Source organism: Rhodococcus sp. WY5 (assembly GCF_018588185.1).
GTDB classification, from domain to species: Bacteria; Actinomycetota; Actinomycetes; order Mycobacteriales; family Mycobacteriaceae; genus Rhodococcus_F; species Rhodococcus_F qingshengii.
This window is the reverse complement of sequence record NZ_JAAMPR010000002.1, coordinates 1-115,343: the sequence shown is the minus strand read 5'-3', so window position 1 is coordinate 115,343 and position 115,343 is coordinate 1. Positions and strand designations below refer to the sequence as shown.

At 61.5% G+C, this 115,343-nt stretch carries 101 protein-coding genes and 7 pseudogenes (1 of these 108 running past the window's edge); 49 read left to right on the top strand and 59 right to left on the bottom strand.

The window, feature by feature from the left end; genetic code table 11:
* A protein-coding gene (locus G4D79_RS29555; protein ID WP_214514712.1) for an FAD-dependent monooxygenase crosses the window boundary here: on the bottom strand, positions 1–1,286 show its 5' portion. 373 nt of this gene lie to the left of the window's left edge; 1,286 of the gene's 1,659 nt are visible here — the first part of the coding sequence; it begins with the start codon at positions 1,284–1,286; its stop codon lies off the left edge, out of view.
* A gap of 181 nt (positions 1,287–1,467) precedes the next feature.
* On the opposite strand from G4D79_RS29555, the gene G4D79_RS29550 reads away from it, so the two are divergent.
* The 3 genes from G4D79_RS29550 (at position 1,468) to G4D79_RS29540 (ending at position 4,608) form a co-directional block, all read left to right on the top strand.
* Positions 1,468–2,667, top strand: coding sequence for an FAD-dependent oxidoreductase (locus G4D79_RS29550; protein ID WP_214514711.1), 1,200 nt, complete (start codon positions 1,468–1,470; stop codon positions 2,665–2,667).
* Between the two features lie 65 nt (positions 2,668–2,732).
* Positions 2,733–3,704, top strand: coding sequence for an alpha/beta fold hydrolase (locus G4D79_RS29545; protein ID WP_054780849.1), 972 nt, complete (start codon positions 2,733–2,735; stop codon positions 3,702–3,704).
* The gene (locus G4D79_RS29540) at positions 3,688–4,608 is read left to right on the top strand and encodes an alpha/beta fold hydrolase (RefSeq protein WP_243580661.1); all 921 of its coding nucleotides are present in this window, start codon (positions 3,688–3,690) and stop codon (positions 4,606–4,608) included. Before G4D79_RS29545 ends, G4D79_RS29540 begins: the two co-directional genes overlap by 17 nt.
* Positions 4,609–5,036: 428 nt before the next feature.
* On the opposite strand, the pseudogene G4D79_RS29535 reads toward G4D79_RS29540, so the two are convergent.
* Positions 5,037–5,893: pseudogene (locus G4D79_RS29535) on the bottom strand (2-keto-4-pentenoate hydratase).
* Positions 5,894–6,064: 171 nt separating this feature from the next.
* Between G4D79_RS29535 and G4D79_RS29530 the strand changes: the two are divergent.
* Positions 6,065–7,129: an extradiol ring-cleavage dioxygenase gene (locus G4D79_RS29530; protein WP_054780809.1), complete on the top strand. Its 1,065-nt coding sequence runs from the start codon at positions 6,065–6,067 to the stop codon at positions 7,127–7,129.
* A 54-nt stretch (positions 7,130–7,183) separates the two neighbouring features.
* On the opposite strand, the gene G4D79_RS29525 is transcribed toward G4D79_RS29530, so the two are convergent.
* Entirely contained in the window at positions 7,184–7,987 is an 804-nt protein-coding gene (locus G4D79_RS29525; protein ID WP_308252619.1) for an IclR family transcriptional regulator, read from the bottom strand.
* 216 nt (positions 7,988–8,203) lie between these two features.
* Here G4D79_RS29525 and G4D79_RS29520 point away from each other — a divergent pair, with 216 nt between their 5' ends.
* Both G4D79_RS29520 and G4D79_RS29515 read left to right on the top strand, forming a co-directional pair.
* Positions 8,204–9,256 carry an amidohydrolase family protein gene (locus G4D79_RS29520; protein ID WP_214514710.1) on the top strand — a complete coding sequence of 351 codons (1,053 nt, stop codon included), beginning with the start codon at positions 8,204–8,206 and terminating at the stop codon, positions 9,254–9,256.
* A 4-nt stretch (positions 9,257–9,260) separates the two neighbouring features.
* Complete coding sequence (locus tag G4D79_RS29515; RefSeq protein ID WP_214514709.1) at positions 9,261–10,463, top strand: NAD(P)/FAD-dependent oxidoreductase; 1,203 nt, start codon at positions 9,261–9,263, stop codon at positions 10,461–10,463.
* A 687-nt stretch (positions 10,464–11,150) separates the two neighbouring features.
* On the opposite strand, the gene G4D79_RS29510 is transcribed toward G4D79_RS29515, so the two are convergent.
* On the bottom strand, positions 11,151–11,951 hold the full coding sequence (locus G4D79_RS29510; protein WP_054780813.1) for an enoyl-CoA hydratase/isomerase family protein: 801 nt from the start codon (positions 11,949–11,951) through the stop codon (positions 11,151–11,153).
* 191 nt (positions 11,952–12,142) lie between these two features.
* Between G4D79_RS29510 and G4D79_RS29505 the strand changes: the two genes are divergently transcribed.
* The 3 genes from G4D79_RS29505 to G4D79_RS29495 are packed head-to-tail and all read left to right on the top strand — an operon-like array spanning position 12,143 to position 15,581.
* Complete coding sequence (locus tag G4D79_RS29505; protein WP_214514708.1) at positions 12,143–13,813, top strand: acyl-CoA synthetase; 1,671 nt, start codon at positions 12,143–12,145, stop codon at positions 13,811–13,813.
* Complete coding sequence (locus G4D79_RS29500; protein ID WP_151097208.1) at positions 13,810–14,565, top strand: SDR family NAD(P)-dependent oxidoreductase; 756 nt, start codon at positions 13,810–13,812, stop codon at positions 14,563–14,565. The genes G4D79_RS29505 and G4D79_RS29500 overlap by 4 nt, the downstream gene beginning before the upstream one ends.
* A complete protein-coding gene (locus G4D79_RS29495) occupies positions 14,559–15,581 on the top strand; it encodes an NADP-dependent oxidoreductase (protein ID WP_054780817.1) in 1,023 nt (340 codons plus the stop codon). The genes G4D79_RS29500 and G4D79_RS29495 overlap by 7 nt, the downstream gene beginning before the upstream one ends.
* 465 nt (positions 15,582–16,046) lie before the next feature.
* Here G4D79_RS29495 and G4D79_RS35460 read toward each other — a convergent pair whose 3' ends face one another.
* Together G4D79_RS35460 and G4D79_RS29485 are read right to left on the bottom strand one after the other, a co-directional pair.
* Positions 16,047–16,235, bottom strand: a complete 189-nt coding sequence (locus G4D79_RS35460; RefSeq protein ID WP_214514707.1) for an alcohol dehydrogenase catalytic domain-containing protein — start codon at positions 16,233–16,235, stop codon at positions 16,047–16,049.
* 40 nt (positions 16,236–16,275) lie between these two features.
* Entirely contained in the window at positions 16,276–17,451 is a 1,176-nt protein-coding gene (locus G4D79_RS29485) for a CaiB/BaiF CoA-transferase family protein (RefSeq protein WP_214514706.1), read from the bottom strand.
* 144 nt (positions 17,452–17,595) lie between these two features.
* Here G4D79_RS29485 and G4D79_RS29480 point away from each other — a divergent pair, with 144 nt between their 5' ends.
* From G4D79_RS29480 to G4D79_RS29445, 8 genes are all read left to right on the top strand, one after another.
* Positions 17,596–18,084, top strand: a complete 489-nt coding sequence (locus G4D79_RS29480) for a MaoC family dehydratase N-terminal domain-containing protein (protein WP_054780818.1) — start codon at positions 17,596–17,598, stop codon at positions 18,082–18,084.
* Positions 18,085–18,086: 2 nt separating this feature from the next.
* Entirely contained in the window at positions 18,087–18,527 is a 441-nt protein-coding gene (locus tag G4D79_RS29475; protein WP_243580663.1) for a MaoC/PaaZ C-terminal domain-containing protein, read from the top strand.
* Between the two features lie 192 nt (positions 18,528–18,719).
* A complete protein-coding gene (locus G4D79_RS29470) occupies positions 18,720–19,634 on the top strand; it encodes a LuxR C-terminal-related transcriptional regulator (RefSeq protein WP_054780819.1) in 915 nt (304 codons plus the stop codon).
* 156 nt (positions 19,635–19,790) lie between these two features.
* The gene (locus tag G4D79_RS29465) at positions 19,791–21,116 is read left to right on the top strand and encodes a cytochrome P450 (protein WP_214514705.1); all 1,326 of its coding nucleotides are present in this window, start codon (positions 19,791–19,793) and stop codon (positions 21,114–21,116) included.
* Positions 21,113–22,348, top strand: a complete 1,236-nt coding sequence (locus G4D79_RS29460; RefSeq protein WP_214514704.1) for an NAD(P)/FAD-dependent oxidoreductase — start codon at positions 21,113–21,115, stop codon at positions 22,346–22,348. Before G4D79_RS29465 ends, G4D79_RS29460 begins: the two co-directional genes overlap by 4 nt.
* Positions 22,345–22,665, top strand: coding sequence for a 2Fe-2S iron-sulfur cluster-binding protein (locus tag G4D79_RS29455; RefSeq protein ID WP_054780820.1), 321 nt, complete (start codon positions 22,345–22,347; stop codon positions 22,663–22,665). The genes G4D79_RS29460 and G4D79_RS29455 overlap by 4 nt, the downstream gene beginning before the upstream one ends.
* A gap of 40 nt (positions 22,666–22,705) precedes the next feature.
* The gene (locus G4D79_RS29450) at positions 22,706–23,806 is read left to right on the top strand and encodes an NAD(P)-dependent alcohol dehydrogenase (RefSeq protein WP_214514703.1); all 1,101 of its coding nucleotides are present in this window, start codon (positions 22,706–22,708) and stop codon (positions 23,804–23,806) included.
* Positions 23,807–23,828: 22 nt separating this feature from the next.
* Positions 23,829–25,283, top strand: a complete 1,455-nt coding sequence (locus G4D79_RS29445) for an aldehyde dehydrogenase (RefSeq protein WP_214514702.1) — start codon at positions 23,829–23,831, stop codon at positions 25,281–25,283.
* Positions 25,284–25,470: 187 nt separating this feature from the next.
* On the opposite strand, the gene G4D79_RS29440 is transcribed toward G4D79_RS29445, so the two are convergent.
* From G4D79_RS29440 to G4D79_RS29425, 4 genes are read right to left on the bottom strand one after another with little or no spacing between them, the layout of a single operon-like run.
* The gene (locus tag G4D79_RS29440) at positions 25,471–26,589 is read right to left on the bottom strand and encodes an MFS transporter (protein WP_214514701.1); all 1,119 of its coding nucleotides are present in this window, start codon (positions 26,587–26,589) and stop codon (positions 25,471–25,473) included.
* 53 nt (positions 26,590–26,642) lie between these two features.
* On the bottom strand, positions 26,643–28,982 hold the full coding sequence (locus G4D79_RS29435) for a CoA transferase (RefSeq protein WP_054780825.1): 2,340 nt from the start codon (positions 28,980–28,982) through the stop codon (positions 26,643–26,645).
* A gap of 20 nt (positions 28,983–29,002) precedes the next feature.
* The gene (locus tag G4D79_RS29430; protein WP_054780826.1) at positions 29,003–29,782 is read right to left on the bottom strand and encodes an SDR family oxidoreductase; all 780 of its coding nucleotides are present in this window, start codon (positions 29,780–29,782) and stop codon (positions 29,003–29,005) included.
* 9 nt (positions 29,783–29,791) lie between these two features.
* Positions 29,792–30,574: an enoyl-CoA hydratase-related protein gene (locus G4D79_RS29425; RefSeq protein ID WP_214514700.1), complete on the bottom strand. Its 783-nt coding sequence runs from the start codon at positions 30,572–30,574 to the stop codon at positions 29,792–29,794.
* 231 nt (positions 30,575–30,805) lie between these two features.
* On the opposite strand from G4D79_RS29425, the gene G4D79_RS29420 reads away from it, so the two are divergent.
* Positions 30,806–31,918, top strand: a complete 1,113-nt coding sequence (locus G4D79_RS29420) for an acyl-CoA dehydrogenase family protein (RefSeq protein WP_214514699.1) — start codon at positions 30,806–30,808, stop codon at positions 31,916–31,918.
* Between the two features lie 14 nt (positions 31,919–31,932).
* Positions 31,933–33,123 carry an acyl-CoA dehydrogenase family protein gene (locus G4D79_RS29415; RefSeq protein WP_151097185.1) on the top strand — a complete coding sequence of 397 codons (1,191 nt, stop codon included), beginning with the start codon at positions 31,933–31,935 and terminating at the stop codon, positions 33,121–33,123.
* Between the two features lie 101 nt (positions 33,124–33,224).
* On the opposite strand, the gene G4D79_RS29410 is transcribed toward G4D79_RS29415, so the two are convergent.
* The 6 genes from G4D79_RS29410 to G4D79_RS29385 all read right to left on the bottom strand — a co-directional run bounded on the left by G4D79_RS29410 (position 33,225) and on the right by G4D79_RS29385 (position 39,278).
* The gene (locus G4D79_RS29410) at positions 33,225–34,007 is read right to left on the bottom strand and encodes an alpha/beta fold hydrolase (RefSeq protein ID WP_054780831.1); all 783 of its coding nucleotides are present in this window, start codon (positions 34,005–34,007) and stop codon (positions 33,225–33,227) included.
* Positions 34,008–34,285: 278 nt separating this feature from the next.
* Complete coding sequence (locus tag G4D79_RS29405) at positions 34,286–35,092, bottom strand: SDR family NAD(P)-dependent oxidoreductase (RefSeq protein ID WP_054780832.1); 807 nt, start codon at positions 35,090–35,092, stop codon at positions 34,286–34,288.
* Positions 35,093–35,236: 144 nt separating this feature from the next.
* Complete coding sequence (locus G4D79_RS29400) at positions 35,237–36,259, bottom strand: NADPH:quinone oxidoreductase family protein (protein ID WP_214514698.1); 1,023 nt, start codon at positions 36,257–36,259, stop codon at positions 35,237–35,239.
* Positions 36,237–36,980: an SDR family NAD(P)-dependent oxidoreductase gene (locus G4D79_RS29395; RefSeq protein WP_054780835.1), complete on the bottom strand. Its 744-nt coding sequence runs from the start codon at positions 36,978–36,980 to the stop codon at positions 36,237–36,239. Before G4D79_RS29395 ends, G4D79_RS29400 begins: the two co-directional genes overlap by 23 nt.
* Before the next feature lie 285 nt (positions 36,981–37,265).
* A complete protein-coding gene (locus tag G4D79_RS29390) occupies positions 37,266–38,276 on the bottom strand; it encodes an NADPH:quinone oxidoreductase family protein (RefSeq protein ID WP_214514697.1) in 1,011 nt (336 codons plus the stop codon).
* A gap of 309 nt (positions 38,277–38,585) precedes the next feature.
* On the bottom strand, positions 38,586–39,278 hold the full coding sequence (locus G4D79_RS29385) for a TetR/AcrR family transcriptional regulator (RefSeq protein ID WP_151097173.1): 693 nt from the start codon (positions 39,276–39,278) through the stop codon (positions 38,586–38,588).
* A gap of 118 nt (positions 39,279–39,396) precedes the next feature.
* Between G4D79_RS29385 and G4D79_RS29380 the strand changes: the two genes are divergently transcribed.
* The 12 genes from G4D79_RS29380 (at position 39,397) to G4D79_RS29330 (ending at position 51,472) form a co-directional block, all read left to right on the top strand.
* Positions 39,397–40,443, top strand: a complete 1,047-nt coding sequence (locus tag G4D79_RS29380; protein ID WP_250888048.1) for a phosphotransferase family protein — start codon at positions 39,397–39,399, stop codon at positions 40,441–40,443.
* Between the two features lie 554 nt (positions 40,444–40,997).
* Positions 40,998–42,260, top strand: a complete 1,263-nt coding sequence (locus G4D79_RS29375; protein ID WP_214514696.1) for an acyl-CoA dehydrogenase family protein — start codon at positions 40,998–41,000, stop codon at positions 42,258–42,260.
* The gene (locus tag G4D79_RS29370) at positions 42,257–43,339 is read left to right on the top strand and encodes a phosphotransferase family protein (protein ID WP_054780838.1); all 1,083 of its coding nucleotides are present in this window, start codon (positions 42,257–42,259) and stop codon (positions 43,337–43,339) included. The genes G4D79_RS29375 and G4D79_RS29370 overlap by 4 nt, the downstream gene beginning before the upstream one ends.
* 96 nt (positions 43,340–43,435) lie before the next feature.
* Entirely contained in the window at positions 43,436–44,524 is a 1,089-nt protein-coding gene (locus G4D79_RS29365; protein WP_214514695.1) for a CaiB/BaiF CoA-transferase family protein, read from the top strand.
* Positions 44,525–44,752: 228 nt separating this feature from the next.
* On the top strand, positions 44,753–45,031 hold the full coding sequence (locus tag G4D79_RS29360; RefSeq protein WP_214514694.1) for a hypothetical protein: 279 nt from the start codon (positions 44,753–44,755) through the stop codon (positions 45,029–45,031).
* Positions 45,018–45,293, top strand: a complete 276-nt coding sequence (locus G4D79_RS29355; protein WP_214514693.1) for a hypothetical protein — start codon at positions 45,018–45,020, stop codon at positions 45,291–45,293. Before G4D79_RS29360 ends, G4D79_RS29355 begins: the two co-directional genes overlap by 14 nt.
* Positions 45,294–45,340: 47 nt before the next feature.
* On the top strand, positions 45,341–46,906 hold the full coding sequence (locus G4D79_RS29350) for a class I adenylate-forming enzyme family protein (RefSeq protein ID WP_214514692.1): 1,566 nt from the start codon (positions 45,341–45,343) through the stop codon (positions 46,904–46,906).
* A 70-nt stretch (positions 46,907–46,976) separates the two neighbouring features.
* Positions 46,977–48,179 (top strand): NAD(P)/FAD-dependent oxidoreductase, encoded by a 1,203-nt coding sequence (locus G4D79_RS29345; RefSeq protein ID WP_214514691.1) that lies wholly within the window; start codon positions 46,977–46,979, stop codon positions 48,177–48,179.
* Positions 48,180–48,240: 61 nt separating this feature from the next.
* A complete protein-coding gene (locus tag G4D79_RS34735; RefSeq protein WP_250888047.1) occupies positions 48,241–48,852 on the top strand; it encodes an alcohol dehydrogenase catalytic domain-containing protein in 612 nt (203 codons plus the stop codon).
* On the top strand, positions 48,800–49,279 hold the full coding sequence (locus G4D79_RS34730) for a zinc-binding dehydrogenase (RefSeq protein ID WP_308252618.1): 480 nt from the start codon (positions 48,800–48,802) through the stop codon (positions 49,277–49,279). The genes G4D79_RS34735 and G4D79_RS34730 overlap by 53 nt, the downstream gene beginning before the upstream one ends.
* 220 nt (positions 49,280–49,499) lie before the next feature.
* Positions 49,500–50,648, top strand: a complete 1,149-nt coding sequence (locus G4D79_RS29335) for an acyl-CoA dehydrogenase family protein (RefSeq protein ID WP_214514806.1) — start codon at positions 49,500–49,502, stop codon at positions 50,646–50,648.
* Complete coding sequence (locus G4D79_RS29330) at positions 50,645–51,472, top strand: NUDIX hydrolase (RefSeq protein ID WP_214514690.1); 828 nt, start codon at positions 50,645–50,647, stop codon at positions 51,470–51,472. The genes G4D79_RS29335 and G4D79_RS29330 overlap by 4 nt, the downstream gene beginning before the upstream one ends.
* 364 nt (positions 51,473–51,836) lie before the next feature.
* On the opposite strand, the gene G4D79_RS29325 is transcribed toward G4D79_RS29330, so the two are convergent.
* Positions 51,837–52,085 carry a hypothetical protein gene (locus tag G4D79_RS29325; RefSeq protein WP_214514689.1) on the bottom strand — a complete coding sequence of 83 codons (249 nt, stop codon included), beginning with the start codon at positions 52,083–52,085 and terminating at the stop codon, positions 51,837–51,839.
* A gap of 842 nt (positions 52,086–52,927) precedes the next feature.
* On the opposite strand from G4D79_RS29325, the gene G4D79_RS35305 reads away from it, so the two are divergent.
* Positions 52,928–53,200, top strand: a complete 273-nt coding sequence (locus G4D79_RS35305; RefSeq protein WP_151097154.1) for a cyclic-phosphate processing receiver domain-containing protein — start codon at positions 52,928–52,930, stop codon at positions 53,198–53,200.
* A 2,228-nt stretch (positions 53,201–55,428) separates the two neighbouring features.
* On the opposite strand, the gene G4D79_RS29320 is transcribed toward G4D79_RS35305, so the two are convergent.
* Positions 55,429–55,758: a hypothetical protein gene (locus G4D79_RS29320; protein ID WP_250888045.1), complete on the bottom strand. Its 330-nt coding sequence runs from the start codon at positions 55,756–55,758 to the stop codon at positions 55,429–55,431.
* A gap of 1,012 nt (positions 55,759–56,770) precedes the next feature.
* Between G4D79_RS29320 and G4D79_RS29315 the strand changes: the two genes are divergently transcribed.
* The 4 genes and pseudogenes from G4D79_RS29315 (at position 56,771) to G4D79_RS35450 (ending at position 58,621) form a co-directional block, all read left to right on the top strand.
* Positions 56,771–57,328 carry an aldehyde dehydrogenase family protein gene (locus G4D79_RS29315; protein WP_308252617.1) on the top strand — a complete coding sequence of 186 codons (558 nt, stop codon included), beginning with the start codon at positions 56,771–56,773 and terminating at the stop codon, positions 57,326–57,328.
* Positions 57,325–57,624, top strand: coding sequence for a putative quinol monooxygenase (locus G4D79_RS29310; protein ID WP_214514688.1), 300 nt, complete (start codon positions 57,325–57,327; stop codon positions 57,622–57,624). The genes G4D79_RS29315 and G4D79_RS29310 overlap by 4 nt, the downstream gene beginning before the upstream one ends.
* 20 nt (positions 57,625–57,644) lie before the next feature.
* Positions 57,645–57,902 (top strand): annotated as a pseudogene (locus tag G4D79_RS35455) (alcohol dehydrogenase catalytic domain-containing protein); the annotation flags it as partial.
* 197 nt (positions 57,903–58,099) lie between these two features.
* Positions 58,100–58,621, top strand: a complete 522-nt coding sequence (locus tag G4D79_RS35450) for a zinc-binding dehydrogenase (RefSeq protein ID WP_374223447.1) — start codon at positions 58,100–58,102, stop codon at positions 58,619–58,621.
* Between the two features lie 299 nt (positions 58,622–58,920).
* On the opposite strand, the gene G4D79_RS29295 is transcribed toward G4D79_RS35450, so the two are convergent.
* The 4 genes from G4D79_RS29295 to G4D79_RS29280 all read right to left on the bottom strand — a co-directional run bounded on the left by G4D79_RS29295 (position 58,921) and on the right by G4D79_RS29280 (position 63,753).
* Entirely contained in the window at positions 58,921–59,757 is an 837-nt protein-coding gene (locus G4D79_RS29295) for a zinc-binding dehydrogenase (RefSeq protein ID WP_214514685.1), read from the bottom strand.
* A 153-nt stretch (positions 59,758–59,910) separates the two neighbouring features.
* Entirely contained in the window at positions 59,911–60,933 is a 1,023-nt protein-coding gene (locus G4D79_RS29290; RefSeq protein ID WP_214514684.1) for a zinc-binding dehydrogenase, read from the bottom strand.
* Positions 60,930–61,910: an alpha/beta hydrolase gene (locus G4D79_RS29285; RefSeq protein ID WP_214514683.1), complete on the bottom strand. Its 981-nt coding sequence runs from the start codon at positions 61,908–61,910 to the stop codon at positions 60,930–60,932. The genes G4D79_RS29290 and G4D79_RS29285 overlap by 4 nt, the downstream gene beginning before the upstream one ends.
* Positions 61,911–61,920: 10 nt before the next feature.
* Positions 61,921–63,753, bottom strand: a complete 1,833-nt coding sequence (locus G4D79_RS29280; protein WP_214514682.1) for an NAD(P)/FAD-dependent oxidoreductase — start codon at positions 63,751–63,753, stop codon at positions 61,921–61,923.
* Positions 63,754–64,311: 558 nt separating this feature from the next.
* Between G4D79_RS29280 and G4D79_RS29275 the strand changes: the two genes are divergently transcribed.
* Both G4D79_RS29275 and G4D79_RS29270 read left to right on the top strand, forming a co-directional pair.
* Positions 64,312–65,946, top strand: coding sequence for an AMP-binding protein (locus G4D79_RS29275; protein ID WP_206492449.1), 1,635 nt, complete (start codon positions 64,312–64,314; stop codon positions 65,944–65,946).
* Positions 65,947–66,052: 106 nt separating this feature from the next.
* Positions 66,053–66,706 carry a TetR/AcrR family transcriptional regulator gene (locus G4D79_RS29270; RefSeq protein WP_214514681.1) on the top strand — a complete coding sequence of 218 codons (654 nt, stop codon included), beginning with the start codon at positions 66,053–66,055 and terminating at the stop codon, positions 66,704–66,706.
* 237 nt (positions 66,707–66,943) lie between these two features.
* On the opposite strand, the gene G4D79_RS29265 is transcribed toward G4D79_RS29270, so the two are convergent.
* From G4D79_RS29265 to G4D79_RS29245, 5 genes are read right to left on the bottom strand one after another with little or no spacing between them, the layout of a single operon-like run.
* Positions 66,944–67,402, bottom strand: coding sequence for a MaoC family dehydratase (locus tag G4D79_RS29265; protein WP_206492447.1), 459 nt, complete (start codon positions 67,400–67,402; stop codon positions 66,944–66,946).
* A 57-nt stretch (positions 67,403–67,459) separates the two neighbouring features.
* Positions 67,460–68,221: an SDR family NAD(P)-dependent oxidoreductase gene (locus tag G4D79_RS29260; RefSeq protein ID WP_206492446.1), complete on the bottom strand. Its 762-nt coding sequence runs from the start codon at positions 68,219–68,221 to the stop codon at positions 67,460–67,462.
* A 19-nt stretch (positions 68,222–68,240) separates the two neighbouring features.
* Positions 68,241–70,037 (bottom strand): acyl-CoA dehydrogenase, encoded by a 1,797-nt coding sequence (locus G4D79_RS29255; RefSeq protein WP_206492445.1) that lies wholly within the window; start codon positions 70,035–70,037, stop codon positions 68,241–68,243.
* 25 nt (positions 70,038–70,062) lie between these two features.
* Positions 70,063–70,794, bottom strand: a complete 732-nt coding sequence (locus tag G4D79_RS29250) for an SDR family NAD(P)-dependent oxidoreductase (protein WP_165639967.1) — start codon at positions 70,792–70,794, stop codon at positions 70,063–70,065.
* A 17-nt stretch (positions 70,795–70,811) separates the two neighbouring features.
* On the bottom strand, positions 70,812–72,029 hold the full coding sequence (locus G4D79_RS29245) for an acetyl-CoA C-acetyltransferase (protein ID WP_165639968.1): 1,218 nt from the start codon (positions 72,027–72,029) through the stop codon (positions 70,812–70,814).
* Between the two features lie 169 nt (positions 72,030–72,198).
* Between G4D79_RS29245 and G4D79_RS29240 the strand changes: the two genes are divergently transcribed.
* Positions 72,199–72,810 carry a TetR/AcrR family transcriptional regulator gene (locus G4D79_RS29240; protein WP_016895511.1) on the top strand — a complete coding sequence of 204 codons (612 nt, stop codon included), beginning with the start codon at positions 72,199–72,201 and terminating at the stop codon, positions 72,808–72,810.
* A 456-nt stretch (positions 72,811–73,266) separates the two neighbouring features.
* On the opposite strand, the gene G4D79_RS29235 is transcribed toward G4D79_RS29240, so the two are convergent.
* The 9 genes and pseudogenes from G4D79_RS29235 to G4D79_RS29195 form a co-directional block, all read right to left on the bottom strand.
* Positions 73,267–74,664: an aldehyde dehydrogenase family protein gene (locus G4D79_RS29235; protein WP_016895512.1), complete on the bottom strand. Its 1,398-nt coding sequence runs from the start codon at positions 74,662–74,664 to the stop codon at positions 73,267–73,269.
* 65 nt (positions 74,665–74,729) lie between these two features.
* Entirely contained in the window at positions 74,730–75,848 is a 1,119-nt protein-coding gene (locus G4D79_RS29230; protein WP_165639969.1) for an NDMA-dependent alcohol dehydrogenase, read from the bottom strand.
* Positions 75,849–76,162: 314 nt separating this feature from the next.
* Positions 76,163–77,355, bottom strand: a pseudogene (locus tag G4D79_RS29225) (IS110 family transposase).
* Between the two features lie 256 nt (positions 77,356–77,611).
* The gene (locus tag G4D79_RS29220; RefSeq protein WP_214514680.1) at positions 77,612–78,217 is read right to left on the bottom strand and encodes a TetR/AcrR family transcriptional regulator; all 606 of its coding nucleotides are present in this window, start codon (positions 78,215–78,217) and stop codon (positions 77,612–77,614) included.
* 148 nt (positions 78,218–78,365) lie between these two features.
* Positions 78,366–79,127 carry an SDR family NAD(P)-dependent oxidoreductase gene (locus G4D79_RS29215; RefSeq protein WP_284731209.1) on the bottom strand — a complete coding sequence of 254 codons (762 nt, stop codon included), beginning with the start codon at positions 79,125–79,127 and terminating at the stop codon, positions 78,366–78,368.
* The gene (locus tag G4D79_RS29210; RefSeq protein WP_308252615.1) at positions 79,117–79,932 is read right to left on the bottom strand and encodes a glucose 1-dehydrogenase; all 816 of its coding nucleotides are present in this window, start codon (positions 79,930–79,932) and stop codon (positions 79,117–79,119) included. Before G4D79_RS29210 ends, G4D79_RS29215 begins: the two co-directional genes overlap by 11 nt.
* A 1-nt stretch (position 79,933) precedes the next feature.
* Positions 79,934–80,719, bottom strand: coding sequence for an aspartate/glutamate racemase family protein (locus G4D79_RS29205; protein WP_214514678.1), 786 nt, complete (start codon positions 80,717–80,719; stop codon positions 79,934–79,936).
* 43 nt (positions 80,720–80,762) lie between these two features.
* The gene (locus G4D79_RS29200) at positions 80,763–81,539 is read right to left on the bottom strand and encodes an enoyl-CoA hydratase/isomerase family protein (protein ID WP_214514677.1); all 777 of its coding nucleotides are present in this window, start codon (positions 81,537–81,539) and stop codon (positions 80,763–80,765) included.
* A gap of 9 nt (positions 81,540–81,548) precedes the next feature.
* Positions 81,549–83,081 carry a class I adenylate-forming enzyme family protein gene (locus tag G4D79_RS29195; protein ID WP_214514676.1) on the bottom strand — a complete coding sequence of 511 codons (1,533 nt, stop codon included), beginning with the start codon at positions 83,079–83,081 and terminating at the stop codon, positions 81,549–81,551.
* 318 nt (positions 83,082–83,399) lie between these two features.
* Between G4D79_RS29195 and G4D79_RS29190 the strand changes: the two genes are divergently transcribed.
* On the top strand, positions 83,400–84,548 hold the full coding sequence (locus G4D79_RS29190; protein ID WP_214514675.1) for a thiolase family protein: 1,149 nt from the start codon (positions 83,400–83,402) through the stop codon (positions 84,546–84,548).
* A gap of 112 nt (positions 84,549–84,660) precedes the next feature.
* On the opposite strand, the gene G4D79_RS29185 is transcribed toward G4D79_RS29190, so the two are convergent.
* The 9 genes from G4D79_RS29185 to G4D79_RS29145 all read right to left on the bottom strand — a co-directional run bounded on the left by G4D79_RS29185 (position 84,661) and on the right by G4D79_RS29145 (position 92,570).
* Entirely contained in the window at positions 84,661–85,833 is a 1,173-nt protein-coding gene (locus G4D79_RS29185) for an acyl-CoA dehydrogenase family protein (protein ID WP_214514674.1), read from the bottom strand.
* A 113-nt stretch (positions 85,834–85,946) separates the two neighbouring features.
* A complete protein-coding gene (locus G4D79_RS29180) occupies positions 85,947–86,705 on the bottom strand; it encodes an SDR family NAD(P)-dependent oxidoreductase (RefSeq protein ID WP_214514673.1) in 759 nt (252 codons plus the stop codon).
* A 52-nt stretch (positions 86,706–86,757) separates the two neighbouring features.
* Positions 86,758–87,516 (bottom strand): SDR family NAD(P)-dependent oxidoreductase, encoded by a 759-nt coding sequence (locus G4D79_RS29175; RefSeq protein ID WP_214514672.1) that lies wholly within the window; start codon positions 87,514–87,516, stop codon positions 86,758–86,760.
* A 28-nt stretch (positions 87,517–87,544) separates the two neighbouring features.
* Positions 87,545–88,249, bottom strand: a complete 705-nt coding sequence (locus G4D79_RS29170; protein WP_214514671.1) for an ABC transporter ATP-binding protein — start codon at positions 88,247–88,249, stop codon at positions 87,545–87,547.
* Positions 88,246–88,986: an ABC transporter ATP-binding protein gene (locus G4D79_RS29165; protein ID WP_214514670.1), complete on the bottom strand. Its 741-nt coding sequence runs from the start codon at positions 88,984–88,986 to the stop codon at positions 88,246–88,248. Before G4D79_RS29165 ends, G4D79_RS29170 begins: the two co-directional genes overlap by 4 nt.
* Positions 88,983–90,041 carry a branched-chain amino acid ABC transporter permease gene (locus G4D79_RS29160; RefSeq protein ID WP_214514669.1) on the bottom strand — a complete coding sequence of 353 codons (1,059 nt, stop codon included), beginning with the start codon at positions 90,039–90,041 and terminating at the stop codon, positions 88,983–88,985. Before G4D79_RS29160 ends, G4D79_RS29165 begins: the two co-directional genes overlap by 4 nt.
* Before the next feature lies 1 nt (position 90,042).
* On the bottom strand, positions 90,043–90,915 hold the full coding sequence (locus G4D79_RS29155) for a branched-chain amino acid ABC transporter permease (protein WP_214514668.1): 873 nt from the start codon (positions 90,913–90,915) through the stop codon (positions 90,043–90,045).
* Between the two features lie 86 nt (positions 90,916–91,001).
* Positions 91,002–92,174 (bottom strand): ABC transporter substrate-binding protein, encoded by a 1,173-nt coding sequence (locus tag G4D79_RS29150; RefSeq protein ID WP_214514667.1) that lies wholly within the window; start codon positions 92,172–92,174, stop codon positions 91,002–91,004.
* A gap of 51 nt (positions 92,175–92,225) precedes the next feature.
* Positions 92,226–92,570, bottom strand: a complete 345-nt coding sequence (locus G4D79_RS29145; RefSeq protein WP_250888065.1) for a DUF3263 domain-containing protein — start codon at positions 92,568–92,570, stop codon at positions 92,226–92,228.
* A gap of 267 nt (positions 92,571–92,837) precedes the next feature.
* On the opposite strand from G4D79_RS29145, the gene G4D79_RS29140 reads away from it, so the two are divergent.
* From G4D79_RS29140 to G4D79_RS34710, 3 genes and pseudogenes are all read left to right on the top strand, one after another.
* Positions 92,838–93,938 (top strand): CaiB/BaiF CoA-transferase family protein, encoded by a 1,101-nt coding sequence (locus tag G4D79_RS29140; RefSeq protein ID WP_214514665.1) that lies wholly within the window; start codon positions 92,838–92,840, stop codon positions 93,936–93,938.
* Positions 93,939–94,139: 201 nt separating this feature from the next.
* Positions 94,140–94,976 (top strand): SDR family NAD(P)-dependent oxidoreductase, encoded by an 837-nt coding sequence (locus G4D79_RS29135; RefSeq protein ID WP_214514664.1) that lies wholly within the window; start codon positions 94,140–94,142, stop codon positions 94,974–94,976.
* Positions 94,977–95,139: 163 nt separating this feature from the next.
* Positions 95,140–95,982, top strand: a pseudogene (locus G4D79_RS34710) (NB-ARC domain-containing protein); the annotation flags it as partial.
* Here the strand turns inward: G4D79_RS34710 and G4D79_RS34705 are convergent.
* From G4D79_RS34705 to G4D79_RS29100, 6 genes and pseudogenes are all read right to left on the bottom strand, one after another.
* Positions 95,979–96,909, bottom strand: a pseudogene (locus G4D79_RS34705) (IS3 family transposase); the annotation flags it as partial. The pseudogenes G4D79_RS34710 and G4D79_RS34705 sit on opposite strands and share 4 nt — an antisense overlap.
* Positions 96,910–96,974: 65 nt before the next feature.
* Positions 96,975–97,271 (bottom strand): annotated as a pseudogene (locus G4D79_RS29120) (transposase); the annotation flags it as partial.
* A 16-nt stretch (positions 97,272–97,287) separates the two neighbouring features.
* Positions 97,288–98,394 (bottom strand): IS110 family transposase, encoded by a 1,107-nt coding sequence (locus G4D79_RS29115; protein ID WP_082920510.1) that lies wholly within the window; start codon positions 98,392–98,394, stop codon positions 97,288–97,290.
* 245 nt (positions 98,395–98,639) lie between these two features.
* A complete protein-coding gene (locus G4D79_RS35445; protein WP_374223452.1) occupies positions 98,640–98,996 on the bottom strand; it encodes a DDE-type integrase/transposase/recombinase in 357 nt (118 codons plus the stop codon).
* Positions 98,970–99,071, bottom strand: a pseudogene (locus G4D79_RS35440) (IS3 family transposase); the annotation flags it as partial. The gene G4D79_RS35445 and the pseudogene G4D79_RS35440, both read right to left, overlap by 27 nt.
* 165 nt (positions 99,072–99,236) lie before the next feature.
* On the bottom strand, positions 99,237–99,539 hold the full coding sequence (locus G4D79_RS29100; protein WP_042922031.1) for a transposase: 303 nt from the start codon (positions 99,537–99,539) through the stop codon (positions 99,237–99,239).
* An 89-nt stretch (positions 99,540–99,628) separates the two neighbouring features.
* Between G4D79_RS29100 and G4D79_RS29095 the strand changes: the two genes are divergently transcribed.
* The gene (locus tag G4D79_RS29095) at positions 99,629–99,844 is read left to right on the top strand and encodes a hypothetical protein (RefSeq protein WP_214514659.1); all 216 of its coding nucleotides are present in this window, start codon (positions 99,629–99,631) and stop codon (positions 99,842–99,844) included.
* A 382-nt stretch (positions 99,845–100,226) separates the two neighbouring features.
* On the opposite strand, the gene G4D79_RS29090 is transcribed toward G4D79_RS29095, so the two are convergent.
* The 7 genes from G4D79_RS29090 to G4D79_RS29060 all read right to left on the bottom strand — a co-directional run bounded on the left by G4D79_RS29090 (position 100,227) and on the right by G4D79_RS29060 (position 106,824).
* Positions 100,227–101,015, bottom strand: coding sequence for a hypothetical protein (locus tag G4D79_RS29090; RefSeq protein ID WP_214514658.1), 789 nt, complete (start codon positions 101,013–101,015; stop codon positions 100,227–100,229).
* Positions 101,016–101,106: 91 nt separating this feature from the next.
* Positions 101,107–102,084 carry a DDE-type integrase/transposase/recombinase gene (locus tag G4D79_RS29085; RefSeq protein ID WP_021344381.1) on the bottom strand — a complete coding sequence of 326 codons (978 nt, stop codon included), beginning with the start codon at positions 102,082–102,084 and terminating at the stop codon, positions 101,107–101,109.
* A gap of 20 nt (positions 102,085–102,104) precedes the next feature.
* Positions 102,105–102,527, bottom strand: a complete 423-nt coding sequence (locus G4D79_RS29080; RefSeq protein ID WP_214514657.1) for a hypothetical protein — start codon at positions 102,525–102,527, stop codon at positions 102,105–102,107.
* Positions 102,528–102,919: 392 nt separating this feature from the next.
* Complete coding sequence (locus G4D79_RS29075; protein WP_214514656.1) at positions 102,920–104,047, bottom strand: hypothetical protein; 1,128 nt, start codon at positions 104,045–104,047, stop codon at positions 102,920–102,922.
* 169 nt (positions 104,048–104,216) lie between these two features.
* Positions 104,217–104,831, bottom strand: coding sequence for a 3'-5' exonuclease (locus G4D79_RS29070; protein ID WP_214514655.1), 615 nt, complete (start codon positions 104,829–104,831; stop codon positions 104,217–104,219).
* Positions 104,832–104,966: 135 nt separating this feature from the next.
* Positions 104,967–106,103 (bottom strand): TerD family protein, encoded by a 1,137-nt coding sequence (locus G4D79_RS29065; protein ID WP_214514654.1) that lies wholly within the window; start codon positions 106,101–106,103, stop codon positions 104,967–104,969.
* A gap of 61 nt (positions 106,104–106,164) precedes the next feature.
* Positions 106,165–106,824, bottom strand: a complete 660-nt coding sequence (locus G4D79_RS29060; protein WP_308252613.1) for a DUF3761 domain-containing protein — start codon at positions 106,822–106,824, stop codon at positions 106,165–106,167.
* Between the two features lie 641 nt (positions 106,825–107,465).
* Here G4D79_RS29060 and G4D79_RS29055 point away from each other — a divergent pair.
* The 5 genes from G4D79_RS29055 to G4D79_RS29035 all read left to right on the top strand — a co-directional run bounded on the left by G4D79_RS29055 (position 107,466) and on the right by G4D79_RS29035 (position 112,382).
* Entirely contained in the window at positions 107,466–107,678 is a 213-nt protein-coding gene (locus tag G4D79_RS29055; protein ID WP_214514653.1) for a hypothetical protein, read from the top strand.
* 792 nt (positions 107,679–108,470) lie between these two features.
* Positions 108,471–108,980 (top strand): TIR domain-containing protein, encoded by a 510-nt coding sequence (locus G4D79_RS29050; RefSeq protein WP_214514652.1) that lies wholly within the window; start codon positions 108,471–108,473, stop codon positions 108,978–108,980.
* A complete protein-coding gene (locus G4D79_RS29045; protein WP_214514651.1) occupies positions 108,977–109,834 on the top strand; it encodes a macro domain-containing protein in 858 nt (285 codons plus the stop codon). The genes G4D79_RS29050 and G4D79_RS29045 overlap by 4 nt, the downstream gene beginning before the upstream one ends.
* A complete protein-coding gene (locus tag G4D79_RS29040) occupies positions 109,831–110,280 on the top strand; it encodes an HIT family protein (protein WP_214514650.1) in 450 nt (149 codons plus the stop codon). The genes G4D79_RS29045 and G4D79_RS29040 overlap by 4 nt, the downstream gene beginning before the upstream one ends.
* A gap of 662 nt (positions 110,281–110,942) precedes the next feature.
* On the top strand, positions 110,943–112,382 hold the full coding sequence (locus G4D79_RS29035) for an ATP-dependent endonuclease (protein ID WP_214514649.1): 1,440 nt from the start codon (positions 110,943–110,945) through the stop codon (positions 112,380–112,382).
* 163 nt (positions 112,383–112,545) lie between these two features.
* Here G4D79_RS29035 and G4D79_RS29030 read toward each other — a convergent pair.
* A partial coding sequence (locus G4D79_RS29030) for a hypothetical protein (RefSeq protein WP_214514648.1) occupies positions 112,546–115,343 on the bottom strand: 2,798 nt, incomplete at its 5' end.

Here is a 115,343-nt window from a genome sequence, read left to right as displayed (position 1 = left end):
GTGGTGTCCCAGTCGGTGATGTTGCCGTCCTCGTGGGCGATCAAATCCGAGCCGGCATAGCTGTAGCCCCATTCGACGCCGATCATCTCGTGGACGCGACGGTGGTGGACGTTCGCCGCGGCACCGACCTCGGCCCGCAGTGCCGCGCCGGCGGGCGTGTCCTCGGTGATCTCAGGCGTCACGAGCTCACGCCACAGGCCCATGCCCTGGGCGGCCCATCCTGAGGCCTTGACGTTGCGGGCGCCGACCTTGCGTCGTTCGGTCTCGTAGCTGTCGAGCAGACCCGGTCCGCCCCAACCCTGGACCGTCCCGGCCAACTTCCAGGCCAGGTCGATCGCGTCACCGACGCCGGTGTTCATGCCGAGGCCGCCGGTGGGGATCACCAGATGGACCGCATCGCCAGCAAGTAGCACGCGTCCGTCGCGGTATCGCTCGGCCAGCAGGAGGTGCAGCTTCCAGCTCGTCGAGTTACGAACCGTGAAGTCGAAGTCGAAGCCCACACGGTCGCGCACGGCCTGCGTGAGGTCTGCGTCCTCGTCGATCCCGATGTTGAGGGTGAAGTCCTTGCGGCTGCCCTGTACGACGAAGGCGCTGCCCTCGGCGTCGGCGACGTAGTAGTGGCGTCCCTTGCCGATCGGGATCTTGTCGTAGAGCTCGTCGGAGTGGAACGTAACCTGACGCAGCTGGCGGATGCTTCCCTGCCCCTCAAGTTTGATTCCGAGCTTCTTGCGGACTGTGCTGGTGCCGCCGTCGCAGCCGGCGAGATACCCCGCACGAACCGTCTTTCTTGTCCCCGCGGGGTCTTCGAGGGTCACGGTCACACCGTCGTTGTCCTGTGCGAAGTCCACGAGGTTGCAGCCGAAGCGCACCGTGACGTTCGGGGTGGACTCGGCGACCTGCTTGAGCACAGGTTCGAGGTCGTTTTGGGCGACGAGTTGGTACGGCTCGAGCGGTTCGGAGGCGTCGGTCGTCGCCGCGATCGTCGCGCGGTGCTCGGCGACGCTCGGGTACTTGAGCTTGACCAGGGGCGGGTCCGACAACCGAGTCACGATGAAGACATCCATCGAGCCGTCGGCAGGGTAGCCTGCCGCGCGGACCTTGTCGGCGATACCGAGACGTCGGTAGAACTCCATCGTGCGCGCGTTGGAGCGGTCCATCTTGGGCCACTCCTTGGTTGTCGGATCCTTCTCGACCAGCAGCGTTCGGACACCGCGCCTGCCCAGGTCGATGGCCAAGGTGAACCCGACTGGTCCTGCTCCGACGACGACGACATCGAACTCGTTCACGATGGTGTGCTCCATGGTTGGCGGTGACTTCGATCGCGCACCGATGATGCGCCCGCACAGTTTGGGGTGGCGTGCGCTCAGAGACCCAGACGATGTTCCAACGGGCGAAACGTGCCCGCCCCGGTTCCAGCCAGCGGTATGCCTCATTGCCCGACCCCATGACCCCGATGACACTGGCGCCGTGTCCATCTTGATAATCGGCGCGTCCGTGGCGGGAATCCGCACGGCGCAGGCCCTCCGCATGCAGGGTTACAAAGACGCCATCACAGTCGTGGGCGAAGAGGTTCACCAGCCCTACGACAAACCTCCGCTGTCTAAGGAGATGCTGCTCCCCGACGGCACCGACCAGCCCGTTCCGCTGTTGTCGGAGGCCGAGTTGGAGGCACTCGACATCCAGATGCATCTCGGAACTCGCGCTGTCGCGCTCGACGCCGATGCACGCGTCGTCACTACTGATAACGGCACGACATTCCCCTTCGATGACCTGGTGATCGCAACCGGCGTCACCCCGCGAACACTGCCAGGAGCGGATGCACTCACCGGGATCCACACGTTGCGTAACGCTGAGGACGCCGTCGCACTGCGGGCAGGCCTAACGAGCGCACAGGACGTCGTCGTCATCGGTGCGGGATTCATCGGTGCCGAGTTCGCTTCGGCCGCAAGGGCATACAGCACTCGCGTGACGATTATTGAGACTCAGCAGGTCCCACTAACCCATGTCCTCGGAGCTGAAGTAGGTGCCGAGCTCGCACGCTTGCACGAGGTCAACGGTGTCACCGTCCATACGGGTGCGCAGTTCTCCCACTTCGTCGGCGAGGGTCATGTCTCGGGTGTGGCTCTCGAGGACGGTCGGGTTCTGCCCGCCGATCTGGTGGTCGTGGGTATCGGGGCGACTCCTGCCACCGAGTGGTTGGTGTCGTCCGGCCTGCCGATCACCAACGGCCTGGAGTGCGACGCGTCGTTGCACGTCCTTGGTGCCGATCGGATCTTCGCGGCCGGTGACGTCGCCCGCTGGACGCACGGCTTCTACGGCTCGGATCTGCGGATTGAACACTGGACCAATGCCAATGAGCATGCCGGGATCATCGCAGCCGACGTGATGGGTACGTCTGTCCCGCAAGCGCAGGTGCCGTACGTCTGGTCCGACCAGTACGGCCACCGGATCCAGATCGTCGGCCGCCCGGGTGACGGGACCGTGGCCATCTCACACGGCACGGTCGAGTCCGGGCTCGTCGCAGTATATGCGGACGAGGCCGGTGTCGTGACCGGAGCTTTGGTCGTGGACGACCCGCGGATGCTCATGAAGTGCCGCAAGGCAGTGACCAAACGCGTCGCGGTAGCCGACCTCGATCTGGGCCTGGCGAATATTCCACCGGTCTGACCCGACCAGACATACGACTGATCCGGACGCGTCCGCGTGCGGTACACATCGATCAAGGAGTGAACATGGCGTTGACTGAAGAGGGACTCATCGAAGTTCCGGGAATGATGAGTCGCTGGATTCGACTCGCCAGTGGTGCGAAGGCCCACTACATGACGTCCGGCACCACGGGCCCTGCCGTTGTCCTGCTGCATGGTGGCCTACCGGGTTCGTCGGGTACCGCAGGGTGGCGCTTCATGGCACCATTCCTGGGTGCTAACGGTTTTCGGGTCTACTGCCCGGACATGCCCGCATTCGGGCTGTCGGACGACCGCGAGGAGTTCTGGCCCGAAGGCGTCCACAGCTATGTCGATTTCATTCACGAGTTCACGACAGCTCTGTGCCTCGATGAGTTCCACCTTGCGGGCAACTCGATGGGGTGCATGAACACGGCCAATTACGTTGTGGCTCATCCAGAGAGGGTGCTGAGCTTCGCATTGATCGCCGGCGACATCGGCGACGTGGTGCCGGCCGGACTCAAGCCACCGGCCAAGATCGAACTGACGCAGTACGACGGCACCCGTGAGGGTATGCGCTCGATGATGAGTGCCATCATCTACCGCGGCGAGGCGATCAACGACGACCTTATCGAGATGCGCTACGCAGCCGCCGAGCGAGGCAAGAAGGCGCACGCGCAGTTCTGGCCCGGCCTCCTCCAGTATGGTCGTATAATCCCGTGGGAAAACCCCAACATCGAGGCGCGCCTGTCGACCAAGGGCCGACTCGACAAGCTCACGATTCCAGGGATCTACCTCTACGGCACCGAGGACGTGCTGACGCCGGTCGAGTGGGGTTACGAGCAGGAGAAGGTGCTGCCGAACGTTCAGTTCTTCTATCCCGAGGAGACAGGTCACCAAGGGCAGACCGACTCGCCGGAAATCTTCAACAACGTGTTCCTCGACTTCTTCCGGGATGGCCAGGTCTCCCGGCAGAGCGCGGACGCGGCAGGGGTATCCAAACTACGCCCTGAGCTTCCGGCGCTTGTTGCTCAAGTCTGACAACCAGTTCCAGTCTTCGACCAAAGGGAACGGCATTATGAGTATTGCCACAGAGAAGGTCTCAGTCACCGCAGAGAGCGCAAGCCGAACTATCCAGACCAGTCGCTACAAGATCCACTATTACGAGGCCGGTGCCGGTCATCCCGTGATCTTGCTGCACGGCAGCGGGCCAGGCGCGACCGGATGGAGTAACTTTCGCCCTAACATCGAGCCGCTCTCGCGGCGGTTTCACGTCCACGCGGTCGACATGCCGGGGTGGGGCGAGAGCGAGACCCAGAACGACACGATCGGCCGCGACCACCCCGCTGATGTGATCGCGTTAATGGACGAGCTCGGGATCGAGCAGGCTGCACTAGTCGGCAACTCGATGGGCGGAATGACGTCCGTCGCTACTGCGGTGCGCTTCCCCGAGCGGGTCAGTCACCTGGTATCGATGGGCGCGCCCGCCCCTGGCCTCGACCTCTTCAGTCCCGGCGGCGGCTTTTCCGAGGGCTTGAAGGTTCTATTCCATGCATACCGCGAGCCCACCCCGGAGAATATGAAAAGGCTCGTACAGATCATGTGCTTTGACCAGTCCATGGCCACCGACGAACTCGCGGGTCTGCGCTCGGCTGCGGCTCTGGCTCACACCGAGCACCTCGACAGCTGGAACACGCTATGGGACAGCCCACAGCCACCTAATCCGTACTTCGGACTGCTGCCGGAATTGGAAAAACTGACGGTGCCGACGCTCGCTCTACACGGCCGTGACGACCGGGTCGTGAGCTTCGAACACTCCCTGCGCTTTTTGGCGGCGGTTCCGACCTCGCGCGCGCACATCATCAACCGTTGCGGCCACTGGTTGCAGATTGAGCATGCCGACGAATTCAACCGCATCATCACGGATTTCGTCACCAACAACTGACGTCCTATACGACGAACGGGGGCGATCTGAACTGATCCCCGGAAGTTGGACTGCCCAAGTAGACGCCTAATCTTCAAGGACCTGGGTCCGGTATTGCACCGGACCCAGGCCTTCGTTGCGGGCGTTAGGACGACCACTCGCGCACTGATAAGTCGTGAGTCGTGCGTCATTCTTGATGTGGGCCCCGTCGAGGTGGCATCAAACACGACGGCGATGTCCTCGAAGCCATCCATCGCGAGCAAGCCCTCGATGCCGTCCGAGGTGATCGGCACCCCGAGCCAGCAGCGCGCGCGACGCCGTCGCGCTGGGTTGATACCGACCATGGCACCAACCTCGAAGGGTCGACAGAGACATTGGAGACATTGGACCTTGATCAACAGTGTAGGTGCCCATATTTCCCGATTCGATGACGGCCACCTTCGAAGAACTCATGTTGATGCTCCTGATGTGCTGGCGGGGCCGAAGAATGCGCGGACTTCACCGAGGCCGGTGAGTGTCGCGTGATAGGTCGAGCCGACCCGTGCAGGGACCATCGGGCCGAGGGCGCCGCTGAGGATGATCTCGCCTGCACGCAGCGGGTCGCCGACGCTCGCCGCCATTCGTGTGCGAGCCACTGCAGGGCGATGAGAGGATTACCGAGGCAGTCTGTACCGTTGCCGGACGACACAGTCTCGCCGTCCTGGGTCATTGTCATCTCGACCGCGACAGGGTCGAAGTCGGACAGAGATACCTCGGCATTGCCGAGTACGAAAAGCCCGCTGGAAGCGTTGTCGGCGACGGTGTCGGCAATCGTGATGTCCCACCCTGCGATGCGGCTGTCGACGATCTCGAACGCCGGACGAGCGAATTGGATCGAAGCGGCGATGGTCCCGAGGGAGGGGGCGAGGTCGTCGATGTCGGCCCCGAGCACGAAGGCGATTTCGGCCTCGATCCGGGGCTGGAGCAGTCGATCGTGTGCAACGGGCTCGGCCTGTGTGACCAGCATGTCGTGCAGCAACGTACCGAAGTCGGGCTGGTCGACCTTGAGCTGTGCTTGCACGGCCGGTGACGTCAGCCCGATCTTGCGCTCTACCCGCTCGTTGTTGTCGGTGACGCGGGCGCTCACGATCTGTTCCTGCACTAGGTAGGCCAGGGGGATGTCTTCGGACCCGATGAGGTCGCGGAGCGACGCACAGGGGATGCCGGTCGCTTCTACTTGCTGGAGTCGTGCAACGGCGGCGTTCTTTGCATCGTCACGACGCTGATCGTCACCGGCTTCATTAGATGCCGAACGGGAGAATGCCATGCAGATCATCCTTCGATCGCTGGATCCCGTTGCCAACGCAGGGTTCCGAGCACCAGAACTCCTCGTGGCGCGATGCGTGCCACAGGTCTCTAATACGAGTGCGCCCGGATCATCGGCGCTCATCGACGAATCTCGACCGCGCCGGTGTCAGCGATTAGAAGGAGCACACACATGGCAGAAGTGATAGGTCTCGGTATGACCCACTATCCGATGCTGGCCGGTGCGGACACGCACATGGCAAACCTGATGAAGAGCGTTCTGAAGGATCCAGATATCCCAGAGGACCGCAAGGACCCAGCCAACTGGTCGGCATTGGCGCAGAAGGAATGGGGCGACGACCAGGGGACCACTGCCGCGGCCAGTCACCGGGCGCAGCTGCGTGAGGGACTCGACACGGTCCGCGCCGCGCTCGACGACTTCGAACCCGACGTCGTACTGGTGTGGGGCGACGACCAGTACGAGAACTTTCGGGAGGAAGTCATCCCGTCTTTCTGCGTCCTGGCGTATGAGGACACCTCGGTCGAGCCCTTTGCAGTGTTGAAGATGCTTAACGTCCCCAACGTCTGGGGTCTGCCGGACGAGGAACGGTTCACGATGAAGGGCGACCCCAAGTTTGCCAAGCAGATCGCGGCTTCCGTGCTCAACGACGGCATCGATATCGCGTACTCGTACGAGCAGCGCGAGGGGATACACTTTCCGCACGCGTTCGGCAACACTCAGATCTTTCTCGATTACGACAACGTCGGTAAAGAGTTCCCGTATCCGGTGATTCCCTTGGCGGTCAACTGCTACGGCGAGCACGTCATAGCGCGCAAGGGTGGCATTGCCCGCTTCGCTGACATCCAGGCCGGGGAGAACCTAGATCCACCGGGACCGTCACCGTTGCGCTGTTTCCAGTTCGGTCAGGCGATCGGCCGCACCGCGCGCGCCAGCGATAAGCGTGTTGCTTTGATCGCTTCGGCGAGCTGGTCACACGCTTTCCTGAACGACAAGGACTGGCACCTGCGTCCGGACACCGTGGCCGACCGCGCATTGTACGACGCGATGGTCGCCTGCGACTACGAGGCATGGAAGAGTGTCACGACGCGTGAGGTCGTCGAGGCCGGCCAGCATGAGATGCTCAACTGGTTTTGTCTATTGGGTGCGATGTCGGAGCTCGATATGAAGCTTGAGTGGAGCGAGTTCGTTGAGACCGAGGTCTTCAACTCCAACAAGGCCTTCGCGATCTATCGCTGAGGCGGAACGTCCGTCGGCGCCGTCATCCTGTCCGGGGTCCGGCGCCGCCGTGCGTCAGAGCTCGCGTGGGAACCAGTGCGCCCGCCCTTGGGCCAGGCCCTCGCGGGCCTCCTTGGAGATCTGCGCCGCGGTGTCGCGCAAGGCGTTCACGATCTTCTGACCGGCATCGGTGTCAACCTGGTGGGAGATAGATATCGCGCCGACTGCGAAGCCGTGGACCACGATCGGGGCTGCGACGCAAGCCTGGCCGAGCTGCGCCTCGTTGTGCTCGTAAGCGATGCCGCTGTTGCGGACCTTGCGCAGCTCGATCATGAATTCCTCGACGTTCGTGATCGAGTGCGGTGTTAGCCCCGGCATGGGCGAGGGGAGGAACGCTTCAAGGTCCTCAAGGTTCTCACAGGACAGCAATGCTTTACCGATGGCTGTGCAGTTGGCCGGGAGGCGTACGCCTACACCGGACAGACCGGGTGGGGCGGCGGGATTAGCGAGCTTTTCCAGGTAGACGACGTCGTACCGTCGCAGCACCGCGAGGTGGACAGTCTGGCCCGACCACCGGTGAAGCGCGGCGATGTAGGGCATCGCCACGTCACGCATGCTGCCAGCCGGTGTGTTGACCGCAAGTTCCATTAGGCCCAGCCCCAGCTTATAGCCGGAGCGGTGCTGCTCGATGGCGTCGAGGTCGATCAGCCGGGCGATCAGCCGATGCACCGTGGACTTGGGCAGGCCCGACGCGCGAGACAGCTCGCTGAGGGTCATGACACGCTCGTTACTGTTGAAGGCCCGGAGGAGGTCGAACGCCTTGGACAGAATCGATGGCGGCTCGGGGGTCCGAGACCCATGGGCGAGAGGGTCATTCACAGTGTGCAACTCCGAGGGGTTGTACGGCACTCGCAACGTGACGTGGTTCACCCCAGCTTACCCACGTAGACTCTGTGCACTTTACGCGGCTTCGCGCGACCACGGAGATATTCCGCCGGGTGGAACAGAGACTGTTTTTCAGTGTAGGTCCGTGTTTAACATGCGGTGCGACGACTCTCTGGTTGTCTTTTACGTCCTCTCTTAGGAGTCATTCGGATGTGCACCGCTGCCTCAGGTACCCACCGCGGAACGACGGTTGACGTCCACGCACATCACTTCCCACGGGGGCTCGACGATCTCGCGGCGCGTACGGGCGACAAACGGTGGCCCCGCCTTGTCCACGACGACGACCGCTCGGGCCGAATCATGCTCGGTGACCGCGAGTTCCGGAGGGTTCGCTCTGCCCTCTGGGACGTAACCCACCGGGTCGTTGAGCTCGACGCAGCAGGTATCGATGTGCAGCTTGTGTCGCCAGTCCCGATCACGCTGACCGATTGGGCGCCTCCGCAAGAGGCCATTGAGTTCGCCCGTGCCATGAACGACGGCATCGCAGAGGACGTAGCCGCCGCTGACGGTCGATTGTTGGGTCTCGGCACGCTGCCGGTCCAGGACATTGACGCTGCCGTCGTCGAGCTCGAGCGCGCCGTGAGGTCGCTCGGGTTACGGGGTGTCGAGATAGGCTGCCGACTGGCAGGCCGCGAGCTCGACGACCGGGCTGTACGCCCGCTCTTCGAGGCGGCTGCCGCGCTGGGGGCTGTCGTCTACGTGCACCCATTGGGAGGCGGCGATGGAGCGCTGCGTCGTACTGGTCAGCCGTACGACTTCGGTCTCGGTATGTTGACCGACACGGCGCTCGCCGCGGGAGCCTTGGTGTTCGGGGGAGTCCTACGCGACCTGCCCGAACTGCGGGTCGTGATGTCGCACGGCTGCGGAACCTTTCCCTGGTCGTTGCCGCGCTTGCGCCTCGGTGCCGTCGTCGGCGGCGACACCGAGACCGACCATGACGACCTTGCCCGCAGACTGTGGGTTGACACCCTCGTTTTCGATGCCGAGCACCTGCGGCTGTTAGTCCGGCGTTTCGGCGCCGAGCACGTCATGATCGGCACTGATCACCCGTTCATCGCCGGCCAACTAGAAGGTCAGCAGGCGCAGGTCCGCGATGCGGTCGACGTCGGAATCCTGACGGCGGAGCAAGCCCTCGGGGTGTTGGGGACCAATGCTCTAGATCTTGTCCGAGGCAGCAGTCTTACCTCGGGCGCGGAGACATAGCACCATGACGACGCACGACGTCACTGTCGTCGGTGGGGGACCCGTTGGACTCCTCACGGCACTGGGCCTCGCGCAGGCTGGCGTCGGTGTCACGGTACTCGAGGCCGCGACCACCGTCGTCCGCGCGCCGCGGACAATGTTGTTCCACTGGTCGATCATGGCGGAACTCGAGAGGCTCGGTCTGTTAGCCGCCGCGACGTCAGCTGGGCTGGTTCAACGGAGCTGGACGCTGGCGGTCCCACGGACCGGCGAGGAACTCGTGTTTGATCTGAGCGTGCTGGACGACTCCGTTGAGCACCCCTTCACGCTTCACCTCGGGCAGGACGCGCTCAGCGAGATCGCGCTGGCCCGGCTCAGTGCGATGTCCAACGTCCGGATCGAGTGGGATACGTCGGCCCGCTCGTTCGAGCAGGATGGGCACGGCTGCACCGTGTCGGCAGTTGGTCCGGCGGGTGAGCGTGACTACCGCTCTGCATGGGTTGTGGCGGCCGACGGCGCCCACAGCATCATCCGGCGTCAGCTCGGGCTGGCCTTCCCCGGTATGACGTGGCCCGAGCGCTTCGTCGCCACGGACCTGGACCTCGACCTGGCGACGCTTGGCTATGGGCCCTCCGTCGCCCGGGCGGACCCAATGCTCGGGGCGCTGGTTGCGCAGTTCGGCGAGCCCGTGCCGTGGCGCTACACGTACGCCGAGAGCCTGACACTGCCGGATCACTCGATCGTAGATCGAATGCCCGCCGTCCTCCGTGCCTCGCTGCCCGACGACGTCGACCCACAGGTCACGGCATGGGCGGCTTTTCGGATGCACGAGCGTGTCGCCGACAGGTTCCGCGTCGGCCGCGCGCTACTGGTCGGCGACTCTGCCCACGTCACCAACCCGTCGAGCGGCTATGGCGTCGTCGGAGGATTCTTCGACTCCGCCCTACTCGTGGAGACGCTGGCCGCAGTGATCCACGGAGACGTCCCAGAGGACATGCTTGATCACTACTCGGATGTCCGACGGCGGGTCTTCACCGAGATATCGTCGCCAGTCTCCTCGGAGCGCAAACAGTTGATTTTCGACAGCCATGACCCGGTTGGGCTCGAGGCCGACCTGGAGCATTACCGCCGAATCACCGGAGACCGTGACTTGATGCGGCGAGCCATGCTGGCCGAGCGCGAGTTGCAGAGCGAGCCGTTGTTGTCGAAGCGGAACATGCGGGTCTAATGGGGCATTCCGTGGAACCGGAATACCCGGGCAACAGTCACCGGGCCGTGCCTATCATCGGGCGGGACCAACCTCCATGATGTATTGCTCCTACTCTGACGATCTGACACCGCGTGGGTTAAGTCGGTGCTCGCCGAGTTTTTCCCGGAATCGATGCCGTAGAGGTGGCAGGGATCATGATTCTTCGACGCCGCATCCTCGGCCCGACTGGGCTGGCGCTGGCAGCGAACTTGGTCCGGGCAGTGTCCATGTCAATGCCGGGATCGGCGAGGCGTGGTGAGCACGTGTGGATGGCGCTGCGAAAGGAGGTCCGTTTCTATGCCGACATAGTCCCCGATATTGACCTCAATCCCGATTGGCCTACTACGTCGAGATCCGTGCCGAGCAGCAAGGGGTTTCCTCGTGCTTGAGGCCATAGTCGTCCGGTGCGTCGTTCGGTCAGAACCTCGCGGCGACCTCGCCCGATCCGGTCGCTGCCGTGCTCAAGCAGCACGCGTCATCGTGGCAAAGCCCGCGGCTGGAGACGTTGGCGGGCTGGCGGCAGCCGCCCACCTTTCTGCGCTATCTCTTTCGGCAGTCCCACTGGGACGAGGTGATGGACTATGAAAACGGTGACCTCGAGCTCACGCAGCAGATCGGGACCGATGTTGCCAATTGCCCCAAGGAGATACGACAAAACACGCGGTATCAGCTGTTGGTATATACCGGAGCGCGACGGTGCACTTGAGCCTTGATCGCCTCGACAAAATCCTCGGTCGCGGCTCCTGCGGCGGCGTGTTCGCGCTCGATCAGGAGTTGCTCCTCGAACGAGGCGTCAACCGAGTTGCGCAGCAAAGCCTTGGTGCGCCATAGCGAGTTCGGGGCGACGGAGAGGAGACCGTCGACGACCTCCCTGGTCCGGTTCTCTAGGTCGGCATCATCGGTGAGCCAGTTAAACATTCCGAACCGCTCAAGATCCTCGGCCCCGACGACGTCGCCGAGCAGACAGATCTGCAGCGCGCGTGACGGTCCGATGCGGCGAGGGAGGAGCCAGCTCTCACCGTGGTCGAGCGAGTGCCCAAGGCGGGGCTGTGGGAGGGAGATTGTCGTCGTATCGGACGCGATCACGAGGTCTGCGGCAAGCATGAACATGACGCCAATGCCGATCGCATGGCCGCGCGTGCTGGCAACGATGGGCTGCGGCAGCGCGAGCAGGTCACGCAGCAGCGGCTGGATCGTCCCGGAGATGCTCGCGTCGAAAGCAGACCGGCGTTCTTCGGCAGTCGCCCCGAGGATACTTGTGATGTCGCCCATGTCCGATCCGGCGCAGAAGTCGGTACCCTCGCCGCGGATCACCACGACCTCGACCTCCGCCCGGATGCGTAGGTCGGCGACGATGCCATGCAACGCGGAGACCATGTCGAAAGTCAGCGCGCCCTTGGCTTCGGGCCGGCTGATCGTGATCCACGCGACGCGTCCTGTGTGTTCGAACCTTATCTGTCCGGACATCTCACCGTCTCCTCTCCCTACTGCACACTGCTGGGTGCGTCAACCGCGATGCTGGTCAGGGCGTCATCAGTCTAAGCCGGGGATTGCGTGCCCAGCCGCTTACGGTTCCGAGGCGTGGAACACGGTGGTGCGCGGCGTGATGTGGGGTGGTTCGGTGAGCTTCCTGCCGTTCGACCTTGAGGTGAAAATCTATGTCTGCAGTGCGCGACGACCTGCACGCCGAACTCCACGCCGAGCGTGGATTCTCAAGCTCCGAGATTTGGAGAGCCGCCGAGGCGCGACTCGACTGGCCCATCGAGCGCGGACTCAATACGGCGCACGAGTGTGCGGACCGATGGGCCCGCGACCGAGCTCGCCTCGCAATGATCGTCCGACACCCCGACGGCAGCAGTGACCGCTGGACCTACGCCGAGCTGGCCCGGACGTCGAGCCGACTGGCCTCGGCATGGAAGGCCGCGGGACTCGTGCGCGGTGACCGGGTCGCATCCCTGGTCAACCAGCAAGTAGAGGCTTTCATTGGGGCTCTCGCTGCCTGGCGTTCGGGCATGGTCTACGTGCCACTGTTCGTCGGGTTCGGCACCGATGCCCTCGTCCAGCGGCTCAATGGTGCCCAGCCGGCAGCAGTCGTGGTCGATTACCGCTACCGGCATCAGCTCGCGGACGCGCTGCCTCTGCTGACGGTCGACCCCCAGATCTATACCGTGGCCGGCCAAGCAGGCCGGGGCCTGGTCAAGGGCGACCGGAGCTTGTGGGCGGAGATCGACGGCCACGCTCCTGATTTCGGCATGGTCGAGACGGCGCCCTCCGACCCGGCAACCCTGATCTATACGAGCGGCACGACCGGCGCGGCAAAGGGCTGCATCCAGCCGCACTCGATGATCCTCACTATCCAGCCATTTATCCGGCACACATGGGCTTTCACACCCGACGACATGTTCTTCACCGGGGCGGCACCCGGATGGTCCTACGGCCTCTACACGACCGGTGCCGGACCGATGTCGCTCGGCATCCCACGCGTGGTCTACAGCGGCGACTTCGACCCGGCCGCCTGGCTGCGCATCTTCGACGAGGAGCAGGTCACCTATATCGCGGCCGCGCCAAGCGCGCTGCGTCGCCTCGTCCCGCTCGCCCAACGCCGGGGTATTTCAAGCAGCATTCGCGGCGCGACCAGTGCGGGTGAGCCGCTCGACGCGCCGCTCGCCCAGGCCTGGATGGAGCTGACCGGCAGCATGATCCAGGACGGCTACGGCCAGAGTGAGTCCGCCATGGTGCTGGCCAACCTCGCCGATCCGAAGAAGCCGGACATGCCAGGCGCGTTGACCGTCGTCCCCGGCTTCGACATCGCACTCGTGGATAGCGAGGGCGTTGAACAGGAGAGTCAGGGCGTCCTGGCGCTGCGTAACCCCGAGTACCAGGGCGCGACCGGCTACTTGAACCGCGACGACCTCTGGAAGGCGCGTTGGCGCGGCGACCTCTTCCTGACCGGCGATGTCGTGCGCCGAGATGACGACGGTCGCTACTGTTTCGTCGGACGAGATGACGACCTCATAGTGACCTCCGGCTACAACGTTGGCCCCAGTGAGGTCGAGAGTCTTATCCTGGCGCACCCCGGGGTTGCAGAGGTCGCCGTTGTGGCGGCACCCGATCCGGCGCGTGGCTCGGTCGTGCGAGCGGTCATCGTGCTCAACGGGACTGTCGACCGGCAGCAGGTCGCCAACGAGGTCACCGTGAACGTGCGCGACAACCTCGGACGCCACGCGTACCCCAAGATCATCGACTACGTCGAAGAGCTGCCGCGCACGGATTCGGGCAAGATCAAACGCAACGAGCTACGCCAGCAGACTGCGGGTGTGCGGCAGTGACGGACCGGATGTTTCGACTCGACGGCAAGGTGGCCGTGGTGACGGGCGCGAGCCAAGGTATCGGCGCCGCAATCGCTCAAGCCTTCGCCGAAGCAGGGGCAGATCTCCTGCTGGTCGCGCGTCGCCATGGCGCACTGACGGAATTCGCGGACAAACTGCGTGCTGGGACCGGGCGACAGGTTGTCACCGTCGTCGCCGACGTCACGGCCGGCGATACGCCGACACTGATCGCCGAGCGCGCCCGTGCGACATGGTCAGGTATCGACGTGCTGGTCAACAATGCCTACTCGTCGGGCGGGGTCTTGGGTCCGGTGCTCGACCTCGAAGACACAGTCTGGGACGACGTGCTGGCGGCTAACGTCATCGCGCCGTTCCGGCTGTGCAGGGAGCTCGTGCCGCTCATGGCGGGCCGGTCGGGATCCTCGGTGATCAACGTGGTTTCGGGTTCAGGATTCTTGCCGTCTCCTGGCATCGGCGCCTATGGGGTCAGCAAGGCAGCGCTGTGGATGCTGACGCGCCAGCTCGCGGGCGAGCTGGCGCCCGACGTCCGGGTCAACGCGCTGTGCCCGGGCACCGTCAGTCCTGACGGTGAGCCAGCCCACCAGGCACACGTCGACCTACTGTCGCTTGTGCCGATGGGGAGGCTGGGACGTCCCAAGGAGATGGCCGGCGCGGCTGTCTATCTCGCGTCCTCGGCAGCGTCCTATACGACCGGTGAGGTCGTATTCGTGAACGGAGGTCGGCCATGGTGACGACAAAGCACATCGCGGTGTCCAATCACCAGATCATCTTGGCGACCCTGCCCGACGGGACGCTGGAGGAGGGCCATTTCACCAGCGCCTGCGGCGCTGTACCGGTCCCCCGCCCCGGAGAGATCGTCGTACGCACGCTGATCATCTCAGTCGATGCCGCCAACCGCACGTGGATGGACGTAGAGACGTATCGGCCGCGCCTCGTGGCCGGCGAAGTCATGGCGGGCTATGGGTTGTGCGAGGTAGTCGACGCCAACGGCACCAGCCTGCCCGAAGGCACGATCGTGTTCTGCGACGCGGGATGGCAGGAGTACGCGGCCGTCCCGGCAGCTGACGCAACCCCACTTGCAGTCGACGGTGAGCTGACGCACCAGATCAGCGTGCACGGCGTCAGTGGTATGGCGGCGTACTTCGGCATCACCGAGGTCGGTGCGGTCGCACCGGGCGAGACCGTCGTCGTCTCGGCTGCAGCCGGGGCGACGGGGCATCTCGCGGGCCAGATCGCGCGCATCCGAGGTGCTCGCGTTGTCGGTATCGCCGGTTCGGACGAGAAGAACCTGATGCTCGAGTCCTACCTCGGTTTCGACGCGACCGTGAACCATCGCAGCGAGACTTTCCGGGCCGACTTGAAAGCAGCGTGTCCAAAAGGGATCGACGTCTACTTCGACAACGTCGGTGGACGCATCCTTGAGACGGTGCTGCGACGAATGAACCAGAACGGGAGGGTCGTATGTTGCGGCTCGGTGACTCACTACACGTACGACCCGGAGAGTCGACTCGCCGAGGTCGTTCCTGGAGCGTTGATCTCTCGCCGTATCCGCATGGAGGGCTTTATCGTCCTCGACTGGATGGACCGGTGGCCGTTCGCAAGCCAGGTGATGAATGGCTGGCTCGCGGACGGTCGGCTGCTGCCGTTGGAGAACCCATACGACGGGCTCGACTCCGCGCCACGTGCGCTCCTGGGGCTCCTCGCCGGGGAGAATGCTGGTAAGACGATGGTGCGCCTGACCCGTTGATTGCGGCTTGAGCTTCTTCGGCTGGTTGGTGATGACGACGAGGATCGTGGCGGCAGAGCGATCCCGCAGCGGGCAAGCCAGTGTCTCCTGCAGGACTGTGAGGCCTAGCCGCTCCGCCCCCACACCGACTGCGACGCAACGGCCCCCGAAGGCCACAAGCGTGTGGCCTTCTCTACTACACCCAGTGAGCCGACGAGCTCGGACGACGCGGCGGTGTCACCGGGACGGATCCCAGCCCGGGAGATCGCATGTAGGGGTGCCGCGACGATCGCACGGAGGGCGAACCCGACCGAGTCGGGCAGGGCGATGACGTTGCCGGACGGGAAGAGAGGGTTGGCCCCGTCGATACCGGTAACCCACCATCACTGTGAACGCGCGGCGGAGGTTGGCGCGTCACGTCGCGCACGGCCGGCAAGACACAGTTGATCATGGGGTTGATCCTCACGCGATCACCTACCTGCAGCCCTATGACCTCGAAACGCGCTGGTCTACGACATCGGAGGCCTCATGACAGAGGGCGACGGGGAGAATCGGTGGGACGGTCGAGCCGTCGATGATGTGGTCGTCGGAGCCGCAGATGCCGCAGGCCAGCATCGCTATGCGGATTTGCCCGCTACCAGGGATAAGAACCGGATGGTCGACGACACGCGGCACCCACACTGTGCTCGGCCAGCACGACGACCCGGGGAGCGGATCATCGTGTCGTTGCGCGGCGAGATGCCAGCTCGGTCAGCAGCTCGTCGGTGTGCTCTCCCAGCAAGGGAGCAAATCTGCTCGGGGCCGCAGGAGTGCCATGGAAGTCGGCCGGACTGGCCACCATTGCGACAGTCGTGTCACCCTTGGGTACGTCAATGATCGAGCCGCTGGCGTGGGTCTGCGGATCGGAGATGACCTCATCCACGGTGTTGACAGGTGACCAGAAGAAGTCACGTTCAGTGTCGAACAACGCACCCCATTCAGCCCGAGTGCGGGTCACGAAGATCTCGTCGAGGAGGGCGATGATCTCGACGGCGTTCTCGCCCCGGAGGGCAGGAGTCGCGTAGCGCGGCTCGGTGGCCCACTCGGGACGGCCAACCAGGCGCAGTAGCTTCGGCCAGTGCCGGTCGGCCTCGACACCCATCAACCAGAACTTCTTGCCGTCGCCGGCGCTGTAGTTATTCCAAACCGGGTTGGCCTCGGTCGTGCGCTGGTTGCGGGTCGGCTCGCGGTCGAGCATCAGACGCATGTTGATGTCGCTGCTGATCTGCCAAGCTGCGACCCGCAACAGCGACGTCGAGACGAGCTGGCCCTCACCCGTCCGTTCGCGGTGAAGCAGTGCCGCACTGATCATGCCGGCCACTGTGATGCCCGTGACGTGGTCACCCATGCCGCTGCGCTGGATCGGGGTCTCGCCGCCGGGCTGTGTCAACGAGTCGGCGACTCCACCGCGGGCCCAGTAGGCCCCCATGTCGTAGGCACCGGCGGCCGCATCAGGGCCCTCAAGGCCGTAGCCAGTGACGATCGCATAGACCAGATCCGGCTTGCGCTCGAGCAGCGTGCGGCTGTCTAGGCCGAGGCGTTCGAGGGCAGCGGGCCGGATGTTGGTCAGGAAGACGTCGGCGCTGTCGATCAACTCGAGCGCCGAGGCCAGTTCCTCGGAGCTTCGCAGGTCGAGGGCCACGCTGCGCTTGGAGCGGTTGTCGGCGTCGAAGAACGGACAGTCCACGATATCCGGCCCGAGGACGTGGCGGATTTGTCGCAGCGGGTCACCGGTCGGCGGCTCGAGCTTGATGACGTCAGCACCCCAGTCGGCGAGGATTGCCCCACCCGAGGGCGCTGCTACCCAGATCCCCAGCTCTACGACGCGTGTTCCCTGCATGGGTCCTGACATGTTGTATACCTCTCCTGTTGGGTTGATGGCACGCTAGTGGCGTGGTCGACGCCGGGTGCGGCAACTTTCCAACCCGTGGAAAACTTGGGGCATTGCGTAGTCGTTCCGTGCCACAGTCCATGTGAATTCCACGAGGAGGCACCCATGGCCATCGGCCGATTCCCTGTCGAGGCAGGACAGGTCCTGCAGTTCGCGCGCTCGCTCGGCGACGTCAACCCGGTCTTCACGGACCCGAAAGTCGCGATATCTGCGGGCCTGGACGCGATCCCGGCGCCGCCGACATATGTTCAGGCGAGCGCGCACTTCGACCCTGACTATCCGCTGCGCCCGCACCCGGACAGGCCCTGGTTCGGATCGGGGCGTGAGGCGACCGGCTACGGCCCCGACGACGAGGACACCGCTGGCGGGATGCTGCATGGTGAGCAGCACTTCGTCTACCACCGACCCCTGCTCGTGGGCGACGTTCTGACGGCGACCGTCCGCGATGGCGACACCTGGACCAAGCTAGGCCGGCGCGGCGGCGAGCTGCGCTTCTTCGAGATCATCACTGACTACCACGATGCGGCGGCCGAACTCGTCGTGACGGCTCGCGTCGTCGGTGTCTCTACACAGCACCAGCCCAAGGAGAACTGACCGTGATCGAGCAGCAGACCTCCATGACCGTTGCAGTGGGAGACACTCACAAGCAGGTTCTGGTGGAGAACCTCACCCGAACGCAGATCGTCCAATACGCCGGTGCCTCCGGCGACTTCAACGCCCTGCACACCGATGCGACCTATGCTGCCGAGATCGCTGGCTTCCCAGGTGTGTTCGCACACGGCATGTTGACGATGGGCATGACGGGACGCATCCTGACCGATGTTTTCGGCCCGCAGAACTTGCGGGCTTTCGGTGGCCGCTTCGTGACGCAGGTGTGGCCGGGTGACTCGTTGACGGTCACGGCAACGGTTACCGAACTGTTGGAGGAGGACGGTGAGCAGCGCGCCATGGTGAAGGTCGCGACGGCGCGCCAGGATGGTGCTGTGGTGTTCGTCGGGTCGGGCATCGTGGGTTGTCAAGGTATGTCCGGGGACTGACTCACGCGGTCTATTCCGCTCCGTGGAACCGCCTGAAGGTTGTCAGACCCTGGACCTGATTTGTTCTATCGGAAGGTAGCGGCACTCGGACGATCCACGTTGATTTGTGCTCGCTGAGTGCGGAACGGTGTGACAGGTGCTGGCGTCGAGTCCCTGCCACACCGCAGGATTCGACCAGGAAGAGGTGCGGATATGGCCATGGAACTCGATCACGCTTGGACGGTGGCCCATGTCCACGGATCGTTGCGGCATCTGCGCCAACTCTCGACGGTCTCGGACATTGTTCAACAGACGCCGCAGCGACTGGCCGGTCTCGGGTACACCCGGTCCATGGTCTCGCGCTTGCATGAAGAGCATTGGATCGCACGTTCGGCCTACGCCGCGGATAACACCGAGATCGCCGTCGCGGTCCTCCAGCTCAGTCAGGCGGTGCCGGGAAAGATAGGTCGCGAGGATCCGGAATCCGCAGCGATCCGGGACCGCGCGGCTTTGCTTGTCACTGGCGCACGAACCCGTGCTGACGTGCATAGAAGGTTGGCCGACCTCACAAGGACGGAAACCTACGTCGTGGCACCTATCATCGTGGGAGACGAGGTGATCGGCATGATCCACGTCGACCGCGTCGGCGACACGCCTGCCGTTGCCGAGTTCGACAGGGCGATCCTGGCGCTCTTCGCTGAAGGCATGGGGGCGGTGCTCGAACACGCAAGCCTCCGGGAGCGCGTGCACCACTACCACCAGCAGGTCGTCGGAAAGACTCAGCTGCTGGGCCCCACCGACATGGGCGGAGCGGTGTTCGGACCTCGGTGCGCCTTGCCAATCATCGAACGAGACCCCATGTTCGGGCCAGAGGCGCCTGCGGGGCTGACCCGTCGTGAGCTGGACGTGCTGCGCTTGATCGGTCCAGGTTTGACCAATCCGCAGATCGCCAAACGGCTTTTTATCTCCGTGGGCACCGTCAAGACCCATGTCAAGAGCATTCTGCGCAAGCTTGAGGTGAGTTCGCGGGACCAAGCGGTCTCGCGGTTTCGGCACCTAGCAACCCAGGAGGCGGCTGGATGCTGCGGGGTGTGCGCGGACGCCGAGGCGTGCGCCCCTTTGGCCTGAGCCCACCGCCACGGCTCTGCCGGTAGAGGGGATAAATCTCCCCCGTAGAGAGAGATGTGATTCACGTCTCGTTCGGTCAGTGTGGAGTGAGGCCGCCTCCACGCGACCTGCGGCACCGTCGACGCGATGCCGTCTCGCCAGAAACCTCGGAGAGACATGACGACTTTCGACATTCCCACAGTTCATGACGTCCCGGATGAGATCGCACGCACGGTGGTGCTGCCAGAAGGTCATCGCGACGACACGACGCTGTTCCAGACCTATGCGTGGTTGCGTGAGAACGCACCCCTGGCCCAGGTCCACGTCGAGGGGTACGACCCGTTATACCTGGTATCCAAGCATGCCGACATCATGGAGATCGAGCGGCAGCCCGAGATCTTCACGAACGGCGGGGGCGAAGATAAGGGCTCGCACAACTCGACACTCTTGCCGAAGGTCGGCGACGACTACTTCCGGGAGGTAAACGGAGGCAGCTTGCGCATACTGGACGTGCTGACGTCGATGGACCCACCTGAGCACACCGCGGTCCGTGGGGTGGCCGCCGACTGGTTCCGCCCCATCAACTTGAAGAAGTGGGAAGACCGGATCCGTGAGATGGCCCTGGACGGCATCGACCGGTTCCTCAAGCCTGGCGTCAACGAGATCGACTTCGTCAAAGGCTTCGCGATCCACTATCCGTTACATGTCATCATGTCGTTGTTCGGTGTCCCAGCCGAGGACGAGCCGCGGATGATGGCACTGACCCAGGACTTCTTCGGTGCCTCCGATCCCGATGACGTGCGCGAGGACGTCGAGGCAGGTGGTGAGGATTCTTCGGCGCGCCAGTTCGCCGCCACATTGCAGGACTACTTCACCTACTTCGACCATGTGGTCGAGAGTCGGCGAGTCGACCCCCAGGACGATCTCGCGACGGTCATCGCCAACGCACGCCAAGCTGATGGTGAGTACTTCCCCAAGTCGTTCGCCTACGGCTGGTTCGTGGCGATCGCCACGGCCGGGCACGACACGACGTCGAGCACTCTGTCGGGAATCGTCGAGATGCTGGCTCACCAGCCCGATCTGCTCGCCCAGGTGCAGGCCGATCATTCGCTGATTCCCGACCTGGTCAACGAGGGCCTCCGCTGGGTCTCGCCGGTAAAGAGCTTCACCCGGCAGGCGTTAAGCGAGTACACGCTCCGCGGCCAGAAGATCATGCCAGGGGACCGATTCATGCTTCTGTTCCAATCAGCAAACCGCGATCCCGAGGTGTTTGCGGATCCCGACGTGTTCGATATGACACGCAAGCCTAATCGCCACATCGCCTTCGGTTACGGGCCGCATATGTGCATCGGGCAGCACCTGGCCAAGCAGGAGCTCCGCATCATGCTCGAAGAGCTGCTGCCAAGGATCCGCAGCCTGCAGCCAGCCGGAGATCGCAAGGTCATCCAGACCAACTTCGTGGGCGGACTCAAGCACCTGCCGGTACGGCTGGAACTAAGTTGACCGATCGTGTGGTGATCGTGGGCGGCGGGCACGCAGGAGTGACGTTGGCTGCTCTGCTTCGGCAGTCCGGATACGACGGCGAGGTCATGGTGATGTCGGCGGAGGACGACGCCCCCTACCACCGGCCGCCGTTGTCGAAAAACCTCCACGAGCCGGAGGCGGAGCAGCCACTGCGACCCGACCATTTCTGGAGCGACCATGACCTCGTCCTACGACTGGGGACCGTGGTGGACCGGATCGACCGAGTGCGACACGAAGTCGTCGAGGTGGGCGGTCGGCGGGTCGGCTACGACCACCTGGTGCTGGCCACAGGTGCCGTGCCGCGGTCGCTGGACGTGCCGGGCGCCGAGCTCGAGGGTGTCCTGACGCTTCGGACCCTCGGGCACGCCCGCGAACTCCGTGGTTTCCTAGCGCAACCCGGATGTCGACTGGTCGTGGTGGGCGGAGGCTACATCGGCCTGGAAGTGGCGGCCATGGCCGTCGGCGCTGGCGCCGAGGTCACGATCCTCGAGCGTGAGCAACGAGTCCTGGCCCGCGTGGCCAGCGCCGAGCTTTCAGCATTCCTGACCGAGCACCATCGTGCCGCCGGTACGACCATCGTGACTGGCGTCGAGGTGACCTGCTTCGAGGGCAGCGACGGTCGGGTGACGTCGGTCGTCCTCGGCGACGGAACCTCGGTCGACTGTGACGTTGTGCTGGTCGGCATTGGGGCCCTGCCGCTCGACGACCTCGCCGTCTCAGCAGGGCTTCAATGCTCCGAAGGCATCCTGGTCGATAACAGTGCCCGCACGGACGATCCGAGCATCATGGCGATCGGCGACGTCACCCGGCGTCCCGTCGGCATGTTACCCGGTCGATCTCGCCTTGAGAGCATTCCCAGCAGCACGGAGCAGGCCCGGCAGGCCTGCTCCGTGATCATGGGCAGCGCCCCACCCCCCTCCGAGGTGCCGTGGTTCTGGTCGGACCAGGGAGACCTCAAGATCAAGATCGCCGGTGTCGTACGGGCCGGTGACTCGGTGGTGCTGCGCAACGATCCGGCTGTGGGCCGGTTCGCCGCCTATCACCACGCTGACGGCATCGTCACCGCAGCGGAGACCGTCAACTCTTCAGGAGATTTCATGGCAGCCAAGAAACTTATCGGCAGCGCGATGGTCATAGACCCGACGCTGCTCGCCAATACGGCAACGAGCCCGGCGCAAGCGATCGTGACCCAGCCGCAGGTGCGCGCATGACGATAGTTCGCTACAGACTCAGCAGCGGATCCGTCCACGAGGTCGACGTGAGCGACGGGCAGAGCGTGATGGAAGGCTCGGTGCAGAGCAATCTGCCGGGCATCGTGGCCGACTGCGGCGGGAGCTGCTCATGCGCGACCTGTCATGTCTACCTTGACCCGGAATGCGCTGCGGCCTTCGACCCGCCGTCGGACGAGGAGCGCGAACTCCTCGAGTTCACCGAGGGCACCAGGACCACCTCAAGGCTGGCGTGCCAGCTAATACTTCGCGGCGAATGCCCGGAGATCGGGGTCATGGTTCCAGACAGCAACAACTGACCAACCACACCATCAGAGTAGCGCGAAAGGTTTTCACCTCGTGGACATCACAGCAGCAGTCATTTCCGAAATCGGTGCCGACTTCACGATCGAGACGGTACAACTGGCAGAACCCGCCGCCGACGAGGTCGTCGTGGCGATCGCAGGAGTGGGGCTGTGTCACACCGACTTGGCTGTCAGACACGGCCATCTGCCGTTCCCGTTCCCCGCGGTCCTGGGACACGAGGGCAGTGGCACCGTGACAGCAATCGGTCACGCGGTCACCAAGGTCGCACCTGGTGACAAGGTGGTCCTGTCCTTCAATAGCTGCGGCATATGCCCCCAGTGCAAAGACGACGCTCCGGGTTACTGCCCGAGCTTCGCCCCGCTGAACTTCGGCGGTGGCCGGGTCGACGGTACCTCCCCGATCACCAGAGATGGTGCGCCACTCGGGTCCGAATTCTTCGGTCAGTCGTCCTTCGCATCGCATGCGATCGCTCGCGAGCGGAACGTGGTCAAGGTGGCTGACGATGCTCCGCTTGAGCTGTTAGGTCCGCTGGGCTGCGGGGTACAGACTGGCGCAGGTTCGGTGCTGAACTCGTTGGACTGCCAGCCCGGCAGCTCCCTGCTGGTCGTGGGAGGAGGGGCGGTCGGACTCTCAGCCGTCATGGCTGCGGCCGCGCGCGGCGTGGAGACCGTCATCGTGCTCGAGACGTATGAGATCCGACGACAGCTCGCTCTCGAGCTTGGAGCCACCCATGTCCTTGACCCTGCGGACGGGCCATTGTCGGAGCAGGTGCGAGCCATCGTCCCGGCCGGCGTCAATTACGCAATCGACACGGTGGCCATCGCCGACGTCCTCGGCGAGGTGGTGCTCTCGATGACACAACGGGGGACGGTCGTACTGCTGGGCGTGCCCAGCAACCCGGAGGCAACCCTGCCTCTTCCGCTGCTCTACTGCCAAGGCCTGGGACTTCGGATCATCGGCGTTGTCGAAGGTGATAGCAACCCGGACACCTTCATCCCGGAGCTCCTGGAGATGCATCGTCGCGGACAACTCCCGCTGGAGAAGCTCATCACCACGTTCCCGTTCGAACAACTTAACGAGGCCATCGCGCAGCAGCATCGCGGTGACGTTCTCAAGGTTGTCCTCACTCCCTGATACCCCGAACCAAAGGACACCCATGACCATCGATTACGACAAGCTCTACATTGACGGAAAGTTTCGTCAGACGTCCAGCGGCAGCACGATCGTCGTTACCTCTCCCGCTACCGGCCAGACGGTCGGTTTGGTGCCGGAAGCTGACACCCATGATGTCGATTGTGCGGTTGCGGCTGCCCGACGGGCGTTCGACGATCCCACTGGCTGGTCTCAGTGGGACGCGGAGCGACGGGGCACAGCCCTCGAACGATTTGCCGCAGCGCTCGAGAAGCACGGGAACACCATGGCGGAGCGTGTATCGGTGCAGAATGGCATGCCCATCTCGCTCGCTAACGCTCTCGAAGCGGCAGTTCCGGCGCTCATGGTGCGCTTCTACGCGCAAATGATGAAGGACCTGCCCCAAGAGGAACTGCGACCGGGGATGTTCGGCGGCAGCAGCAGGGTGATCCGTGAGCCGGTAGGAGTGGTGGCTGCGGTCGTCCCGTGGAACGTGCCGCAGGGCATCTCGTTCCTAAAGCTGGCTCCAGCCCTTGCCGCGGGTTGCAGCGTTGTACTCAAGCCGGCGCCCGAGACGGTGCTCGACGCCCAACTGCTGGGTGAGATCGCAATTGAGGCGGGACTTCCCGACGGGGTGCTGAACATCGTGCCCGGCAGGCGGGACATCGGGGCTTACCTCGTCGGACACCCAGGTATCGACAAGGTCTCCTTCACCGGTTCGACGGATGCGGGCCGTGCGATCGCGGAGACGTGCGGTCTACTCCTGCGTCCGGTCACGCTTGAGCTCGGTGGAAAGTCGGCAGCGATCGTCCTCGACGATGCGGACTTGTCAGCTCACCTCGAGGCCTTCTTCAACGTCTCATTCATCCATGCCGGGCAGATCTGCTATATGAATTCCCGCATACTGGTGCCGCGCAGCCGGTACTCGGACGTCCTCGACACGATCGTCGGATTCGCCGAATCAGTCGTTGTCGGCGATCCGCTCGATCCGATGACACAGATGGGCCCCTTGGTCTCGCAGGCGCAGCGCGACCGTGTCGAGGGCTACATCACCAAGGGAGTCTCCGACGGAGCCCGGCTCGTCACGGGCGGCGGGCGTCCCAAGGGTCTCGACAGCGGTTTATTCGTCCAGCCGACAGTGTTCGCCGACGTTGACAATGGGTCCACAATCGCCCAGGAGGAAATCTTCGGTCCGGTGCTGGCCGTGATCCCCTACGAGAACGACGACGAGGCCGTGGCGATCGCCAACGCGAGCGATTTCGGTCTCGGGGGCACGGTCTGGACCGCCGACCGCGAACGTGGTGAGGCCATCGCCCGCAGAGTGCACACGGGCACCATCGGTATCAATGCGTACACGCAGGATCCGACCGCGCCGTTCGGCGGTGTCAAAAACAGCGGCCTCGGGCGTGAGATGGGGCCCGAAGCGCTGCAGTCGTACCAAGTCGTGAAGTCTATCTACCGCGATCCGATGTCGAACTGACTTCACTGGTGGGCCCCGAGTCGCGAGATGTTCGTGCCTCCGGGGGCGCCAGTTGGGGCCGGTGGCCTCGTCGATCGCTGCCGAATCCCGTCCCTAATCACTTTAAGGGGTGCGACGACGCGCCCAATGGCGAGATCAACGACTCATACACGACGTAACCTGAATACTGAACTTGCCGAGACATGAACTAACCAGCCTGCGACCTTGCCGGGACCCACCGCAGGAGCAGCACCAGCGCGACGCCGGCTGCGCCGGCGCAGACCGCGAACGCGGTGGCGTACGATCCGCTTGTCGCGACGATGCCGAGCATGGCTGGGCCGAGCGCGGCACCCAGGTCCAGGAACAGGGTGAACGCGCTCATCCGGCGGGTCTCCTCGCCCTCGGACACACCCGCTGTCGCGCTCAGCACCAATGACGGCACGAGTAAGGACATCCCAGCGGCCATCACAACCGTCCCGACCAGCAAACCCGGGAGGCTGTGCCATGCGGCGATCACGATGAAGCCGATTGTCAGCATGACCAGCGACGCCCGCGCGACGCGTCGTGCGCCGAGCCGGTCGGGCACCTTGGCGGCGGACAAGCGCACAATGGCGATGGTGCCGGAGGCGAGCAGGAAGATCCCCGCGGTGCTGGCAACGTCGATTTCCGACGAATACAGCGGCAGGAACGCGAGGTAGCCGGCGAAGCCCAGCGTTCCGAGCCCGGCGAGCAGCCCGATACGGATCGCGACGCCGTAGTCGACGTTGACACGCTTACCGTCGGCCGCTCGCTCGTTCGAACTGCGGCGCCGGACGCGGGGAAGCGTCGAGGCGAAGCCGGCGCTGAGTAGGCACGTGGCCGTCGCGGCGATCCACACGGCATCGGCACCGAAATGCCGAAAGCCCTCACCGATCGCCGGGCCAGTCCCCAAACCAACCTGAAGCGCGATGAACAGATAGCTCGACGCCTCGCCCCGACGACCCTTCGGCGAGAGGTCGATCGCCAAGGTCGTAGCGGCGACCATGACGCCGGCCTGGCCTGCCCCGACGACAAGGCGGGCCACCACCAAGCTCGTCATGTCGGAGGCGAGCAAGTGCCCGAGCAGACCCGCAGCGCACAGGACCGAGCCCAGGCGCAGAAGAATTCGCCGACCCCGGTTGTCGCCGATCCAACCAAGCGCGGGACGGCACAGCACTGCCGAGACGGCGGCCGCTGCGAACACCAGACCCACGGCACTCTCGTCGGCATCGAGGGTGTCGGTCACGAAGAACGGCAGCACCGGAATCGTGATGCCGATCGAGATGAAGATCAGCGCGGTCGCAGCCACCGTCGTGGCGTATGGAACCGTCCAAAGCCGTTGCTCGCAAGGCTCCCTGACAATCACTGCAAGGACGCGGTGCGGTCGAATGGAGCGTTGAACGGCGAATCCGAGATCAGTCCGTCCTCGCGAAGTGCAGCAATCTCCTCAGTCGTGCGACCCAGCCGAGTCAGGATCTCGTCGTTGTGCTGCCCGAACAGAGGGGCCGGATCACGCGGCACCATATCAGGTCCCTCGACGAACCGGACCGGTCCCGCCAGGTATTCCTGCGACCCGATGACGGGGTGCTTGATTTCCACGACCCGTTCACGGGCGAGCAGCTGGCGGTGCCGCACCAGCTTGTCTCCGACCTCAAGGTGCGCCGAGGGGACGCCGGCTGCCCTGAGGTCGGAGACAATCTGTTCCGAGTCGAGCTCGGCGAAGGCTTGCCGCAGCAGACCGTCGAGCTCGGCGCCCAGCGCGTCGCGACCAGCCACGTCGGCGAATCGCTCGTCTGCCCATGTCTTGGCCCACGGCAGCGCGGCGAGGGCGGACCATTGCTCGTCGTCCACGACCGATATTGCGAATTCGTTACCGTCGGCACCGCGATAGACACCCTGCGGTACGGTCCCCGGCCGGTCGTTTCCCGTGCGGCTGACATTTCTACCGGTCGCCGATCGCTGGATAACCGGCCCGGCCGTCAGCTGGATCGCGGCGTCGCACAGCGGAACTTCGAGGAGCGTCCCGCGGCCGGTCACCCGTCGCTGCCGGATAGCGGCAATCGTGGCGAAGGAGCACACGAGCGCCGCGAACGGGTCGACGACTGTGCCGGTCAGCAGTGGCTCGCCGTCGGCATAGCCGGTCAGCTCGGCCATTCCGGATGCTGCGTTGACGGTATAGGTGAAGCCCGGCCGGTCGCGCCACGGTCCATCCAGCCCCCAAGCAGGCATTCGGACCATGACGACGTCGGGGTTGATCGCCCGGATGCCCTCGTAGTCGAGCCCGCGTGACTCCAACACCCGCGGTCCGTAATTCTCCAAGACGACGTCGGCCTCGGCAATCAGCTCGCGGACCACGGCCAGTCCTCGGGGATCGGCAAGGTCCGCGGTGACGTCCATCTTGCCCAGGTTGGCACCCACAAACGGCGCACCGCGCTCCCAGGAACGATCGACTGTCCCGGGCACTCCGTTGAATCGGATGAGGTCCGGTCGGTTGACGGTCTCGACCTTGATGACTTCGGCGCCGAGACTCGCGAGGTTCATGGTCACCATCGGGCCGGCCTGGAAGGTGCCGAACTCGACGACTCGGAGGCCCGCCAGTGGCAGGCGAGGATCGATACCGTCGGCGGTATTGCGTGTGCGGGCAACCGTGTCAGACCAGTCGTGACCGTCGTCGTGGCCGACGTCTGTGAGAGGAGCCGGCGTCCAGGCCACCTCGTCATCCACACGGAACGGGGGGCGGGGTGCGATGAACCCACCTGAAGCGCTCTGGACGAACGAGTCCCGGGCCGCGAACGGCGCGATCGACGCGATCGTCCCCGGTGTGGCGACCGGGACGATCGGCACCCGGTTGGCGGAGCCGAGCTCGACAAGTTCGTCGACGGTGTGTCGGCGGGTGAACTCACGGACGAGCGCAGTGACCTCGGCAGCGTGATCGACCCGGTCGTTGAGGGTGTCGAATCGCGGATCGTCGAGCGCAGGGACCTGGGCGATCAGCTTGAAGTCCTTCCACTGCGGTGGCGTCACACTGACGACACATACCCATCCATCACTGGCCTGCTCGACACCGGGTATCGGTGCCTGCGGCAAAGGGTATTCCGAGTGGTGCTCGATGCGGTTGTAGAGCCAAGGGAACTGCTGTAGGGCGATGGCCGACTCGAACAGGGACACGTCCGCTTTGACGGGGGCCTTATCGGCGTCGTCGGCCAGCAACCCGACGACTGCCGCCATCGCGGCGGCGGAACCACCGGTCATCTCCGCGAGTGGCACACCCGCTGCGATCGACGGCCGGTCGAACGTCGGGTGCACCAACGAGATACCGGCCTCGGCCTGCAGTGTGAAGTCCGTCGCCGGGGTCGTCGCGTCGGGACCGTCGAGGCCGTATGGGGAGACCGAGACGACGATGAGGCGTGTCCGACGCGACCGTAGCTCGTTGACCAGCGACTGGACGGCGGACTTCTCGTCGCAGATCACGACGTCGACCCGGTCGGCGAGAGCGCGGCCCGCAGCGGAGCTGCTCACGTCGGTCACCGATCCCTTGCCGGCATGGAGGTACTCGGCGTACTCCGGGGAATCCGTGCGGAGCGGATCGCCTTCGGGTGTCTCGAGGCGTACGACCGTTGCGCCGGCGTCACGGAGCAGCTTGCCTGCGTAGCCGGTAGAGACCCGGCTTCCTGCCTCCAGGACCACGATGTCGTCAAGCATGTGTATCTCCTTGTCGGTAGTTACGGCGTCGCGCGTCGCGCGCCGCCGTCCATGTAGAGCGCGGATGCCTGTACGTAGCTGCAGGCATCCGAGGCGAGGAAGCACGCGACGCGCGCGACCTCGGCGGGATTGGCGGGACGACCCGCCGGCAGTGCGGTGCCCACCTCGTCGATGAGCTCCTGGGGGGTGCGGCCTTGCTGCCGCGCCGCGTCCGTGAAGAGCGTCACTGCCCGGTCGGTCAGCGTCAGGCCGGGTGCGACGAGGTTTACCTGGATCCCAGACGGCGTGAGCTCGTCGCTCAGCGCGCGGGTCAGGTTATGGACCGCGATGTTCGCCAGACTCGTCGGCAGGTTGTTGGCCGTGGGGCTTGTGCCGGCGCTGCCTGCGATGTTGACGATTCGGCCCCACCCGCGCTCTGCCATTGAGGGGGCGACGCGCTGCGCCATCCGCAGGTAGCCGTGGAACTTCAGCAGTAGCGCACGGTCGACATCGTTGGCCGAGATTTCGAGAACGTTGCCCATCCCTGCCGATCCCGCGCAGTTGATCAGGATGTCGATCTGGTCGAAAGCATCGAGGCAGGTCTGGACAGCACGGTCACAGCCCTCGACGGTCGTGAGGTCACAGCTCGCCGTTACCAAATGCCCCGCGGACGAGGTGACGAGGTCATCAAGCAACCAAACGTCGCGACTGACGGCGCAGACGTCTGCGCCTTCGGAGAGCAGCGTCTCGACGCAGGCGCGACCGATGCCCTTGCTGCCACCGGTCACGATGGCAGCGCGTCCGGTAATTCCCAGGTCCATGGCGGCGTCTCAGTTGTCAGTTGGGCGCGGCGCCCCGTTGATCGCGAACGACGCGAGCCCTGCCGTGAGGTCGTCGGAGTGCATGATCATGTCGATTGCGGTGTTGTTGGCTGCCCACAGCCCGTCCTCGGACTGACTGAAGGCTTGGGTCGCGACGAACATGCTTGCGGTGATCCCGGTCGCCGGGTGGGCGGCGATGAGCTCGGCGCGCCCGATCGCCGCAGACATGACGTCGGAGTCCGTCAGGGTGCTCACGAGCCCGAGGGCGTACGCGCGCTCCGCATCGATCGGTTGTCCGGTCAGGATCATGTCCATCGCGGTGGCCCGGCCGATCGCCCACGGAAGCCGGAACAACCCGCCGGCGCCGGCGATGAGTCCCCACCGGACCTCTGCCAACTCGAAGGAGGAGCGTCGGGTAGCGACGACGAGGTCGCACGAGAGTACGAGCTCAAGCCCGCCGGACGTCGCGAGCCCGTCGACGGCGGCGATCAGCGGCTTAGTGCGGGCCAGCTGGGTGAGACCCCCGAAGCCGCCGGTCTCGGTCTCGGCCCGGGCACACCCGTTGCGCTCGTCCTCGATCGTGCGTAGGTCGTGACCGGCGCAGAAGACCGGTCGTGGCTCGGTGACGGTTGCAGCGAGGATCGCGACGCGCAGCTCAGGATCGTCCTCAACTTCGGCGAGTTCGGCGCCGAGTGCCTGCGCCATCTGGTGGTCGAAGGCATTGCGGATGTCGGGCCGGTCGAGGGTGATGATCGCGATCGGCCCGCGGCGTTCGAGCGTGACGAGGGTCATGGACGTTGACAGTAGGTGCATTCCGACCCCAATCGGCACAGTGATTTCCGGCCTCCGGAACATTGGACGTGACGTGGTGTCCACCCGCGTCTCGGACACGCCCTGAGTCGCTTCCGGGGAGCGGAACACGCCGTTGCTCTCGTGACTGGGATCACGAAATATGCAGCGAGGCTCGCCGACGCACACGTTCGTTCCGGCGACCCATCGCGCCCGACGAGTTGAGGAGACCTGATGAACCTGTTACCCGATGAAGAGCACGAGGCAGTCACGGAGTTGGCACGCAGCATCGCGACGGGGATCCTGTCGCCCGCTGCACGTGAGGCTGAGCAGGAGCAGGCCGTGCCCAAGGACGTCTGGATCAAGCTCTTCGAGAGCGGATTGACCGTCCCGATTCCGGAGGAGTTCGGCGGTGGTGGTGTTCCAGACACAATCACCCAGTTGCTCGCGGTGGAGAACCTTGCGTTTGGTGACGCCGGGATCACAATGGCTGCGGTGTGGAGCGGAGCTGCCGGTGGCTTGATCGCACGGCACGGGACGCCGTCGCAGACCGACGGCCTGCGTATCCTCGCCTCGAGCCCCGACGCTAGGGGTGCGGTTGCGCTGCACGAGGGACATGGCCGCGGTCCGGCCGAGCTCGAGACCACAATCGCGATCGACGGAGACACGGTGAAGATCGTGGGCCGAAAGGTCGGGGTTGCCTTCGCGGCCACGGCCGACCCGCTCGTGGTCGTCGGTCGTGACGCGGAGGACGGCCGACTGCGGGCGGTCGTGCTATCCAGCGCCGATGCCGGCGTTACGGTAGACGAGCTAACTCGAGGAATCGCGCTCGGCGCTGCTGCTGCCGGTTCGATCACGTTCGACGTTACGACGACGACCGACGCGCTCCTCGGCGGCGTCGACGCCGACGCCGAGGCGCTGACGACGTCCGTGCAGCAGCTACGGCTCCTCAACGCCTCGGCCCAAGTCGGCACAGGCCAGCGTGCGATCGAGTACGCCGCGGAATATGCGACGACTCGCATCGCATTTGGCACGCCGATCGCTGGCTTCCAGGGTGTTTCGTTCCCGCTCGCTGAGGGCATCATGCGTCTCGATGCCGCGAGGCTCGAGATCAACGACGTTGCGGAGCGCCTCGACCTAGGCGTCGGTGTGAGTGAGGTAGATGTCGCCCGTGCGGTGTCGTACGCCTCCGAGGTCGCACTTGAGGCAACTCGCGACAGCGTGCAGACGCTCGGCGGACACGGCTTCATCACGGACCACCCGGTGGAGATCTGGTACCGGTCCGCCGCCGCCCTCGCGGCACTCGACTTCGACCCAACACGCTCGTCCTTCGAGCCCGCGCTCTGAATAGGGGAAAGAAAATGTCCTACAGCTTCCAGCTCAGCAAGCCGCTCGTCGACTACGGCCGTGCCATCCGGGAGTGGTCCGCGTCTGAGGCCCGCCCTTACGCGCGCCAGGCCGACCTCGACCACCGCCCACCGTCCAACTGGGCCGATATCCTCGACACGTGCCCGGTTCCGCTGGGTCGAATCGACACTGCCGAGCCCGATCCGATCCCGACGTTCGACGAGGGCTACTGGACAAGCAGTCTTGTGTTCTACGAGAATATTAATTACGGCGACATCTGGGTGCATCCGACCCTCGGCGGTGGCATTGGACATCTTGTCGTCGAGTCGATGGGCACGCCGGAGCAGATCGAAAAATGGTACACGCCTGTCGTCGAGCGGGGTCTGCCTACCGGGTTCGCGCTGACCGAGCCGCACTTTGGCTCCGACACGTCTCAGGTCTCGACGACAGCGACCCGCGACGGCGACAACTGGGTACTCAAAGGTTCCAAGATCTACTGCAGCGGTGGTGCCACGTCCGACTACGTCGTGGTGTTCGCGACGGTTGACAAGTCGCTCGGAGCCAAGGGCATCAACGCCTTCGTCGTGCCGGCTGGTACACCTGGCTTCATCATTGCTAAGGAAAACGAGCAGAAGCTCGGCATCCGCAGCTGGGTCACGTCGGAACTGTTGTTCGACAACTGCGTCATCCCCGTCGAAAACCAGCTTGGCTGGACCGCCGACGGAAACGCGGCCCCGCGACGGAGTGGGCAGGGTGGCGCGCTGGGTGCACTAGCCAACAACCGACCCAACATGGCGGCGATGTGCATCGGTCTGGGCCAGGCGGCGATTGACCTCACGACAAGCATCCTCGCAGGCCAGAAAGCAGCCTTCTCGCCACAGCGTTGGCGCGCAGTCGAGCAGGATCTTGAGGCGATGAACTTCGCCCTCGAACGTGGACGGCGGATGTCGTTCAGGGCGCAGTACCTCGTCGATCAGGGCAAGGAAGACAGGGCGATCTCGGCCGCCGGCAAAGGCTACGCGCCCGAGACGGTCGAACGCGTCATTCGTCGGTGCATGCAGTTGCTCGGACCTGAGGGCACGAGCGAGGAGCTCCTGCTCGAAAAGTGGTACCGCGACGTCAAGATCATGGATATCTTCGAAGGATCGGGTCAAGTCCAGCGCATCGTCGTCGGACGAACGCTGATGGGTCGCCTCGTCGGCTGATTTTCGGAGGGCGCCGGTCCTCGCACTGTGGAGGCGGCACCCCACCCGTGGGTGCTGCCTTCACGTGACTGACGATCCTGACCACCGTACGAAAACAGACCTCAACAGATCTCGTCGATCCACTTCGTGACGATGGCATTGAACTCGATCGGTCTCTCCTGGTGCAGCCAGTGCCCGGCTCCGTCCCAAGTCATGGTCATGCCCGGACCCGTCCCGGCAGCGGCATCTTCCCACGCACTGTCGTCGGCGGAACGAAAGAATGTCAGCGTCGGACATGAGCGGAGTCGGAGCATAGCTTGATCAACATTGACGACGTTGTTGGTGGTCATGCCCGCGATCGACTCCGAGATGACATGCCGTGGCACCGTGAGCAGCCTACGCAGATGCCAGGTCGTCAGGAAGGCGGGCGTGGATGCATCGGCAAAGCTCGTGAACAGTTGCTCCATGAGGTCATGGCACGACTCGGAGCGAAGGGCCGAGATGAGCTCGGATGGGTCAGGTGCCGCCATCGACGGCGCGTAGGCGGGATCGACGCAGATGAGCGCGAGCACGTGCTCCGGGTGCTCGACGGCGAGGTGCACGCCGATGTAACCGCCGAGCGAGTGACCGATCACGATCGCGGGACCGCATCCCAGGACCTCAATCAGGCGACTTAAGTCCTGTGCATAGTCGGTGCCGCGGTAACAGTCTTTGGTCACCGAGGAATGACCGTGCCCGCGGAGGTCGACGACGTAGACCTTGTGTCGCTCTGCGAGATCAGGGATTTGCCACATCCAGTCCCCTGAGTCGCATGCCCAGCCATGCACCAGCAAGATCGGGGGGCCACCTTTTCCGTGCTCGGTGTAGAACAATGAGACATCGTCCGAGATCTGGGCGTGCGGCATGCGTCGCTCTCTTCCTGGCTGGTTCCACTCACTGGCTAGTGACACGGTTCGGTCACACTAAGGCAAGGCCCGTAGTCGTGCCCACACACGTTTCCGCGGTCCGGAACGGGTCGGTAAATGCCGCTGATCGGCACAAGCTGGCTCACGACCGTCATGGTGCACTCGTAATTTGTCACCGCGTTCGCACATAGCAGACACGCTTCGGGCTCGTCGGCCAGACACTGGGCAACGCGCTTACGATTTCCGGAATGCTGTACCTCGATCGCGATCCTGGATCGTCAGACAATCGATGCCCCGCCGTCGATGGCGATGAGCTGCCCAGTCAGGAAGCCAGCGAGCGGGCTGAGCAGAAGTTCGACCACGTCGGCGACATCCGAGGGCTCGCCTTGACGCTGCAAGGGAATCAGAGCGAGGTCGTCGTCGCTGGCGACGAAGCCGGTGACGTTCGACTGGGCGATCAGGCGCGAGGTCCGGATGACACCCGGGGCTATGCAGTTCACCCGGATGCGGTGCTTACCGACCTCGACCGCGAGGTACTTCGAATAGTGCAGCACTGCGGCCTTGCTCATTGCATAGCCCGCGATGTAGCCGCCGGCCGCCACCTTGAAGCCCGAGCCACTCGAAACCGTAATGATCGATCCCCCGCCTGCGGCACACAGATACGGTACGGCGGAACGGCAACAGTTCACTACTGTCGTCATATTGACGGCGACGAGCTTGCTATAAGCGTCGTGCGAAGTCTGGCTCGCCGCGCTGCCAGAGTACGGAGTGATGGCCCCGCCAGCCGGAATGAACAGGTGATCGACGTGCCCGAACCGATTGACGACCTCGGCGAACGCGCGTTCAGTCGCCTCTGGATCGGTTAGATCGACCTGCACGCAGAGTCCGTCGCCGGCCCGGTCTTTGAGCTCATCCTCGACAGATGCGGCCGTTAGATTCTCGTCAAACTCGGCAGCCGCGCTCAGATCGACATCGAGCACGGCCACCCTTGCACCCCGCTCGGCGAGCCGCAGCGCGGTTGCCCGGCCGATGCCGCGTGCTCCTCCGGCGACAACGACCACGGATTCGTTCAGGGCAGGGGGCATGGTCAGACTCCTCGATGATGTCGACGGTGCACAGTCGCGACTGCACGTCCAGTGACCCGATAGGTGGGTCACCCCACCACAGTGCCGGTCGTTCGACGCCGAAGACACCAGAAATTCCGTGTGATGAAACGTCTGAAGTACTCGTCAAGAGCCGTCGACGTGCACCGTGATCTTTCCGGGCGGTATGCCCTGTTCAAGACGATGAAGCACATCTGGCACCTCGGCGAACGCGTACGAGCTCCCGAGGGCGGGGCGGATGCGTCCCTGCTCGGCCATCTCTAGTAGCGTCCGATTCATTTCTGCGTCCTCTTCGACGGAGAAGCCGCCGGCGAAGACACCGACCAGCGCGAGATTGCGCAGCACGACGTCGTCCATGGCGGCGTCGATCCAACTGCCGCTAGCGAAGCCGATCACAGCCACGGAGCCCCGGCTTCGGACTCCCTTGATGGCCTGAACAGCGACGGCCCCGCCGACCGGGTCGAACAGAATGTCCACACCAATACCGCCCGTCAGCGCGAGGAGCTCGTCACCGACGTCCGACGTGCGGTGATTGATGCAGTCGTCAGCACCGGCCTCGGCACAGTAGGTCAACTTCTCCACGCTGCTGCCCACCGCGATCACCCGAGCACCCACGGCTTTGGCGAGGGCGATGGCGGCGAGCCCCGAGCTGCCACTGGCACCCAGCACGGCGACGGTCTGCCCGGCGTGCACCGTCAGTCGACTGATGAGCGCGGCGTGGGCGGTGCGGAACCCGATCATGAATCCCGCAGCCTCGGCGTCGGACAGCGTCGACGGCGCGAGCAGTGCCTTGGACGCACGAACGTAGGCATGGTCGCCGAATCCACCGTGCCCCTCGGGGAAGGGGGTCAGGCCCATGACCCGGTCACCGACCCGGAAGTGGGCGTCCGCGCCGGCCTCGACGACAACGCCAACAACCTCCTGGCCCGGTTGGATCGGCGGCGTCCGCGTGAGCGGATAGCGGCCCTGCACCATCAGCAGGTCCGGCAGGCCCACACCGCACGCGGCGACACGAACGAGCAACCGGTCAGGTGTCGGCGGTTCCCACGTGACGTTCTCCAACTTCAGGACGTCCTGTGGATCGCCGAACTCGTGTGCGCGCCAACTACGCCCCTCGGTCGCCATCTCAGCGCCATCCACCGTCGACACGGAGCAGTGCCCCTGTAGAGTACGACGACGCCGACCCACTAAAGAACAGCACTGCACCGACGACTTCGGCGGGCTCAGCGCACCGGCCGAGTGCTACGACCGCTTCGAGCTCCTCTCGGGCGCCCTCCGCCCAGTTGTCCGCGATGTCGGTCAGGAAAGGTCCGGGTTGGATCGTATTGACGCGTACGGTCGGCGCGTATGCCTGGGCGAAGCCTTCGGTAAGGACGTGCAGCCCTGCTTTCGCAGCGGCGTACGGCAAAGCCATGTGGGATGGACGGATAGCCTCGACGGAGCCGATATTGACGATCGACCCGCCGCCGGATTCCACCATCTTATGGCCGACCAGTGCGGCCAGTCTGAACGGTCCACGGAGGTTGACTGCGATGGTCTTGTCGAACAGGGGCTCGGTGACGTCGACCAGGCTCGGGTAGTGCGGGGAGAGGCCCGCATTGTTGACCAGGACATGGACCTGGCCGAACTCGGCATAAGCCGCATCGACGAGCTCGCCGCACTGATCCCAGTCGCTGACGTTGCAGGCAACGGGGAGTGCGCGGACCCCAAACCTCAAGCGGACTTCCTCGGCGAGCATCTCGCACGCTTCGATCTTGCGGCTCGCGATCACGACATGGGCGCCGCGCTCGGCGAAGGCCAGCACGATCTCCTTCCCCATGCCGCGGCTGCCGCCCGTCACGACGACGACTTGGTCCTTGAACTCTTCCATGGTTACTCCTGATGTAGGTCAATTGTGGGTTGTATCCGCGGCGGGTGGTCACTTGCAGACGAAGACGCGAATCGCTACGGAGCAGTCCTCGTGGGTGCCATATCTCTTGCTGATAGTTCTCGAATCGCTGCTCTCCGAGGGTGTCGCGAGAGCAATTCATGTGGGTTGCTTGGTCGGCTGCACGAGGTTGGGGTGTTGAACAGTATCTTTGTGCGCCTTGATGAGGGCCGGGTGTTCCTATTCGGGGAGCTGATGGGTTTGTAGTGAACGGTGAGGGCGGGCTGGTCAGCCGACGGACCCGTCCAACATGACAACAGAGCGGCCGACCGTGACCCCGTCGTCCAGGTCCTGTAAGGCTCGGGGAGCATCGATGAGCGGGACCCGCTCACCGATCAGCGGCCGGATCGCCCTACCGGCAGCGAGGTTCGAGAGCTCGGCCATGGCGCGCGCGACCACATCGGGCCGTTTCACGGTGTAAAGGCCCGAGTTGATCCCGATGATCGAGTAGTTCTTGACGAGCGGGTGGTTGAGCGGCTGGGACAGGATCTCCCCGCCGGCGAACCCGATGACGAGGAGTCGGCCCTCGAAAGCCACGCACTTTGTCGACTCGAACCAGGACGACCCACCCACCGGGTCGTAGACGATGTCGGCGCCCCGACCTTTAGTGGCGTCCTTGACTGCCTCGATGACCGAGACCTGCTCCCTGTCGATCACCAGCGAGGCACCGAGGTCCCGCACCACCTCGGCCTTCCGCTCGCCACGCGTGACACCAATGACGGTCGCGCCGGCCGCGAGGCCGAGCTGGACGGCGGCACTGCCCACTCCGCCGGCGGCAGCATGGACCAGCAGCACCTCGCCGGCCTGGATGCGCGCACTGTGGGTGAGGGCGAGCCAGCCCGTGAGATACGCGCCGAAGAGGGCAGCCGACTCGGCGGCGTCCAGGCAGGCCGGTGCGGGGAAGAGGAGATCGAGATTGACCAGTGCAATGTCGGCTAGCCCTCCGTGAAGTCCGGCGCCGATGGCGATGACCTTCGAGCCGACCGAGAGGTCGCGTGCAGCGAGGTCGACGCCGGGACCGACCGAGACGATCTCCCCGTAGAAGTCAGCGCCGGGAGAGAAGGGAAGGGTCGGCCTGTGCTGGTACCCTGCGCGGCACATTAAGACGTCGGGGAATCCCAGGGCGCAGGCCGCGACCCGTACTGCGACCTGGCCCGCACCGGGCTGGAGGTCCGGGACTTGTACAAGACGCATGACCTCGGCCGGGGCGCCGAAGGCCTCGACGTGCCAGGCTCTCATCGCAACGCGACCGAGGTGTTCATTTGGTGGACCACTTCGTGTATCCCCAGTGCAGAGTAGAGGTCGAATCCCGCCTGTCGGCAACTGTCGGCCCGAACGTGAGAGTAGCCGCGGGGCAGCTGTAAGTCCGAGACGGTCTCTTCGGCGACCTGTTCCGGCAGGAAGGCGCGACAGTTATGTCGTGAAGACAGGAGGATCGACAGGCTCATGCGGGTGACTTAAGTCGATATCGATCGTTCACTACAGCCCCTGTTCCGCTGGATGGGCCATATCCAGCGGCGTGCTTGAGACGGGCAAGGAACTGGGCGGTCAGTTCGACTTCCGTCGGGGTCGTTCGTCGAGCAGTCGCTGCGTCTCCTCGGAGATCTCCGCGCGGAGCAACGCCGCGGACAAGTCGACGAGTTGGCTTGAGAACAAGGCATGGTCCCCGTCCGGGGAGCTGCGGGCGCGGCGTCCAATCTCAATGTGTACAAAGCGGATTGCCGCAAACCGGCGGTGCAGTGGACTCCCAGTGGTCCCGGGTGGCATGAGGTGTTCGACGAGGTGGTTCCAACGGTCCTGGCTGCCACTGTGGTCATAGATGATGGCGCCTGCCGGCTCCTCCGGGTCGATCACCCGGTTGTCCCGGTTGACCAGTTGGGCGGCGATTTGCAGGAACTCTCGGCCGCCGTCCGGATCGTTGAGCTTGGCTACGAGTGGCTGGACGAGTGCGGAGCAGGCGTCACGAAGTGAGGTCTCCTTGTGTGATGCGAGTAGGTCGAGAATCGCATCCCTGCGCACTGAGATGGATTGAATGTGTTTCTCGACCAAGGCGCGAAGCAGTCCGTCGCGGTCACCGAAGTGATACTGCAACGAGGTGGTATTGCGCTGGCCTGCCGCACGCATGATCTCGCGCAGGGAGACTCCCTCGATGCCTTGGTCGGCGAACAGTCGCTCGGCGGCGGTGATGATCGCTGAGTGCGCGTCGCGGGTCGGTTCGCGATGTGTCGTACTCGCAGTCATGATCGCAGCGTACCCGCAAGTTCCATCCCTGCGTCAGTTTATGGATCAATCGATTTCATATATGATTCACTTGAATTAATATGCCGGGAGTCGCCCGCGACGGATACGAGGACTCATAATGACAATCTCCAGGGATGCCCACATCGACGCGGCAGCGGTGGCCGACTGGATGGAAAGGGTAGGTCTGGGCGGAGGTTCGCTCGAACAAGTCGAGCCCTTAGCCGGGGGCACACAGAACATCATGGTGTCCTTCATGCAGGACGGACGACGTTACATCCTGCGGCGTGGCCCTCGGCACCTGCGCCCGGGCAGTAACAGGATCATGGGCCGCGAGATCGCCCTACTCGGCGGTCTCGCGCAGACCGACGTCCCGCACGCGCGACTCATCGCGAGTTGCGAAGACGAGTCGGTTCTCGGCGGTGCGGTCTTCTACCTGATGGAGCCGATCGACGGCTACAACGCTCTAGTAAGCCTGCCTCAGCATCATGCCGCAGTGCCCGAGATGCGTCACCGGATGGGGCTGAGCATGGTCGAGGCGCTTGCGACGCTCGGCGGGGTCGACTACGACGCCGTGGGGCTTTCGGAGTACGCGCGGCCCGACAGATTCCTCGAGCGACAGGTGCCGCGGTGGCTCGGTGAGCTCGACTCCTACTCTCAGCTCGCGGGCTATCCAGGTGCTGACATTGGCGATGTCACCCGTGTCGCTGAATGGTTGGACCGGCACCGACCACGCACCTGGACTCCCGGCATCATGCACGGCGATTTCCACATCTCCAACGTGATGTTCCGTCACGACGAGCCGGAGATCGCAGCCATCGTGGACTGGGAGATGACGACGATCGGAGACCCACTGCTCGATCTCGGCTGGATGCTGTCGCTGTGGGCGGGTCCGGACGACGTCGACGACCTCCTTGGTTCGGCCTATGCGAGCGGGGGTGGGTTGCCGACAGAGCAGGAGATCGTGCAGTGCTATGCCGACCGTTCTTCGCGGGACGTCTCCGCCATTGACTGGTACGTCGTGCTCGCATGCTTCAAACTCGGGATTGTCCTAGAAGGGACTTACGCGCGTTCCTTCGCCGGCCAGGCCTCTGTCGAGACGGGACTCCGCCTCCACGAGATAACGCTGAGGCTCTTCGAGAGGGCGATTCAGCGGATCTCGGATTGATGACGTCGATTCAAAGTGGCGCTGGAGCAGGGCATTGGTGTGGAAGGCAGTCGATAGTCGACTTCGGCAGCGCAGGCCAGGTCGATCTCGATGCGGTCCAACATGACCGTGGTAGGCACGTAGGCGGGCGTCCCCTGCGCTGATCTGACTCGCGTTGATCGTGCGTCCGTCGGCCCCCGACTAATTCTACGAGAGCCGACGATTACCTACCGGATCTTCGGACGCCATAGACGGCGGAAGCAGCATGTTCTGAGCCTCGGAACACCCGCTTGGCGGTCGACCGTCGCGCACTTAGTGTCCCTAAATGACAAGTAGATGAAGAGATCTCTCGTGACACCCGTCTCGGCGGCGTGATCCGGTTTACACCGCAATGGTGTTCGACGCTATGGCCTGATCATCCTCACTGGCCGCGCGATGATCACCGTGAACGAGGACCCGAGCGGTGGGGATAGCTGCGCAGGAGGCCCTCGTTAACGACCCGTGTCGTCCGACCTGCCTGATCTCTTCGGTCGCATGCTGCTCACCGATTTCGATCCCCTACAGAGCCGAGAGTCATGACCCAGCCATTCGACGTCGACCACCTCGACCTCCGCCCCTCTTCCCACGCGCTTGAACTGCGAGATCTGCTCATCGAGTTCATGCAGGAGCACGTGTTCCCGGCCGAGGTCGACTATCACGCCCATCGCTGCGCCATGGGCGTCGAAGATCACACGCTTCCTCCGGTGGTGAAGACGCTCAAGATCGAGGCCCGACGCCGTGGTTTGTGGAACCTCTTTCTTCCGGCGACGTCGGGCATCTCGCAGCTGGACTACGCAATGCTCGCGGAGATTACGGGCTGGAGCCTGGAGCTCGCACCCGAGGCGATGAACGGTCAGGCGCCCGACACCGGAAACATGGAACTCTTGCACCTGTTCGGTACGGACGAGCAGAAGAAGACATGGCTCGCGCCGCTCCTGGACGGGACTATCAGGTCCGGCTTCGCAATGACTGAGCCTGCTGTCGCGAGTAGTGACGCCACCAATATCGAGACCCTCATCGAGCGCGACGGTGGGGATTACGTCATTAACGGCAGAAAGTGGTGGACGAGCGGTGCGGCCGACCCGCGCTGCGCAGTCCTCGTCGTGATCGGGAAGACGGATCCGACCGCTGCCGGCCACGTGCAGCAGTCAATGGTCCTCGTCCCGACCGGCGCACCCGGCGTGACGATCGTCCGTGATGTCCCGGTCTTCGGCAGGCACGACCAACACGGTCACTGCGAGGTTCTCTTCAAGGACGTTCGGGTTCCGGCGTCTCACCTGCTGGGTCAGGAGGGTGGTGGTTTCGCGATGGCGCAGGCGCGTCTCGGCCCGGGCCGCATCCATCACTGTATGCGGGCGCTCGGTGCGGCAGAGCGTGCTTTGTCGATGATGGTGACCCGGTCGAAGTCCCGCATGGCGTTCGGCAAACCCCTGGCCGAGCAAGGCCTGGTGCAAAGCGACATTGCCGAGTCCCGGCTCGCGATCGACCAGGCCCGTCTGATGTGCCAGCAGACCTCCCGGATTATCGATCTGCACGGCAACAAGGCGGCAGCCAATCACGTGGCCTTGGCGAAGGTCGTCGTGCCGAGGGTCGCGACCCAGGTCATCGACCGCGCCATCCAGGTGCATGGTGGTGCCGGCGTATCCGACGATGTACCACTGGCGGCGATGTGGGGCTGGCACCGTGCGATGCGGATCTTCGACGGACCCGACGAGGTGCACATCCGCTCGATTGCGAGGAACGAGCTCCAGCGTCCGTCTTTGTTCGACCTGTCGATTTCTGCAGGAGCTACGGCGTGACCACTGGCAGCTCGCCTGACGGTCTCGACCTGATCGCACTCACGACGTATCTCCAGCGGGAGTCCGTCCCGCTGGAGGGAGCTCTGACGGCGCGTTTGATCAGCGGTGGTCGGTCGAATTTGACGTACTTCGTGTCTGACGGTGTCAGCCGGTGGGTGCTGCGTCGCCCACCACTCGGCGACATCCTTGCAGGCGCGCACGACGTCGCTCGGGAGCACCGTGTCATGGCCGGCCTCGGGAATACCGCAGTTCCGGTACCCAAGATGGTCACGCTGTGCCAGGACGAATCGGTCCTCGGCGTGCCGTTTTACATGATGGACGAGGTCGCCGGAAAGGTTCTCCGCACTACCGACATGGTTGAACCGCTCGCCTCCCGAACCCGTGCGGCACTGGGCGATGCACTGATTGACACGCTGGCAGACCTCCATGACGCAGACTTCGAAGCAGCAGGTCTCGGAGGCCTCGGCCGCCCGGACGGTTACCTACAGCGACAGGTCGACAGGTGGGTCCACCAGTACGGGGTGATCAAGAACCGGGAGCTTGCTTACGTCGACGACGTTGTCGCAGCGCTGCGCGCCGGCATGCCGCAGATGAGCACAGCCTCGGTCGTCCACGGCGACTACCGTATCGACAACGTGATCGTGGACCTCGACGACCCGTCCAAGATCGCTGCCGTGCTCGACTGGGAGATGGCAACACTTGGCGACCCGTTGGCCGACCTCGGCATGCTGCTCATGTTCTGGGATGAGGCAGGGCGGCTCTTCAACCCGATTACCGATGGCCTCACTGCGTTCGAGGGCTTTCCGTCTCGCGACGAGGTGATCGAGCGTTACGTGACGCGGCGAGGGCTGCAGGTCGACAACCTCGACTGGTATCTCGTTTTCTCTCAGTTCAAACTCGCGATCATCCTCGAGCAGATCCATGTGCGTCACCAGACGGGACACACCCGCGGCGAGGGGTTCCGGGGCCTAGGCGACATGGTCGCGAGCCTTCTGCAAACTGCCCGCGACGACATCGAACGGTCACCACGACTTCAAATACCGCGGCGGAGTAGAACGTTCGTGAAACGGCAGCTCTAAATCGCCGACAGACCGGGCACCATCGGACGGGACCTCGTCGGCTGCCCGCTGACGCCGAGCATCCACCATCACCACCAACTACGGAAGGCCGAATAGATGAGCGGACCACTGAGCGGGCTCAGAGTCGTCGAGCTGGCCGGGATCGGCCCGGGACCACACGCAGCCATGATGCTGTCAGACCTCGGTGCGGACGTCGTCCGCGTGGTTCGGCCCACAACCCCCGAGATGGACTACACAACAACATCGCACGTCTTGCGTGGACGTACCACGGTCCTCGCGGATTTGAAGAGGAGTGAGGACGTCGAGCGCGTGTATGAGCTAGTAACGGTGGCCGATGTGTTGATCGAGGGTTTCCGCCCCGGGGTAGCCGAACGTCTCGGACTCGGACCGGACGAGTTCACCACGAGTAACCCACAACTCGTGTACGCCCGGATGACAGGATGGGGACAGTCCGGCCCGCTGGCGAACACTGCCGGGCACGACATCAACTACATCTCGCTGACCGGTGTCCTGGATGCGATCGGGCCCACCGAGACGCCACTCCCTCCGCTCAACTTCGTAGGCGACTACGGCGGAGGCTCGATGTTCCTCGTCACTGGAATCCTCGCGGCGCTCCACGAGCGTCACTCGTCGAGACTCGGTCAGGTCGTCGACGCAGCCATGATCGACGGCGTCAGTGCATTAGCGCAGCCGATCCACGAGCTCCGAGCGATCGGTGCATGGGAGGACGGTCGTAGCCAGAACATACTCGACGGTGCTGCGCCGTTCTACCGGACGTACGAGTGCAGCGATGGCCGTTTCATGGCGGTCGGGGCGGTCGAACCGCAGTTCTGGACGTTGGTCCTGTCAGGCCTGGGGCTGAAGGAGGCATCTCTCCCCGCTCGGGACGACCGCGCGACGTGGCCGGATCTCTGCGGAGCAGTCGGTGCGGCCTTCCTACAGCACGATCGTGACCATTGGGTCAAGATCTTCGACCGCACCGATGCGTGCGTGACCCCGGTGCTGACATTCAGTGAGGCACCGTCGCATCCGCATGTCGCTGCGCGTGGCGCCCTCGTCGGAGCAGGCAACGACATAGTGGCTGCGTCGGCACCACGCTTCTCCCGCACCCCAGGCCGCATCGCCGAGGGCACGCCCTCCACGATGACCGCCCTCGACACGGCCGTCAAGCACTGGACCTCATGAGCACGTTCGTAGACGGCCTTCCTTCGAAACTGACGCAGCGGGCCGGGCAGGTCATAGCTTCTGACGCGACGATCAGTGACATCAAACCCATGCCCGGCCACGCTGGGCTCAGCTCCGGATTCACAGTCCACAGCAGTCTCTACAAGCAGCGACTCGCGGTTCGGTTCGCACCACCCGGCATCATCCGCAGAGGAAACACCGACGTCCTTCGGCAGATTCCGCTGCTCGTTGCCCTCGAAGACAGTGCTGTCCTCGATCGCGAACCTCGTGTGGTCGACGGACGATCCCGTATGGTTCGGCACCGACGCGATCGTCCAAGAATTTCTGACCGGCGGACCGCTGCACATGTACGACCGGGCCGCCGGTGTGTCTCCGATCGACGATGACACCGGGCCGTACGTCCAGCGCGCCACCGACGGCCACGTCCGTGCGATTGTCGACTGGGAGAGCCGGCATCGGACCCGTCGATGTCGCTGCCGCGTGGCTGTCGATGATGACCGACGTTGAAGCCCGGGACGACGTACGGGCCGCGTCGCTGCACGTGCGGATCGATCGTGCCGACATACGGTCCTGGTACGCGGCAGCATCGAACCGAAAACTCGTCGACTTCGACTGGTACCGCGCGTATGCGTGTTTCCGTTACGGCTCGATTGCCGCCTTCAATGTCCGGCTGCATAGAACAGGTCACCGCGTGGACCCCGAGAACGAGCTCATCGCACCATCGATATCCGCTCTCTTCGCCCATGGACCGAACATTCTCGGTCGATGACTGCTGTTCATCCGAACCCGCCCACCCGTCCGACGAAAGGTACAGCCGTGAAGCTGGAAAGAAACGTCTTCGGGATCCTCGACCGATCCGCACGCGCCCACTACGGGAATGAGCCCGCCTTCGGATTCGAAGGACGTAGCGTGACCTTTGCCGAGCTGCGTGACCGGGCGCAGCAGGTAGCCCGCGGATTGGTCGACCACGGCGTCCGCCCGGGGGACCGGGTCGCCGTTATGATGGGCAACAGGTTGGAATGGCTTGAGGTCTTCTTTGGTCTGGCCGCGATGGGGGCGGTCTGCGTACCGATCAACGTCCTACTGACCGCTCCTGAGATCGCACATGTGTGCGAAGATAGTGGTTCGACTGTTCTGGTCATGGACGAGATCGCAACGGCCTCCGCGACCAAACTCACCCAGTCGTTCGAGTTCGTCGTCACTGTCGGCGACGCCACGGCAATGCAGGGGGTCGCCGCTTTCGACTACGAAACGATGCTGACGAATGCTTGTCCGAACACCGTGCTCGACGGTCCCGCGCTCGACGACACCTTCATCCTCTACTACAGCTCGGGCACCACTGGGCTGCCCAAAGCCGCGGAGCACACACACGATGGCGTGCTGTGGAATGCCACTGGGCAGATCGCCGGACTGGGTCTGACACGCGACGTTCGCTACGCCGTGATCCCCTCATTCTCCTGGGCCGCGGGGCTGCACAACCTGGTGATGGCGCTGATATGGGTCGGTGGATACTCGGAGATCCGCCGAACGGGCGGTACGACGACGGATCAACTGACCGAGCTCATCGAGCGCGACCGGATCACGCATATCATGCTGGTTCCCAGCCTGCTGCGCGCCTTCATCACTCGGCCCGACCTGCTGGAACGGCTCACCAACAGCACGCTCGAGTGGATCGTGACGGGCTCTGAACCCGTGCCCCGGTCGGTCATCGAGCGTTGCGTCTCCGGCATGCCGGGAGTTGCAGTATGCCAGGGATATGGTCTCTCGGAGTTCCCGACGATCGCTACGGTCCTGTCGGCCGAGGAGGTCGTGAACCATGACGGCTCCGCCGGTCGGCCGCTGCCGCATACCGACGTCTCCGTGCAGGACAGCGAAGGAGTCATCCGGACCTCTGGTCGCGGCGAACTGCTGATTCGCTCGCTTGCCACGATGCGCGGTTACTTCAATCGGCCGGCACAGACCGAGGCGGCGTTCCGAAACGGCTGGCTGCACACCGGCGACCTGGCTGACTTGGACGAAGACGGCTACATCACGATCGTCGGCCGGACAAAGGACCTGATCATCTCCGGTGGGCTCAACGTATATCCCAAAGAGATCGAGGATCTCGTGCAACGCCTTCCCGGGGTGCAGGAAGTCGCAGTTATCGGCGTCCCGCACGATACGTTCGGCGAAACGGCGGTGGCCGTCGTGGTCACCGCAGACGCTGACTTCGATGGGCAGTCCGTCGCCGAGGCGTGCCGCGAGCAGCTCGCGTCGTACAAGCGTCCACGCAGCATTCTCATCCGCCGGGAACCGCTGCCGCGCAGCGCAAACGCCAAGCTACTGAAGCGTGAGCTACGACCGTGGGCGATGGCCGAGCTCGGCATAGCGGAAGAGAGCTGAGCAAGATTGTGTTCGGCCGCGTGACCAGTCGGGTGAGGCGCGCCAACTGAGGTTGTGCGACGCTGGTTCGATGCCGACGAATAGTGTGCTTATCGTAGGTGGCGGTCCACTGGGACTGCTGCAAGCGCTCGGACTGGCCCAGGCCGGCGTAGAGGTGACAGTTCTGGAGCCTGCACCCGCACGGCAACGCGTGACCCGTGCGCTGGTCTTCAACTGGTCGATGATGGCTGGGCTCGACAGTCTCGGGATCCTCGACGAGATGATGGCCGTCGGAGTGGTCCAGAACGCAGTGTCTCTAAACATCCTCCGAACCGGTGAGAGAATCGTCTTCGATCTGTCTGCACTGTCCGACGACGTCGAGCACGCCTTCACCCTCAACATGGAGCAGGGCCAGTTCGTCGACATCCTGCTGGCGCGCCTGGCGTTGTCGCCAGCAGTGACGATTGAGTGGGACACACGCGTCGAGAGCCTCGACCAGGACCGGGACGGCTGCACCGTTGTCGCCACAAGCAGCGTCGGCGAGTTCACGTTTCGTGCGGGATGGGTTGTCGGAGTGGACGGGACGCATAGTCTCGTCCGCCGCAGTCTAGGCCTTGCCTTCCCTGGTATGACCTGGCCTGAGCGGTTCGTAACAGTCAACCTGCGATTCGACTTCTCGACGATGGGTGTCGCACAAGCTGCGACCCATATCGATCCGGATCGGGGTGCTCTGATCGCTCAGATCGACCGCACAGGCCTATGGAGCTACCTGTACGCAGAGAACGAAAAACTGCTGGAAACCTCTATCGGCATACGCATGCAGGCAATCTTTGCAAATGTTCTGCCTGAGGGCGCCGATCCCCGCGTCGAAACGTGGGCAGCTCATCGGATGCACCAGCGGGTCGTTGATACCTTCCGAGTAGGCCGCGTTCTTTTGGTTGGCGGCGCGGCGCACATCACCGCCCCCACAAGCGGGTTCGGGCTCGTCGGCTCATTCTTCGACGTCCTGGCCGCCACCGAGGTGCTCGGCGCACTGGCCCGCGGTGAAACGGACGAGGCCATTCTCGACCGTTATGCCGCCGATCGGCGGCGAGTCTTCACCGAGATCACCTCGCCAGTCTCCTCCGAGACCAAAATGCTGATTTTCAACGGAGCCGAGCCGGGGCGACTCGAACGTGAGCTCATCCATTATCGCGCCGCTGCCTCCAGTCGAGCGTCGACGCGCGAATTCCTGCTACTCGCCCGACAGCTTGAGAGCCCCTCTCTGCTCATGCCGCGCTCGACCTCGATCTGACCGGTTCCGCCCCACGGAACGGGTCGCGCGATGGGCTGCTTCGGCGTGGGAAAGTCGAGCAATGGCAGATACGACAGGATCCGAAATCGGTGACTCAATGCGCGCGATGCGGTTCGATGTCGAGAGCAAGACACTGGCGCTGCGAACTGTTCCCGTCCCGGAAGCTGGCCATGGCGAGGTTCTTGTTCGAGTACACGCCGCCGGCGTCTGCCTCTCGGACGTCCACATCGCACAAGGCCTGATCACGCCTCGCCACATCCTCACAGGCGAGGTGACGCTGGGACACGAGGTCGCCGGTGTAGTAGCGCGGATCGGCGAGGGAGTGACGGGCTGGACCGTTGGCGATCGGGTAGTGCTGCAGCCACTGGTCTGGCGGCCCGACGGATCTCGTACGCTCGGTGTGGATTACGACGGCGGCTGGGCGGAATACGTGGTGACACCCGCCTCGACACTGGTCACGATCCCCGACGATCTCTGCTTCGAGGAGGCAGCGATCATCCCTGACGCTGTCTCAACCCCGTGGAGCGCGATCCGGACCACGGGTCACGTACGAGCGGGGGAGTCGGTCGGAGTGTGGGGCGTGGGGGGGGCTTGGTGCGCATGCCATCCAGCTGCTGCGCGTGGTCGGTGCTGCCCCCATTATCGCGGTCGACCCGTTGCTCGCTGCCCGTGATCGGGCGCTGGCGCTCGGTGCTGACGCGGCGTTGGACCCCACCGCTACAGACTTCGCGGCCAAGCTGAAGAACGTGACCCACGGACGGATGCTCGACCTCGCCCTCGACTTTGCAGGCGTGCCCGCAGCCCAGGAGCAGGCGCTAGGCAGCCTCGCGCACGGTGGTCGGACCGTCCTGGTGGGCCTGAGTGGCCGGCCGATCACGATCCAGAACAGTGTGGACTTCAGCGTCTTCAAGCACACCATCCGCGGCCACTTCGGCCAGGACTACGCTGACATCCCCGAGCTAATCGATCTCGTCTCGTGGGGTCGCCTCGATCTCTCGGGATCGATCAGCGGGGTTCTGCCGCTCGAGGAAGCGACGGACGGGATCCGTCGCCTCGACGAGAAGATTGACAACCCCATTAGGTTAATCCTCCGCCCCTGACCCCCAGCACCGCGTCGCGGTCGCAGTCCTGCCGGATTCGTAATTTCGCTGGATGAAATCGGCAGATCCGTTTGAGCCCATCAGATGTGGATCTGGGACACCGAATTGTTTGACACGACGGGCCTTTCGAGTAACCAGCAATTCTCATTCGTCGACCACCAAGATCTAGAAAGCATCCCATTCAATGACATCTACGATGCCCAACCAGTCTCGCACGGCCATCCCGCGGACGTTGTTCGACACCGAACACGACGATCTTCGTCGAAGCTTCAGGTCGTTCCTCACGCGGGAGGTAGTTCCGTACGACGCGGAGTGGGAACGTGATCAATCCATTCCCGCAGAAATATTTCGCAAGGCGGGAGCAGCCGGGTTTCTGGGCCCCGGTATCACTGAGGAACATGCAGGAATGGGGCAGACTGACTATCGCTTCAGCGTCGTCCTGAACGAGGAATGCTCGCGGCTCGGACTTACCGGGATCGGTCAGGGAATTACCGTCCACAACGATGTCGTCCTTCCGTACCTACTCGATCACGCGACAAAGGACCAGAAGGATCGGTGGTTACCGGGTGTGGCAAGCGGCGAGGCGATCCTCGCGGTGGGGATGACCGAACCGGGCGCTGGATCTGACCTCTCGGGTATCGCCACCCGCGCAGTTCGTGACGGTGACGACTACATTGTCAACGGTTCAAAGATATTTATTACCAATGGAATTAATGCAGATCTGGTGCTCACAGCAGTACGCACCGGACCAGAGCGACACGCAGGTCTTTCATTGTTGATGATCGAGCGTGGGATGACGGGATTCGAACGCGGCAGGAACCTCAAGAAACTGGGTATGCACTCCCAGGACACAGCCGAATTGTTCTTTTCCGATGTCCGCGTTCCGGCGGCCAATCTCGTCGGATCTGCAGGTGAAGGCTTCGCCCTGATGGCTCACCATCTCGGACAGGAACGACTGAACACGGCTATCCACGGTGTGTCGGCCGCACGGGCAGCGCTCGACATGACAATCGAATACCTCACGCAGCGTTCGGCTTTCGGCCAGAAGCTCGGATCATTTCAGAACTCTGCCTTCGCCGTCGCTGAAATGCGAACGGAAATTGAAATCGCTCAGGTTTTCGTCGACCGTTGCACGGTCGACCTGATTGATGGTCGACTGTCATCCGAGCAGGCAGCAATGGCGAAATGGTGGTGTACGGAACTTCAAGGCCGCGTTGTCGATTCGTGTCTGCAACTGTTCGGGGGGTACGGATACATGGAGGAATACCCAATTTCACGTTTCTATGCAGATGCTCGAGTGACTCGCATCTTCGCCGGTACGACGGAGATCATGAAAAAAATCATCGGAAAGGCAGATGGGCTCGGATGACTAATGAGATCAAGACTGACCTGAAATCTTCTGACGGAATTGCTGCACCTATCACCGATGCGGCCTCGGTCATCCTTGTGCGCGACGGATTGAACGGCATTGAGGTGTTTTTGCAACACCGCGTGAAGGGTATGGCCTTTGCCGGCGGAATGACGGTGTTTCCGGGTGGTCGGGCGGACAGTGCCGACAGCTCTCCTGACATCGGCTGGAGTGGTCCGAGCATCGAATGGTGGGGAGAACAGTGGGGGACAGACCCCGCAACTTCCAGGATGCTGGTCCTCGCTGCGGTTCGCGAAACATTCGAGGAATGCGGTGTCCTCTTCGCCGGGCTTAGCGCGGACGCTGCTGTGAATACACCGTCGCACACGGCAAGTCGAGAGCTGCTCGAACGACACGAGCTTTCGTTCTCGGACTACCTTCGGCGCGACAACCTCATCGTTCTCAGTGGGTTGCTCAAACCTTGGTCGAACTGGATCACTCCGTCTGTAGAACCGCGTCGGTACAACACTCGATTCTTCGTTGCAGCTCTACCGGATGGGCAGATCGCAGACGACGCTACGTCAGAAGCCGATGCTGCGGAATGGATGTCACCTTCCGACGCAATTCGATCATGGCGCAACGGCACCTCGATGTTGCTACCGCCGACCTGGAGTCAGCTGCAGTCCCTGTGCCCTTTCGAATCTGTATCCGCGCTCATGCGGTCTGACCGGATCGTCGACACGGTTATGCCTGAGGTAGTACAGGACATCGGATCTGGCCCGCTGCTTTTTCCCGATTCAGAGCTGTACATCAATGCTGGAGGTAGGTTGCCTTGGCAGACATGAAGGCTATCAACAAAGCCGCGGCGGAAAGGTTCTCGGTATGCGTGTGTGATTCGCGCTGACCATATCGATGCGCACATGTTCTTTTCGACAGGCATGAGGATCACTACTGGTGAGCGCGGGTCAACCTCTGGTTTTGTGTTTCCTGCCGTTCATGGCGAGTTTGATCGCTGATCCTTCATCTCTTCTGTACCATTTGTCAGCAATATTCTAGTTATCCGTTGTTGACAGGGAACGTTACACACGACCGTGATCCGTTTCGGATGCGGCCGTCATATCGGTGACGACGTGTACGGCTTCGTATCTGCGTGGAGTTGACGGCGGTGGTCCGAGGGCACGGTGCGGGTGATCGTGTGAAGCGAGAACCTCACTGCTGAGGGGGTTCACACTGCGAGGGGCCTTGAAACACCAGCTTTCGGTTAACCGTCCAGGTGCCCTCGGGATGGATGTATTCACAGATTCTCTCGTCGGCATTGCATTCGATTACCGGATCCGATCGCGGCGGTGTGGGTGCCGGGCCCAACCCACACAGAGTTGTCGCCTCGTCCGCGGTGTGGAGTTTGCTGTTCAATGTGGTGCCGCTGATGGCGATTTCGTTGACGGTGCTATCGGCCATGCAAATCCCTTCACCGAGCGTATGCTGCGTCGACGCCTTTCGAGTGCTTCATGTTGTGCGACTGACACTTACGGGTGGTGATCGGTTTCCGGGATGGCCTGGCCAGGATGCCCGTGACAGCCGCCGCCTCGTACCCGCTGCAGTCCGGCTGTGGGCGCACCAGTGGTTGCTCTCCTGCCTGTCGCCGATCCAGGTGAGAAGTTTCGGGTCGGTAGAGGTCAGACGTTCCATTTCTTCGCCGCCGTCATAGCGGCACATCGACACGGTGATCGACGTCGGGGCCCGGTGGAGAACTCGCCACATCGCTCCCGAGTCAGTCCAGCGCGAAAGAGTCTCTACTGCATTCTCTTCCGACATTCTCACTCCACTTCAGGTGGTTTTCCAACCGTACGGCCCAAAAAACCTCGTTGTGGGTATTCTGCGCCGGAATATCTTGCGCCATTAACGAATCGTGCATCGACACAGCATGAACGATGTCGGCTCACACAAGAATTCCTGCGTGTTCGGTTCACGGGAGATCTCCCGTCGATCAGCCCGGGTTTACTTATTGTTCGTGGCGTTGTTGATGTGCCAGCGATGCGACCGGGCTCCTAAGACCGCCGCGCCGGGGGTGCGCCCGACTCGAGGAGAGCAACTCCAACTTAGAGTGCGGTGGTGATCGTGGTTCTGAGTCTCGACGAAGGGTGAGTCTCGACTTGCAATTGCCTGCATTGAGGCTGAATGTCCTAAGGTGAGGCGGACGAACTGCTCTCGAGTGTCGGGGCTGATATCACTTGCGTCGGAGCGTTCCCTCCGGGATTGCCGACTGACAAAGCGAGTTGACGAGACAATAGGACTGCAGCATGAACCTTTGGGTCGACGACGTGCAACCCCCACCGGATGGATGGGCGTGGGCGAGAACGAGCGTAGGCGCTATCGATGCACTCTGTTTCGGCATGGTGCGACGACTTTCTCTTGCTCACGACCTGGCCGGTAACGACACCGCTCGACCGATCATTCGATGGATGTGCGAGAACGGTATGTGGCCACAGGAGATTCGGGTGCATAGCGCCAACCCCGTAGCCGCCACATGGCTCCACAAAATGATCGACCGATGTAAGCCAGGAACGTGTTAACTACCGTTGAGAAGTGGTTCCCGTGGACTATGCGCGATAGTTGGGCCGGCGTTGTGTGTCATTCCGACAGAAGTGGAAATGTCGGGCAATGATCTGATGTTGTGAGTGAATGTGGCTGTCACTGAAGACTATTCCATTGCGGTCAGATCGAAAAGTCGGTGCCCGGCGTACATGTGCGTATGGCCATCTTGATCTGATCTACAAGAGACGAGCGGGTTATTCGCTGCTTCTCGCCTTCGTCGGTGAGTGCATGGAGACGAGCAGCATTGTCGATCTCGCCGGATTTCTTCACACAAGTCAGATGGCCCCCACGCCCGTATGTAGAACTCGCACCACGGAAAGCCTTTCGGGATCAAGGTTTGGATGCGAAGTTGGTGTCTGGTATCTGGATCTTCGTTGCGATGACGGTTGGAATCCGGGGGGGGCAGTGGTTTCTCCGAGAGCGAAACAGCAGGCGGACCTATGTGATTCGGTCTTTGACATCTGCTGATGTGGGTGTGCCGGTGAATCCTATGGCGCCGAAGTCGGCGTCGGCGACAATATTGTTGCCGACGGTGTCGAGATGGGCGAAGGCGGTATCGAAGGCGTCGATGAGCCATGAGGCTGCAGCCTCGCCGAGCAGTGCGTCCTGTACTTTCGCGATATCGGTGTGAAAGATGCGAACCCTCCAGGAGCCGCTGGTGTCGGGTTCGTCGGAGAGCCCTCGGGTGGTGTTAGTGGCCAGCAGGTAGCGGTTGTATTCGAGGTCGACGCGGATGGCGTAGTCGCCGGCAACATTAGACGTTGGCCGGGCGTTGGGTGACGGTAGCCAAGGCGATCAGCGCGTCGTTGTATGTCTGTGAGTATTTCTTCGTAAGGGGCATTGCTGTCCTACCTTCGGGCGTGAACGCTGTACTGCTGTAACGGGTCAAGACAGTCAGTTGCCATGGCTTGACGAAGACTGACGTTGATCCTAACCCGGTGATCTGGATTGCACCCTGCCGCGAAACCCGGGATCTCAGATTTACCGCGCAGTAATTTTCTGTAGTTTTGTCACTGCCATGAAATCATCTGTCGTTCGAAATGGATCCCACAGCTCATGTCGGGGTTCGTTGTGCGTGATGGCCGGCCGTCGCGAACTCACGCAAAGCGATGCGGATGTGGCGTGGCCGCGGTAGATATGGTCCGCAACTTATCCAGCGCCTTGGGCGATGCAAAGGCTCCGGTACACCGGTCAGTGGCCCGCTGTACAGTCTCGAGATCATGTCAATAGGTCAATCTTGTTTTGCCTCAATGTTTTGCGGAGTCCATATTAGGTGGCCCGTTGTAGCGCAGGTGAGTGTTAACTACAGCGGTCCGTACGCATCACCACCTCGGGGGTGCGGTAATACAACAGGAAACTGTAACGGACTACCTTGACGGACATGCCCGATTCCAGAGCAAGTCGCCTCAGTCAGAGGACGCTCACCGGCGTCGGCGTTTGAACGGATGCACCAGTGAGCACAGAGCGCCGACTTGATCACGGTGCCCTTCTCTTGCTGCCACTTTCCCGCGATGGTGGTGAAATCTTGGGGTTTTTCACGCCTGCGAGCAGTGCGGGCAGCCTGCCGGCGCGGCTCGAGCAAGGCGGCCGGCGTCGGCGAAATCGCATTGCTTCATCTCCGGCACGTCTGCTCGGATAGTGCGCGATCCGGGATCGGCGTTGCCGGATCGGTTGCCGCGTTTGTGGGGCCCGGCAGCGGTAACGGTGGTCGGCGTAGTGACGGCGCTCCGTCGTGGGTGCGGGTGCTGCGTTGTTCTCGGAGTCGATGATTGTTGCCTTCCGGAGAGTGCACGCATGGCTGCGCGCATTTATGCGTGCGTGATGTGACCGACACTCGGAGATTCTCGACATCGCAACCTCGAGACGAACTGTTTGAACGGGGAACTGTAGAGCGCCCGTACATTTCGCCACACCCGCGGATCGTGTTGGGAATGCGATCAGCTACTGAACACGAAGATCGAGTCAGTGATCCGAGGGCTCCTGTCTCGAGAGGGTCGATCACGGGAGCGCCGGTGACAATGACATCGAGGGTTGCCGGGTTTCCGACACCAGTGGTTGCGGTGACGGGAATTCCCTGCCGCGGTGGGGTTTCGGTCAGGACACCATCGGCGCCGAGGATGCTTCGGCGGGCAGGGCGCAGGTGGTGACCATGACGGTGGGGCCGGTAGTCGGAGGTCAGGGGAGTGGGAGAAGCCATGTGTGTGGTTCACAGTTGTGCCAGCATGGGGAGTAGGGCGGCGCCGGTGGAGATGGTGATTCCTGCGGCGCCGGCAATGATGCCGAGTAGGGCCCGCAGTGATGCTGCTTCGTCGTCGGCAACCGTGGGCCGTGACGTGGCGAGAGCGCCGCAGATCGCCGCAATTATTCCTAGTACGAAGCCGAGTCCGACTATCCAGAATGTCGCGATGGACAGTGTCCCTAAGGCGATCGACGCGGCGGGTAGTCGCGAGAGGTGTTGCTTTTTTGTTTCGTTGCCGTTGAGGGAGGTGCACTTGGGGTTGTCGGTATGGAGGCTGCGGGGGACGGTTGTGGTCATGTTCCTCCTTCGGGTGGTTTGAAGTCATGTCGACGGGATATATCGGCATTCCCGGTCTGAGGTGTCTTGGGTCTGTTCGAGCGAAGAATGCGCGCGGTGTGCTCGTGGCCGCTCGAGTGGCTGATTGTCGCGACTCGGCCCAGGGCCTTTAGCTTGTGAGGTAGGCCTCATCAGAATTTAGCACTCATGCGTATCGAGCGCTAACTCTTCGCTAAGTAAGTTTTTCCGTCCGCTGATGTCGGCGAGATTGTCGACGGGGTATCCGGGTGTGCATGATGCAATGTCGTCGCTGATCGACGAAACCGGACGATCAGGCCCGAACACGCCCCGGCGGATCCCGCAGACGGTCGTGTGGTGATAGCTGCCGGCGGAGTTCCCGCCACCGATCACGGTCTATGGCACGTCGGTATTATCCCGCCCCGCACAAGATAGGAAATGGCGTCGAAGATCACGGCGACAATGCTTTTCGGACCGTATATCGCGGCCTGCTATGTTGCTCGGTGGCGGCAGTGGCGGTTCCAGGGCCGACCATTGGGCGTCGGTCTGGACGCCGACGGACCCATCGAAATCGGCGATAATGAAATTGCGGAATGACATTGCGGACTCCTGGGTACGGGCGGCGACTTGCTTATCATTGACCCAGTCAGGGCCCACCGACGATCGTCAGCGCTGCTCACCATCGCGCGTTCTCAGACGCTTTCTCATAGCTGTGTCCGCTACCAGGGATCGGGTCCGGTAGCTGCTCCGTGTCGTAGGTTCGTCGGGTCGGTGAGCCGGCCGATATCGCCGCCGCTGTCGCGTTCCTAGACTCGTCGGAAGCGTGCCACATGACGGGCGAATCTCTGAACCGGAATGGCAGATTGCCTCGCTTTCCTTTGTCCTATCGTGGTGTGAGAACTGCATGTTTGAAGCTGATTCGCACAGGGTAATTGAAATGCTGACCAATTCTCCGGGCCGGACAAGCCTCATCGAGGTTTGTCCTGGCCCTTAGCATGTACAGGAGCCCGCCGCTGTGAGGTCTTTCGAGCGGGCACTCGCCACGCCGCACTCGCCGTCGCTATCCGTTGCGGCAACGCCGGAGCGCCTACGAGAAGTGCGCGCCCTCGTTCGAACAGTGGCTGCGCGGCACTCTCTGACCGTGGACGGGCTCGCCGATCTTGTTCTCGCCGTCGACGAAGGCGGTCGTCTACTGGTTGGCGGTTCACGGGTCGAGCGTGACGGATCTTTCTTCGAACCAACACTCCTCATCGACGTTCCACTATTGGCACGCATCGCACGCGAGGAGATTTTCGGCCCGGTGGCTGTCGTCTACCGCGTGGATTCCGACGAGGATGCACTGAGCGCAGCGAACGACACCGAATTCGGTCTCGTCGGGTACATGTTCTCCAAGACCCAGGCGTTGGCCTATGCGGAACGCCTCGAAACGGGCATGGTCGGCGTCAACCGGGGACTCGTCTCGGACCCGGCCGGAGCGTTCGGAGGGATTAAGGCCTCAGGGCTCGGTCGCGAAGGCGGCACGAGTGGCATCCACGAATACCTCGAGACCAAGTACATGGCGGTTGAGGTATGACCGTCACAACGCTTGCGCATTACGAGGTTGACGCCGAGTCGCCCCAAGGGGTTCTCGACGCTCTACTTGTCGCAGCCAGACTGACCAGAGTAGAGGTAGGAAATCTGTACTTCCACGCCTATGTCACGGATAACCACTCGATCGTGTTGATCGAAGGGCGGGACTCACAAGCAAGTTTGGAAGAGCACCGGCGAACCGACCATTTCAAAGATGTGATTCTGGGCGAAATCGCGCCGCGGTTGATCTCGCGTGCTGTGGAAACGCTGCATCCCGCCTTTGAAGGAGAGTTCTCGTGAAAGCCGTTGTCCTGCATGGTATGAACGATCTTCGAGTGGAGGACGTGCCAGAACCGGAACTTGTGCCGGGTTCGGTCAAGATTCGTGTCGAGTACGCAGGTATCTGCGGATCGGATCTGCATTACTGGAGACACGGCGGTGCCGGTACATCGATTGTCCGCGAGCCCATTGTGCTCGGTCACGAAATCACTGGCCGCATCGTCGACGTTGCAGCGGACGTATCCGAAATCGAACCGGGGGAGAGGGTCACCGTTCACCCCGCCACATTGCCCTCCCCCTGCGCTACGTTCGGCGAAAAACGCTGCATCTCTCGCCGGAAGTCGATCACCTCGGAAGCGCTGCACGCTTACCACACAGCAATGGGGCGTTCAGTGAATACGTCGTCGTCAGCGCTTCGCAAATACGAGTACTTCCGCCGCACCTCGATACCCGGATCGCATCAGCATCCGAACCCCTCGCAGTCGCGTTGCATGCGGTGCAACGAGTCGGCGATATCCAGGGAAAGCGTGTGGTGGTCAACGGCGCTGGGCCGATTGGCTGCCTCATCATCGTCAGCGCGCTTGCTGCCGGGGCTTCGGAAATCTGCGTCGGCGACATAACGGACCGCGCGCTCACAATCGCCGCGGAACTCGGGGCCCATCGCGTGGTGAACATTGCACACGATGAAACTCTCACTCCGAATGCCGATATCGTATTCGAAGCAACTGGTGTTCCGCAGGCGCTGAAACAATGTTTCGACTGCGTCCGTCCCGGAGGAAAAATCGTGCAAGTCGGGATGCTCCCCGCAGGTGACATCAGCCTCGATCCTGCGCGCCTGGTTACGAGAGAGGTCGACTACCTCGGTTCATTTCGATTCTTGGATGAAATCACCGACGCCGTCAAGCTTCTCGCCGCAGGGACCGACCTCACGCCAATGCTGACACACACACCTTCGATGTCCGCGACGCAGAGACCGCCTTCCGTACCGCTCTCGACCGAACGATTTCGAACAAGGTAATATTGCAATTTATTTCGTAGACGCGAAACCTTGGTCTGGAAAGAGTTTCCTCTCAGCCGGATCGGTTTGCAGACATCAGAGTTAGTTGTTGTGGGTATGGACGTTGGGCGTAACCGACCGACCTCCATACCCTCTGGGGCAAGGGTGTTCCGCACAACTGGATGTAATGCACTCCTGTCGTACCTCAAAGTTCGGCGGGGTTGGGAGCCAGGACTAAGTCGCAACATTCTCCGCTGCTGTCGATATCTCGTGCAGCCAAGTCGGCACCCTTCCGAGGGAACGGATCTGATTGTGTACCCCTAGTCGAGCGCGGCGGCCAGTCGGCCTGTCAGGCCGCCCTTCTGCAGTCTGCTGATGCCCTCTCCTATCTTGTCGAAGCTGATCTGCTCGATCTTCGGAGTGAAGACGCCAGTCGAGATCAAACCGAGGACGGCTTTGAGGTCTTCCTGGGAACTCCCCAAAGAGCCTTCCAGTCGAACATGCTTGAGGACCAGGTCCTGTTTCGAAATCGTCGTTTCTATGCTGCCCAGGCCAACCTGGACAACGATCCCGCCTTGTCGTACCGCATGCAGCGCAGCACTGGTTGTGGTTTCGAATCCGGCGAAGTCCACAACGACGTCGGGCGAGTGCTGCACCAGATCGGCAGCGTCAGTGTAGGTTTGGGTGACACCCAGTCGCTCTGCTTCCGCGAAGACGCCTTCGTTGGTATCCACCCCGTATACCGTCGCCCCTGTCAGCGCCGCGAAGCGGGCGCCGGCCAGGCCGAGTCCACCCAGGCCGATGATCCCGACGACAGAGTCCTTGGTGACCCCACCGACAGTATGCACAGCATGGTACGAGGTGGCGGCGGAGTCCAAGGCGACTGCGGCTTGGACCAAGGAGACATTGTCCGGCACGTCGATGATCTCGTCTTCGTAAATGACGGTTTTCTCTGCGTACCCGCCATCTCGGCCCAGACCCGGGCCCCATGGTGGCGGCTTCAGATAGCCGATCGTGACACGGTCGCCGATCGAGTGGCCGGTTACCCCCTCTCCGAGGTCGGTGATGATGCCGCCGACCTCGTGACCGAGGATGATGGGGCGTTTGGCGATCCATGGCAGTCCGGGGCCTCGATGATTCCGACGTCGGAGTGGCATAGACCCGCGCCCTTGACGTCGACGACAACCTGTCCTGGTCCTGCGATCGGATCGGGCAGCTCGACCAGTTCGAGTGGTGAGTTGACCTCGGTAAACAACCATGCCTTCATGGCGTACTCCGTTTCGCTCGGCGAGTATGTGAGTGGCGCTGTGTCATGTGAGGGTGGGGTCGAGAATGATCCGGATCGGGTCGCCCTCCTTGTGCTCGAGCTGGTGAAGCGCTTGGGGGGCTTGCTCGAGGGGGAGCGTACGGCTGATCGAGCCGCTGAGATCGAGACGCCCGAGCGCAGTGAGGCGCACGAGGCTCCTCTGCTCCTCGATCACCGACCCAAAGTGTCCCTTTACCTGCTGTTTGTAGACGATCAGCCGTTGAGGGTCGGTCACCGTGAACGGCTGACCGCTGATTCCGACCAAGGTCAGCTGGCCACCCGCACTGAGTACCGACAGTGCCTGCTCCTGCACTACGCGCACGCCGGCGAAATCGAAGGCATGGTCAAGGCCGCGACCTCCGGTCGCCTTCATCAGCTGGTCGACGAAGTCCGGAGCTGTGGAGTCGAGTGCGATGTCGGCGCCAACCGCGAGCGCACGTTCCCGAGCGACTGGTAATGGGTCGACAGCAACGATGGGTGCGGCGCCGATCGCGAGCAGGATCTGGACGGCGTGGATGCCGAGTCCGCCCAAGCCCCACACACCGGCGGACTGGCCAGGTCGGGTCGCGGCGGTCGAAACGATCGCGCCCCACGGCGTCGAAACGGCATCTGGAAGGATCGCCCCTTGGTCGAAGGGAACGGAGTCGGGAAGCGCGATCAGGTTGGCGGCCGGCACGACGATGTACTCGGCCCACCCGCCGTCGTAGTCGACGCCTTGCGTGCGAGGGCCGTCGACCTTGTCGGTGATCGGGAAGAGCGTGACACGGTCACCGGGCGCCCAGCCCTCGACCTCGGAGCCTAGCTGGTCGACCACCCCGGAGACTTCGTGACCGAGGATCACGGTGCGCTCGGAACGGAAGATCGGTTTGATTTGGCCGGTGGCAAGGTGAACGTCGGAGAGGCAGACTCCGGCTGCTTTCACCGTGATCCGGACCTCTCCTGGGCCGGGCTGCGGGATCGGAACGTCCTGCACCTTTACGGTGTGGGTGTCGTAATCGAGTACAGCGCCTCGCATGGTCCCACTCATGAAGCTGACTCCGTTGACATCGGTGCGGCGGGGGTCAACACCTTGTCAAGGAACACAGTGATCGTGTCGAGGCCACGTGAATATGCAGCCAGGGCGGGCATGACGATGAAGTCGTGAAACGACCCCTCGAATCGGGCGATCTCGACGGGAGTTCCGGCGCTGTCGAGGAGGTCTGCGTAGTGGAGGCCGTCGTCGCGGAGCGGGTCGTGTCCGGCCACGACCACGAGCGCCGGTGGAAGGTCGGCGAAGGAGTCGGCATTTGCCGGGGTGGCCCGGGGATCGGTGCGGTCGGCCTCCGTACGGAGGTACTGTCCCCAGAACCAGATTGTGTCAGCGGTGGTCAGAAGGGGCGCGTTGGCGTTCTCCATCCACGATGGGCGGTAGATTGCGTATTCGGTCGCGGGGAACAGCAGTACCTGGGCGGCCAGAGGTGTGGCGTTGCCTCGGTCGAGATGCGTGATAGCTGCCGAGATGTTCGCTCCAGCGCTGTCGCCGCCGATCGCGATGCGTGACAGGTCCAAGCCCAGGTCCGAGGCATTGTCGCGGAGCCAGGCCAAGGCCGCCTGGCTGTCCTCGACCGGGATCGGGAATTTGTGTTCCGGCGCCAGGCGGTAGTCGACGGATGCCACGGCGATTCCGATCGTTCGCACGATGTCACGTACGAGGTAGTCGACGCCCCCGTCGATGGAACCCATCGTCCAGCCACCACCATGGATGTAGAGCAGGACAGGGACAGGGGTGTCGGATTCGGGTCGGTACAGCCGCACTCGCACGTCGCCGTGTGGTCCCGGCGCTTGATGCTCGCTAACCTGGTGGACCTCGGCGGCTGGCGGTGTCTGTGTGCTCGTCTGCTCACCGAATGCTCGGACACCGTCGACGCCCAAGCCTGACAATCCAGCGGGTAGAACCGCGGCGAGCTGGTCGGCGACAGCCTGCGCATCGGGGTCGAGCGGTGAAGTGATCTCGTTGGAGGGCATTTTTGTTCTCCTATTGATTGGCGGGCACGAGAGTGTCCAGGGTCAGGCCCTCGAATGTTCCGGCGTCCCACCAGGTGTCCATCTGATCCCAGAAATCAACTTCACTGATGCGGTAGGCATCTTGGAAGAACGCGTGCGAAACGTCGCCCTGACCGTTGTAGTAGCCGGGAGTGCAGGTCGAGGAATACTGGAGGTACTCCTCGGCGGCCTGCTGAACCTTCGAGACCCACGCGTTTTGGGCGTGGAGATCAGGCTCGATCGAATTGATTTCGTGGCGTACTGCGTGATTGATGATGCGCGCGACATGATGCGCCTTCCGGTCGAGCATGTACGCGAAATTGACCAGGTAAGCGTTCTGGCTCAACCCCAATTCAAAAAAATTGGGGAAGCCATGAGTGACCAGCCCGTGCAGTGTCTTCGTTCCATCGGAGAAGTAGTCACTCAGCAGCTGACCGTTGCGTCCGGTCACGTCATAGCCGTAGCGCGACGGAGATGAACTTCCGGTCTCGAATCCGGTGGCGAAAATAACGAGATCGACGTCATATGTCTTGCCCGCGACGACGATTCCGGTCTCCGTGAGCGCATCGACACCAGTCGGAGCGGAGATGAGGTTCACCGAGGGGCGATTGAACGCAGGGTAGTACCCGTCGTTGAACCCGGGCCTCTTGCAGAGATAGCCGTACCAAGGCTTGAGCGCAGCAGCTGTAGCCTCGTCCTCGACGATCTCATCGATTCGTTTGTGGATATCGAGAGTCAGCTGCATATCTGCGATCTCAGCTAACGCCATCTGATCCTCGACTGGCAGCGAAGACGGATCCACATCGATCAGCGCATGGCCGTTGAGATAGGGAAAAACTCTAGTCCAATTGTCACCGACCAGGTCTTCTTCCAGGTCATGGCCGTTGACCAGACCGTTGAAATTACGGTGACGCGCGGACTGCCAGCCCGGCTCGAGGCTTGCAGCCCAGTCGGGGTCGGTCGCGTGATTGTCTCGCGCACCGACCGTACTCGGGGTCCGCTGCACTACCAGCAATTCCTTGGCACTCGCTGCCACGTAGGAGACCGCCTGCACCCCACTCGCCCCGGTGCCAACAATCGCGACACGTTTGTCTCGAAGCTTATCCAAGTTGCCGTGTTGATTGCCGCCGGTGTAGTCGTAATCCCACCGGCTCGTATGAAAGATCTTTCCTGTGAAGTCATTGATCCCCGGAATCCGCGGAACCTGGGGTTTGTTGATAACCCCATTACAACGGACTACAAACCGCGCCCGTATGACATCGCCCCGGTTGGTTCGGACTTCCCATCGCTGTTCGCTGGGCAGCCAGACTGCCGAGGTCACCAGAGTCTGAAACAGCGCTGAACGGTACAGGTTGAAATGCTCGCCTATTCGACGCGCGTGATCCAAGATCTCGTCGCCGTCTGCGTACCTCTTGGAAGGGACATACCCAGTCTCTTCCAACAGTGGTATGTAGATGTGCGATTCGACATCACACTGCACACCTGGGTATCGGTTCCAATACCACGTCCCGCCGAAGTCGCCGCCTTGCTCGACGATCCGGAAGTCTGTAATGCCCTGCTTGGTCAGATAGGCACCGGCACACAGGCCGCCGAACCCTCCTCCGAGAATCGCGACTTCGACATCCTCGACCACGGCGTCGCGAACGAAGGGCTCAGCGTATCGGTCGACATCCTCTACCTCCAGCACATCGGACAGCCCCTGAAACTGACCCAACGTCTCGCGCTTGAGTCGCCTGTCGCGTTCCTCTGCGAAACGCTGGCGGGTTCGGTCGGGGTCGAAGTCGACGTGAACGGGTGTACCTGACACGGGGAGCCTCACGGTCATGATCGATGGTCCTTTTGCTGATGGGTGATTTACGGGGGCCGGGATCAGCCGATTCGTGTTCACGAGTTTCTCGGTGACAACCCCAGAAAGGGTGAATATGTGATCCGCAACACGATTTGCGTATAGCTAAGATCTCATTCAACACTCTATCGTGTCAAGCATCACATTGTTGATTGATGTCGCCCGAGACCGCCCAGTTCAGAACATGTGGCCCTAGATTTGTCGATATCTCGTGGTAAGCGCTGTTTCGGTCTTCATGGCCCGGTCGCCCCAGGCGGTGAATCCGGTGAGCCGGAAGGAGTCACTTCCGGCGCTTTGCGGCTATTGACGCGACATGCTGTCGAGTGAGATCGTACAGTGAAAATTGTGCTTTGCGCCACAGCGTTCTATCCGCAAGCGATTTCCGAATCGGTGTTTCGCCCCCTCGGCGAGCTGATGGATGTTTCACCGAGCTGTAGCTGAATGCGATGTCTGAAAATAAAACCGGTCGGCCTCATGTAGTCATCGACCGTGCCGCGACCAACCAATTCCTCGATGATCAACTAGGAGCTCACGACCATGGCACTGTCCTATTCCCAAGGAGACAACGCACCCCTCCTGGACCTCACGATTCCGCAATCGTTGCAGCAGACGGCGGAGGCTTTTCCAGACAATGAGGCGCTCGTGGAACGTTCTACGGGACGGCGCTGGACCTACCGAGAATTCCGACATCACGTCCGGACCCTCGCAGCATCGTTCGATCGCCGTGGTTTGACGCGCGGCGATCGGGTCGGCCTGTGGTCACCGAACCGGGCCGAATGGACGTTGACACAGTATGCAACCGCCGAACTCGGCTTGGTTCTGGTCAATATCAACCCTGCATACCGTCAGAATGAGCTGGAATACGCACTCAATCAGTCAGACATTCGCTGGATGATTGCCGCACCGGAATGCAAGGGTGCCGACTACGCGGCGATGCTCACCGCAGCCAAACCGAACTGCATCCACTTGGAAACAATCGTCTTACTGGGATCACCCGAATGGGACGACATGTTCGTCGAGCCGACCCCCGAGGAACTGGACAAGATCGCGGTGAAGACCTCGGTCTTGTCGACCGACGATCCGATCAACATCCAGTACACCTCCGGGACAACCGGCAACCCCAAAGGTGCCACTCTCTCGCATCGGAACATCCTCAACAACGGCTACTTCGTCGGTGAGCTACTCCAATACACCGAAGCCGATCGAATCTGCATTCCGGTACCCTTCTATCACTGCTTCGGCATGGTGATGGGCAATCTTGCAGCGACCACCCACGGAGCGACGATGGTAATACCGGCGGACGGATTCGACCCTGCCAAAACGCTGGAAACCGTCGTCGAGGAAAAGTGCACAAGTCTCTATGGCGTGCCGACCATGTTCATCGCCGAACTCGCCTTGCCGGACTTTGATTCCTACGATCTCAGCAGTCTGCGAACAGGGATCATGGCAGGCTCGCCCTGCCCGGCCGAAGTCATGCGGCAGGTCATCAACACGATGAACATGGCCGAAGTATCGATCTGTTACGGCATGACGGAGACCTCACCGGTGTCAACCCAGACCAGGATCGACGACACGTTCGAACAGCGCGTGAGCACAGTGGGGCAGGTGGGGCCTAACCTCGAAATCAAAATTGTCGACCCAGACACCGGCGAGATCGTGCCGCGAGGACAGACCGGTGAGTTGTGCACCCGTGGCTACAGCGTGATGATCGGTTACTGGAATGAGCCCGACAAGACAGCCGAAGCCATCGACAGTGACCGATGGATGCACACGGGAGATCTGGCCGTCATGGACGACGCCGGATACGTCGAAATCACCGGACGTATAAAAGATATGGTCATCCGCGGCGGTGAGAACATCTACCCTCGTGAGATCGAAGAGTTTCTCTATACTCACCCGGACATCCTCGACGCCCAGGTCATCGGGGTCCCTGACGCCAAGTACGGCGAGGAACTCATGGCATGGGTTCGCCTCCGCGACGGAGCACTTACCTTCACATCTGACGATCTCAAGACGTTTGCGTCCGGCAAGATCGCCCGACACAAGATTCCGAAATATGTACATGTCGTCGACGACTTCCCGATGACCGTGACAGGTAAGGTCCGCAAAGTGAAGATGCGTGAGGTTGCTCAAACCCTGTTTGCCGATGGGTACGAAGCTGCCACGAAATGAACTTCCCGTGAGATCGGATATTCACCTCACACAGACGTACCCGCACTCGGTCCCCGTCCAGGGCGGGCTCTCGTTGGACGAGAACCGGAACTCGTATCCTATGAGAATGACGACGGACTCGATCCAACCTCCCCCTGGTCGGCGGACGTCCATGCGGGACGACCAGAAGCGGCTGACCCGCGAACGTTTGGTTGCGGCAAGTTACGACGCATTCACCAGATGCGGCTACTCTGCCGCTACTATTCGCGACATCACCAACGCCGCCGATGTCAACCGTGCGACCTTTTACCTACATTTTTCGGGCAAACCGGAGATTTTTCTCGCCGCCGCCGATCATCTCCTTGCACGGTCTGCGTTCGATCATTGGAAAACACTAGACACGGCATTGATCACCGGAACACGCCGTTCGATCCACAACTGGCTGATAGACGCCACACAGTGGTGGCTCGACCATGCGGAATTCGTCTCTGCATGGAACGAGGCTCTTGCCATCGAGAGCACCCTGCGAAACTCACAGAGTGCGGTTTACGACCGTATCGGTCATTCGCTCACGCAGTATGAGGCGTCGCTACCTGAAGGGCCGGAACGGCAGCGGGCGGTGTTGCTCATCGAGATGCTCGTTCTGCAACTCAACAGCGTCATAACACAGTATTGGCAGCCCGATACGTCCCCGAGTGAACGCGCAGAAACTTTGGACTTGCTTGCAGACATATGGTGCATGACGTTGCGGATCACCACAGCCTCTGCTTCCGCTTCCTAGGCATTTCCGAAATCAGAGGCCTGGTTCCCCCGAGCCGCTGGTGGCGCGGACAATTTCGAGTTCGGTGAGTCGTATGCAGCTGGACCGGCCGACCGGAAGGTTGGCCCTCAGGGGGCTCGCCAACCTTCCAGTCGGACCCATGACACCTCGGTGCGTCACTTGACTACGAACGAAGCACAAAGATTTCGATCGGATACTACTTCGGAAACAACCGACTAGGTCCACACAAAGGTCTGGTCAGCGATAGAAGCGGTAGACGGGTTCGGCGACACACACGGGCTTCTGTGACGCGGTGCAGTGCACCGTCGCTCGGAGAATGATCTGGACGCCGTCAGCGATATCTTCGACAGCTGTCACCTCTGCGCTAAGTCGAACCTTGGATCCGACAGGGACAGATGCGGGAAACCTGACCTTGTTCAAGCCGTAATTGATTGCCATCGACGCCTGCCGGACATGGAGTACTTGCAAGAACATAGCGCTCAGCAACGACAACGTGAGGTAGCCGTGGGCGATGGGTCCGCCATAAGGGCTTTCGTTGTTGGCGCGATCGACGTCGACGTGAATCCATTGACGGTCGTCCGTGGCCTCGGCGAAGATATTGACCCGATCCTGGGTGATGTCGAACCAGTCGCTGTCTTCGAGTTTCTGGCCGAGGAGTTGGTGGAGGTCGTCGACCTTATCGATCGTAGTGGGCATGCTGTCCTGCTCTGGTTGGTGTAGAGGAGATCGGTGGACGGTTAGGGGGATCCTCGATCAGGTGATGGTGACGCCGCCGTCCACCGCGATGGTTTGTCCGGTCACGTAACCGGCGGCATCCGAGGCCAGCCACACAAGTGTCGCAGCGAGTTCAGCTGGGTCGCCGGTCCGTCCGAGCACCATGCGAGAGGCCAGACCGTCGAGGTAGCCGTCCTGGTACTGGTCCGTCATTTCGGAAGCGAAGAATCCAGGGGCGATCGCATTGACACGAATTCCCTTCCGCGAGCCCCACTGTTGGGCCAGATCACGGGTCAATCCCACGATGGCAGCCTTGCTGGCACTGTATGCAGCTTGGGGTAGACCGGCTGTCGTGAGTCCGAGGATGCTGGAAATGTTGATGATGGAGCTGCCAGGTTGCATCACTCTGCCACAGGCCTGTGCGGTCCAGTAGGAACCGTTGAGATTGATGTCAATGACCGAACGAAACTGATCGGGTGTTTCGCGGGTAGCAGGGAAGGCGGTCGCGATTCCGGCGTTGTTGACGAGAACATCGACGCGTCCGAACGCCGCCATCGCCTCGTCGACCAGATTCGTGCATTGATCGGGATCCGCGATATCCGTTGCCACCGGGAGAGCGCGGCGTCCGCTCGCCCGAACCAGCGCGGCTGTATCCTGCAGTTTGTCGACGCGTCGAGCCGCGAGGACGACGTCCGCGCCGGCCTCGGCGAATGCTCGTGCAAACGCCACCCCGAGTCCGGACGATGCGCCGCTGACGATAACGACACGGTCATCGAGGCGGAATCTGTCGAGTACGTTCATGTTCAATGCCTCTTCGGGCTCAGAACCAGTTGGGGTTCATGTCGAGTGTGGTCCGGTCAAGGCTTGCCAACAGATCGAGTTGCGGTGTGACCTTGGGCAGCTCATGACGATAGAAGTAGCGGGCGGCGTGGCGCTTCCCGTCGTAGAAGTCGCCGTCCTTGCCGACGACCGCGGTGAGCTGTTCGAGCCACATCCATGCGATCACGGTGTGTCCGAATGCCTCCAGATACACCGACGAGTTCGCCAACGAGGTCGCCGTATCACTCGTGGACCGCAATATTGTCGTCACCTCGACGACGCGGTTCCACACAACGTCGAGTTCGTCCGCGTAGCGTGCCGTGTCGCCCCCGAGAAGGCGGCTGCGTTCGATGGTCTCTGCAACCTTCGATCCGAGCAGCGTCAAGCCGGCACCGTCATGCATGGTGACCTTGCGACCCAGCAGGTCCAGCCCTTGAATGCCGTGCGTGCCTTCGTGAATGGGATTCAAGCGGTTGTCGCGGTAGTGCTGTTCGACGTCGTAGTCGCGGGTATAGCCGTACCCTCCGTGAACCTGAATCGCGAGGCTGTTGGCTTCGAGACACCATTGCGACGGCCAACTCTTCGCGATCGGGGTCAGGACGTCCAGGAGCAACCTTGCCTCGTCAGCGGTTGCTGCATCCTCGACGGTGTCGTGCTCGTCGACCAACCAGGAGCAGTAGAGACCAAGCGCCAGAGCACCTTCGACATAGGACTTCTGCGCGAGCAGCATTCGGCGGACATCGGCGTGTTCGATGATCGGAACCGGCGCGGAAGACGGGTTCTTGGCTTCGAGCGGGCGACCCTGGGTTCGTACCTTCGAGTACTCGAGCGATTTCAGGTAACCGACGTAACCGAGGGAGATCGCGAGGAAACCGACACCGATCCGGGCCTCGTTCATCATATGAAACATATACGACAGACCCCGGTGCTCCTGCCCCACGAGGAATCCCACAGCGCCGGATTGGCCTGCCGGGGAATGTGTTCCGTCACCAAATGCGAGCAGTGTGTTGGTGGTGCCGCGGTTGCCCATCTTGTGGTTGAGGCCCATGAGCGTGACGTCGTTGCGTTCGCCGACGCTGCCATCGGTACCGGGGAGGAATTTCGGGACGATGAACAACGAGATGCCTTTGACCCCGGGACCGCCGCCCGGGGTTTTCGCCAGCACCAGGTGCACGATGTTCTCGGTGAGTTCGTGGTCACCTCCCGAGATCCACATTTTCGTGCCGGTCAACCGGTAGCTGCCGTCCTCCTGCGGGATCGCCCGGGTGGTGATGTCCGCCAGCGACGACCCAGCCTGGGGTTCGGACAGGCACATCGTGCCGAAGTACCGGCCCTCGAGCATCGGGCGGAGGTAGTCGTCGATCTGCTGTTCGGTGCCGTAAGCCGCGATCAGGTTGGCGTTGGCGATTGTCAGGAACGGGTATGCGGCGGTACCGGCATTGGCTGCCTGGAACCAGGCCATCGCCGCCCGTGCCACCGTGGTGGGTAGTTGCATGCCTCCGACGCTCTCGTCGAATTGCCCCGCGATCAGTCCCGACGTCGCGTAGGCGTCGAGGGCCGTTTTGACCTCGTCGATCATGTCGACGGTGCCGTCGGGGCGCATGGTCGGCTCCTGGGCGTCGGCCTTCTTGTTGTGTGTGGCGAAATGCTTGTGCGCGATGTCCGCGCTGAGGTCGAGCACCGCGTCGAAGGTGTCCTTCGAATGTTCGGCGAAGCGTGTGCGGGAGGTCAGCGAGGTGACGTCGAGCCATTCGTAGAGCAGGAAGTCGATGTCGCGCCGGGAGAGTACATCGGTCATGGGTTCATCCGTTCAGAAAATGGTGTCACATGGAGACACCGCCGTCGACCGGAAGGACGACGCCAGTGATGTAGCCGGCTTCCTCGGAAGCCAGGAAGCAGATGGCATCGGCCATCTCGGACGGGTCGGCGAACCGTGAGATTGGTCCGGTGAGTTCGGCGATCTTGTCCTCAGGAATCGAGGCGGTCATCCGCGTGGCTGCGTTCGGCGAGATGGCGTTGACGGTGACACCGAACGCGGCCAGTTCCTTCGCAGCGGTTCTGGTGAATCCGATGATCCCGGCTTTCGCGGTGGCATAGTTCGCCTGGCCCCGGTTGCCGTGCAGTCCGGTGTAGGAGGTGATGTTGACGACGCGCCCGAATTCCTGCTTCCGGAAGTGCGGTACACATGCCCTCGTGAAACGAAATGTCCCGCCGGCGTGGACATTCAGGACCTGATTCCAGTCGTCGTCGGTCAGCTTCCACAGCACCTTGTCGCGCAGGATGCCCGCGTTGTTGACGAGGATGTCGATCCGGCCGGTCTCGTCTATCACGGTGGAGACGACCCGTTCGACGTCGTCGGTGTTGCTGACGTCGGCGGGGATGCCGACGGCGCCGACGTCACGGGCGGCCTTGTCGAGTTCGATCTCGTCGAAGTCCACCATGAAGACGGCGGCTTTGGCTTCGACGAAGTGGCGTGCCAGTGCCTGACCGATGCCGCGGGCGGCACCGGTGACGATGACCGATTTGCCGGTGAAGTCATAAGTGATGTTGCCCATGGGTGTTTCCTTCGCTGTCAGTTGAGGCGTTCGAGGACCATTGCCATACCTTGTCCGCCTCCGACACACATGGTTTCGAGGCCGAACTGCTTGTCGTAGGTCTGCAAGTTGTTGAGCAATGTCGCGGTGATGCGGGCACCGGTCATACCGAAGGGGTGCCCCAGAGCGATGGCGCCACCGGAGACGTTGAGCTTGTCCTCGTCGATGTTCAGCTCTCGCGCCGACCCGATCACCTGCACGGCGAATGCCTCGTTGATCTCGACGAGGTCGATATCGGAGATACCCAGCCCCGCGATCGTGAGAGCCCGCTTGGACGCTTCGATCGGGCCCAGGCCCATGATCTCCGGCGACAGCCCGGAGACCCCGGTGGACACGATGCGGGCGAGTGGGGACAGTCCCAGCTCCTTGGCTTTGGTATCGGACATGATCACCAAGGCAGCGGCGCCGTCGTTGAGTGGACAGGCATTGCCGGCGGTGACGGTGCCGTCGGGTCGGAATACGGGCTTGAGTTGGCTGACGGCCTCGTAGGTGGTGCCGGCACGAGGACCGTCGTCTTCGCTGATGACTGTGCCGTCCGGGAGTGTGACCGGGGTGATCTCGCGTGCGAAGAAGCCGTTCTTGATCGCTTCCTCGGTGCGGTTCTGGGACCGTACCGCCCAGCGGTCCTGCTCTTCGCGGGTGATTCCGGTGACCTGGGCAACGTTCTCGGCGGTCTGCCCCATGGCGATGTAGGTATCGGGGAGCAAACCCGTCTGGCGGGGGTCGACCCACTGCTGACCGCCCTGGGCTAGCTTCTCGGTGCGAGCCTGTGCGTCGGCATACAGCGGGTTCTGCGTGTCGGGAAGTGAATCGGAGTTGCCTTTGGTGTATCGAGACACAGTCTCGACACCGGCGGAGATGAAGACGTCGCCCTCACCGGCTTTGATCGCATGCAGGGCCATCCTTGTGGTCTGCAGTGATGACGAACAGTACCGGGTGACCGTCGTACCGGGGATGAAGTCGTAGCCGAGTTGGATCGCGACGTTGCGGCCCATGTTCTGCCCCTGCTCTCCTCCCGGCAATCCGCAACCGAGCATGAGGTCGTCGATGTCGGAGGGACGCAGAGCCGGAATCTTTGCAAGAGCGGCCTGGACCATCTGCGCGGTCAGATCGTCCGGGCGCATACCCTTGAGCGATCCCTTCATGGCGCGGCCGATCGGCGAGCGTGCAACAGAAACAATGACAGCCTCGGGCATGAAGCCTCCTGAGTTGGGGCCGAGTGCGGACGCACTCGAGCGGGGGTGGGTTTCGCGCGGAGCACCGCGCGGCCATAAATATGCGAGCGCATAGTTTCTATGCGCTCGCATATACTGACTGCGCAGATGGATACCTGTCAACCTCAAACGATCGAGAGGCAACCGTGCGATGAGCACACCCGCGCAAGCTGTCGCATGTGAGGTAGGCACGTCAAAAGCCGCCGCCCGCATACGGACTGCGGCTATCGAAGTCTTCGCAGCCAAGGGATATGGGGCGAGCACCACTCGGGAAATCGCAGCCAGTCTGGACCTGAGTCCTGGAGCCGTATACCCCCACTACAAGACCAAAGAATCGCTACTGTTCGCCATCAGCTTGGAAGGCCATAACGCCGCACTCGCCACCGTCATGCACGCCGACCAGCCGATCGCGCCGCCCGCTCTGAGGCTGGCGGCCACCGTAACTGCGTACGTGAAGTGGCACGCCGACAACCACGCACTCGCGAGAGTCGTGCAACACGAACTACGTTCGCTCTCACACGAGCACTTCAACGCAATCGCAGACATCAGACGGACCACGTCACGGGTATTCACACGAATCATCGAAGCCGGCGATGCGTCAGGAGACTTCCAAACAATCGACGTCGAGGCCGCCACACTAGCCATCACGTCTCTCGGCGTCGACGTCAGCCGATGGTTCCCCTCGAATACGTACTCCGAGCCCGACATCATCGCAACACGCTACGTCGAACTGGCACTCCGAATGGTCGGTGCGAACGACTGACTCCCGGCCGCAGACGGCAGCGCCCGGCAGAAAGGTGCCGCGATCATCGAAGCACTCTTCTTCACGACAACAGACAATTACCTTGGGCCGTCGCCCATCCCGCTCGCATACCGGGTTTACGTCGACGAGTACGAGGGTGCTCGGTCAAGCCAAGTTTCGTCGGCGCTGCCACTGTGCATGCCGGCGCGTTAGGGACGCCAGGTATCGACTGCGAAAAGTGGGATGCGACGACAGCCAACCCTGTTTTTTGGCGTTCACCCTTTCTTTCGTGGGTAACTTCCTTTGGTGCACGCCCATCCGGGCGGAGCGAGATCACCGTCCTTCCCAGGCCACTGATACCGAGATCGCAGCGGGTCCTGACCAGCGGCGCCGGTCCGACTGTGACCTTGGCGCTGCTAATCAGGACCCGCGTGAACCAACATATGGTGAGTCGGCACGAAACGGATCTCGTTCGATTCAGGAAATGCCGTATGTCTTGATGTTGGCGAACTGGTCCATGCCGGATGCGCCCAACTCGCGGCCTACTCCGGAGCGCTTGGTTCCACCGAACGGGATCTCGGCAGGCGCGCCGAGGAAATTGTTGATTCCCACCATTCCGGTGTCGAGTTGCTGCGCCACATCGCGTGCAGCGTTGGAATCTCCGAACACCGTACCGCCTAATCCATATGCAGATTCGTTTGCGAGCTTGACCGCGGCAGCAGCATCGGCGACGCGGTAGATCATGCCGAGCGGACCGAATGCCTCTTCGGAAAAGATCCTCATATCGGGGGTGATGTCCGTGAGTACCGCCGGGGTGAAGAACGCGCCCGGCCCATCGACGCGCCCGCCAGGAACGAGGACGGTTGCACCCTTGTCGACTGCGTCACGATACTGCGCCTCGAGGGTGTCGGCCGCCACCGAACTCGACAGTGGTCCAACGGTTGTAGCGGGGTCGAATGGGTCACCGAGTGTATTGGCGGCGAAGGTGGCAACATAGCGAGCGATGAAGTCGTCTGCGACGGCATCGGTCACGATCACCCGCTTCGGGGCATTGCAGAACTGACCGCCGAGGAACAACCGCAGTCCCGCCGCCGTGTCCGCAGCGGCCTCGACATCGGCGGACTCGAGCACGATGAACGCATCGGATCCGCCGAGTTCGAGTACAACCGGTTTGATGTGACGTGAAGCCTGCTCTCCGACAGCGGATCCGGCGCGATCAGATCCTGTCAAGGTGACTGCGCGAACGCGGTCGTCGGCGATGTACGCGGAAACCTGGGTGGTCGACACAAGTGCGGTCTGGTACACATTGGCCGGAAAGCCCGCTTCTGCGAAGAGGTGATCGAAGAACAGCGTCGAACCAGCACAGATTTCGGATGGTTTGAGCAGAACCGTGTTGCCCAACATCAGGTTCGGCGCTGTTGCGCGCATTGCCTGATACATCGGAACATTCCATGGTTCGATGCCGAGAACCACCCCGACTGGTTCCCGGCGTGTAATCGCCCGAGTGAAACCGGCGATCTCGGTCTCGACGTCGGCGAGCAATTTCTCACCGTTGTCTGCGTAGTACCGAAAAGTCGACGTGACCATGTCCATCTCCGCCACCGACTGAGCCAACGGCTTGCCCATCTCCGTCGTCACGAGCGCGGCCAGTTCGTCCACGTTCGCTTCCAGCAGTTCGATGAATTTCCGAAACAGACGCACTCGCTCGGCAATCGGAGTCCGACGCCACGTCTGGTACGCCGCATGCGCGCGAATCAATAGGGCATCGGCGTCGGCGTCGGTCAGTGGCGGGTACTCCCGAACCACTTCGCCGGTCGCCGGATTAGTTGTTCGGTATGTACGCGTCGATGGATCTGTGGCTGTCGGTACGGACATGATTGAGCTCCTCGATCTCGAGTGTTCGAAGGTGTGCGTCGGGTGCACGGATGTACTGGTGGGCGCTACTTGCTACCGAATTCGATGATCCCGCGAATATTGCGTCCGTCGTGCATGTCGGCGTACGCCTGATTGATCTGGTCGAGGGTATAGCGGCGGGTGATCAGTTCGTCGAGCTTGAGCTTGCCCGACTGGTACAAGCGCAGCAGCATCGGCATCGCCTCGCGCGGGGATGCCATGCCGTACAGCGCACCTTGAATACGCTTCTGGAACATGGCGAGCGTGAAAGCGTTGACGCCGGGGAGTCCGTCCTCGTCAACTGGACTCAGACCGGTGATCACGAGAGTACCGGCCTTACGAATTGCGCTGTACGCCCTACCGATATCTTCTCCGTGCACAACACCCATCGTGACGATGGCGGAGTCTGCTCCCTGTCCATTAGTGATCGATTTGACGAACTCGTCGGCCTCGGCGAAGTCGGCGAACGTCTCGGTGGCGCCAAACAAGGGGGCTTGCTCCCGCTTGAACGGTGCGGGATCCACCACGACGACGTGACTCGCACCAGACGTTGCGGCGCCCTGCACTGCATTCATCCCGACTCCACCCGCACCGATCACCAAGACGACATCGCCGGCCTTCACCTCCGCCGCCGTGGTTGCCGAGCCGAAACCGGTCTGGACGCCACAAGCCACGAGACAGGCGACATCGAGTGGGATGTCCTTATCGATACGGACAACCGACATCTGGTCGTAAACTTGCCATTCGGCGAAAGTTCCGAGCGTGCTCAGTGTCCCGATATCCGTTCCGTCGATGTGCATCCGGTATCCGCCACTCGGCTGAGTGCCTTCGAGAATGATGGCCCCGTTGTCGCACAGGTTCTGCATTCCCATTGCGCACCAGCGACACTTCCCGCAGGCCGGGATGAATGAGGTGATGACATGGTCGCCGACAGCGAGGCCGTGGACTTCTGCTCCTACCTTGCGAACGATCCCGGCGCCTTCGTGCCCACCGACGATCGGGCGTGGGGTCGGCATGTCGCCGGTCACCGAATGATCGTCCGAATGGCACAGTCCTGTCGCCTTCATCTCGACAAGTACCTCGGTAGGGCCCGGATCATCGAGTTCTACTGTCTGAACCTTCCAATCTGCGTTCAGTTCCCATAGAACAGCAGCCTGAGTCTTCATGATGTGGTCCTCCAAGGGGTGAGCGAATGCAGTGTGAATCGAGCGGATGCGTCGGTGACGGCATGCGAGAGCATCTGAACCTGGTGGTGATGCAAGTCATAAATCTATGGTTCGTTTGATTCTCTGTCAAGAGCCTGCCGACTCGTTGGAAGAATACGAATTCGCCTGCACACGTGGGCGCGTCGACCGCGACGAATCTGTTGTCCGCTTCCCGATTCGACTAACGTGTGAGCTGTACGGAACGGCCGATCTGTCGATCTGGCGGGCATCAATCCGTCGTTACGACGCTCAGGGGGGTGTCCCTATTGTTTTCGTCAAGCGGCGGTCGCGGCGTTTGATCGGTAGGGTTCGTGGTTCTTGAGCATGGCGTAGAGAACATCGCAGCGGCGTCTGGCTAGGCAGATGAGGGCGGCGTTGTGCTTCTTTCCTTCGGCTCGTTTTCGGTCGTAGTAGGTGCGGCTGGCGGTGTCGTGCAGCGCGGCGAACGCCGAGAGGAACAGGGCGCGTTTGAGTTTGCGATTACCTGATCGGGTGGGGTGTTCCCCTCGGATCGACGTCCCCGAGCGGTGGGTCACCGGTGCGATCCCGGCGTAGGCGGCCAGGTGAGCGGCTGAGCGAATGCTGAACCGTCACCGACCTCGAGCAAGATCCGTGCGCCGGTCCTGACCCCGATGCCGGGCATGGAGGTCAGGACCCGGGAAAGAGGGTGGTCATCGAGCATCCTCTCCACGTCCTCGCTGATTGATTTGCGTTGCTGAAGAATGGTTTTCAATGAGTCGGCCAATTTCGGTAACACGATCTCGGCAGCTGTCGTTCCCGGAACGATGACGGTTTGTGTCTCGAGTGCGGCGCGGACGTCGGCGACCAATCGCGTACCCAGGCGTGGTGCGTGTTTGGTGGCAATCGTGGTGATTTTGCGGGTGCCGGCGTCTCGTATTCCGGTCGGGCCACCGCATCGAGACAAGATCTCCAGCACTGCAGGGTGGGCAATTCGAGGGCCGAGGACGCGTTCCAAGGCTGGGTGAATACTGGTCAGCAGGCCACGGATTCGGTTGCTGATGCGGGTGGCTTCGCCTGCTAGATCGTCGTCGAAACCTACGAGTACGCCGAGCTCGGTGAGCGTGTCATCGCCGGTATCGACTCGTCGCAATGTGTGTGGCATGGTCCGAGCTGTATCGGCGATGATGAACGCATCGCGGGCGTCGGTCTTGGCTTGCCCGGGATTAAGATCAGCGATTCGGCGCATCGACAGACCCGGTAGATATGCCACCTGGTGCCCGCATGCGCGGGCTACGGTGACTGGTAATGCGCCGATCGTGTTGGGCTGATCCACCACGATCAACACTGGTCCGTGCGTTGCGAGATGGTCGAACACCACACGCAATCGGGTTTCATCGTTGGGCAACGCCTTGTCATACAGGCGAGTCCCGCGGTCGTCCAGTCCAACGGCATGATGTTCGGATTTGCCGACGTCAATGCCACAAAACACGGCGTAGCTCGTGTCCATGAAGCAGTCCTTCGTCCGGTTCCTGCCGGTCGCCGATCAGACGTCAATACCCGACACCCACGTTATGAAGAGACCTGCTCACGATCAGCGGCCCTGTCCCTATCAGCGGTTTATCGACGCCACCACACCCGGCGACACCACCCCCCGGATCATTGATGACAGGGGCAAGAAGTCATACCAGGTCTGGCGACCGCAGCCCTCAATTTCAAGGACCTTCTAAAAGATAACGGGGCGCGTCGAGGCAGCCGTTCGAACGTCAGGCTAAAGGATCGGGATTGGCGCCGACCAACCTGCGAACTGCTGCGACGTAAAATGCGGTGAGATCATCCAGGCTGGCCTCTCCCGTCGGTTTGAACCAACTCGTGATCCCGGTAATCATCGTCAGGATCGATAGTCGCGTCAGGGTCAGGGGGATGTCGGCAAGCGATTTCTCCCGACGGCATTGAAGCAAGATGTCATTCAGCAGGTGGTCGTATCGATCGCGAGACTTCATGTACAGCTCGAGTCGTTCTTCGGAGAGGCTGCGGGTTTCCATTCGAGCGATATAGGTTTCCTTGTGCCGAGTGACATGCCACTCGGCGAGACCGGAGATGAAGGTGTCGAGGCGATCAAGTCCGGACTCGACACCTTCGAGCCGGGACTCGAGGTCATCGACGATCTCGTCCAGGACCTCGGTGACCAGTCGATTCAGGAGTTCTTCTTTGCTCGAGAAGTAGTAGTAGAGAGAACCTGGCTTCATCTGTACGAGTTCGGCCAGTTGACGGGTGTTCATGGTCTCGAAACCGTGTTGGTAGATCAGCTCGATTGTGGCCTGACGAATGATCGGCCAGGTCGTGTCCCGCCGTGTGCCCGGTATCCTCATTCTGCTTCCTTTCCTCCTGAAGAACGACCTCGCACCTCAGTGGTCCGTACAACCATCATGCCAACATACGGCTTGGTGCCAGCTCGAATCTCATCGACTGTCACGCCTTATTGCCCCGAGTGAGGCGCTGTGTGAATGCATCGGATTCTCAAACGCCGAGTCCGCCATCGACATCGATCGTCTGACCGCTCACGTAGGCGGCGTCGGGCGATGCCAGGAATGCGACTACCGCGGCAACCTCGTCGGCCCGCCCCAGGCGTCCGAGCGGCACCTTCGATACGATGTTCTCGATGGTCGGCTCGGTCAGCTCGTTTCGTTCGACCAACGCCGCACCGATTCCATCGGCCAGGACTCCGGGTGCAACGCAGTTGGCGCGAACCCCGAACCTGCCCTCCTCGAGAGCGACGGTTTTCACCATGGCCTCGACACCAGCCTTCGGAACGGCAGAGAGCGCATCTCTAGCGGTGGCACGACGCGTTGCGAAGCTTGTGACGGCGATCAGCGAACCGGCGCTCTCGCGAAGCACCGGGATGACCGCGGTGACAAGATTGAAGAACGCGATCAGCTCGGACTGAACGTGGAACTCAAATGTGGGAGCCTCGATTCGACTGAGGTGTCTTTGCGGAACATAGGGGCCCGCTGCGTGGACCACAATCGCTGGCGCACCGAGTCGATCGACGGTTTCCGATACAAGATCGGTGCTCGCCGCACTTTGCCCGAGATCCGCTGGCAGGGTGATCACCGCTCGTCCAGTGGATTCGATGCGTGATTGCAATTCGGCTGCGCGTTGTCCGTTCGAGGAATAGACCGCCGCGATATCGAATCCTGCCATCGCAAGTCGCTGACAGACCGCGCTTCCGATCGCACCCGTGCTCCCGGTGACTAAGGCGACCGATGGGTCAGGGGGCATCGGAGATCCAGTCGGTTGCAAGCGTTGTTGCGATACCACCGTCGACAGCGAGTACCGAACCGGTTACCCATGAACTTGCCTTCGACGAGAGGTAGACAACAGCACCGGCGATGTCGTCGTCTCGCCCGATACGTCCGAGTGGTGAGCTGGATTCGATTCTCGCACTGCTTGTTTCAAGCAGAGGTGCCATCATCTTCGTCGCGAACGGACCTGGCGCGATCGCATTCACCAAGATGTTGGTCGCGGCCAACTCTCGGGCAAGTGCTCGGGTGAGATGATGGAGGCCGGCTTTCGTAGCAGAGTACGAATAGTTGATTCCGCCGGAAACCTGAAGACCGTCGATCGAGCCGATGTTCACGACACGGCTCGGGTCGTCCGAACTGGCACCGGCTCGGAGCAGAGGCGCGAATTGCTGAGTCGCATAGAACGGGGCCTTGAGGTTGAGATCGACCACCTTGTCCCATCCGATCTCGGGGAACTCGTCGAACGGTGCACCCCACGTGGTGCCCGCGTTGTTGACGAGAATGTCGACGCCGTCGAACCGATCGGCAACCTTCTCGGCCAGTTGCGCACTCCCGGAACGGGTCGACAGATCCGCTGCGATCCCGATCGCCCTGCCGTGCGAGGACAACAGTTTCTGAGCCTGCTCGCATGCCTGGGCGTCTCGTGAAGCGATCACTACCGAGGCGCCGGCGTCGAGCAATGCACGTGCCATGGTCAGGCCGATGCCTCGCGTTCCTCCAGTGACGACGGCCGTCTTACCATCCAATCCGAACAGATCAGTCAGCCGTGCACGATTAGCCACGTCAGAATCCGCACTGGTAGCGAACACGTTTCGCCTCTTCGGGTTCGAAGCGCGTGTACAGCCCCGACCGTCCCATGACCGGCAACCCGGCCTTCTGGGTGAGGTCGACACGCATTTCGAGGGTCTTCACCCCGACCGTCAATGCATCAAAGATCGGCACGTCGACGCCGGGAACGCGGTTCAGGCCTGCGTCGGCGATGATCGTGCTCAGGCCGGCGCTGCCGACGGCGATCGCCGAAGCGCCCATGTCCACCAGACGCTGAGCCTGCTTGGCAACCTCCTCGACGACGAAGTCGGGTTCTGTGAAGCCTCGACTGAATGCGTCGTACGAGGAGATGTCTATACCGACGAGCCCTGCGCACCGACCTTCGAGACCGTACTTCACGACGAGGCTGTGACAGTACTCCTGCCAGCCCTTCTCCTGAACGGTGATGACACCGAACTTGTAGCCGTAGGTCGCCGCGGTGTGCAGGGTGGCTTCCCACGGCCCCACCACCGGAACGTCCAGCAGCGATCGTGCTTCGACCAGCCCCGGATCGCCGGTGCACGCCATCATCGCGCCGTCGATGTCTTCGGTTTCGGCCGCTTCGGTCAGTTCGTGCAGTACCGCGACTCCGTTGAGAAGGTAGGGATAGGCGTAGACCACATCCGTTGCGCGCCGAAGTTTGGCCCACCGATGCAGCAGTTCGGTGTCCGGGCGCTTGACGCGTTCCATGGTTCGGTTGAACATCTCGAAGTACGGTTCGGATCCGCGCTCGGAGTTGATGTGCACGATCTGGAGTTTCATTTCGTTCCTCTGTTGGTCTACGGCGCAGTCGGTTTCGGGAATATCAAGATCGTTCGAACTGGGCCGGGCGTTTGCCCAAGAAAGCCGCCAGGCCCTCACGGTGATCGGACGAGTCGAACAACGCTGAGAAGATCTCGACTTCTCGCAGGTGCCCGGCGTCTTCGGAATGACGAAGCTCGAAGTTGGCCGACTTCTTTGCGGCCTCGACTGCGAGAGGACCGCAGGAGTTGATCCTCGACGCCAGCGCGAGCGCGGCGTCGAGTACCTTGCCTGCGGGCGAAACCTCGTCGATCAGACCGAGTCTGAGAGCTTCGGCCGCAGTGACACGGTCGCCGGTGAACAACATTCGCTTCGCCGTTCCCGGGGGCAGGTTCTTGGTGATCATCTGGGTGCCGCCGGCGCCGGGAATGAGTCCGAGCTTGACCTCGGTCAGCCCGATGGTCGCGCTCGGATCGGCAATGGTGATGTCGCAGGCGAACATGACTTCGCAACCGCCGCCGAGGGCGTGGCCGTTGAGAGCGGCAATGACCGGAACTCGTAGATCGAACAAAGTGTGTTGCATGCGTTGGGTTCTCAGCGCCATGGCCGCGGCGCCCTCGCGATCGAGCGAGGTGAAGAGCTTGATGTCACCGCCGGCGATGAAGCATCTGCCTTCTCCGGTCAGAATCATCGAACGAACGTCGTGATCTGCTTCGACGTTTTCTGCCGCGTCGCGGATCTCGTCGGAAACGTCCGGGTGTAGTGCGTTGACAGGCGGATTGTTCACGGTGATCACCGCGGTTCTGTCCACGTGCTCGACGCGAATGTATCGGTAGCTCATGAATGTCTCCTAGCGTGATGTGCTGTCGACGACGGAATCTCGCAGTTCGCGTTTGAGGATCTTCCCGGAAAGGTTGCGTGGAAGATCCTCTTGGAAGCGAATATGTTTGGGCACTTGGTATCCACCCAGATGGCTGCGGCAATATTCCTCGATCTCCGCAGCGGTGAGCGTGGTGCCCGGGCGATGGACGAGTACGGCCATGAGTGCTTCACCCCAGTAGTCGTCGGGTATTCCGATCACGGCAACTTCGGCGACCTTCGGATGTTTGGCGAGCACGTTCTCGATATCGCGCGGGTAGATGTTCACCCCACCGCTGATGACGAGATCCTTCTTACGATCGACGACGTACAGGTAACCGCGTGAATCGACGGTCGCCATGTCGCCGGAATACAGCCAGTCGTCGACAATCGTCTCCGATGTCAGTTCGGTCTCGTTCCAGTACCCCTTCATGGTGGTGCGGCCACGAACCAGAATTTCACCGACTTGGTTCGAACCCGGCTCGACCGGTTCGCCCGTCGCGATGTCGATGACCTTGACATCGATGTCTTCGACCCCACGGCCGATCGATCCTTCAGCGACGAGGTGATCCTCGGCGGAGAGATACGAGACGTGCGACGTCGCTTCCGACAGGCCGTAGGCATGCACGAGGATCGGGCCGAAGACCTCGAGTGCTTCCTTCAACCGAGCACCGGTGATGGGAGCAGCACCGTATCCGATACGCCGGAGAGTGCTGAGGTCGTACTGGCCGATCCGAGGATCGTCGAGCAGCTTGTAGAGCATGGTCGGTGCGAGAAACGTGTACGTGGCGTGGAGTTCCGCAACCGCTTCGAAGAAGGTCAGGGGGTCGAACTTGGATATGAGACGAACGGTTGCGCCGGCCGCGAGGTGGACGAAGGTGTGTACCGATGTCTGGTGATACAGGGGGCTGACGTGCAGGGAGACGTCGCCTCGTCTGGGGGCGGAGTACTTGGCAACCGAGCGTCGATCGAAGACGATGTTGTCGTGGGTGAGTAGCACTCCCTTGGGGGCGGCCGTGGTCCCGCTCGTGTACACGATCGTGGCAGGGTCTTCGGGAGTGACATCGACCGAGGTGGGTTGGGCGCCGGTGTGTGACCACGAGTCGAAAGTGTCGTACTCACCGACGGTTCCGCCGATCACCGCGATGCGGCCCTCGAGGCTGGGGACGTCCGTCGCGGCCAGTTCGATGCTCTCGATGAAGCTGGAATCTGCAAGCAGGACAGTCGGTTCCGCGTTGTTCATCAATGTTACGTGTTCGGCTGCAAGCAGCCGCCAATTGAGCGGGACGTAGATCGCACCGATCAGAGTGATCGCATAATAGGCGATGACGTACTCGTTGCGGTTGGGACAGATGACCGCCACGCGATCACCTTTGGTGACGCCCTTGTCCTGCAGGGTGGCGGCGAGAGACGTCACTCGATCACGAAGTTCGGCGAACGTCAGTTGACCGTTGTCGTCGATCAACGCGACGTCGGTGTCGATGGGAATGTCGTTGTCGAACAATTCGTCCGAGATGATGCGCACTGTGTACCTCCGATGACTGGAATACTTAATCTATCGATCGCTTGATTCTTTGTCTACACCCGGGTCGGTGAACCCTCCCCAGTAATCGAATCAGGTGGTGGGGAAGCCTGAGTGCGGTCTCGCGAAGGTGGTGGGATTCGGTAGTCCGCACCGTTGCGCATGTCTGAGATTTCGGCATATCGCAGGCGCTCGTATGGCTATGGTAGACCTACAATAAATCAAGCAACCGGTAGAATAAGGAGAAATCATGAGGGTTCGGCACGTGGCCGTCAGTGAAAGTTGCACCTCTCGTGCGATGTGGGCGCGGGGCGAAAGCGCATGACCGCCACGCAGAGTGACGCCGTAGTCGTCGGTGCCGTCAGAACTCCCATCGGTGTGGGCAAGCCCATCAAAGGCGATCTGTCGTCGGTTCATCCGGTCGACCTGTCAGCAATTGCCATCGCAGCCTTGGTAGCCCGGACCGGTGTCGATCCGACATTGATCGACGACGTCGCCTGGGGGTGCGTGACGCAATCCGGTGAACAATCGCTGAATGTCGGCCGCAACGCGGCGTTAGCCGCAGCACTACCGGAGTCGGTGCCTGGCATGACGATCGATCGTCAGTGCGGATCGTCGCAGCAGGCCGCACAGATCGCCGCGGCGATGGTCACTGCCGGGCACTGCGACGTCGTCGTTGCCGGAGGCGTCGAGTCCATGTCCCGTGTTCCCATGTTCTCGGCGATGCAGAATGCGGATGCCTACGGCTCGGTCAACGACCGTTACAGCGGAACCCTTGTACCGCAGGGGATCAGCGCAGAGATGATCGCGGATCGCTGGAAGTTGAGCCGCAGTGAGCTCGACGAACTGGCGTCGATCTCGCACGAACGGGCGGACGCAGCTCAGCGCGACGGACTGTTCGACGACGAGATCGTACCGGTGGGTGGGGTCGATCGCGATCAGGGCATCAGGCCCGGAACCACTGTCGACACCCTTGCCAGCCTCTCGACACCGTTCAAGCCCGACGGAGTCGTCACGGCGGGCAACGCGTCACAGATTTCGGACGGTGCGGCCGCACTGCTCATCACCTCCAGTGAGACGGCGTCGAATCTCGGCCTGACACCGCTGGCCCGCATGCATTCGTTCGCGACGGTCGGCGTCGACCCGGTTCTGATGCTCAACGGCCCGATCGAAGCCACAGCAAAAGTACTCGAACGCGCGGGTTTGACCCTTGCCGACATCGGGGCGTTCGAGGTTAACGAGGCCTTTGCCTCGGTCCTGGGCGCATGGTTCGCCGAGACGGGGGCGGATCGGTCACTGACCAACCCGCTGGGCGGAGCCATCGCGCTCGGACACCCCATGGGCGCCTCGGGCGCGAGGTTGGCCACAACGCTGATTCACCACATGCGTCGGCACAAGATCCGGTACGGCCTGCAGACGATGTGTGAGGGTGGCGGCATGGCGAACGCGACGATCTTCGAACTTCTCTGATCTAGACATGGTTTCGGCCCCCTTGCAAACTGCGAGGGGGCCGAAACCATGTCACTGTGCACGTACCGGCGCGCCAAGGTCCTCGGACAAGGGGAGCCGGTACCCTGCCGGACTAGTGACCGTAGCTCTTGTAGGTCTCTCGGGCGATAATGATCTTCTGGATTTCGCTTGTGCCGGCGCCGATCTCATGGTGCTTTGCATCTCGGAACAAACGAGCGGCCGGATACTCCTCCATCAGGCCGTAGCCGCCCAGAATCTGGACGGTGTCGCTTGCGGCTTCCATCGCAGCCTGGCTGCTGTACAACTTGAGGACCGAAGCTGCGCGCGTGACGGTCTCGCCGGCATCGAGTGCACGGATCAACTGATACAACATCACTTTGGACATTTCCAATCCCATCGCCATGCGAGCGATCTTGTCCTGGGTGAGCTGATAGCTTTCGAGTTTCTTGCCGAAAACCTCACGTTCGCCTGAATACTCGACGGCGAGATCGAGACATGCCTGCAGGCTGCCGACATTGGAAGCCCCCTCGAAGACACGCTCGAGGTCGAGACCTTCGAGCATGTAGTAGAAGCCTCGATCGACCTCTCCCAGAACATGATCAGCCGACACGCGTACACCGTCGAACGCCACTTCGGCAGTAGGTGAACTACGCATACTCAATTTGTCGAAGGGCTTTCCGGCCGACAGACCGGGGGTGTCCGCATCCACGATGAAGAGAGTTCCTCCGGCTGCGCGCCGGTCCTCACCGCTCGTACGCGCGAACACAAGGAAGAAGCCGGCGATGGGGGAGTTCGTGATGAACATCTTGGAACCGGTGATGATCCAGTCGTCACCGTCGCGTACGGCCCTGGTCTTGGGGCTCAATGCATTCGAGCCGCCGTGGGTCTCGGTGATGCAGATCGAGGCCCAGGTGTCACCCGCGAGCAACGGAACCAGGTATCGCTGCTTCTGTTCCTCGGTTCCGCGCTCGATCAGATGACGAGCTACGAGGCTGATGTTGACCATGAGTGAAATGTCGAGGCCGGCGTTGATGCGCGCGGTTTCCTCGGCCACGATGGTTCTCGTCATCAGGTTTCCGCCGCCCCCGCCGTAGGCCTCGGGAGCGAAGGCCCCCAGAATTCCGGCCGAGCCCATCTTTTTCAGTATTTCGTCACTGGCTCGACCCTCACGCTCCATTTCTTCGACGTGTGGGCGAACTTCGCGCTCCATGAACTGCCGTACAACTGTCTGGAAGGTGCGTTCTTCTTCTGTCAGCAAGGACGACGCTGCCGAAATGTCAACCATCACTGTTCCTTTCCATTAGTGGTGAGGAGGTCGACGTCGACCTTCCGCCTTATTCTAACTAGCGCTTGAATAAATTGAAATCTATGTGTCGTTCGCCACGGTGTGACCCAATGTCATGACAGAACTGCCAGAGACAATCCGCCGCAGGCGAGCAATGTCTGACCCGTGACGTAGCTGCAGTCTGCCGAGGCGAGAAACCGAACGCATGCAGCAATTTCTGACGCTGCACCGAATCTCCCCATAGGAATACGGGCGACCAAGGGCTCACGGAAGGAATCGGGCGTTTTCAACGCCATACCGGCATCGATCAGACCTGGTGCAATACAGTTCACCGTGATGCCGTGGCGGGCGAGTTCGAGGGCAGCAGAGCGTGAAAGTCCTTCGATGGCCCCCTTTGCCGCTCCGTACGAGCCGCCGGCGGGCGACCCACCTGCCGCGATGGAACTGGTATTCACAATCCGGCCGTATCGCTGCTCTTTCATGCCCGGTACGAATGCCCTCATGGTGTTGAGCGTGGATTTCAGATGCGTGGCCAGCACCAGGTCGAAATCGGAGTCGTCGATCTTGAGCAACGAGGCGTTGCGTGAGACGCCGGCAAGATTGATCAGCGAATCCACGACGCCGATTTCGGCCTGGACCGACGCAGCCAGCGCCTCCACCTCGGCGCGGTTCGTGATGTCGCAGATGTGAGCAGAAGCCGAGTACCCTGCGCTGCGAATCTCTCCGGCAACTCGTTCGGCCGAGTCCGGGTTGACGTCGACGACGCACACATGGTCGCCGCTCGCGGCCAACGTGTGCGCGATCGTGCCGCCGAGGCCTCCACCTCCGCCCGTGACAAGTGAGATCGTGTTCTCGGAGTCGATCTTGGTCATTTCTTCCTTTCTGATTGTCCTACTGCCGGCATCACCCTGATGGTCGCGATCTCTAGGCGGTGAGCCCCCCGTCGATGGGATAAATGGACCCCGTCACGAAGCTGGCGCGTTCGCTGAGCAGCCAGACGGCAAGCTCGGCAACTTCTTTCGGCGTCGCAGCTCGGGAGATCGGCCGGTCCGAGACGGCGTCCTCTCTCGATGCAACCGCGCTTTCGAGCGGTCCCACGAGTGGAGTGTCGGTTCGGCCGGGAGCGATGGCGTTAACGCGAATTCGGTGGGGTGCGAGTTCGTGTGCTGCCGTTCTGGTCAACCCGACGATGGCAGCCTTGCTCATCGCGTAGGCAGCGAGTCCGGGAGCGGCCTTGAGCGCGGAGGCCGACGAGGTGTTGACGATCGACATCGGTTCGCTCGATGCGACGGCAAGGCGTGCCAGTGATTGGAGTACCAGGAAACATCCCCGCGCGTTCACGCGCATGATCGCGTCGAAGCTCTCTGCTTCTGTGCCGAGCAGCGGTCCGACTTGACCGATGATTCCTGCATTGTTGTGCAGCATCGACGCCCAGCCGAACTCTCGTCGTACCGCGTCGGTGACGCGTTCGACGCCGTCGACGGAACTGATGTCTGCAGTCACGCTGATGCAGGGGATAACCGACCCGATTCGATCACGCAGCGCGGAGAGGCCGTCGGCGTCGACATCGACGGCCATGACAGCGTCGGCCTCACCGCGCTCGGCGAGTATGAGCGCAGTAGCTGCGCCGATTCCGCTTCCAGCGCCTGTCACCACTGCGAGCCTGGGCTGTACGGGACTCATGAACGATCCTTCTTTCGTTTTCGGTATTTCAAGCTCCGAGATACAAGTCTCCGACGGCGTCGTCGAGAAGTTCCGCCGGTGACGCGGTGAGAGCGATTGTGCCGCTGCTCATCACGTGGACGACCGAGCACAGATCGGCGACAAGGGATCGGTTCTGCTCCATCAGGATCAGTGCAGGACCGTCTTTGCGGATCTCGGACAATGCCGCGGAGACCGCTTTGACCATCACCGGCGCCAACCCGAGACTCGGCTCGTCGAGAATGATGACCCGTGGTTTCTGGATCATCGCGCGTGCGATGGCAAGGATCTGCTGTTCGCCACCACTCATCGCACCGGCTCTGTCGTGTCTCTTGGTGGCAAGGACTTCGAACCTCGATTCGAGTTCCTGCAGTTCGCGATTCCCGACCTTGAGCCCTGCTCCGTATGCGGCGGCGGTGAGGTTTTCCCTGACCGTCAGTTGGGGAAATACCATGCGCCCCTCGGGAACGATGCTGATTCCTGCGCGAATGCGCTGGTGCACAGTCATGTTCGTGATCGCGCGCCCATCGAGTTCGATGCTGCCGCCGCGAGAACGCAGCGTGCCGATCAACAGATTTGCCAGGCACGTCTTCCCCGAACCGTTTCGACCGATCACCCCGATTGCATCTCCGACCGCGAGGTCGAAGGAAAGTTCGTGGATGACGTCGGCGGCGGCATATCCACCACGAATCATGTTTACGGTCAATGCAGTCATGCCAATTCCTCCGTTACTGCGCTCTCCCCGAGGTACGCCGAACGGACCGCTGCCGAGCTGAGTACGTCATCGGTCGGCCCGGCCATGAGCATTTTGCCCGACTCGAGTACGACGAGCCGTGGACACAGCGACCGCACCAGATCGACGTCGTGTTCGATCAGGCAGATGGCGGTCGGATGCTGGGACCTGAACCGTGTGAGAGCGGTGATGAGCTCGACTCGCTCGTCTTGGTTGAGGCCGGCGGCCGGCTCGTCGAGCAGAAGAACCTTCGGGCCCGCTACCACAGCTCGCGCAATTTCCGCGAGTTTCAAGAATCCGTACGGGGTCTGGGCTGGCAATCGATCGGCATACTCGTCACATCCGAAGGTGCGGATTGCGGCGTCGACCGAGACCTCCGTGGAAGTGACGAATCTCAGTCCGGACTCGATGTTTTCGCGGATGGTCAACGATTCGGCGAGCTGCGGGTGCTGAAAGCTCCGCTTGATGCCGACGTTTCCGCGTGCGCGGGGCGAGAGCGAGTTGATGGTGGTGTTCTCGAAGACCACATCGCCCGATTTTTGCCGATAGATGCCGGTCAACACATTCAGCAGCGTGGACTTTCCTGAACCGTTCGGACCGATGAGTCCGGTTGTGGTGTTCTTCGGCAGTTCGAGTTCGACATCGGAAAGAGCTGTGACGCCGCCGAATTGCATTGTGACTCCGCGAGCCGACAGGACGATTTCGGTATCGGTGCTCATCGTGGTGTCCTCCGTAGCGATGTCTGCAGATTTGCGAGCAGCTTTTCGATCGGACGAGCAAGTCCTCCTGCGCCCGCGAGGATGGCGACGAGCAGAATCCCACCGAACAGAATTCCGGTAGCAGACGATGGCATGTAGTCCTGGAGCTGCGTGGGGAGAAACCCGATGAGAAGACCTCCGACGAGTGCCGCCCAGATGCTGCGTGAACCACCGATGACAGCGCCGACGAAGAGGTTGATACCGAGTGCGGCTTGGAATTGGTCCGGGCTGAGGAATCCGACGGTCAGTGCGAACAGAGCACCCGCCAGACCGCAGAGTGCCGCGCTCCAGGTCCACACGGCGACCTTCACCGCCGTGGTGCGGACACCGAAGACTGCAGCCGCTGGTTCCGCCTCGGCAACCCAGATGACGGTCTTTCCCCATCGTGATTCGAGAAGTGCGAAAGTGGCCAGCCCGACGACGACGAACGACACTGTGACCAGGACGAGTGTGCCCGGCGACGAGCCTCCGATCTCGGCCCCGAAAAGGGTAAGACCGAACGGTACCGATTTGCCGTGAGATCCGCCGGTGATGCTCTCGAGAAAGACGATGCATTGCGGTACCGAGTAAGCGAGTACGAAAGTCGACAGAGCAGTGAATATTCCGCGTAGTCGAACGGTCGGAATGGCCACGACGAACCCGATGAGCGTCGTAGTTGCCACAGCAAGGACGACGCTCACCAGCAGCGGGATCGAGTGCTCGAGGAAGATCGCCATCGCGTAGGCGCCCACCGCCATCCACCCGCCCGCGCCGAGGTTGATTTCGTTCAGCCCGCCCAACACCACACCGTTGGACAGCACCGCAATGGCGTACACGGTGGCGATGGCGAGAGCGAGACGCGTCGAGGACGTCGAGGACAGACCGACGATCAGTGTCACCACCGGCAATACCACGATCAGTAGAAGTCGCCAACGGACGAAGCCGCGTCCGCGGCCGGACTGGATCGAGGATTGACAAATTTCTGCAACTGCCCGTGTTCGCGTCGGCACAGTCTTTTCCTTCACACTTTCGCTCATCTCACACTCTCTCGATCGGTCGGCGTCCGAAGATTCCGTGCGGTCGCACGAGCAGGACCACCAACAGCAGTGCGTACACACTGATACTCACCAAATTCGGATCCAGATACGTCGCAACCAAATTGCTGACGATTCCGACCGCGATTCCTGCCACCAACGCGCCGATCACACTTTCGAAACCACCGAGAACGATCGCGCAGAACGCGAAGATCAGGAATGCATTGACGCTGTACGGGGTCAACGCGAAGGTCGGAGCGACGAAGAGTCCTGCGACGCCTGCCAGTGCCCCGCCGATGACCCAGCTCAACCGGCGTAGCTGTCCTGATCGGATACCCATGACATTCGCGGCCTCGGAGGAGTCGCTGATCGCCCGCATCGCCACGCCGATGCGAGTTCGGGTGAACAAAATTCCGAGCCCGATGAAGATCGCGGCACTGGCGGTCAACGAAATGATGTCTGCCTGAGTGATATTCACGGCACCGACGGTGGCGATGGTGTTTTCGCCGGGTGATGGAAATGCGCGCGGTTGAGCCCCCACGACGACATTGGCAATTCCTTGGATTATCAGCCCGACGGCGATGGTCGCGAGTACGGCGTGGATCGCTCCGAACCTTTCGATCGGTACGACGATCAATCCGCCGATCAGACCTCCGAGCACGGCCCCGACCCCCACCGTGACGAGCGCAACGACGGGGTACGACGCGCCTTGGTCGCTCGTCCACAACGCGACGAAGAGCGCCACTGCAGCAATATCACCCTGGGCGAAGCTGACGTACCCGGATGTTCGATAGACCACGACCATGCTTGCGCCCGCGAGGGCGTAGACCACTCCGATGGTCAGCCCACCGAAGATCGCTAGTTGTAAGATTTCCACGCGTGAACTCCACTATCTCTATGCGTGCAACGGTTTTCGGATCGTCGACGTGGTGGCCCGAACGCCGGCCTGGCGTCGACAATTGATTAGGGAGCGGACGAGAATTGATCTACCGTCACGAATTTCGAATCCTTGACACTGACGATCTGTGACTGCTTCTGGCCTGAGTGATCGGCGTCTGTCCAGGACAAGTCTTTGATGTAGTCCGAATCGATGGTCAGATCCTTGGTAGCGGAGAGCACGTCCTGTGCATTGGGAGCGTCTCCGCCCGCGATTTCCACAGCCTTCTCCAGCACGGCAATGCACCCGTCGGCGACCGTGTAGCCCTCGATCGGGAAAACGCCGTCCAGTTCGGTACCAGGCGAGAACTTAGCCATCGCGGACCGGAAGGAATCGGCCTCGGGTGCATCCGGCAACAGGAACGGCGTCGCGAAGTACGTCTTCGACGCTGCATCAGGCGCAAGGGCGATGATTTCAGGTTGTGCCGCCGCGAAAGTGCTTCCCCACAGCGGCTCGTAACCGATCTTCTTGGCCGCATTCTGCAACCTCGATACCACAGTGGGAACATGGTTCACCAGAACCATATCGGCGCCGGACTGCTTGAGTAGCGCTGCCTGGGAAGAGAAGTCGGTTGCACTGGCATCGAATTGCACGGTTGCGGCGAAGTTCACGCCCCGTCTGTCGGCTGCGCTTTGTGTACCAGCGAGGAACGGCTGGCCGACGTCGTCCGCCGAGTATGCGACGGCGATCTTCGGAGCATTCAGTGTGTCCAGCGCGTAGTTCACCAATCGTGCACCTAACGGGTTGTACGACGACAGGATTTCGAAGGTGTGCTCGTTGAGAACGCTGGCCGATCCGCTGGCCGGGATTCCGACGACGCCCTTCGAACTCAGGTAGTCCTTCACCGAGGCGTAGGGCCCGGTGCCGACCAAACCACACACGAGGACGGCGCCATCGTCTTCGACCAGTTGACGTATTTGCTGCGGCGTCTGCGCGGGGTTGTACTGATCATCCTTTCGGACGAACTTGATCTGATGCCCGCCGATACCACCCTGTGCGTTGATTTCGTCAAATCTGGCGGCGGCGCCATCGAGCAGCACCTTGATCGCCGCGTTCGCACCGGTTTCGGGACCCGTTGCGGCGACGACGATTGCGCCGTCGGTGGAATCACTGGAAGTTCCGCACGCGCTCAGCAGACCTGCTGACACGACAAGCGCAGCAGCGATACTCACCGCTCTCGGCGTTGACGACTTGATCATCGGTACCCATCTCGTTGTGTTATCTAGCTCATAAAACGATCGACCGTTTGATTAAATCACATCAGAATTTCTTTGGGGAGTGCCTGAGGACTCCACTCGGTGCACGCGGTTGGTGCGAGCGCCAGGTCGCGACGGCGTACCCGTCAAGCCTCGGACCATTGCTTGGTCTCGCGGCGCACCGCGGACCTGCAGGTACGGATACTCTTCGGCAGCGAGACGCTGCTGACATTCCGCTACCATCGCCGCACGCTCCGGTGGGGCGATATCTGCCGAAGGGTGGGCGAGCAGCGTCCTCAAGCGAAGAAAGTACTGGCGAGGAGTCAGGCCGAACGTCACGAATATGTCTTCGCTCGATCCCCCTCCGTGCCGAGACCATCTTGTAGCGAAGTCGAGCATTGCGGCCTCCTCGCGTGGCCTGGCCCTTCGGTTGGTCATACGTGCTCCCTACGTCTCGTCGGTGCGCGGCAGGCTGGGAGTGGCGCGCGATCCGATGGGGTTCTGAAGTTCTTTCAGATAGAATCGTACGACCGTTTGATTAATAAGTCGCGCAAACGGCCGAACGAGCGACAGAGCGATTCCCTAAGCCGGGAATCGTCCATCGAGAAGAGTGAGGGTGACTGCGATGCCGATCCATCAAGGGGCAGCAGCAACTGGGAGTCCAGCGTGAGCGGGGCGCTGGACGGCATTCGCGTAGTGGAGTTGGCAGGTATCGGCCCAGGTCCGCACACGGCAATGATGTTGGCGGACATGGGTGCTGACGTGGTACGAGTAGACAGGCCCCAGTCGCAGGCGCAACGAGAACGCGATGCGGAGGACTGTATTCTGCGGGGGCGAGCAATCGTTACAGCCGATCTCAAACAAGCAGACGATCGCGATCGAATACTCAAGTTGATCGATCACGCGGATGTCGTTCTCGAAGGATTCCGGCCCGGCGTGACTGAACGTCTCGGGCTCGGTCCCGACGTGTGCATGGCTCGCAATCCGAGTCTGGTGTACACCCGAATCACCGGTTGGGGCCAAGAAGGTCCATGGTCGCAACTGGCAGGCCACGACATCAACTACATCTCGATTACCGGAGCCCTGCATGCGATCGGCACCGCGGACGCTCCCATCAACCCCGTTAATTTCGTAGGGGACTACGGCGGAGGGTCGATGTTCGCACTGTCGGGAACGCTGGCAGCGTTGGTCGAACGACAAAGGTCCGGTCGTGGCCAAGTCGTCGATGCCGCGATCGTCGACGGTACGGCCATCCTGACGCAAATACTATGGTCACAGCGACGTTTCGGGGAATGGGTAGACAGACGAGAGAGCAATTTTCTCGATGGCGGAGCGCCCTACTACCGAACGTACAAGTGCGCTGACGACCGATTCATTGCGGTAGGCGCGCTCGAGGACAAGTTCTACTCCTTGTTTCTCACCGGTCTGGGAGTTGACAACGAATCAGCGCTCGACCGATCGGATCACGAGAATTGGCCCGCACTGACCGCCCTGTTCGCGGACAAAATTGCTTCCAGGTCGCGTGACCACTGGTGCGATGTCTTCGGCGGAACGGATGCATGCGTGACACCGGTGTTGCGCTTGGACGAGGTCAGTGAGCATACGCATATCGTAGGCCGCAACATCGTCGTGGAAGAGAATGCCGGTAAAGCCCATGCCCGTGCAGCTCCTAGATTCGGGCGCAGCCAGGCGAGCCCCGCCGAGATGCCCGTGTCCCGTTCCCTGGATTTCGTAGTCGACAAATGGTCGTCGAAAAAACCATCATGAGTGAACGCTGGGGGAATGCAGTCGAGGCCCTAGCTACCGTATGTACTTCACGACTTTCCGAGACTTGCTGAGGGAGTCTCGAAACCGCATGGCCTCGTCACTATTGAGCCCTCGACGAATGTTGAAGTCGAGCAACCACTCTGGGTAGACCTGCGCTAGAGAAACAAGCACCGGTGTAGGCGTCTACCGAAAGGACCCCGCATGTCCGGACTCACCCGACCAACTGATTCAGTATCCGATTCGACACAACACATCGACGATCTGGGTGTCCCCGCAAACTACGCTCACGAAATCTTCACCATGATCGACCAAGTTGCAGTGGTCATCGGCGGCGCAGGTGGACTGGGTAGTGCAATCACCCGCGGCTACCACCAAGCCGGCGCTGTCGTTGTCATCGCCGATCACAACTCACAACGCGCCAACGAACTCGCAGCTGAACTCGGGCCACGAGCAATCGCAGACGCTGTAGACACCACGGACCGCTCAAGTTTGGAATCCCTGCTCGACAACGTCGTACGGGCACATGGGAAGGTCGACATACTCTGCAATACCGCAGGAATTGCATCCAGACACCCCGCCGAGAACTTTCCCGAGGACGAATGGGATCGCATCATGAATGTGAATGTGAAGGGGTCATTTCTCGCGTGTCAAGTATTCGGCCGGCACATGCTCGCCCGAAACAGCGGAAGTATCATCAACCTCGCGTCAATCGCTTCCTCTGTCGGCTACCCACACTCGTCAGCGTATTTGCAGAGCAAAGGCGCGGTTGCCCAGATGACCCGCAGCTTGGCAATCGAATGGATCGCACGTGGCGTTCGAGTCAATGCAATCGCGCCGTCGATCTTCGAGACCGAGTTGACTCGCAGAGCCGATACCAACGACACAACAACGAACTCATGGGTTGACGGACGCACACCGATCGGTCGCCGCGGTCTTCCACGCGAAATCGTCGGCCCCGCCATCTTTCTCGCAACGGAGGCATCCTCTATGGTCACCGGTCATATCCTTGCCGTTGACGGTGGCTACACTGCATCCTAAGCCTGTCCCGACCTGAGTACCCACAAAGTACCAGCCGGATCCGCCCTCGGAAGTTGAAACGATATGCCGCCGCTTCGCGCTGACACGCATCGCCGCGGTCAGGCATGTCTTTCTCCGAAGGCGTGATAGAAGACCTGAGTTGTAGCGAACCCACGTCGCCCCGACCGTTGCAGGCAAGTTTCTAGTTCCGGAGGTGCTCGGCGGTGAACCGCCCAGTCCGGCGTCCGACGTGTACGGGCTCGGGGCCACGCTGTTCAGCGCGCTCACCGGTCACGCGGCTTTCGAGCGCCGCAGCGGCGAGCAGGTTGTTGCTCAGTTCCTGCGGATCACCGCACAACCGCTGCCGGACATGCGCGAGCACGGCTTCCCTGACGACGTGTGTGGCGTCATAGAGAAGGCAATGTCCCGCGATCCGCTCGACCGTCCTTCCACGTCGGTGCTGGGCGACGAACTACGGGAGTTGCAGGTCCGCCACGGATTGGTGGCCGACAGCATGGCGCTACGCGCCGAGCATGGGGCCGACCCGCGAGATCCGCGGCCGCAGCCGACTGGATGGCGTCCACCCGCATCGCCGGTGGTTCGGAGGGCCGACAAACATCTGCCGCTGGAGCTGACCAGCTTCGTCGGTCGACGCACCGAGTTGGCGGAAGTGAAGAATCTGTTATCGGTGTCGCGTCTGGTGACGTTGACGGGAATCGGTGGTGTCGGCAAGACACGTCTCGCGTTGCGTGTCGCATCGAATGTCCAGAAGGACTTCGTCGACGGTGTGTGGTTGGTCGAGCTGGGCGAGTTGCACGACGAATCGCTGGTGATCGGCGCGGTGGCTGCAGCCCTCGGCGTACGTGACCAGTCATCACAGCCGCTGCAGGATATTTTGGTGGAGTTCCTGGCCACTCGGACGTTGCTACTGGTTCTCGACAATTGCGAGCAGGCGATCGATGCGGTGGCAGGGTTGGTCGAAGTGCTCCTGCGCGCATGCGCGGAGTTGCGGATCCTGACAACCTCGTTGTGGTGAATGAGCCCGGACAAGTCGGTAATCCCTTCTCGGCGTCGGGTCCAGATTGCGTGCTCGATCGCATCGAGCACCAACGGTGTCGTCATCGTCGTCGCGGTGCGCCATCCGAGGATTCTGCGTGAGTACGCATCGATGACGAACGAGACGTACACCCAACCCGACCACGTCGAAACGTATGTAAAGTCAGCTACCCACAACATGTTTGGCGCAACCGGGTTGAACTTTCGCTGCACTAGATCTTCCGCACGACCGCCTTGCGGATCGGCGATGGTGGTCCGTTTTTTCTTGCCTCGACGTGCGCCTTCGAGCCCGAGGACACCCATCAACCGTTCGACCGTGCATCGCGCCACGTCGACGCCCTCTCGACGCATCTCGAGCCACACCTTGCGTGCGCCGTAGACCGAGGAGTGCTCGGCGTGCACACGGCTGACCTCGGCTTCGAGTTCTTCGTCGCGCACGGACCGCCGAGATGCAGGACGGTTGCGGGCTTCGTAGTAGGTGGACGGCGCAATTGAGCAGCCGTGCTCGCTGAGCACCCTGCAGATTGGCTCGACGCCGTACTCGCTTTTGTATCGGTTGATGTAGTCGATGATCACTTGTTGTTGCGGTCGAGCTCCGTTGCGAAGAAAACCGATGCCGACTTCAGGATCTCGTTGGCACGCTTGAGTTCCCGGTTTTCGGCTCGAAGTTTGCGCATTTCCGCTGCCATTTCGCTCGTCACGCCGGGTCGTTCGCCGGCGTCGGTTTGCGCTCTCCGGATCCAGTTGAGCAGTGTCTGCGCTTTCCGATACCGAGTTTGTCGGCCACGGATTCGACCGCGGCCCACTCCGACAGGTACTCATGTTGGACCTCGGCGACCATCCGCACCGCACGCTCACGCAGTTCGGGCGGGTACCTCTTGTTCGTTGCTGACGACATGACTCCATCTTTCCCAAAGAATGAAGTGATGTTCCCCGAGTTTCGTGGAGTCGTCATATTTGACTTCAGGCTACGGGTTGACGTGTGAAGTGTACGTTCTCGAACTCGATCGGTGTCAGCATCCCGAGGGCACTGTGCCGGCGTTGCCGGTTGTGGAAGATCTCGAGATACTCGAACATGGCGTTGGCCAATTCGATCCTCGTTTTCCATCGTTTCCGGTTCAAGAGTTCGGTTTGCATTCTGCCCCAGAAAGATTCGATCACGGCGTTGTCATAGCAATCACCGATCGATCCCATCGACGGGACCAGTCCTGAGTCGTGTGCCCGGCGGGTGAATGCCCACGATGTGAACTGCACTCCATGGATGCTCTCCTGAGAGTCAAGCTGCTTTTCGATGGTGTCGGGTGTTCGGGGTGATGGTCTGCGGTCCAGGGTTGAGGAGGTAGTAGACCTCGCGAGCCAGGTAGCGTTTCAGGCACCGAATGGTTTCCAGTTTCGAGTGGCCTTCGCTGGTTTTCTTCTCTACGTAGGCCTGGGTTTTCGGGTCGAGTCGAATGCGGCCGATGACGGCCAGATGCAAGGCTCGGTTGGCTTGGCGGTCACCGCCGCGATTGAGGCGGTGGCGTTGGGTCATGCCAGAAGATGCGGGTAGCGGCGCGACACCGCATAGCATCGCGAACGCGGCTTCGGATTTCATTCGATCGGAATTGTCGCCGGCGGTGACAAGCATTTGTCCGGCGACTTCGATACCGATTCCGACGCGCTCGAGTAGTTGAGGTGCGAGGGCTTTCACGATCGGGTTGATCAGTTCGTCGAGATCGGCGATCTCGTCGGTCAATTCGAGATAGCGGCGAGCCAGGGATTTCAGCGAAACCCGGTAGGCGGTCACAGGATCGGTAGCGTTCGAGACATCCGGCCGCCACGCGGCGAGGAGGCGTATCAGCTGCATCCGCGTCAGATCGCGGACCTGCTCGCGCAGCTCGTCGGGAGCGGAGATGATCGTCATCCGCAATAGTTGCAGCGCACTGCGCCGCTCTCGTACCGAATGGGCTCGGGTCACCCTCAACACACGAAGTGACTCGACGGCACCGTCTTTCGATTTCGGGGTGGTGGTGCGCCGGTTGGTTTTGGCTGCACGCGCTGCGTTAATGGCATCGAGGTCGTCGTTTTTGCCCTTACGGCGGCGGTCCGAGCGATCGGGGCGGTCCACCTCGAGTACCGTCACGCCGGCTTTCGCGAGGTGGCGGGTCAGCCCAGCTCCGTAGGAGCCAGTGCCCTCAATACCGATCCGGATCAGATTGCCGTACTCGCCGATCCAGGTCAGCATGGTTCGATACCCGTTTCGGGTGGTCGGAAAACTGCGAGTTCCGAGGACGTTGTCGTCGGTATCGATCACCGCGGCGACGTGCAGTTCTTTGTGGGTATCGACTCCGGCGAACACTTCCCGGTCTTGATCGAGATCGGCTTTGTCAGGCATCCTTGTCATGTCGCTTTCCTCTCCGTTGACCGATGAGCAAGGCGGCGCCGCGCATCGACCGAACCGGCGGACAAGACAGTGATGAGCACCTGGTGGTGCAGGCTCTCCTCAGGTCACCCCGACGGTGAGGCGTAGCGCCTCACCGGGGGTTCCCAGGAACCGACAAATCCAAGGAAAGACATACGATCGTCGATCGGAGTGCGGGTCAGGAACACTGGGAACTCCCGGCACCAGCATTCTCTCGTCTCCATGCGTTAACGGTCAGGAAATCCGAAAACACCGGCACAAACAGTCTCACTGTCGGAATGAATCAAACTACCGGGCGTTGGGCCTCGATTCGAAATGGCCATTCCCAGAGCGTTTGTCACCAATGTCGCAGTCTGCGAGCTGTCGATAGACCACCCGACGACTCGCCTCGAAAACGTATCCAGGACAACAGCGCAATATATTTTGCCTTCACGGGTGGGATGTTCCGTGATATCTGTGACCCACAGCTTGTTCGGCTCGTCGCGGGTGAATTTACGGTCGACGAGATCGCTCGCGGTCGGGGTTTGATGCTTGGAACGTGCACGTTTGTTTCCCGGAAGTCCTTTCACACCAGCAGCTCTCATCAACATTTCGATGCAGCCGTGTCCCACGGCAATGCCGTGGCCAAGGGTGAGTTCGGCGTGGATGCGCCGCGCACCGTAGGTGCCATTGCGAGGCGGTGTGAACCTCCGTGATCAGTTGGGTCAGCCAGGCATGTCGCAGTGAGCGTTCAGAGGGTGGGCGATTGCGCCACTCGTAGAAGCCGGACTCCGACACCTCCAGAACGCGACATGAGGTCTGTACTGGTAGTCCTTCCTTGGCCATCACTTCGATCGCTTCGAACCGCCTTTTGGGAGCACCACCGACTTCAGCAGTTCCGTGGAGCGTTTGGCTATGGCAAGCTCGGTCTCCAGCTCGGCGATACGACGACGGGCGGCGGCGAGTTCGGCGCTCTCGATCGAGCTCAGCCCCGGCTTCTGGCCGGTATCGATGAGCTCCTGGTTACGCCAGTTGTAGATGGTTTGTTCGGTGACATCGAGACCTGCGGCGACCTCGGCGACCGTGCGTCCTGACTTCAACAAATCGAGGACTTTTCGGCGGAACTCGGGCGGATAACGTCGGGGCATCGTGGACCTCTCTCGGGTGCATCAATGCCTGAAGTAAAACAAACGAACTCCGGAAAACTCGGGGTACATCAAAGTCTCCGGACTCGCCGGTGCGATTCAAGAAGATCGACGCCTTCAAGAAACAGATGAAGGGATCGGGTCTGACCAGGGCCGAGCAAGCTAGCTATGCCCAACTGGAAGAGCTGAAATCTGAGATCGAAGCGGACTGCGACCGTTACTGGCGAGGCAGCGGCGTTGACTGGCGTGCTCCGAAGCCTGTTGCTAAGCGAGCGGTCAGGCCGACCGGAGAGTCGCAGTCAGGTTGATACGGCGGATCTTTCCTTCACCAGTCGTCGCCGCTACGTTGCCGCACACCTTCGCCAGACAATAGATGGCGCAAGATTGAGGGGCAGACTCGACATGGATGCCGCTTTCTTCTGGCAATTCCATTGATGTCGCGGTCCTTGACGATCACAGTTCTCCGTCGTTAGCTTTGCAGTGCACTGAATTCCACATTTAGAATGCATGATCGTGCTGGCGTACGGTAGCGATATGCAGCCGACTCGGTCGGCACTGTTGCCGACGGTGAACCGTCGTGATCTTGGACTTTGAGTCATGTGGTGCGCTGCCAGGATCAGGTGGGTGGAGCGGTCCCGTTCATTTAGTCGAAGCCAGTCACGAGGTTATCGTCGCGTCGCCCAGTCCAAACTACGTGCGCCACGGATTGACGACCTCGGAAAACTTCGCGGCATCCAGCATTGTGCGCTGGGCGTGGCGTGCGCAGATCGAGAGCACGCGTTCAGGAGATTTGTCGATGTCATCAAGGTCCTGGTTCTTTGTGATCTCGTCAACTTCGCCCAGGACTGTGTTGATTTGATCCTCGATCGCAATGTCGCTCAGCCACTTATTTAGTTGTTTCTCGATTACTCCAGTCGTACTCAACGCGGTATTCAGAGCTTCGCGCAGGCCGGGGGTACGGATTGAGAGCCCCGCTGTCTCGATCTCTGCTCGATAGTCCTGAACTGCTGTATGGACCGAATTGAGCTTGCCCCAGTGGTAGGCCCAAAAGGGGGAGGTCTCGTCTGGCCCGCCGTATTCCGCCTCCTGCGCAGAATCCCATTCGCCTCTATAACCAACGATCACCCCATTTAGATCGTGGTCCATATAGCGGACAAGGCTACGGAGCGTGTCCAGCACGCGAAGTGAAGTGCCGATGTCCACCCTCCAGTACTCCTGTTGGAGAGCGCTTTCGGCAGACTTTCGTGCCCGATGGCTCTCCAACAGAGCCACACTTGCAGCTAAGAAGGTAGCGAATCCGGCCACCCACGCCCCTACTGCCGCCCAGCCCGCGGCGGTCCATTTGCTCGGGTTGAGTTCGTTCCACAGGACGGCACCGCCCAAAATGCTTGCGCCGAGGAAGACTCCGATGACGATGGTCAGGATCACGATGTCACCTGTGGTCAGAGACCGTGCTGTGCGGCGGCGATTGTTAGTCATCTGAGGAGGTTATCCAGGGTTAACGACAGGTTAGTTCGTCACCAGGGAAATGCCGGGTCGGTATAAATCAAGTCAACTGAGACACTGACGATCAGGTGTTTTGGAATTCAAGCGCAGGTTCGTTGATGTAGATGACCTTCGGGATCTTCGGTGGCGCCGGGCGATTCGAGAACCGTGCGGGATTCGCATGGAATGCAGCAGTCAACGTGATCTGACGGGCCTCGTCGATGGCACTCGCCGTGCCGAAATGCACCGACGCCGGCGTATGCCAGCCAATTCCAGAGTGATGATGAATGTGATTGTATTCGTTGAAGAATCCTTCCAGGAACTCTCGCGCATCAGTAAGGGATGCAAACGATTTCGGGAAGTCATGTAGGTACTTTAAGGTCTTGAACTGGGCCTCCGAAAATGGATTATCGTTCGAGATCCGAGGCCGTGAATGCGACCGGACGATGCCGAGGTTGGTGAGCAGTTCCGACACCAAGCCCGACGTCATCGACACGCCTCGATCAGCGTGGACGGTGTGCGGAGTGGTGCCGTTGCGTTCAATTGCCTCAGCGATGAATTGTTCTGCCAATTGGGCACTTTCGTGCTTCGAGACGATCCAGGACGGGTTGTATCGGGAGTAGATATCGATCAACACGTACAGGTGAAACCAGACGCCCTTCGTCGGTCCGCGGAGCTTGGTGATATCCCAGGTCCACACCTGTGACGGCCCGTCGGCGAGCAGTTCCGGTTTGACCTTCGCCGGATGCGTTGCGAGCCGGCGTCGCTCACGATTTTGTCCTGCTTCGGAAGCGATGCGATACATCGACGAGGTCGAGCACCAGTAGTTCCCGTCGTCGAGTTCACGGGCGTAGATCTGACAAATCGCCAGGTCAGAATACTTGTCGGAGTTGATGACCGTAAGCACGTGAGCCCGTTCGGCGGCGGTGAGCGCCTGACCATTGTCCGGGATTGTGCGAGGCTTTCTGGGGCCGAGAATCGGGGGCTGCTGATGTCGGTAGTGCGTGGCGCGGGAGCGCCGGATCAGCGCGCAGGCGGTGCGGGTGGGGATCGACGCCGCCATCAATTCGTCGAACGCACTGGTCAGGGCGTCTTCGGCAGCGGCGGCGTGTCCGTGCTCTCGGAGATGGACTCCAAGAGCGTATGAAGTTTTCCCATAATCTCTAGCGCGGCCTCCGTCTGCGTCAATTGCTTGGCAAGGCGGGCATTCGCTCGGGTGAGGCGGTCGATCTCTTTTCGATCTGCAGCGTCAGTGTTGTTGCGTCCCTTGATGTTTTCACTCTTAACTTTGGCAGGTCGTTTGCTGCCCCGTGTCCCGCTCCATTCGCGCAGTTGCGACTGGTAGAGACCCTCACGGCGGAGAACTGCAGATTTCTCGCCGTACGGTGCTTGGTTGTATTCGTCGAGGATTTTGTTGCGGTATTCGGCGGTGAAGGTGCGGCGGGTTGGTTTCGGGGCCGGGTCCACCGAGTTTTCGGGCGTCGATATGGGGTTCGGACTGCTCATGGGTGGCGCTCCAGTCATGCCCTCGGTGATAGCACTTCGTTCACTGCAAGTGTCTCATCTGATCGTGACAGAGAGGGGGTGACAGGAGGGAAATGTCGGGTGACAGGCCGATCACAGTTGCATGATGAAGCAAGCCCACAGCCTGTGCGAGTTCTCCGATACAGCCAGCGTCGGGTATCTCTGGGGTGACGATCGCCATCGGCAGATTGCTCTTAACTCACGCACCCGGATGGTGAAGCCGTTTGTACCCACCGGGACGTCCTGGATCAATCATGTCTAGCGGGTGCTCGGGTACTCAATGACCAACTGCCTCACCGTGGAGTGTGCACCTTCGTTGCGGTACTCGAGAAGGACGTCAGGGAACGGATTTCAGGCACAGGACACTCGAGCATCTAAAAGTCGTTTAGGTTCGATTGCTCGGGCCATGTGTACGACTTAGACACTGCAAGAACTTGGGGTTGTGCCCCGCGTGAAATAACGGCCAGTCCTACTATCGTTACTCCCAAGTCCGACGGAACTTGAAAGACTAGGTTTCCTTCTTGAACAGCCCGCCCGTCTACTCCCAGCCTCAGCGGCTTACTCATTGCGCCTCCAGGTTCTATGTAGTTTGCATTCCACGATGTAACAAATCCGTCGTACGTGGCGGATCCGTCTGGAAGATAGATGACTGAGGCGTCGTGGGGAACATTGGGGGGGACAGCCCAAAACGTCTTACCCTCCCAGATCACTCGCACTACGCGATCACCGGCGTTGGCAGTGAGTGATGGTGGGTCCCATCGGTATTCGCCTTCGAAGCTGACCAACAGTCGCATCGCCGACGGTGTCGAGATAGATAGATCCAGTGGTTGCGTTGAGTTGTTCTCGATTTTGGGGCGTACCTTCACTTGGCTCGTAGTTATTGATCCGTCTCCGCTGGCAGTTTTTATCGGGGCCATGCACCAGTAGACGACACATATTTCAACGTCCGGTTCACGGCGTTCGGTAGTGCCAGGAGCTGGGCATGGATGGTTTGGGGTCACAGGGATCGACGGTTCGACGAGCGGCGTCGGCACCGGTTGTCCGACCTGCGATATGTACGGGTCTTGTGAACTGGAAGTTATTGGTGAGCTTGCATGTTGCGTACTGGTCGAGGTCTCTTGATCTGCGAGCGGTACAAGGCCTACAACTGTGACTATCGATAACACGGCGAGAACAATTCCTAGGGTGACGGGAATCTGTCGTGGCCAGGGGGTTGCAGACAGGATATCTCGATACATACCTACGAGGAGGGTGATCGCGGCGGCTGTCGCAGCAAGAGCGATGCTCACACCCGCGGGGACGGGGATGAACTCGTGTAGTACGACGGCGATTACAACAACGTAGAGAAGGACCAGTGTTAACCCCACGGTGAGCAGTTTGATCCCATGGCTGTTTTTTGGGTGAGAGTCACTTGATTCTGTTAGGGCGTCTTGCTCGGTATCTGCTTCGTTCGTAGGTCCGATGACCTTGTCTTCTTCGTCATCGGTGTTCTTGCGGTGCATCGATCCTCCTGACGGTGGTTGAGCAGTATTCGAAAGGTAGTGGGAGAATCGCGGTTGTGCGTAATCATCACACGGACTGGCGATTTCGTGATTCCACTTTGACGTCTAAGGTCTGAGACTGATCTGGTGAGGCTTCCTGCGATCGCAATTGTCATGCTTATCAAAAAGATCATCGAACGCCTAGTGATCCGACATTTTCCGGTGCGCAGGTCGGTGACATCGATGGCTGGTTCTCCAATGGAACCCACATCGCCGAGGTGGGGCCGTACAAGATGCCGTTACCGTCATTGCAGCCCCGGCGATCGTTGGTGTTAACAACAGCGCGGGCGTCTGCGAGCGCGTCATGGTGGTCCACGAGTACCCCTCCGAGCGCTTCGAGGACGTACGGCAGACGGTAAGTCGGTAGCGACAGGGCACGTCGTGATAGCACCATCGTGCACAGAAACCGCATCTCCGGCCACTCGATGCTGTCGACGGCGCACGCATAGCGAATGACACCGATATCGAACCCGGCGTTGTGCGCAACTACGACGTCGCCCGCGATGAAGTCGACGATGGCCGGTAAGACGTCTTTCCATCGCGGCGCGGTGGCCACCATTTCTGGAGTGATGCAGTGCAGTGCGATGTTGAAGTTGTCGAAATGGTCGACCCGCTTCGGCGGTCGTATCAGCCAGTGACGTTCCTCGACCGCAATTCCGTCGCGGACGCGAACCAGACCGACCGCGCACGGCGAGCCTCGGTACGAGTTCGCAGTCTCGAAATCGATGGTCGTGTAATCGAGCATTCGGAGTCCTGTCTTGCTGTCGGCCGGATCGGGTTCTGTGGGGACATTCGGCCCGTTCGTGATGCTTGGCGCAGCACCTATCGAAGCGCTGATCGAATGGGGGGCTAGAGAGCGCGACCTACGTGGTGTGTTCGATCATTTCGGTGCGACATGCCACCGCTTCGGTTTGATCCACGTTGCTGCGCAGAAACTTTCGAGACACTTCCCGTCTTCGGGGTCGTCGATGATGCGGAACATCCACGGCCCGTCGAACTGGTATCCGTCCTTGACTGCGTTCGTGACTGTCAACCCGATATGGAAGATCAACTCTTTCAACTCGCAGGGGCCGGTGCCGGCGCCGCCTCGCCATTCCGGCCGATCCAGGTCGGGGCGATAGCCGCGTTCGGTTGTCATGCCGTCTTCTTCGAATACCACCCGGACGCCGTAGGGCGGTCGGGTGTGACCGGGGCGGGCGGTGAATGTCGTGCGGCGGGCGGTGTACTCATCGATTTCGTCGGCTGAGTCGAATCCGAGTTCCCACCACGTGTTCTCAGGATCGATGCCGGTGTTGGTCAACGCGACCTGGAACATCTGCTCGAGATCGAGGTGAAGTAGCTCAAAGCCCGCCGGGACGGCGTAATGGGATTCGGTGCCGCCACGGTGAACGACGAACTCCTTCTTGACCGGATACACGATGAGGACCGTCGACTCGGGAGGCGACGAGCAAGGACTCGTAGGCGCTGCGTTCGTCGTTTTCGCCGGCACAGAGGGCACAGAGATAGTGCCGGAAGGTTCCTCGTCGACAGTGACTCCGTGCTCGGTGACGAGAGCAACCAATCCGGCTTCCCAACCGGCGGAGATATTACGCGCCTTCCATGCAACGCCCCGGCGATAGATTTCCAACAGAATTGCAGCGCGTTCGGTACTCAAACCCGATGCGGCGGCAACGATATGCGTTCCCGACAGATCGGTGAGCGCGGCTCCGAGACCTTTGATCGCGGCGAGGGTCCCGCCCGCCGATTCGTCCAGGGCGACTGCCACACGCATGAAAAGCACGTCGGAGGGCACCCGGTCGAGGTCGAGCTCCACGCGATCACCGCTCAGCGTCACCGCACCTTCCTTCGAGATGGGAGCGTTGAAGAAGATCAGATCGTCGTCGGAGCGAACCTTTTCGTTCATTCCGAGCTGGAACACCAACAGATCGACCGTCCCCGGTGTGACTCCGGTGGTCGTGATGCTGACCGTCCGGTGCGGGAGCGTCGTGTTCTCGCCCCGTGTAAGTCTGACAGTCATGTTGTAACCAAGCGCATTTCGACCATTCTTTCCTCGGGTCGTCGATACTTGTCGACCGGCGTCAGAGCCAACTGGCGACGCCCCCGTGTCGGGAGCAGGTGCCGCGTCGGCTTTGACTGAAGCTGTAAGTGCCGTCGTTGCATTTCGCGGTCGCGCCCGCAGGCGCTTGAGGTGCTTGTTGTGGGGAGGGGATGCAGTTGCCTGCGGTGTTGATGTAACCGCCGACGCAGTCGTCCCAGCCGCCCCCGGAAGTGCCACCGCCGCTTGTGCCTCTCGACGGCGCAGCTGGTGCGGTGTACGCAGGTGCAGGTGCAGGTGCAGGTGCAGGTGCAGGTGGCACGAAGGGCGCGATCGCGACTTCGGTCGACGGTATCGGTGCCGGGGTGAGTGACGTCGTCGCCGGCGGCGACGGAGGTGGTGTCGTGGTCGTGCTGGTTGGCGCCACCGTGGTTGTCGTCGTCGTTTCTCGGACGGTAGTGGTGGAGGTGCTGGTCGGCGGAGGGGAAGTCGATGTCGAGGTGGTGAGGTTTCGGTCCGACACCGAGGTGGCCGGGGCTGGTGTGAGCGCGCCGCCGGCGAGCATAACGCCGAACGCGACAAGGCTGACGATAACGGCAGTTCGCCTGTTCGGGATCCGAGCCCAGCCGATGTGGCCGCGCAGGAGCGCGATCACACCGATGACGAGCGCGATCAATCCCACAAGTATCAAGAAGGTGGCCACGAATTCTCCTGGATTCAGCAATCGCGAAGCAATATCGAGAAAATTCAATCACGTCGATATGGGCGGAATGTGAGGAGTATCCCTTTGCGATGACCTGCGGGCTGATTCTGGTCGGCGAACTTTTGTCTCAGAGGTTCTGTTTAGCGGTGACTCGCAACTGGCCGAGCCGACACGTCGAGAAGGCCGTTGAGCCTTCTCCTCCTCGCCGGGCCTGGCGTTTGGCGCATGTTCGGATTCGCGGCGGCGGGGATTGCGACGCGCATCAGTTCGCACCGTCATAGGGGGTATGTGTTCTGCAATGCTGTGTTTTTCGGGCGTCGTTCTGCGCGTGGTCGCGGTTTTTCGGCATCCTCGTGCGAGGAGCTTCCGCAATTGTGGCGGTGTTGAGTTCGCGATTGCGCCGGGCCTGCATATGTCCAGCGTTGGTGTGTGGCCTTCGTCGATGTGTCTGGTGAAGCCAGATTCCGGGATCGATATTGGGCGGCCGGCCTAATGTGCGAGTAGTGCTCGGGTCTGATGGTCCGCATCGACCGCCGCCGTCTTTTCCATTGGGTGTCGAGATATTTTTCAGTCTCGATCGGCAATCCAAGCGCAAAGAACGGAGCGGAAGATCGTCAGCATTTGACGTGTGAGGTTGCAGTGTGGCATTTGCCGCTCGGCATGACGCGACGCGCTTCTCTGGCGCCGAGGAGTGTGCCGCGAAACCGGGGGCACGGGTGGACGTGTATTACGAGAACGAGGGCACGTACGTGGTTGTCGGGGCTCTCGAGGACCTGCGCCACGCGGACCGACGGATGTCGAGGCACTCGGCCACCGTTACACCGGTGTGGTCCGAAAACAATCACAACGCCTGATCCGTTCTCGGCCAGACCCGACATCGAGCTAGCGGACGAACGCAATCGAGCATGCAAAACCTTTACCCAGCAACTGATTCGATGGTCCTGAAGATTCTCGTGATCAGTGCGAGTCAGAGTGGGTGACGTCGAGTTGTGTTCTTTCGGTAGGGCGGAGGTTTGCTTGTGGTGATGTTCAATTCGCTACCGATTGCGACGAATGTTGTGGTTGCTCGGTCCGTAGGTGCGGAACACAGACGCGGCGCCCTCTGGGCATGTGGACGGGACCGACTCTCGTAGCATCTGCAGGGTGAAGCAACGACCGAAATGTGGGCGCCCGACGCGATCGGGCGCCTCGTGTGGCGCGCTGGTGCGCTTCTCTCGACCACTCGGGCAGTTCGCGCCGGCATGGTCAGTTCCCTCGCAGAGCTTGAAGTGGGAGCCGATCCATGAAGGTGCTGTGCAGTCGCACGAGAGGCCGTGAAAGCCGCGGGAGGCAGACTGGCTGCCCCCGAGCGCTCGACGCCAAACAGATCGGTTTTGCCCGCCGGAGGTGTGAATCAGCGGAGTCCATCGCGACCATCACCAAGATACTGGGGATATCAAGGCAAAGCTGTACCGCGAGCTTGCCAACTGAACGACCCGCTGTAGATGGCCGTGACTGACGGCGGAACGTTAAGGCACGGCTCCGAGCAGTTCCCAAGCCAACCGATTCAGGGGTGTGGTCGTTTCAGTCAGCGGTGGAGCTTAGGGCATGATGTCCACAACCTGCTCGGGCAGATACCGGGCAACGATTGAGAATCCGGACTACCCATGAGCTACAGAAATAAGACGTATGTTGCCTTCGCCAGCGAGGATATCCATTACTACAGGCTGATGGAGGCCTGGCGAGAAAACGACAAGATCGATTTTGACTTCTACAACGCCCACACGCTTTTCATCTCTCGTGATGAGAGTAAGCCGGAGACGATCAAGAGGAATCTGCGGGAGCGTATGAAGAACGCCAAGCATGTCGTTCTGCTTGGCAGTGCAACGGGGCGGCGGAAGGGAAGCGACGGTAAGTCGTTCCTCGCCCATGAGATCAAGGTGGCGATGGAGTTCAATCTCCCGATCGTCATTGCGAACCTCGACGGTGGTCGAATCGTCAACGAGTCAGTGATTCCTCAGCCGTTGCTAGTTGACGACTACTACACGCTGTCAGTGTCGTTTCAACCGAGAATCATCGACCTTGCGCTCAAGAACTACGCCGTCCAATACGCGACTACAGACAAGGCGGGTTCCCACCAGTACAACAGCCAGGTCTACGCAGGCCTGGGGCTGTGAGCTCCGCTCTCCGCAGCGACCTGTTCAGCAAACGGTTCCTGCTCTCGGCAGCCACATGGTTCTTCGCGTGGGCTGGCATCATCGCAGTTCTCGGACAATTACTCGACTGGACTTTCAAACTCGCTAAGCACGGGTGGTGGGGACACGCTGTCCTCGGTGTGGCACTCATCGGAATCCCACTTTCAATGTGGCGATCATGGCCGCGCCCCATCGAGGAAACCTACGAATCCCCCAGAACCCGGATCCGAATCGTCAAAGGTGACCTCTTCGATGAAGAAGGGCACCTGGTGATTGGCACATGCGACACCTTCGATACGGCGATTCCAAACATAATCGCGCGGACCAGCCTTCAAGGCATCGCCTTGGAACGCCTATACGGCAATGATGTGGCCAGGTTGGACGCCGATCTCGACACTGCACTCAGCTCTACCGCGTCGCGCGATACCGTCACCAAAGTAGGAAAGACTGTTCGCTACCCGTTGGGAACTGTCGCTGTTATCGAACGTCCCCCCAGAAAACTTTTCTTCGTCGCTTACACCATGATGGATGAGCACAACAATGCGCAGGGAACCACTGACGGGTTATGGGTCAGCCTCAACGCACTGTGGAACTCAATCTCGAAGCACGGGAACGGACACACGGTCTGCATGCCTGTGATCGGTGGCGGCATGTCACGCATGTCCAATATCGTTCCGACCCAAGACTCGATCCGATTCACGATCTTGTCGTTCATGTTCGCATCGAGAAACAACAAGGTCTGTGACGAGCTACGCCTGGTTCTTCGACCACAGGACTACGAGCGCCTGGATCGGCTTGAACTGCAAGCTTTTCTGACATCACTCAAGCCCTCATGACTGACACAACAGCCCTCGATGTGCCCAAAAACGACAAGTGCGCATTCTGCGACTATCTCTCGGGGCGACGCCCTTTCACGGTGGTCGCTCGCACCAATGCGATCGCTGTGCTGGTGACACGTGAACAGCGGGGCATGCCACACCTTTTAGTCGTTCCTGTGGAACATCGGGAAACGATCCTAAATCTCTCGGACGGTGAGATCGCAGCGGTTGCGGCTGGCGTGCGCGCCGCGGCTCAAGCGATTAACGACGCGTACGAGCGCCCCGGTATCGCGGTGTGGCAGAACAACGGAACCGCGGCTCACCAGACGATCGCACACGTTCACTTCCACGTGGCTGGGACTCTCCCCGAAGGTGGGACCGACTGGGGAGTAGTCGCTGAACAGCCGTTAGAAGAAACGGACGCGATCGCACAGACAATTTTTCCACATCTGCATCTGGAGTGATGCCGTCCGGCCGAGGAAGCTCTACCAGATTCAATGGATCGCCTAAAGCTGGTGTCGCAGGATCAGTTACAGCGGGCTTGTCTGAGGAGAGGTTCCACCATCCGGGGGGACTTTATCGTGTCGGCAACGCCATGTTGGTCGCTCGATACGATGCTCTCGATGTCATTGCTGAAACTTGGTCTGCATGAACTGCATTTCGCTTCGCTGAAACCTGCCCGCCAGTCGACTGCTCTTGCCGGGCTGAGTTCGGACCTGTTGCTAGGATGGCGAATTGCTCGGTATCGAGCTCAGAGATTATCGGAGTTCATGTGGCCCCCATGAGTAACTACTCACCCCTCTTGACCGGAGTCGGTTTTTCGGGATACCGGTCAATCGCGTCCTGGCAGGAGTTCCGGTTCCCGACGAAGGTCACAGTACTCGCGGGAATTAACAACAGCGGAAAATCTAATGTTCTGCGATTTCTGCGGGAGGTGATTCCGCAGTTGGCCATCGAGAATAGCGGTGCAGTACGTCCGCCGAACACACCAGTACTTGGCTCACTCGATCATCCACGTGGTTTTGAGGGCGTGCTTCCGCTGGAGGTGGGTGTGGCCGTCTCGCTTGGTTCGTTCGGTGATCGCCAGGACCCGCGAACAAGTACCGAGGTCCCTGGAAGTCTCTGCTTGAGCACACTCGAGGCCTTCCAAGAAGGCCTCATGGCACTGCTCGCCGACGAGGACGCCGTCTATTGGTCGAGATTTACCTTGAACGAAGAGAATTTCAGTCCGACGCTCGCCAGGGTGGAGGCGGCGATGAATCGGTGGCCGCTTTGGCAGGAGCGACACTTCAATCGAGTCTTGGATGTGTTGGGTGGTGGCACTGTGAACGCCGCGGACGTCATGACACGATTGATGCTTTCGATCGGTGGATTCCGATCGATTCCCAAAGTGGTAACGATTACCGGTTCTCGCCGTGTGGAGGATGAAAGGGAACATGACTGGATTGCTGGACAGGGCATTATCCGTGAGCTTGCTGCGTTGCAGAACCCGCCGCACGATCAGTGGAATATGTCAAAGCCGAAGTGGGAGGCCATTAATCGGTTCGTCCAGACCGTGCTGGGTGATGGCGATGCCCAATTGAGCATCCCGCATGATCTTTCGACTATTCAGGTGGGGACACCACAGCGAGTTCTTCCGCTGGCAAGCCTCGGCAGTGGAGTAGAACAGGTCATCATGCTTGCTGTGGCGGCAACGATCACCACGGAGTCGTTGGTGTGCGTCGAGGAACCCGAGACAAACCTGCATCCGATTCTGCAGAAGAAACTCGTTCGCTACCTTACTGACGAGACCAGTAATCAGTACGTAATTGCCACGCACTCATCGCATTTGCTCGACGACAGTCGGGCGACTGCCTACCACCTTCGTCTTACAACTGGTGGAACCGTCTCGCGACTGGCTCGTCGTCCACACCAACTTGTTCAGATTTGCAACGACCTGGGCTACCGGCCGTCGGATTTGCTTCAGGCGAATTGCGTGATCTGGGTCGAGGGACCGTCGGACCGGATTTACCTGCGACGTTGGATAGAACTGATCGCCCCCGAACTGGCCGAAGGGATCGATTACTCGATCATGTTCTACGGCGGCAAACTGCTGTCACACCTCAGCTCGAGTGAGGAAGCACTCGACGATTTCATCGGCCTACGACGCCTGAACCGAGCGAGCGCCGTTGTCATCGATTCCGACAAGACGACCGCCGCCGCATCGATCAACGCGACGAAACAGCGGATCCAGAACGAGTTCGAAACGGACGATGCCGCCCCGGGGTTCGCCTGGGTGACCGACTGCTACACGGTCGAGAACTACGTCGAACCGGAGATTTTGAAAGCTGCGGTGGCGAAAGAACACCCCGGTGCCACATACACGTCTGTGGGGCAGTGGACGAACCCTTTGCCCAGCGTGAAGGGTAAGGCGCAGTTCGACAAGATTGCGATAGCGCGAACCGTGTCGTCAATGCTCATCGTCGATCATCTCGGAAGGTTCGACCTGAAAGAACGAGTAGATCAGCTCGTGGAGTTCGTAAGGTCAGCAAATGGGAACTCGGTTGCACCGGAACCTGAAGTCTAGAAACCGATCTCGGATTCGGGTCATTCGTAGTTCGGTACACCTGGTGAGCGATCGGAACATTGCTCGCGCTCCGATAGCACCGAAGTTAACTCGCGGTACCGGCGACAGATATCGGCGCTGCGATGGAATGCCTCGGCAGGATCGGTCTTCGGGGTCTACCAAGCTATCGAAATACATCGGCGAAGGTGTAGGCCAGCGTCAGTGCCTTAGTATTTCCTGCGCTGGCGAAGGTAGTGAGAAGTTGGCGGAAGGCTGTGACGCCGGCGGTATCGTGAAGGACGAGCTGTTGGTTCTCTGCGAGTAGTCGTTCCATGTAAGGGATGACGTCGTCCCCGGCTAAAGAGTCGCCGGCGTAAGGGCCGTGCGCGGGGACTGCGTCAGCTACGGCGTGGAGTGCGCGGGCCTCATCGAGCGGTGCGAGGAAGATCATTGTCTGAACGGCCGAATGGATGCATTGGGGGATACGCAAGCTCGCACATATGGCCAACAGGGGATAGGCAAGTTCAGCGAAGACGGTGTGCCGGGTGCCTGGTGGGGGGCCCTGTTTCTGCTTGTAGTCGTATGCACCGCCGCTGGTGAAGTAGATCTGTCGGGCGATCTCATGGGAGGTGTCCAAAACGCCTTTGAGTTCGGTTCGTTGCCGTTCGGAGAGTGTGGCGACGTGGTGCTCTTCAGGGTCGCGGGTCCATCGAGCATGAGATGACCTTGCCGCTGCAGTGAGTAGCCGGTAGGCCTCCGCTCGCCCCTCGCCTCCGTTGGGACCGAGATAGTCTCGTGCGCATTGTGCAAATGCTTTGACTTCGCCTCCGTGTGTGGGTGCGTCATTGCACCATTGTTCAACGGTTCGAGATGCGTATGGGGTGCGCGGGACGATGGCTAGGTATGTGTACAACTTCATGATGCTGCGCCCCAGATTCTTGAGCGGCTCGGACAACGCGTCACCAGGGATTCGTTCGAGAATTGCATCTACAGTCGTCTCGGCTCCGACAATCACCTGCGTCAGCTGCTCGAGTAGTACAATTCGCACCGTTGGATCTTCTTCAGCGAGAACGAGTTCGCCCACTGCTGCAGCTGTCTTTGATTGATCCGCGTCGGCATTCAGCTCGACGGCAAGGTGTGCCGCGTGCATACGGACGAGGGGGCTCTTGTCTCCAAGGGCCGCGGTCACCGACGCGGCAATCGGTGATCCACTGTCGCTGTCGCGCCATTCTTGTCGGGCGAACAAGGCGGTGAGGCCACCGACTGCCCTGTCGCGTATGCCTGGGCTCCTATTTGATCCGATTAGGGTCCCGACATGATGGCTGTTTTGGGCTGTTGTGAGCACGGCCAAGACGCGGTTCCCGAGTGGTGTGCCAGGATTGACGCGTTCGTCACGAGCCAAGAGCGCGGCGGCCTCGACTAGCAGCTTTTCGAGAGCCTGCGGTAGTTGCTCGCATGCCGCGAAGATCGGGTCGGCGGTCTCGAAGAGTTCGGGAAGCCGGAATTCGTTCTGAGGCTTAGGATCTGCTCCTACGCTGACTCGTGTGACTTCCTCGTCCAATGCTCGCAGGGCAGTTTCGGCTTCCTTGTCCAACTGAATGCCTTGCACCGACATCGCATCGAATGGCGACCATTCCCGAGCGGTCGCCATAGCGGTCGGGTGGGGCGACAGAATCATTGGTGGCGCGTCCGTGGCGAGGACTTCGAGTCGCGCCTTCAGCACGGGCGATGTGATCGACTCAGGGTTCAGGCAAACGATCAGCGCGTCTTTGACTCGCGGGTGCACGTGGTTGGCGTCCGCGAGTGCATGTGCGTTGAGAACAGCGTGCTCGAGTTGACCTGCGAGGGTCGGTTCGCTCGCGGCAACAGCGTCGAGGAGTGCGGCGGCCGCCCCATGCGTACCAGGATGCGCCAGCAGTGCACCGGATTCCAGAGCCGGCAGAAGCACGCGACTGAGGTCTAGAGCGCTCAAAGTGTGGTCGGCGGGCTTCATGAGAGCAGCCCATGCTGCCGCATTGTGCAGTTGTTTGACCAACACGGCGACTACAGGTGCAGCATCCGAGGGTTCGGTGCCGGCAAGCGCGACTGAAAGGGCCTGCGCTGCGGTTTCACCGATTTCGTCTACGGTCAGTGATAGATCGGGGCCGTCCTGTAACCAGCCGTCAGCGTCCGCCACCGATACCGGCCATTCGGCCATCGCGGGAATTGCATCCGCATCCTCGGCGAGATCGCAGAAGATCTCCGCCGCGATCAACAGATCGACGTTACAGAGCTCGCCGAGCTTCTCCCCGAGCACATAGATACTGTGTTCGGCCTGCTGGCGGCGTGACTCATTCAAAGGCATCAGCGCACTACGCACGAGCGGAACCTGCCCCTCGCGGCCCTCGTCGTAGGCCAGAATCGTAGCGGCGACATGCCGGGCAAGATCAGGGTTGTGCCTGGTGATAGGGACGATAGCTTCTGCCAGCCCAGTCAGTACCGTTCCACCCCACTGGCGCAGTGCATTCTTGTCGGCTAGCAGCCGGGCGATTGCGTTCCGGACGGATTCACTGATGCCGGCCACATTCTCGAGCTGCCGTGCGGCTGCCCCTGCCAGCTGTTCCATCCGTTCGGGATCAGAACGGCAACCATCGAGAAGGGCAGCGACCGCGTCGGCACGGTCGGTCGCGCCGGGCTTGCTATGGGCGAGAGGATCACGGATTTCCAATCCTAGAAGTAGGTCGGCCGCCAGTGCTGCATCCGAATAAGACTTTGCTGAATTTTCGGCTAGGCAGCGGGCCAATCTCGCGAGGGGAACCACCGCCGGACCCAGCTCGGGCAGCGTTGTAGGACTGCGCAGTGCACCCACGAGTTGACGAACGACCTCCTGATCCGACCGAAGCCCATTTGGGACCGATCCCGCGTGGGAGGTAGGCACAAGCGGGGCGAGATCGTCCGCATCGCGGATCAGATTCAGTAGTCGCCCAGCGAACGTGAGGGACG

Bases quoted from the DNA above. Each gene is read 5' to 3' on its own strand.
- G4D79_RS29175 (WP_214514672.1), bottom strand. From the start codon at position 87,516: ATGAGTCCCGTACAGCCCAGGCTCGCAGTGGTGACAGGCGCTGGAAGC.
- G4D79_RS29330 (WP_214514690.1), top strand. From the start codon at position 50,645: ATGACTAATGAGATCAAGACTGACCTGAAATCTTCTGACGGAATTGCT.
- G4D79_RS29245 (WP_165639968.1), bottom strand. From the start codon at position 72,029: ATGCCCGAGGCTGTCATTGTTTCTGTTGCACGCTCGCCGATCGGCCGC.
- G4D79_RS29135 (WP_214514664.1), top strand. From the start codon at position 94,140: ATGTCCGGACTCACCCGACCAACTGATTCAGTATCCGATTCGACACAA.
- G4D79_RS29430 (WP_054780826.1), bottom strand. From the start codon at position 29,782: ATGGACCTGGGAATTACCGGACGCGCTGCCATCGTGACCGGTGGCAGC.
- G4D79_RS29235 (WP_016895512.1), bottom strand. From the start codon at position 74,664: ATGTCCGTACCGACAGCCACAGATCCATCGACGCGTACATACCGAACA.
- G4D79_RS29050 (WP_214514652.1), top strand. From the start codon at position 108,471: ATGAGCTACAGAAATAAGACGTATGTTGCCTTCGCCAGCGAGGATATC.
- G4D79_RS29345 (WP_214514691.1), top strand. From the start codon at position 46,977: ATGCCGACGAATAGTGTGCTTATCGTAGGTGGCGGTCCACTGGGACTG.
- G4D79_RS29505 (WP_214514708.1), top strand. From the start codon at position 12,143: ATGTCTGCAGTGCGCGACGACCTGCACGCCGAACTCCACGCCGAGCGT.
- G4D79_RS29265 (WP_206492447.1), bottom strand. From the start codon at position 67,402: ATGCCCACTACGATCGATAAGGTCGACGACCTCCACCAACTCCTCGGC.
- G4D79_RS29180 (WP_214514673.1), bottom strand. From the start codon at position 86,705: ATGACCAAGATCGACTCCGAGAACACGATCTCACTTGTCACGGGCGGA.
- G4D79_RS29040 (WP_214514650.1), top strand. From the start codon at position 109,831: ATGACTGACACAACAGCCCTCGATGTGCCCAAAAACGACAAGTGCGCA.
- G4D79_RS29485 (WP_214514706.1), bottom strand. From the start codon at position 17,451: ATGTCAGGACCCATGCAGGGAACACGCGTCGTAGAGCTGGGGATCTGG.
- G4D79_RS29295 (WP_214514685.1), bottom strand. From the start codon at position 59,757: ATGCCACTCCGACGTCGGAATCATCGAGGCCCCGGACTGCCATGGATC.
- G4D79_RS29390 (WP_214514697.1), bottom strand. From the start codon at position 38,276: ATGAGAGCCTGGCACGTCGAGGCCTTCGGCGCCCCGGCCGAGGTCATG.
- G4D79_RS29075 (WP_214514656.1), bottom strand. From the start codon at position 104,047: ATGCACCGCAAGAACACCGATGACGAAGAAGACAAGGTCATCGGACCT.
- G4D79_RS29495 (WP_054780817.1), top strand. From the start codon at position 14,559: ATGGTGACGACAAAGCACATCGCGGTGTCCAATCACCAGATCATCTTG.
- G4D79_RS29205 (WP_214514678.1), bottom strand. From the start codon at position 80,719: ATGAAACTCCAGATCGTGCACATCAACTCCGAGCGCGGATCCGAACCG.
- G4D79_RS29080 (WP_214514657.1), bottom strand. From the start codon at position 102,527: ATGAGCAGTCCGAACCCCATATCGACGCCCGAAAACTCGGTGGACCCG.
- G4D79_RS29200 (WP_214514677.1), bottom strand. From the start codon at position 81,539: ATGAGCTACCGATACATTCGCGTCGAGCACGTGGACAGAACCGCGGTG.
- G4D79_RS29170 (WP_214514671.1), bottom strand. From the start codon at position 88,249: ATGACTGCATTGACCGTAAACATGATTCGTGGTGGATATGCCGCCGCC.
- G4D79_RS29230 (WP_165639969.1), bottom strand. From the start codon at position 75,848: ATGAAGACTCAGGCTGCTGTTCTATGGGAACTGAACGCAGATTGGAAG.
- G4D79_RS29530 (WP_054780809.1), top strand. From the start codon at position 6,065: ATGGCAGAAGTGATAGGTCTCGGTATGACCCACTATCCGATGCTGGCC.
- G4D79_RS29520 (WP_214514710.1), top strand. From the start codon at position 8,204: ATGTGCACCGCTGCCTCAGGTACCCACCGCGGAACGACGGTTGACGTC.
- G4D79_RS29250 (WP_165639967.1), bottom strand. From the start codon at position 70,794: ATGGGCAACATCACTTATGACTTCACCGGCAAATCGGTCATCGTCACC.
- G4D79_RS29395 (WP_054780835.1), bottom strand. From the start codon at position 36,980: ATGGAAGAGTTCAAGGACCAAGTCGTCGTCGTGACGGGCGGCAGCCGC.
- G4D79_RS29270 (WP_214514681.1), top strand. From the start codon at position 66,053: ATGACGACGGACTCGATCCAACCTCCCCCTGGTCGGCGGACGTCCATG.
- G4D79_RS29165 (WP_214514670.1), bottom strand. From the start codon at position 88,986: ATGAGCACCGATACCGAAATCGTCCTGTCGGCTCGCGGAGTCACAATG.
- G4D79_RS29415 (WP_151097185.1), top strand. From the start codon at position 31,933: ATGTCCTACAGCTTCCAGCTCAGCAAGCCGCTCGTCGACTACGGCCGT.
- G4D79_RS29545 (WP_054780849.1), top strand. From the start codon at position 2,733: ATGGCGTTGACTGAAGAGGGACTCATCGAAGTTCCGGGAATGATGAGT.
- G4D79_RS29275 (WP_206492449.1), top strand. From the start codon at position 64,312: ATGGCACTGTCCTATTCCCAAGGAGACAACGCACCCCTCCTGGACCTC.
- G4D79_RS29090 (WP_214514658.1), bottom strand. From the start codon at position 101,015: ATGACTAACAATCGCCGCCGCACAGCACGGTCTCTGACCACAGGTGAC.
- G4D79_RS29445 (WP_214514702.1), top strand. From the start codon at position 23,829: ATGACCATCGATTACGACAAGCTCTACATTGACGGAAAGTTTCGTCAG.
- G4D79_RS34735 (WP_250888047.1), top strand. From the start codon at position 48,241: ATGGCAGATACGACAGGATCCGAAATCGGTGACTCAATGCGCGCGATG.
- G4D79_RS29190 (WP_214514675.1), top strand. From the start codon at position 83,400: ATGACCGCCACGCAGAGTGACGCCGTAGTCGTCGGTGCCGTCAGAACT.
- G4D79_RS29515 (WP_214514709.1), top strand. From the start codon at position 9,261: ATGACGACGCACGACGTCACTGTCGTCGGTGGGGGACCCGTTGGACTC.
- G4D79_RS29185 (WP_214514674.1), bottom strand. From the start codon at position 85,833: ATGGTTGACATTTCGGCAGCGTCGTCCTTGCTGACAGAAGAAGAACGC.
- G4D79_RS29405 (WP_054780832.1), bottom strand. From the start codon at position 35,092: ATGCCCCCTGCCCTGAACGAATCCGTGGTCGTTGTCGCCGGAGGAGCA.
- G4D79_RS29085 (WP_021344381.1), bottom strand. From the start codon at position 102,084: ATGGCGGCGTCGATCCCCACCCGCACCGCCTGCGCGCTGATCCGGCGC.
- G4D79_RS29380 (WP_250888048.1), top strand. From the start codon at position 39,397: ATGACAATCTCCAGGGATGCCCACATCGACGCGGCAGCGGTGGCCGAC.
- G4D79_RS29320 (WP_250888045.1), bottom strand. From the start codon at position 55,758: ATGACCACAACCGTCCCCCGCAGCCTCCATACCGACAACCCCAAGTGC.
- G4D79_RS29070 (WP_214514655.1), bottom strand. From the start codon at position 104,831: ATGCTCGATTACACGACCATCGATTTCGAGACTGCGAACTCGTACCGA.
- G4D79_RS35305 (WP_151097154.1), top strand. From the start codon at position 52,928: ATGAACCTTTGGGTCGACGACGTGCAACCCCCACCGGATGGATGGGCG.
- G4D79_RS29260 (WP_206492446.1), bottom strand. From the start codon at position 68,221: ATGAACGTACTCGACAGATTCCGCCTCGATGACCGTGTCGTTATCGTC.
- G4D79_RS29285 (WP_214514683.1), bottom strand. From the start codon at position 61,910: ATGCCCTCCAACGAGATCACTTCACCGCTCGACCCCGATGCGCAGGCT.
- G4D79_RS29455 (WP_054780820.1), top strand. From the start codon at position 22,345: ATGACGATAGTTCGCTACAGACTCAGCAGCGGATCCGTCCACGAGGTC.
- G4D79_RS29470 (WP_054780819.1), top strand. From the start codon at position 18,720: ATGGCCATGGAACTCGATCACGCTTGGACGGTGGCCCATGTCCACGGA.
- G4D79_RS29100 (WP_042922031.1), bottom strand. From the start codon at position 99,539: ATGCCCCGACGTTATCCGCCCGAGTTCCGCCGAAAAGTCCTCGATTTG.
- G4D79_RS29385 (WP_151097173.1), bottom strand. From the start codon at position 39,278: ATGACTGCGAGTACGACACATCGCGAACCGACCCGCGACGCGCACTCA.
- G4D79_RS29480 (WP_054780818.1), top strand. From the start codon at position 17,596: ATGGCCATCGGCCGATTCCCTGTCGAGGCAGGACAGGTCCTGCAGTTC.
- G4D79_RS29145 (WP_250888065.1), bottom strand. From the start codon at position 92,570: ATGCTCGACTTCGCTACAAGATGGTCTCGGCACGGAGGGGGATCGAGC.
- G4D79_RS35445 (WP_374223452.1), bottom strand. From the start codon at position 98,996: ATGAGAGCTGCTGGTGTGAAAGGACTTCCGGGAAACAAACGTGCACGT.
- G4D79_RS29465 (WP_214514705.1), top strand. From the start codon at position 19,791: ATGACGACTTTCGACATTCCCACAGTTCATGACGTCCCGGATGAGATC.
- G4D79_RS29255 (WP_206492445.1), bottom strand. From the start codon at position 70,037: ATGACCGATGTACTCTCCCGGCGCGACATCGACTTCCTGCTCTACGAA.
- G4D79_RS29425 (WP_214514700.1), bottom strand. From the start codon at position 30,574: ATGACCCTCGTCACGCTCGAACGCCGCGGGCCGATCGCGATCATCACC.
- G4D79_RS29065 (WP_214514654.1), bottom strand. From the start codon at position 106,103: ATGACTGTCAGACTTACACGGGGCGAGAACACGACGCTCCCGCACCGG.
- G4D79_RS29420 (WP_214514699.1), top strand. From the start codon at position 30,806: ATGAACCTGTTACCCGATGAAGAGCACGAGGCAGTCACGGAGTTGGCA.
- G4D79_RS29435 (WP_054780825.1), bottom strand. From the start codon at position 28,982: ATGCTTGACGACATCGTGGTCCTGGAGGCAGGAAGCCGGGTCTCTACC.
- G4D79_RS29510 (WP_054780813.1), bottom strand. From the start codon at position 11,951: ATGTCCGGACAGATAAGGTTCGAACACACAGGACGCGTCGCGTGGATC.
- G4D79_RS29325 (WP_214514689.1), bottom strand. From the start codon at position 52,085: ATGGCCGATAGCACCGTCAACGAAATCGCCATCAGCGGCACCACATTG.
- G4D79_RS29240 (WP_016895511.1), top strand. From the start codon at position 72,199: ATGAGCACACCCGCGCAAGCTGTCGCATGTGAGGTAGGCACGTCAAAA.
- G4D79_RS29355 (WP_214514693.1), top strand. From the start codon at position 45,018: ATGACCGACGTTGAAGCCCGGGACGACGTACGGGCCGCGTCGCTGCAC.
- G4D79_RS29310 (WP_214514688.1), top strand. From the start codon at position 57,325: ATGACCGTCACAACGCTTGCGCATTACGAGGTTGACGCCGAGTCGCCC.
- G4D79_RS29215 (WP_284731209.1), bottom strand. From the start codon at position 79,127: ATGCCCCCTGACCCATCGGTCGCCTTAGTCACCGGGAGCACGGGTGCG.
- G4D79_RS29375 (WP_214514696.1), top strand. From the start codon at position 40,998: ATGACCCAGCCATTCGACGTCGACCACCTCGACCTCCGCCCCTCTTCC.
- G4D79_RS29290 (WP_214514684.1), bottom strand. From the start codon at position 60,933: ATGAGTGGGACCATGCGAGGCGCTGTACTCGATTACGACACCCACACC.
- G4D79_RS29160 (WP_214514669.1), bottom strand. From the start codon at position 90,041: ATGAGCGAAAGTGTGAAGGAAAAGACTGTGCCGACGCGAACACGGGCA.
- G4D79_RS29280 (WP_214514682.1), bottom strand. From the start codon at position 63,753: ATGACCGTGAGGCTCCCCGTGTCAGGTACACCCGTTCACGTCGACTTC.
- G4D79_RS29150 (WP_214514667.1), bottom strand. From the start codon at position 92,174: ATGATCAAGTCGTCAACGCCGAGAGCGGTGAGTATCGCTGCTGCGCTT.
- G4D79_RS29365 (WP_214514695.1), top strand. From the start codon at position 43,436: ATGAGCGGACCACTGAGCGGGCTCAGAGTCGTCGAGCTGGCCGGGATC.
- G4D79_RS29115 (WP_082920510.1), bottom strand. From the start codon at position 98,394: ATGACAAGGATGCCTGACAAAGCCGATCTCGATCAAGACCGGGAAGTG.
- G4D79_RS29410 (WP_054780831.1), bottom strand. From the start codon at position 34,007: ATGCCGCACGCCCAGATCTCGGACGATGTCTCATTGTTCTACACCGAG.
- G4D79_RS29220 (WP_214514680.1), bottom strand. From the start codon at position 78,217: ATGAGGATACCGGGCACACGGCGGGACACGACCTGGCCGATCATTCGT.